The 115,343-nt window shown below is 69.5% G+C and carries 94 protein-coding genes, 1 tRNA gene and 3 pseudogenes (2 of these 98 cut by a window edge); 38 read left to right on the plus strand and 60 right to left on the minus strand.

Translation table 11 applies throughout. From position 1 onward, the window contains the following. Together rpsT and ABH926_RS24830 are read left to right on the plus strand one after the other, a co-directional pair. Positions 1-240, plus strand: the 3' portion of a protein-coding gene (rpsT, locus tag ABH926_RS24825) for a 30S ribosomal protein S20 (RefSeq protein WP_370368135.1). Its footprint begins 27 nt before the window's first position; 240 of the gene's 267 nt are visible here — the last part of the coding sequence; its start codon lies beyond the left edge, outside the window; it ends in the stop codon at positions 238-240. Between the two features lie 213 nt (positions 241-453). Further along, a complete protein-coding gene (locus ABH926_RS24830; RefSeq protein WP_370368136.1) occupies positions 454-2,817 on the plus strand; it encodes a protein kinase in 2,364 nt (787 codons plus the stop codon). Between the two features lie 120 nt (positions 2,818-2,937). Here the strand turns inward: ABH926_RS24830 and holA are convergent, their stop codons facing one another. The 14 genes and pseudogenes from holA to ABH926_RS24900 form a co-directional block, all read right to left on the minus strand. Continuing rightward, complete coding sequence (gene holA, locus ABH926_RS24835) at positions 2,938-3,933, minus strand: DNA polymerase III subunit delta (RefSeq protein ID WP_370368137.1); 996 nt, start codon at positions 3,931-3,933, stop codon at positions 2,938-2,940. Between the two features lie 63 nt (positions 3,934-3,996). After that, a complete protein-coding gene (locus ABH926_RS24840) occupies positions 3,997-4,581 on the minus strand; it encodes an HhH-GPD-type base excision DNA repair protein (RefSeq protein ID WP_370368138.1) in 585 nt (194 codons plus the stop codon). A gap of 72 nt (positions 4,582-4,653) precedes the next feature. Further along, positions 4,654-6,507 carry a hypothetical protein gene (locus tag ABH926_RS24845; RefSeq protein ID WP_370368139.1) on the minus strand — a complete coding sequence of 618 codons (1,854 nt, stop codon included), beginning with the start codon at positions 6,505-6,507 and terminating at the stop codon, positions 4,654-4,656. A gap of 57 nt (positions 6,508-6,564) precedes the next feature. Beyond that, on the minus strand, positions 6,565-7,650 hold the full coding sequence (locus tag ABH926_RS24850) for a ComEC/Rec2 family competence protein (RefSeq protein ID WP_370368140.1): 1,086 nt from the start codon (positions 7,648-7,650) through the stop codon (positions 6,565-6,567). Continuing rightward, on the minus strand, positions 7,647-9,224 hold the full coding sequence (locus tag ABH926_RS24855) for a ComEC/Rec2 family competence protein (protein ID WP_370368141.1): 1,578 nt from the start codon (positions 9,222-9,224) through the stop codon (positions 7,647-7,649). Before ABH926_RS24855 ends, ABH926_RS24850 begins: the two co-directional genes overlap by 4 nt. Beyond that, positions 9,221-10,408 carry a helix-hairpin-helix domain-containing protein gene (locus ABH926_RS24860; protein WP_370368142.1) on the minus strand — a complete coding sequence of 396 codons (1,188 nt, stop codon included), beginning with the start codon at positions 10,406-10,408 and terminating at the stop codon, positions 9,221-9,223. The genes ABH926_RS24855 and ABH926_RS24860 overlap by 4 nt, the downstream gene beginning before the upstream one ends. 325 nt (positions 10,409-10,733) lie before the next feature. Continuing rightward, positions 10,734-12,242 carry a GTPase HflX gene (gene hflX / locus ABH926_RS24865; RefSeq protein ID WP_370368143.1) on the minus strand — a complete coding sequence of 503 codons (1,509 nt, stop codon included), beginning with the start codon at positions 12,240-12,242 and terminating at the stop codon, positions 10,734-10,736. A gap of 583 nt (positions 12,243-12,825) precedes the next feature. After that, positions 12,826-13,086, minus strand: a pseudogene (locus tag ABH926_RS24870) (helix-turn-helix domain-containing protein); the annotation flags it as partial. A gap of 661 nt (positions 13,087-13,747) precedes the next feature. Beyond that, complete coding sequence (locus tag ABH926_RS24875) at positions 13,748-13,924, minus strand: hypothetical protein (protein ID WP_370368144.1); 177 nt, start codon at positions 13,922-13,924, stop codon at positions 13,748-13,750. A 48-nt stretch (positions 13,925-13,972) separates the two neighbouring features. Beyond that, on the minus strand, positions 13,973-16,963 hold the full coding sequence (locus ABH926_RS24880) for a BTAD domain-containing putative transcriptional regulator (RefSeq protein ID WP_370368145.1): 2,991 nt from the start codon (positions 16,961-16,963) through the stop codon (positions 13,973-13,975). Between the two features lie 194 nt (positions 16,964-17,157). Then, the gene (locus tag ABH926_RS24885) at positions 17,158-20,427 is read right to left on the minus strand and encodes a PDZ domain-containing protein (RefSeq protein ID WP_370368146.1); all 3,270 of its coding nucleotides are present in this window, start codon (positions 20,425-20,427) and stop codon (positions 17,158-17,160) included. Further along, positions 20,427-23,705 (minus strand): PDZ domain-containing protein, encoded by a 3,279-nt coding sequence (locus tag ABH926_RS24890; protein WP_370368147.1) that lies wholly within the window; start codon positions 23,703-23,705, stop codon positions 20,427-20,429. The genes ABH926_RS24885 and ABH926_RS24890 overlap by 1 nt, the downstream gene beginning before the upstream one ends. A gap of 160 nt (positions 23,706-23,865) precedes the next feature. Then, positions 23,866-24,198, minus strand: a complete 333-nt coding sequence (locus tag ABH926_RS24895; RefSeq protein ID WP_370368148.1) for a hypothetical protein — start codon at positions 24,196-24,198, stop codon at positions 23,866-23,868. A 211-nt stretch (positions 24,199-24,409) separates the two neighbouring features. Next, on the minus strand, positions 24,410-25,924 hold the full coding sequence (locus ABH926_RS24900) for a CoA-acylating methylmalonate-semialdehyde dehydrogenase (RefSeq protein ID WP_370368149.1): 1,515 nt from the start codon (positions 25,922-25,924) through the stop codon (positions 24,410-24,412). A gap of 210 nt (positions 25,925-26,134) precedes the next feature. Here ABH926_RS24900 and ABH926_RS24905 point away from each other — a divergent pair, with 210 nt between their 5' ends. After that, positions 26,135-26,548: an SgcJ/EcaC family oxidoreductase gene (locus tag ABH926_RS24905; protein ID WP_370368150.1), complete on the plus strand. Its 414-nt coding sequence runs from the start codon at positions 26,135-26,137 to the stop codon at positions 26,546-26,548. Between the two features lie 58 nt (positions 26,549-26,606). On the opposite strand, the gene ABH926_RS24910 is transcribed toward ABH926_RS24905, so the two are convergent. The 6 genes from ABH926_RS24910 to ABH926_RS24935 form a co-directional block, all read right to left on the minus strand. After that, the gene (locus tag ABH926_RS24910; RefSeq protein WP_370368151.1) at positions 26,607-27,986 is read right to left on the minus strand and encodes an NAD(P)/FAD-dependent oxidoreductase; all 1,380 of its coding nucleotides are present in this window, start codon (positions 27,984-27,986) and stop codon (positions 26,607-26,609) included. 91 nt (positions 27,987-28,077) lie between these two features. After that, the gene (locus ABH926_RS24915; RefSeq protein ID WP_370368152.1) at positions 28,078-28,884 is read right to left on the minus strand and encodes an ABC transporter permease; all 807 of its coding nucleotides are present in this window, start codon (positions 28,882-28,884) and stop codon (positions 28,078-28,080) included. Continuing rightward, positions 28,884-29,843, minus strand: coding sequence for an ABC transporter permease (locus ABH926_RS24920; RefSeq protein ID WP_370368153.1), 960 nt, complete (start codon positions 29,841-29,843; stop codon positions 28,884-28,886). The genes ABH926_RS24915 and ABH926_RS24920 overlap by 1 nt, the downstream gene beginning before the upstream one ends. Next, positions 29,840-31,003, minus strand: a complete 1,164-nt coding sequence (locus ABH926_RS24925) for an ABC transporter ATP-binding protein (protein ID WP_370368154.1) — start codon at positions 31,001-31,003, stop codon at positions 29,840-29,842. Before ABH926_RS24925 ends, ABH926_RS24920 begins: the two co-directional genes overlap by 4 nt. Before the next feature lie 77 nt (positions 31,004-31,080). After that, positions 31,081-32,370, minus strand: a complete 1,290-nt coding sequence (locus ABH926_RS24930) for a spermidine/putrescine ABC transporter substrate-binding protein (RefSeq protein ID WP_370368155.1) — start codon at positions 32,368-32,370, stop codon at positions 31,081-31,083. Between the two features lie 70 nt (positions 32,371-32,440). Further along, complete coding sequence (locus ABH926_RS24935; protein ID WP_370368156.1) at positions 32,441-33,916, minus strand: gamma-aminobutyraldehyde dehydrogenase; 1,476 nt, start codon at positions 33,914-33,916, stop codon at positions 32,441-32,443. 626 nt (positions 33,917-34,542) lie between these two features. Between ABH926_RS24935 and ABH926_RS24940 the strand changes: the two genes are divergently transcribed. The 7 genes from ABH926_RS24940 (at position 34,543) to ABH926_RS24970 (ending at position 41,588) form a co-directional block, all read left to right on the plus strand. Beyond that, complete coding sequence (locus ABH926_RS24940; protein WP_370368241.1) at positions 34,543-36,192, plus strand: PucR family transcriptional regulator; 1,650 nt, start codon at positions 34,543-34,545, stop codon at positions 36,190-36,192. Beyond that, a complete protein-coding gene (locus ABH926_RS24945; RefSeq protein WP_370368157.1) occupies positions 36,189-36,815 on the plus strand; it encodes a class I SAM-dependent methyltransferase in 627 nt (208 codons plus the stop codon). The genes ABH926_RS24940 and ABH926_RS24945 overlap by 4 nt, the downstream gene beginning before the upstream one ends. A 70-nt stretch (positions 36,816-36,885) precedes the next feature. After that, on the plus strand, positions 36,886-37,365 hold the full coding sequence (locus tag ABH926_RS24950; protein ID WP_370368158.1) for a peroxiredoxin: 480 nt from the start codon (positions 36,886-36,888) through the stop codon (positions 37,363-37,365). Between the two features lie 38 nt (positions 37,366-37,403). Continuing rightward, positions 37,404-37,901, plus strand: coding sequence for an NUDIX hydrolase (locus ABH926_RS24955; protein WP_370368159.1), 498 nt, complete (start codon positions 37,404-37,406; stop codon positions 37,899-37,901). A gap of 13 nt (positions 37,902-37,914) precedes the next feature. Then, the gene (locus ABH926_RS24960) at positions 37,915-38,697 is read left to right on the plus strand and encodes an NAD-dependent deacetylase (protein WP_370368160.1); all 783 of its coding nucleotides are present in this window, start codon (positions 37,915-37,917) and stop codon (positions 38,695-38,697) included. Positions 38,698-38,740: 43 nt separating this feature from the next. Then, complete coding sequence (locus ABH926_RS24965; protein WP_370368161.1) at positions 38,741-39,619, plus strand: helix-turn-helix domain-containing protein; 879 nt, start codon at positions 38,741-38,743, stop codon at positions 39,617-39,619. 148 nt (positions 39,620-39,767) lie between these two features. After that, the gene (locus tag ABH926_RS24970) at positions 39,768-41,588 is read left to right on the plus strand and encodes a beta-galactosidase family protein (RefSeq protein WP_370368162.1); all 1,821 of its coding nucleotides are present in this window, start codon (positions 39,768-39,770) and stop codon (positions 41,586-41,588) included. A 7-nt stretch (positions 41,589-41,595) separates the two neighbouring features. Here ABH926_RS24970 and ABH926_RS24975 read toward each other — a convergent pair whose 3' ends face one another. Beyond that, positions 41,596-42,486: an ABC transporter permease gene (locus ABH926_RS24975; protein ID WP_370368163.1), complete on the minus strand. Its 891-nt coding sequence runs from the start codon at positions 42,484-42,486 to the stop codon at positions 41,596-41,598. Continuing rightward, positions 42,483-43,397, minus strand: a complete 915-nt coding sequence (locus tag ABH926_RS24980; protein WP_370368164.1) for an ATP-binding cassette domain-containing protein — start codon at positions 43,395-43,397, stop codon at positions 42,483-42,485. Before ABH926_RS24980 ends, ABH926_RS24975 begins: the two co-directional genes overlap by 4 nt. A 134-nt stretch (positions 43,398-43,531) precedes the next feature. On the opposite strand from ABH926_RS24980, the gene ABH926_RS24985 reads away from it, so the two are divergent. Then, a complete protein-coding gene (locus ABH926_RS24985; RefSeq protein WP_370368165.1) occupies positions 43,532-44,860 on the plus strand; it encodes a sensor histidine kinase in 1,329 nt (442 codons plus the stop codon). Beyond that, positions 44,857-45,552, plus strand: a complete 696-nt coding sequence (locus tag ABH926_RS24990; RefSeq protein ID WP_370368166.1) for a response regulator — start codon at positions 44,857-44,859, stop codon at positions 45,550-45,552. Before ABH926_RS24985 ends, ABH926_RS24990 begins: the two co-directional genes overlap by 4 nt. Here ABH926_RS24990 and ABH926_RS24995 read toward each other — a convergent pair. The 4 genes from ABH926_RS24995 to ABH926_RS25010 form a co-directional block, all read right to left on the minus strand. Next, positions 45,512-45,784: a hypothetical protein gene (locus ABH926_RS24995; protein WP_370368167.1), complete on the minus strand. Its 273-nt coding sequence runs from the start codon at positions 45,782-45,784 to the stop codon at positions 45,512-45,514. The two genes, ABH926_RS24990 and ABH926_RS24995, sit on opposite strands and share 41 nt — an antisense overlap. A gap of 145 nt (positions 45,785-45,929) precedes the next feature. Further along, entirely contained in the window at positions 45,930-48,341 is a 2,412-nt protein-coding gene (locus ABH926_RS25000; RefSeq protein WP_370368168.1) for a ricin-type beta-trefoil lectin domain protein, read from the minus strand. 117 nt (positions 48,342-48,458) lie between these two features. Beyond that, positions 48,459-49,625 carry a winged helix DNA-binding domain-containing protein gene (locus tag ABH926_RS25005; protein ID WP_370368169.1) on the minus strand — a complete coding sequence of 389 codons (1,167 nt, stop codon included), beginning with the start codon at positions 49,623-49,625 and terminating at the stop codon, positions 48,459-48,461. Continuing rightward, a complete protein-coding gene (locus ABH926_RS25010; protein ID WP_370368170.1) occupies positions 49,622-49,855 on the minus strand; it encodes an SCO4848 family membrane protein in 234 nt (77 codons plus the stop codon). The genes ABH926_RS25005 and ABH926_RS25010 overlap by 4 nt, the downstream gene beginning before the upstream one ends. A gap of 122 nt (positions 49,856-49,977) precedes the next feature. Between ABH926_RS25010 and dnaE the strand changes: the two genes are divergently transcribed. The 6 genes from dnaE to ABH926_RS25040 all read left to right on the plus strand — a co-directional run bounded on the left by dnaE (position 49,978) and on the right by ABH926_RS25040 (position 58,393). Beyond that, complete coding sequence (gene dnaE / locus ABH926_RS25015; protein ID WP_370368171.1) at positions 49,978-53,550, plus strand: DNA polymerase III subunit alpha; 3,573 nt, start codon at positions 49,978-49,980, stop codon at positions 53,548-53,550. A 2-nt stretch (positions 53,551-53,552) separates the two neighbouring features. Beyond that, entirely contained in the window at positions 53,553-54,185 is a 633-nt protein-coding gene (locus ABH926_RS25020) for a nitroreductase family protein (protein ID WP_370368172.1), read from the plus strand. Between the two features lie 32 nt (positions 54,186-54,217). Continuing rightward, on the plus strand, positions 54,218-55,057 hold the full coding sequence (locus ABH926_RS25025; protein ID WP_370368173.1) for an inositol monophosphatase: 840 nt from the start codon (positions 54,218-54,220) through the stop codon (positions 55,055-55,057). A gap of 207 nt (positions 55,058-55,264) precedes the next feature. Beyond that, complete coding sequence (locus ABH926_RS25030; RefSeq protein ID WP_370368174.1) at positions 55,265-55,582, plus strand: ArsR/SmtB family transcription factor; 318 nt, start codon at positions 55,265-55,267, stop codon at positions 55,580-55,582. After that, on the plus strand, positions 55,579-56,088 hold the full coding sequence (locus ABH926_RS25035; RefSeq protein WP_370368175.1) for an SRPBCC domain-containing protein: 510 nt from the start codon (positions 55,579-55,581) through the stop codon (positions 56,086-56,088). The genes ABH926_RS25030 and ABH926_RS25035 overlap by 4 nt, the downstream gene beginning before the upstream one ends. 526 nt (positions 56,089-56,614) lie before the next feature. Beyond that, on the plus strand, positions 56,615-58,393 hold the full coding sequence (locus ABH926_RS25040; protein WP_370368176.1) for a phospholipase D-like domain-containing protein: 1,779 nt from the start codon (positions 56,615-56,617) through the stop codon (positions 58,391-58,393). Positions 58,394-58,459: 66 nt separating this feature from the next. On the opposite strand, the gene ABH926_RS25045 is transcribed toward ABH926_RS25040, so the two are convergent. Further along, positions 58,460-59,293, minus strand: coding sequence for an NAD(P)H-binding protein (locus ABH926_RS25045; protein ID WP_370368177.1), 834 nt, complete (start codon positions 59,291-59,293; stop codon positions 58,460-58,462). A 128-nt stretch (positions 59,294-59,421) separates the two neighbouring features. Between ABH926_RS25045 and ABH926_RS25050 the strand changes: the two genes are divergently transcribed. Then, on the plus strand, positions 59,422-60,441 hold the full coding sequence (locus tag ABH926_RS25050) for a helix-turn-helix transcriptional regulator (protein WP_370368178.1): 1,020 nt from the start codon (positions 59,422-59,424) through the stop codon (positions 60,439-60,441). On the opposite strand, the gene ABH926_RS25055 is transcribed toward ABH926_RS25050, so the two are convergent. After that, entirely contained in the window at positions 60,368-61,834 is a 1,467-nt protein-coding gene (locus tag ABH926_RS25055) for a class II fumarate hydratase (protein ID WP_370368179.1), read from the minus strand. The genes ABH926_RS25050 and ABH926_RS25055 overlap by 74 nt on opposite strands. Positions 61,835-61,996: 162 nt before the next feature. Here ABH926_RS25055 and ABH926_RS25060 point away from each other — a divergent pair, with 162 nt between their 5' ends. Then, on the plus strand, positions 61,997-62,653 hold the full coding sequence (locus ABH926_RS25060) for a Bax inhibitor-1 family protein (RefSeq protein WP_370368180.1): 657 nt from the start codon (positions 61,997-61,999) through the stop codon (positions 62,651-62,653). Positions 62,654-62,662: 9 nt separating this feature from the next. Here the strand turns inward: ABH926_RS25060 and ABH926_RS25065 are convergent, their stop codons facing one another. The 3 genes from ABH926_RS25065 to ABH926_RS25075 form a co-directional block, all read right to left on the minus strand. Further along, positions 62,663-63,940 carry an MFS transporter gene (locus tag ABH926_RS25065; RefSeq protein ID WP_370368181.1) on the minus strand — a complete coding sequence of 426 codons (1,278 nt, stop codon included), beginning with the start codon at positions 63,938-63,940 and terminating at the stop codon, positions 62,663-62,665. Beyond that, a complete protein-coding gene (locus ABH926_RS25070; RefSeq protein WP_370368182.1) occupies positions 63,937-64,479 on the minus strand; it encodes an ArsR/SmtB family transcription factor in 543 nt (180 codons plus the stop codon). The genes ABH926_RS25065 and ABH926_RS25070 overlap by 4 nt, the downstream gene beginning before the upstream one ends. A 62-nt stretch (positions 64,480-64,541) precedes the next feature. Further along, a complete protein-coding gene (locus tag ABH926_RS25075) occupies positions 64,542-65,654 on the minus strand; it encodes an LCP family protein (protein ID WP_370368183.1) in 1,113 nt (370 codons plus the stop codon). Between the two features lie 224 nt (positions 65,655-65,878). Between ABH926_RS25075 and ABH926_RS25080 the strand changes: the two genes are divergently transcribed. Then, positions 65,879-66,778 carry a DUF1003 domain-containing protein gene (locus ABH926_RS25080; protein ID WP_370368184.1) on the plus strand — a complete coding sequence of 300 codons (900 nt, stop codon included), beginning with the start codon at positions 65,879-65,881 and terminating at the stop codon, positions 66,776-66,778. A 1-nt stretch (position 66,779) separates the two neighbouring features. Here ABH926_RS25080 and ABH926_RS25085 read toward each other — a convergent pair whose 3' ends face one another. Continuing rightward, positions 66,780-67,631, minus strand: a complete 852-nt coding sequence (locus ABH926_RS25085) for a hypothetical protein (protein ID WP_370368185.1) — start codon at positions 67,629-67,631, stop codon at positions 66,780-66,782. Between the two features lie 149 nt (positions 67,632-67,780). Between ABH926_RS25085 and ABH926_RS25090 the strand changes: the two genes are divergently transcribed. Then, complete coding sequence (locus tag ABH926_RS25090) at positions 67,781-68,200, plus strand: SRPBCC family protein (RefSeq protein WP_370368186.1); 420 nt, start codon at positions 67,781-67,783, stop codon at positions 68,198-68,200. After that, entirely contained in the window at positions 68,200-68,727 is a 528-nt protein-coding gene (locus ABH926_RS25095) for a MarR family winged helix-turn-helix transcriptional regulator (RefSeq protein ID WP_370368187.1), read from the plus strand. The genes ABH926_RS25090 and ABH926_RS25095 overlap by 1 nt, the downstream gene beginning before the upstream one ends. Positions 68,728-68,768: 41 nt before the next feature. On the opposite strand, the gene ABH926_RS25100 is transcribed toward ABH926_RS25095, so the two are convergent. Both ABH926_RS25100 and ABH926_RS25105 read right to left on the minus strand, forming a co-directional pair. Beyond that, positions 68,769-69,344 (minus strand): TetR family transcriptional regulator, encoded by a 576-nt coding sequence (locus ABH926_RS25100; RefSeq protein ID WP_370368188.1) that lies wholly within the window; start codon positions 69,342-69,344, stop codon positions 68,769-68,771. 42 nt (positions 69,345-69,386) lie between these two features. Further along, positions 69,387-71,012, minus strand: a complete 1,626-nt coding sequence (locus ABH926_RS25105; protein WP_370368189.1) for an ABC-F family ATP-binding cassette domain-containing protein — start codon at positions 71,010-71,012, stop codon at positions 69,387-69,389. Between the two features lie 264 nt (positions 71,013-71,276). Between ABH926_RS25105 and ABH926_RS25110 the strand changes: the two genes are divergently transcribed. Then, entirely contained in the window at positions 71,277-74,024 is a 2,748-nt protein-coding gene (locus tag ABH926_RS25110) for an AAA family ATPase (RefSeq protein WP_370368190.1), read from the plus strand. On the opposite strand, the gene ABH926_RS25115 is transcribed toward ABH926_RS25110, so the two are convergent. From ABH926_RS25115 to ABH926_RS25125, 3 genes are all read right to left on the minus strand, one after another. Then, positions 74,013-74,783 carry an alpha/beta hydrolase gene (locus ABH926_RS25115; protein WP_370368191.1) on the minus strand — a complete coding sequence of 257 codons (771 nt, stop codon included), beginning with the start codon at positions 74,781-74,783 and terminating at the stop codon, positions 74,013-74,015. The genes ABH926_RS25110 and ABH926_RS25115 overlap by 12 nt on opposite strands. A 329-nt stretch (positions 74,784-75,112) precedes the next feature. Next, on the minus strand, positions 75,113-75,694 hold the full coding sequence (locus ABH926_RS25120; RefSeq protein WP_370368192.1) for a DUF308 domain-containing protein: 582 nt from the start codon (positions 75,692-75,694) through the stop codon (positions 75,113-75,115). A 38-nt stretch (positions 75,695-75,732) separates the two neighbouring features. Continuing rightward, complete coding sequence (locus ABH926_RS25125; RefSeq protein ID WP_370368193.1) at positions 75,733-77,376, minus strand: tannase/feruloyl esterase family alpha/beta hydrolase; 1,644 nt, start codon at positions 77,374-77,376, stop codon at positions 75,733-75,735. A gap of 228 nt (positions 77,377-77,604) precedes the next feature. On the opposite strand from ABH926_RS25125, the gene ABH926_RS25130 reads away from it, so the two are divergent. The 5 genes from ABH926_RS25130 to ABH926_RS25150 all read left to right on the plus strand — a co-directional run bounded on the left by ABH926_RS25130 (position 77,605) and on the right by ABH926_RS25150 (position 82,105). Beyond that, positions 77,605-78,456 (plus strand): alpha/beta fold hydrolase, encoded by an 852-nt coding sequence (locus ABH926_RS25130; RefSeq protein ID WP_370368194.1) that lies wholly within the window; start codon positions 77,605-77,607, stop codon positions 78,454-78,456. 32 nt (positions 78,457-78,488) lie between these two features. Further along, positions 78,489-78,935: a VOC family protein gene (locus ABH926_RS25135; protein ID WP_370368195.1), complete on the plus strand. Its 447-nt coding sequence runs from the start codon at positions 78,489-78,491 to the stop codon at positions 78,933-78,935. Positions 78,936-79,036: 101 nt separating this feature from the next. Then, the gene (locus tag ABH926_RS25140; RefSeq protein WP_370368196.1) at positions 79,037-80,533 is read left to right on the plus strand and encodes an NAD(P)/FAD-dependent oxidoreductase; all 1,497 of its coding nucleotides are present in this window, start codon (positions 79,037-79,039) and stop codon (positions 80,531-80,533) included. A 54-nt stretch (positions 80,534-80,587) separates the two neighbouring features. After that, on the plus strand, positions 80,588-81,265 hold the full coding sequence (locus ABH926_RS25145; protein ID WP_370368197.1) for a TetR/AcrR family transcriptional regulator: 678 nt from the start codon (positions 80,588-80,590) through the stop codon (positions 81,263-81,265). Positions 81,266-81,340: 75 nt separating this feature from the next. Further along, a complete protein-coding gene (locus ABH926_RS25150; RefSeq protein ID WP_370368198.1) occupies positions 81,341-82,105 on the plus strand; it encodes an SDR family NAD(P)-dependent oxidoreductase in 765 nt (254 codons plus the stop codon). A 62-nt stretch (positions 82,106-82,167) separates the two neighbouring features. Here ABH926_RS25150 and ABH926_RS25155 read toward each other — a convergent pair whose 3' ends face one another. Next, the gene (locus ABH926_RS25155) at positions 82,168-82,881 is read right to left on the minus strand and encodes a TetR family transcriptional regulator (RefSeq protein ID WP_370368199.1); all 714 of its coding nucleotides are present in this window, start codon (positions 82,879-82,881) and stop codon (positions 82,168-82,170) included. A gap of 155 nt (positions 82,882-83,036) precedes the next feature. Continuing rightward, a complete protein-coding gene (locus tag ABH926_RS25160; protein ID WP_370368200.1) occupies positions 83,037-83,984 on the minus strand; it encodes an amidohydrolase family protein in 948 nt (315 codons plus the stop codon). Positions 83,985-84,189: 205 nt separating this feature from the next. Between ABH926_RS25160 and ABH926_RS25165 the strand changes: the two genes are divergently transcribed. Both ABH926_RS25165 and ABH926_RS25170 read left to right on the plus strand, forming a co-directional pair. Next, a complete protein-coding gene (locus ABH926_RS25165) occupies positions 84,190-84,633 on the plus strand; it encodes a YidB family protein (RefSeq protein ID WP_370368201.1) in 444 nt (147 codons plus the stop codon). A gap of 206 nt (positions 84,634-84,839) precedes the next feature. Further along, positions 84,840-84,912, plus strand: a tRNA-Ala gene (locus ABH926_RS25170). A 64-nt stretch (positions 84,913-84,976) separates the two neighbouring features. Here ABH926_RS25170 and ABH926_RS25175 read toward each other — a convergent pair. The 13 genes from ABH926_RS25175 to ABH926_RS25235 all read right to left on the minus strand — a co-directional run bounded on the left by ABH926_RS25175 (position 84,977) and on the right by ABH926_RS25235 (position 97,097). Further along, positions 84,977-86,692, minus strand: a complete 1,716-nt coding sequence (locus tag ABH926_RS25175; RefSeq protein ID WP_370368202.1) for a tyrosine-type recombinase/integrase — start codon at positions 86,690-86,692, stop codon at positions 84,977-84,979. Positions 86,693-87,042: 350 nt separating this feature from the next. Further along, on the minus strand, positions 87,043-88,269 hold the full coding sequence (locus ABH926_RS25180) for a DUF3987 domain-containing protein (protein WP_370368203.1): 1,227 nt from the start codon (positions 88,267-88,269) through the stop codon (positions 87,043-87,045). A 152-nt stretch (positions 88,270-88,421) separates the two neighbouring features. After that, complete coding sequence (locus tag ABH926_RS25185; protein WP_370368204.1) at positions 88,422-88,976, minus strand: DUF2742 domain-containing protein; 555 nt, start codon at positions 88,974-88,976, stop codon at positions 88,422-88,424. Beyond that, positions 88,973-89,716 carry a hypothetical protein gene (locus ABH926_RS25190; protein ID WP_370368205.1) on the minus strand — a complete coding sequence of 248 codons (744 nt, stop codon included), beginning with the start codon at positions 89,714-89,716 and terminating at the stop codon, positions 88,973-88,975. The genes ABH926_RS25185 and ABH926_RS25190 overlap by 4 nt, the downstream gene beginning before the upstream one ends. A gap of 223 nt (positions 89,717-89,939) precedes the next feature. Next, the gene (locus tag ABH926_RS25195) at positions 89,940-92,204 is read right to left on the minus strand and encodes a cell division protein FtsK (protein ID WP_370368206.1); all 2,265 of its coding nucleotides are present in this window, start codon (positions 92,202-92,204) and stop codon (positions 89,940-89,942) included. 1 nt (position 92,205) lies between these two features. Continuing rightward, positions 92,206-93,402 carry a hypothetical protein gene (locus ABH926_RS25200; protein WP_370368207.1) on the minus strand — a complete coding sequence of 399 codons (1,197 nt, stop codon included), beginning with the start codon at positions 93,400-93,402 and terminating at the stop codon, positions 92,206-92,208. Then, positions 93,402-93,740 carry a hypothetical protein gene (locus tag ABH926_RS25205; RefSeq protein WP_370368208.1) on the minus strand — a complete coding sequence of 113 codons (339 nt, stop codon included), beginning with the start codon at positions 93,738-93,740 and terminating at the stop codon, positions 93,402-93,404. The genes ABH926_RS25200 and ABH926_RS25205 overlap by 1 nt, the downstream gene beginning before the upstream one ends. Next, the gene (locus tag ABH926_RS25210) at positions 93,737-94,411 is read right to left on the minus strand and encodes a hypothetical protein (protein WP_370368209.1); all 675 of its coding nucleotides are present in this window, start codon (positions 94,409-94,411) and stop codon (positions 93,737-93,739) included. The genes ABH926_RS25205 and ABH926_RS25210 overlap by 4 nt, the downstream gene beginning before the upstream one ends. Beyond that, positions 94,408-95,868, minus strand: coding sequence for a UvrD-helicase domain-containing protein (locus ABH926_RS25215; RefSeq protein ID WP_370368210.1), 1,461 nt, complete (start codon positions 95,866-95,868; stop codon positions 94,408-94,410). The genes ABH926_RS25210 and ABH926_RS25215 overlap by 4 nt, the downstream gene beginning before the upstream one ends. Further along, the gene (locus ABH926_RS25220) at positions 95,865-96,335 is read right to left on the minus strand and encodes a hypothetical protein (RefSeq protein WP_370368211.1); all 471 of its coding nucleotides are present in this window, start codon (positions 96,333-96,335) and stop codon (positions 95,865-95,867) included. The genes ABH926_RS25215 and ABH926_RS25220 overlap by 4 nt, the downstream gene beginning before the upstream one ends. Positions 96,336-96,337: 2 nt before the next feature. Then, on the minus strand, positions 96,338-96,682 hold the full coding sequence (locus ABH926_RS25225; RefSeq protein WP_370368212.1) for a hypothetical protein: 345 nt from the start codon (positions 96,680-96,682) through the stop codon (positions 96,338-96,340). Beyond that, positions 96,679-96,834 carry a hypothetical protein gene (locus ABH926_RS25230; protein ID WP_370368213.1) on the minus strand — a complete coding sequence of 52 codons (156 nt, stop codon included), beginning with the start codon at positions 96,832-96,834 and terminating at the stop codon, positions 96,679-96,681. Before ABH926_RS25230 ends, ABH926_RS25225 begins: the two co-directional genes overlap by 4 nt. Beyond that, entirely contained in the window at positions 96,831-97,097 is a 267-nt protein-coding gene (locus ABH926_RS25235) for a helix-turn-helix domain-containing protein (RefSeq protein ID WP_370368214.1), read from the minus strand. Before ABH926_RS25235 ends, ABH926_RS25230 begins: the two co-directional genes overlap by 4 nt. Positions 97,098-97,405: 308 nt before the next feature. On the opposite strand from ABH926_RS25235, the gene ABH926_RS25240 reads away from it, so the two are divergent. Both ABH926_RS25240 and ABH926_RS25245 read left to right on the plus strand, forming a co-directional pair. Next, the gene (locus tag ABH926_RS25240) at positions 97,406-98,527 is read left to right on the plus strand and encodes an XRE family transcriptional regulator (protein ID WP_370368215.1); all 1,122 of its coding nucleotides are present in this window, start codon (positions 97,406-97,408) and stop codon (positions 98,525-98,527) included. A 56-nt stretch (positions 98,528-98,583) separates the two neighbouring features. Beyond that, complete coding sequence (locus tag ABH926_RS25245; RefSeq protein WP_370368216.1) at positions 98,584-99,372, plus strand: hypothetical protein; 789 nt, start codon at positions 98,584-98,586, stop codon at positions 99,370-99,372. Positions 99,373-99,416: 44 nt separating this feature from the next. Here the strand turns inward: ABH926_RS25245 and ABH926_RS25250 are convergent, their stop codons facing one another. From ABH926_RS25250 to ABH926_RS25260, 3 genes and pseudogenes are all read right to left on the minus strand, one after another. After that, on the minus strand, positions 99,417-100,148 hold the full coding sequence (locus ABH926_RS25250) for an NUDIX domain-containing protein (protein WP_370368217.1): 732 nt from the start codon (positions 100,146-100,148) through the stop codon (positions 99,417-99,419). A 731-nt stretch (positions 100,149-100,879) separates the two neighbouring features. Next, positions 100,880-100,969 (minus strand): annotated as a pseudogene (locus ABH926_RS25255) (DNA-binding response regulator); the annotation flags it as partial. A 605-nt stretch (positions 100,970-101,574) separates the two neighbouring features. After that, positions 101,575-104,931, minus strand: coding sequence for an NACHT domain-containing NTPase (locus tag ABH926_RS25260; RefSeq protein WP_370368218.1), 3,357 nt, complete (start codon positions 104,929-104,931; stop codon positions 101,575-101,577). 1,681 nt (positions 104,932-106,612) lie between these two features. Here ABH926_RS25260 and ABH926_RS25265 point away from each other — a divergent pair. The 5 genes from ABH926_RS25265 (at position 106,613) to ABH926_RS25285 (ending at position 110,664) form a co-directional block, all read left to right on the plus strand. Continuing rightward, the gene (locus ABH926_RS25265) at positions 106,613-106,825 is read left to right on the plus strand and encodes a DDE-type integrase/transposase/recombinase (RefSeq protein WP_370368219.1); all 213 of its coding nucleotides are present in this window, start codon (positions 106,613-106,615) and stop codon (positions 106,823-106,825) included. Between the two features lie 74 nt (positions 106,826-106,899). Further along, entirely contained in the window at positions 106,900-107,097 is a 198-nt protein-coding gene (locus ABH926_RS25270; protein WP_212237756.1) for an IS3 family transposase, read from the plus strand. 575 nt (positions 107,098-107,672) lie between these two features. Continuing rightward, positions 107,673-109,115 (plus strand): RNase A-like domain-containing protein, encoded by a 1,443-nt coding sequence (locus ABH926_RS25275; RefSeq protein ID WP_370368220.1) that lies wholly within the window; start codon positions 107,673-107,675, stop codon positions 109,113-109,115. A 31-nt stretch (positions 109,116-109,146) separates the two neighbouring features. Then, positions 109,147-109,914, plus strand: a complete 768-nt coding sequence (locus ABH926_RS25280) for a contact-dependent growth inhibition system immunity protein (protein WP_370346600.1) — start codon at positions 109,147-109,149, stop codon at positions 109,912-109,914. Between the two features lie 429 nt (positions 109,915-110,343). Next, on the plus strand, positions 110,344-110,664 hold the full coding sequence (locus ABH926_RS25285; protein ID WP_370368221.1) for a DUF3024 domain-containing protein: 321 nt from the start codon (positions 110,344-110,346) through the stop codon (positions 110,662-110,664). A 28-nt stretch (positions 110,665-110,692) separates the two neighbouring features. Here the strand turns inward: ABH926_RS25285 and ABH926_RS25290 are convergent, their stop codons facing one another. The 5 genes and pseudogenes from ABH926_RS25290 to ABH926_RS25310 all read right to left on the minus strand — a co-directional run. After that, positions 110,693-111,922 (minus strand): hypothetical protein, encoded by a 1,230-nt coding sequence (locus tag ABH926_RS25290; RefSeq protein ID WP_370368222.1) that lies wholly within the window; start codon positions 111,920-111,922, stop codon positions 110,693-110,695. Between the two features lie 466 nt (positions 111,923-112,388). Then, positions 112,389-112,811: pseudogene (locus tag ABH926_RS25295) on the minus strand (integrase core domain-containing protein); the annotation flags it as partial. Positions 112,812-113,165: 354 nt separating this feature from the next. After that, positions 113,166-113,630, minus strand: coding sequence for a contact-dependent growth inhibition system immunity protein (locus tag ABH926_RS25300; protein WP_370368224.1), 465 nt, complete (start codon positions 113,628-113,630; stop codon positions 113,166-113,168). A 199-nt stretch (positions 113,631-113,829) separates the two neighbouring features. Next, on the minus strand, positions 113,830-114,477 hold the full coding sequence (locus ABH926_RS25305; protein ID WP_370368225.1) for a DUF5825 family protein: 648 nt from the start codon (positions 114,475-114,477) through the stop codon (positions 113,830-113,832). Next, positions 114,474-115,343 carry the 3' portion of a RiPP maturation radical SAM C-methyltransferase gene (locus tag ABH926_RS25310; protein ID WP_370368226.1) on the minus strand. Its footprint extends 1,065 nt past the window's final position, so 870 of the gene's 1,935 nt are visible here — the last part of the coding sequence; its start codon lies off the right edge, out of view — the gene reads right to left on this strand; the stop codon is at positions 114,474-114,476. Before ABH926_RS25310 ends, ABH926_RS25305 begins: the two co-directional genes overlap by 4 nt.

A 115,343-nucleotide genomic window follows, 5' to 3' on the forward strand; every position in this document is an offset into this window, starting at 1 on the left:
CGGATCAAGACCAACGAGAAGGCGCGCCAGCGCAACAAGGCCGTCAAGTCCTCGCTGAAGACCGCGATCCGCAAGACCCGCGAGGCCGTCGAGTCCGGCGACCACGCGAAGGCGCAGGAGCTGGCCCAGGCCGCCTCCCGCGAGCTGGACAAGGCCGCCTCGAAGGGCGTCATCCACGCCAACCAGGCCGCGAACAAGAAGTCGGCGCTGGCCAAGAGCGTGAACGCCCTGCAGGGCTGACCCTTCCCTGCCATGCGGTCCCTCTCGCCGCGGTAGAGAAACCGAGATTCCCGATCGGCGCGATCCCCTCCCCAGGGGTCGCGCCGATCGTCGTGTGTCCGGCCGTGCCCGGGCGGGCCCGTACCGCGACGTGAGGCGTGGGGGCATCGCGCTACGCTGAGCACGGGCGCCACAGGCACCACACGGGAATCACTGGGGGGTGGGGACGACTTCATGGAGCCGCTGCGATCGGGCGATCCCAGGAGGATCAGCAGCTACGAGATCCTGAACCGGCTCGGCGCCGGCGGGATGGGGCAGGTGTACCTCGGGCGCTCGCCGTCCGGCCGCCGGGTGGCGGTGAAGGTGATCCGCCCCGAGCTCACCAACGACCCCACCTTCCGGCAGCGTTTCCGCCGCGAGGTCACGGCGATGCGCCAGGTGTCCGGCTTCTTCACCGCCCCGGTGGTCGACGCCGACCCCGACGGCGACCCGGCCTGGCTGGCCACGGCCTTCGTCCCGGGCCCCTCGCTGGAGAGCGCGGTCGCCGACGCCGGCGCGATGCCGCACCAGGACGTGATCCTGCTGGCCGCCGGCCTGGCCGAGGCCCTGAACGCGATCCACCGCGAGGGCCTGACCCACCGCGACCTGAAGCCCGGCAACGTCCTGATGGCCGAGGACGGCCCGCGGGTCATCGACTTCGGCCTGGCCGTCACCGCCGAGACCTCCGGCCTGACCCAGGCCGGCACCGTGGTCGGCACCCCCGCCTTCATGTCCCCCGAGCAGGTCTCCGGCCAGCACGTGGGCCCGGCCTCCGACATCTGGTCGCTGGGCGCGGTCCTGGCCTACGCCGCCACCGGCGCCTCCCCCTTCGGCGACGGCGGCACGATGGAGACGATGCTCCGCGTGATGAACGGCGAGCCGGACCTGTCCGGCCTGACCGGCACACTGGCGCAGCTGGTGAGCGCGTGCATGATGAAGGACCCGAACGCCCGGCCGACGCCGGCGCGGATCCTGCAGGTGCTGTCCGAGGACTCCGGGGTGCAGCCGACGATGGCGATGGAGGTGCAGCCTCCGGTGGCGGAGGCGGGCGGCGCGGCTGGTGGCGCCGGGGCGGGCGTCGGCGCGGGCGCGGGTGCGGAGCCGGTCTGGCCGACGGGTGAGAACGCTGCGCAGGTTCAGGGCCAGGCTCAGGCGAGTCAGGCGGCGGCGCCGGTTCGGGATTCCGGGCAGAATGCCGGCCCGGCTTCGGGGTCGAACCCTGCGGCGCCGGCTTGGAACTCGGGGCAGAACGCCGGCCCAGCCTCCGGCTCGAACTCTGCGACACCAGGGTGGAACTCGGGGCAGAATGCCGGCCCGGCTTCGGGTCCGGCACCGACGTGGGGCTCAGGCCCGGTCGGCGGTCCCGCGCCCTCGCAACCTCCGGCACCGGCCTGGGGCTCGGGGACTGGCGCGCCTTCTCAGCCTTCGCAGCCTTCGCATCCCGCATGGGGCTCGGGTCCCGCCGCGCCTTCGCAGCCGTCCCAGCCTTCGCAGCCCACGAATCCCGCATGGGGCTCGCAACCGTCCCAGCCCTCGCAGCCCGCATGGGGCTCCGGCTCCGGCTCCGGCCCGGTCGCCGGCCCGACTTCGGGCCCGAACCCCGCCGCGCCGACCTGGGGCCCCGCCCCGTCGCAGCCCCCGGCGCCGGCCTGGGGCTCCACCCCCTCCGCGTCCTCGTCACCGGCGTGGGGCACGCCGATCCCGCCCGGCCCCGTGTCCGGGCCGTCGACGCCGCCCCAGCCGATGCCCGCGCATCCCACCCCGAACCAGTGGCCGCAGACGTCGGGCCAGCAGGCTCCCCCGACCTCCCCGATGTACCAGCCCGCGCCGCCGACGCAGGCCGCGCAGGCGGCCAGCCCGTGGATGCAGCCGCAGCCCTCGCCGCCCTACGGCGTCCCGATGCCCTCGCCCGCACCGGCCAAGAGGAACCGCAATGGCCTGATAGCCGCGGTCGGCGTGGCGGCTGTGGTGGTCATCGGCGGCGGCATCGCGATCTTCGCGTCCAGCGGCGGATCCGGCGGTTCGTCGGGCGGCTCCGGCGGCGGCACGTCCGGAGGCACCCTCGGCGGCAGCGGCGGCATCGGCACCCTGACCCCGATCCCCGCGAACTTCCAGCTGTCCGGCCTACTCACCGACGCGGACGCCGCCCAGTACCTCAAGTCCACACCGGCCGCCGCCGCCCCGACCGACGACTCCACGGACGACCCCGCCACGTACGGCAAGGACTGGACGGTCAGCTCCACCAACGCGGAGCTGCGGATCCAGGCCTCGACCTACAAGGGCGACAGCAAGCAGGCCACCAGCGACTTCCTCAACCACACCTCGACCATCGCCACAGACACCCCGTTCGAGGACGAAGGCGCGCTCGGCAACTCGGACAAGACCGAGATCCAGGTCTCCACGGACCAGAGCAGCGGCCTGCAGCACTGCCAGATCGAGGTACTGCGCGGCGGACTGGATGTGAACATCGTCTTCGTCGAGCCCGGCTCCGCGGCCGGCGCCCACGCCGATGTCCTGAACATCGCCAAGCAGGTCACAGGTCGGCTGCCCGGGAAGTAGGCCGGGAGGTCAGAAACGGCGACACCGAATACACCGGTCGCAGCCACGCCACATCAAGCCGGCGCGTGGCTGCGACGGTCGGACTCAGCCACGAGCGTGCCCAGCGCTCGCAAGCCTGCCTCAGCCGCGAGTGCCCTGCCCACGGGCCCGGCACACCGTCACCACGCACCGCTCCAGCGCGTAAGCCGGATCGTCGCCGCCGCCCTTGACCGCGGCGTCCGCCTCGGCCACCGCCAGCAGGGCGGTGCCGATGCCGTCCGGTGTCCAGCCGCGCACCTGCTGGCGTACCTTGTCGATCTTCCATGGCGGCATGCCCAGGTCGCGGGCCAGGTCCGCCGGTCTCGCGCCGCGGGGTGCCGAGGCCACCCGGGCCACCGATCGGACTCCGGCTGCCAGGGCGCTGGTGATCAGTACCGGTGCGGTACCGGTGGCCAGGGCCCAGCGGAGCTGTTCCAGGGCCTGGGCGGTGCGGCCGTCGACGGCCAGGTCGGCGACGGTGAAGCCGGAGACCTCCGCGCGGCCGCTGTAGTACTTGGCGACCACCGTTTCGTCGATCGGGGCCTTCGCGTCCTCGGTGGTGTCGGAGATCAGCTGGGACGCGGCGGCTGCCAGCTCGCGCAGGTCGTTGCCGACCGCGTCCAGCAGCGTGCGGGCCGCCTCCTCGGTGATCTGGCGGCGGGCCGTCTTGAACTCGTCGCGCAGGAAGGCGATGCGCTCGGCCGGCCTGGTCACCTTCGCCACGTCGATGCGGGCCGCGCCGGCCTTCTCGACGGCGGTCAGCAGCGCCTTGCCCTTCACGCCGCCGATGTGGACGACCACCAGTGTGATCTCCTCGGCCAGGTCGTCCAGCACGCTGGTCAGCGTGGCGGCGTCCTCGGCGGCCAGGTCCTGTGCCGAGCGCACGACCACGACGCGGCTCTCGCCGAACAGCGACGGGCTCACCAGCTCGGCGAAAGTGCCCGGGCTGAAGTTGCCCGGGGCCAGGTCGCGCGTCTCGGTGTCCGGATCGGTGGCGCGCTTGGCCGCGACGATCCGGGCCACGGCGCGGTCGACGAGCAGTTCCTCGGCCCCGACGACGAGGACGAGCTGGGGCGGGGTGGCGGCTTGGGCAGGCATCGGTCCAAGCATGGCACGCCCCGGTGACAAGTCCCTATTGCCCGGCTTGGAGACCGGCCTTCGCTACTCCCCCGCCTTGGCCTTGGCGGCGGCCTTCATCTCCTTCTTGAAGGCGCGCACCTTCGCCAGGCTCGCCGTGTCGGTCACGTCCGCCACCGACCGCGTCGAGCCCTGCACGCCGTAGTCGCCGGCGGCCTCCCTCCAGCCCTCCGGCGTCACGCCGAACTGCTTGCCCAGCAGCGCCACCAGGATCTGCGCCTTCTGCTTCCCGTACCCGGGCAGCGACGCGACCCGCTTCAGCAGGTCGGCACCGTCCTTCGCGCCGGTCCAGACCGCCGAGGCGTCGCCGTCGTACTCCTCGGCCACGGCCCGGGCCAGCTTCTGCGTCCGCTCGGCCATCGCCTTCGGGAAGCGGTGGATCGCCGGCACCTCGGAGAACACGGCCACGAACTTCTCCGGGTCGAAGGCGGCGATCTGCTCGGCGTCCAGCTGGTCCACGCCGAGGCGCGTGGCCAGCACGTACGGCCCGGAGAACGCCTTCTCCATCGGGATCTGCTGATCCAGGAGCATGGCGGTCAGTACGCCCAAGGGGTCCTTCGCGAGGAAGGCGTCGGCGTCGGGGTTCTGAGCCAGATGCAGCGTCACCATGTCCCCAGCCTGACAGAACCGCCGCCGCGCCACTGCGGTTCTGGTCCGTTCGAGGCACCGGGTCGCGAGGGCTCAGTCCTCGGACTCCAACCGCTCGACGACATCGGCGATGAACGCCCGGCCCTTCGGCTCCAGCCACGGACACGCCAGGACCAGGTGGCACATCGACCCCAGCACGGTCACCGCACGCTTCTCGGCCACCTGCATGAGCTGGCCGACCCGGTTCAGCACCCACTCCAGGACGTCCTCACGCGCCTCCGGGAACGCCCATCCCACCGCGACCAGCGCCATCCCGGCCGCCTCGCAGACCCAGTCCTCGGGGCCGTTCAGCAGCTCCACCAGGATCCGGCGCCGCTCCGATTCGGCCCACGGCTGGTCGGCGCGGTGATGCGCGATCCCCATGCACGCGATCGTCTGCACGGAGCGCACCCAGTAGTCCGGTGCCTCCATCGCGGACCCGCCCTGCCACGGCGCGTCCTGCGGTGCCGGCGGGTACGCCAGCACGCCGAGCAGCTCCGTGACCGGCACGCCGGCCAGCGCGACCGCGTGGTCGTACAGCGCCGTCGGGCCCGGCCAGTTCGGCGTGGCCAGGTCCCGCACCAGCGCCCGGGCCCGCGCGGACGGCGGCTCGACCGCCGGGACCGCGTCGCAGCCCTCGTACCGCCACACCCGCACGCCGACCTCGGCGCCCGGCAGCCGCGGATCGGGGTCGCCGGTCTCCAGGAACGCGACCTGCAGGCCCGGTATGACCAGCCGCAGGGTGTTGATCGCGCTCGGCGGCTCGATGATCGACAGCGACATCTCCCCGGACACGGTGAGGTTGTCCTGCTCGACGAGCTGCCGCAGCACGTTGATACAGGCCTCGGTGCCGCCGGTCACCCGGCCCAGCCACGGGAACCGCTGGACGTGGTGCCCGAGCAGGTATCCGGCATAGTCGTGGTCGGGGTGCGCCCGGTAGTAGTCGGTGAGCTCCAGCAGGTGCATAGTGTCGCCGTCGGCCTCGAACCGCATGCCGAGCAGCGCCGGCGCGGCCTTCTCGTGCTCCGGCTCGGCGGCCACCAGCTTCTCCAGCAGCGCCAGGCCCTCCGGGCGCCGGCCGGTGAAGGCCAGCAGCTCGGCCAGGTCGACCACCAGATAGCTCTGGCCCGGGTCCTGCTCGACGGTCCGCGTCCACAGCGCGATGGTCTCGTCCACCCGGCCCGCCCGGCGCAGGGCGTTGCCGAGCATGATCGCGCCCATCGCCCCGGCCCCGGACCGGACCGCCACCTCGCCCCACTCCACGGCCAGCCGGGTGTCACCGAGCCGGCGGGCCAGCCCCGAGGCGACGGCGGCCAGCTGCGGGTCCTCCCCGCGCACCATCACCGCACGCACGACTTCGGCGAAGTGGACCAGCGCCGCGCGCTCCTCCTCCGACACCGGGTCGCCGAGGCCCTGACACAGCCGCAGCACGGCCTGCGTCAGCGACTCCGCGCTCAGCCGGGACGGCAGCTCCGGGTCCGCCATCCACGCCACCGCCGCCCACGGCCTCGCCGGCGCCGCGGCCATGACACCGGCCAGCAGCATGACCGCCTCGTCGAGGCGGCCGATCGCGGCCAGCAGCGCGGCCCGGCAGGCCAGCTCACCGGTGTACCGGGAGGTCGCCGGGAACAGCTCCAGCGCCGCCACCGGACCGCCGACCCGCGCCACGAGCTCCGCCAGCGCCTCGTGCGCTTCCGGCAGCGACGGGTCGGTCCCGATCGCGCCGGCCACGTGGTCGGCGGCGTGGCCGATGTCGCCACCGTCGAGGATCAGCCGCGCCACCGCGACCTCGCCCTCGGCTTCCAGACGCTCGCAGCAACCGGTGTCGCACGCGTTGGTGTGCGTGTGAGTGTGCTGCTCGTCGTGCTCGTCGTGCGTACCGTTCGTGTCTCTGCCGTACGTGTCCAAGTGCCGGCTCCCCTCCAGACTCGGCGTCGGATAGGGACACGAGACTAGCGTGGGGCCCTAGTGGCGGGTGGCCACCCGCAACCGGGCAGCGGTGCCGAACACCACCACCTGGCCGTCGTCATCGGTGCGGAAGACCCGCGCCCCGGCCCCGGACGCCAGCGCGATCGTGCGCGGCGCCGGATGGCCGTAGGTGTTGCCCTTGCCGACCGAGATGACGGCGACTCGCGGATGGACGGCGGCGAACAGGTCCGGGTCCTGATGTGCGGAGCCGTGGTGCGGCACCTTCAGGACGTCGGCGGCGAGATCCGGATGCGCGGCCAGGATCGCCGCCTGCGACGGCGGCTCGATGTCACCGGTGAGCAGTAGCCGGACCGCGCCGTCCCGCGTCGCGACCGTCACCTGGAGCACGACGCTGGAATTGTTCGGGCCGGAGCCCTCCTCACCGCCGCCCCGCGGCGAGGCCCGAGCTTGGTGCCGGCCTCGTCGACGGCTCTTGTGGACCGGTTCGGGCGGTGTCGGGGGGCTCTCGTTCGGATCGGGCCACAGGACATCCCAGGACACCGGGCCGAACCGCCGATGCTCGCCGGCTGCCGCCACCGAGGTGGGGACGCGGGCCGAGCTCGCCCAGGCCGCGACTTCCGAGGCACCCTTGGGCGGATCGCGGTCGTTCGTGGTCTCGATTTCGGCGACGGCGCGGCCCTTCAGCACCCCGGGGACGCCGTCGATGTGATCGGCGTGGAAGTGGGTCAGGACCAGCAGCGGCACCTTGCGGACGCCGAGCAGGGTCAGACAGCGATCGGCTTTCGCGGGATCGGGGCCGGTGTCGACGACGACGGCCTCGGCCGGCCCCACGGCGAGCGCCAAGGCGTCACCCTGACCGACGTCGCAGGCCGCGAAGATCCAGTCCGGTGGGGGCCAGGCGACGGTCTGGCTGCGGATGAACAGCAGTGCCGCGGCGATGGATATCAGGAGCAGGAAGAGGAGGGCGGCAGCGACGGCTCTCCGACCGACGGAACGGTTCGGGTCACCCCGAAAGCCATCCCCTCCGCGGCTTCCGGGGCCGAGCCCGCCGCTGTCCAGGCCGTCGCCGCGTCCGGGATCGGGCTCCGGGCCCGGCGATATCCAGGGTCCTTGCTCGTTCATGACAGTTCCTCCTTGCGTTTCGCCGCCGCAGCCGAGATCAGGAACACCAGGGCGTAGACCGCCAGCAGGGCGAGGGTCCCGGGCAGCCCGTCGGGCCAGCCGACGGTCGCGCCGGGCAGTCGGGAGCCGTACCGGGCGACCGCGACGATCCCGTCGGCCGGCCATTGGGCCAGCCAGGCCACCGCGTGCCCGAGCGGGAGCCAGACGGACGCGGCGAGCAGGGCCACGGCCCCGAGAACGGTCGCCGGCCCGACGCAGAACTCGGCGAGCAGGTTCGCCGGGAGCGAGAGCGGGGTGATCGCGGCAGTGAAGGAGACCAGGATCGGCAGGCAGAAGGCCTCGGCTGCCGCCGTGCAGGCCAGCGACTCGGCGATGCGGTGCGGCACCCGGCGGTCGATGAGCGCCTGCTGCCAGCCCGGCGCGAGCACGAACAGCCCGGCGGTCGCGGCCAGCGAGAGGGCGAAGCCGTAGGACCGAGCGAGCCAGGGATCGAACAGGAGCAGCAGCGTCCCGCCCGCGCACAGCAGCGGGAGCCCACGCGCACGCCGTCCGACGGCTGCGAGGAGCAGCCCGAGCACGGCCATCACGCTGGCGCGCACCATCGACGGCTCGGGGCGGGCCAGGACGGTGAAGCCGATGACGACGGCCAGGCCGGTGAGCGTCAGGAACCTGCCTCGGACTCCGGCGAAGCGCGCGATCGGCATCGCGGCGGTCAGGACGAACACCAGGTTCTCGCCGCTCACGGCTGTCAGGTGGGTCAAGCCGGTGTCGCGGAAGGCGGCGCTCAAGCTGTCCGGTTCCTGCGACACGTCCCCGATCACCAGGCCGGGCACCAGACCGCGCGGGTCGGCGGGCAGATGGGCACAGGCGTCGCGCAGGGCTTGGCGCAGCCTGCCGGCCAGCTTCTGGAGCGCGTTGGGGCCGGCGAGGACGTCGGGCGGCCGGTGGACGGACAGGGCCGCGGCGTCGGGGCTGTCGTCGTGGGCGGGACGGAGGCGCCCGGTGACGCGCACCCGCGTGGACGGCAGGAACTGCCACGCGCCGGGGTCGGAGGCCAGCGCGGTCGCGGGAAGCCGGGTGCGGAACGCGTTGACGCGCTCGATGCGCAGGGGGACGACGGCGAAAGGGCCGTGTGCGGAGGTCGCGGTGTGCGGGTCGTCGGTGACCACGGCCTCGACGGTCGCCTGGGCATGCGCTGCGGCGAGGCGCGGCAGCGGGCCGGTGTGGGTCGCGATGGTGCGGGTGGTGGCGGCGGTGCCCGCGCCGGCCGCGACGAAGCAGGCGGCCGCGAGGGTGCGGCGACGGGTCCTGGTGCGGGTCGAGGTCGAGCTCGAGCGCGTTGCGGCGAAAGCTTGGCCGACGCGCAGGTATTCGTGGCGCCGGATCCCGCTACGCAGGAGGAGGGAGAGACCGGCCAGGGCACAGCCGGCCCAGAGCAACAGCGCCATCGGCGAGACGAAGCCGTCGCCGACGAAGGCTGCGCCGTACGCGGCCAGCAGGATCGGCACCAGGCGCAGATCGCGGCGCGAGTGCCGGTCCGGCTCGACGGAGCGGAAGGTGACGGTCAGGCTCATGGCGTCACCGTCACCGTCACCGAATCGCGCATGTCTGCGAACTTCCGCTCGCCGATCCCGCGGACCTGCCGCAGCTGCGCCACGGACTCGAAGCGGCCGTGCTCGGTCCGGAAGTCCAGAATCCGCTGGGCGAGTGCGGGACCGATGTCGGGCACCGTCTCCAGCTGCTCCAGCGTCGCGGTGTTGAGATCCACCGGCTGCGCGGGCTTGCCGCGCTTTCCGCGCGCGGCGCCCCCGGACGAGGGCTGCGGCAGGCCGACGACGGGCGTCGGCGCGCCCGCGATCCCGACCCGCAGCTGCTCGCCGTCGGTGACCGGCCGCGCGAGGTCGAGCGCGGTGACGTCCACGCCGGGCAGCGCGCCACCGGCCGCGGCCAAGGCTTCGTAGACGCGGGATCCGGGGGGCAGCGTCTGGATGCCGGGGCGCGCGACCTTGCCCTCGACGTCCACGACGACCGCGCCGGTCGACGCCGGGCCGGCCAGGGCCGGGGTGGTGGACCTGGCGCTGCGGGGCGAGCAGGCGGGGCGCTTCGCGGCCATCGCTTGTGCATAGCGGTGGGTGATGGGGGCTTGGAACCAGGTCGTGGTCACCGTGGACCTCGCGGCGACCGGGACCGCGATCGCTCTGTGCGCGTGCCAGCTCGTCGGTGAAGCCTCGGCCGGTGAAGCCGTCGGCAGTGCGCGCGGTGCGCCGGACGGCGACGAGTACGGGTGGCAGGCAGCGTCGTGCCCCGATGCGGCGAAGCCCGATCCGCTGACATCGCTGGTCGGGGTGGCGTGGTCGTCTTCGGGCGGTGCGGCCGCCGACACGGCCTCCCCCGCGTTCCCGGCCGCGACGTCCACGACCGTGCTCTGCGAACGGGTCAGGTACCACCCGCCGGCCGCGGCACCGGCGACGGCCACCAGGGCCACCGCGGTCGCGGCGGGCAGGCTGAGGGCCCAGCGGCCGCGGAGCGTCGGCGGAACCCGGTGTTCGATCGACTGGGCCGCCCGGCGCCACCAGGAGCGGTGCGCGTGGCGCCGAGCGGCCAGCGCCTCGGAGAGAGGCAGGGGACCTTCTGCGGCAGGCGACCAATACCGCGGCGGGTCCCCTTGGAGCGAGGCCAGCCGGTCGCGCGCCGTCGGCTGCGGGCTGCGGGGTTGGACGCTGCCATTCGGCGCGGCTCCCGGGGTGGTTCGTTCCATGTCTGCGAAGGTAGGACTTCGCAAAGCGCGCATACCACCCGCGAGTCAGAGCCTGTGGATAACTCTCCGGGCGAGCGGACGGCCTTCACTCTTTCGGCCCAGCGGCAGGCGGGGACTCAGCACGGATTCAGGCGGCGATCGGTGACAGCGGAGCTGCGCGGAAAACCGGTGCTCCTGGTGCTCCTGGCACACGACCGGCCGCGGACGCGAAAAAGGCGGCCGCCTCTCGCGAAGAGAGACAGCCGCCTTCGGCAAGCGGGCGGGCCGAGCAGTGCCGTGCAGGACCGAGCAGGCCCGACCGACTCCGACCGACTCCGACCAACCCCTAAACCGCGCCCACCGTCCGGAAGGGCTCCAGCTGCGCCGCCAGATCCGGGTGGATCAGCGCCCGCACCAGCGTCCCGTGGTCGGTGTGCTCCTCCTTCAGCATCTCGCCCTCGGCGTGGATGCGGGCGACGAGGTCGCCGCGGTCGTACGGGACCAGCGCCTCCAGCTCGACGCCGGGACGGGGCAGGTCGCGTTCGATGGCCGCGAGGAGGTCGTCCATGCCCTCGCCGGTGCGGGCCGACACCACGATGCTGTGCGGCTCGCGGCGCAGCAGCCGTGCCAGGACCGCCGGGTCGGCCAGGTCGGCCTTGTTGAAGACCAGCAGTTCCTTCACGTCGCCGGCGCCCATGTCGGCGAAGACGGCCCGGACCGCGGAGATCTGGCCCTCGGGGTCCTCGTCGCTGGCGTCGACCACGTGCAGGACCAGGTCGCTCTCGCCGACCTCCTCCAGGGTCGAGCGGAAGGCCTCGACCAGCTGATGGGGCAGGTGGCGGACGAAGCCGACCGTGTCGGACAGCGTGTAGGTGCGGCCCGTCGCGGTCTCCGTGCGGCGGACGGTCGGGTCCAGGGTGGCGAACAGGGCGTTCTCCACCAGGACCCCGGCGCCGGTGAGGCGGTTGAGCAGGGAGGACTTGCCGGCGTTGGTGTAGCCGGCGAGGACCACCGAGGGGACCGAGCCGCGGCGCCGTTCGGCGCGCTTGGTCTCGCGTCCCTTGCTCATGTCGCCGATCTCGCGGCGGAGCTTGGCCATGCGCTCGCGGATGCGGCGGCGGTCGGTCTCGATCTTGGTCTCACCGGGACCGCGGGTGGCCAGGCCGCCGCGGCCACCGCCCATCTGGCGGGACAGGGACTGGCCCCAGCCTCGCAGCCTGGGCAGCATGTACTGCATCTGGGCCAGCGCCACCTGGGCCTTGCCCTCGCGGGACTTGGCGTGCTGGGCGAAGATGTCCAGGATCAGGGCCGTGCGGTCGATGACCTTGACCTTGACCACGTCCTCCAGGTGGATCAGCTGGCCGGGGCTGAGCTCCCCGTCGCAGATCACCGTGTCCGCGCCGGTGGCGACCACGATGTCGCGCAGTTCCTGGGCCTTGCCGCTGCCGATGTAGGTCGCCGGGTCCGGCTTCTCGCGGCGCTGGACCACGCCCTCCAACACCTCCGAGCCGGCCGTCTCGGCCAGCGCGGCCAGTTCGCGCAGCGACAGCTCGGCGTCCGCGGCGGTGCCGTCGGTCCATACGCCGACCAGCACCACGCGCTCCAGGCGCAGCTGCCGGTACTCGACTTCGGTGACGTCCTCGAGTTCGGTGGACAGTCCGGCCACGCGGCGGAGCGACGCGCGCTCCTCAAGGTCGAACTGCTCGCCGTCGTGCTGCGAGGCGGCCCAGCGGTTGCGGTAGAGCGGGGCCGGCGCTTCGAAGGCGTCCTCGGTGTCCCACTCAGCTTCCGGCGTGTCGTGGTCGTTCAATGCGTAGACCTCGTCGCGGGCAGCGTCCTTGTGGGATTCCGTCATGTGCTTCCTCTTCATGAGTTGTGACTAGCGCGGCGCCGCGAAGACGCCGCGAGGCGGGGAGAAACGCTCTCCCCGCCTCGATGGTGGCATGTCGTCGCCGATCTCCGACACCCGATTTCCCTTGGGCACCGCATCAGCGGCCGGTCGGTGAAGGCAGCCGAGGCGTGCCGAACGTGTAGGGGTTGTCCGGACCGGGCAAAGGCGAGCCCGGGACGTAGGGCAGCGGACCCATCGGGGGCTGCGGTCCCAGCGCCGGCCCGAGGCCGGTGGCGGCCATGCCGGTGCCGAGCGCGGCCTGGGGTACCGCACCGGACTTGGGCGCGACCCGCGGCGAGCCGGTGGCCGGCCGCGTGTTGCCGGGCCGGTTGCCGGCCGTCCGGGAGTTGATCACCGCGGTCGGGATCTTCGCGGTCGGGAGCGTGCGGGCCCCGCGCGGGGCGCCGGCACCCACGCCGACCACGACACCGGACCGCTGGTTGGCGGCGGCCGCGCCCTGGCGCGCGCTGTCGGCCTGGCCGCTGCGCGCCGGCGGCATCGCGACCCGCTGCGGGCTGCGCCCGTCGGCGGGCACCAGACGGCCCAGCTCGGCGGCCTCGATCTCGGCGGCCAGTTCGGCCGCGGCGAGTTCCGTGGACAGTTCGAGCAACACGTCGGAGAGCTTGACCTCCAGCGCGTCGCAGATGGCGGCCAACAATTCGCTGGACGGCTCCTTCTGACCCCGCTCCACCTCGGAGAGGTAGCCGGGGGACACCCGTGCCGTCGCGGCAAGCTGTCGGAGGGTCCGTCCGCTGCGCTGTCTCCGGCCGCGCAGCACGTCGCCGAGTAGGCGGCGAACCAAGATCATCTCGGCTTCCCCTCCCTCATCGTTTCCGCTGGCCTGCTGGTTTTCCTGTGTGAATCATGAGCCTGTGGAGCCACCGTACCCCGGCTGTTGCCGGATTACTCTCCTGCTTTGCTTGTTGTTATTCCCCGTTCAATGGTTCTCAACGGTTAGGACGCGGTTTCCATTCCAAGAAGTTGCAGTCCCGTTGTGAAGCCGCGGCCAACCGGCCGCCACGAGGACGACGACCACCTGACTGCCACCGTATCCCGAGCCACCGACAAGCGTCGGGTGAAGGCCACCCATCGGACAAAATCGAACGTAGGTTCAGAATACCGGGCGTGACCGGCCGACGGCCTGTCGGCGATCTCGCCGCACCGCACGTCACACCCGTGCCGTGAGTATCGTCACGGCGAGGGGATGGCGCCGGTCGGCGCCCGATGGCGCGGCGCGGCCGATCCAGCAGCCCCGATCACGCTCGACCGGGCAGTGCACGCAGCGGAGTCCCGCACCTCCCCCATCACGAGTCCCATGAGTCTCAGAAGACTCACAGGCCTCAGGCGAAGGCCGGACGCCGCAGCGGTGGGGCACCTGCTTCACCGCTGGATCAGCCGTTGATGACGCATTCCCGCGAATATCCAAGAATCCCGTGAGCTCACAAGCCCGTGGGCCTGTGGGCCCACATCTAGCGGGGCGCCGCCGCGAGCCACCCGCGCACCCGGTGCGCGGGCTGGCCGACCGTCGCGCGGATCATGCCCGCGTCCCGGCCGGCCTCGTACGGCGCGGCCACAGCGGAAGGTCCCGCGGGAGCGCCGTGCGACCGGTGCGATCCCGAGGCCGAAGCCTCCTGCGCACGTGACACCTTTTCCCTCATCACCTTGTCATCCTCCCGTGCGCTCCAACCGTTTCCTTAGCGCGACGTTCGAACACCTGCCGAGGTTGCCTCCGGGGCGGAGAGCATGACTCTGATACGGTCCGCCTCCGGAGCCCCGATGACCGCGAACATGGCCAGTGCCTCCTCCCGGCAGCCCCGGGCCCGCTCCGGCTGCCCGGCGACATCCAGCACGTCCGCGAGCACCGCCAGCGCGGTCGCGTGCTGCCACGTGTCGGCGGTCCCCCGCAGAACACTCACCGCACGCTCGGCGAACTCCAACGCACCGCTGGGCTCGCCGAGACCCAACAGCGCCCGCGCGCTGGAGGCGTGCGCGGCGCCCTCCATCGGAGGATGGACGTCGGCGAAGTACCGGGCCGCCTCCGTGAAGTACGTCAGCGACTCCCGATAGGCGTGCGTCTGCAGATAGATGGAACCGGTCTGGAAGAGCGCGTACCCCGTAGAGACGTCGTCCCCGAGGGCCCGGCACAGGGCGAGCCCCGCCATCGTGCTCTCCAGCGCCTCCTCCGTGCGGCCCAGCACCAACAGCGAGCGCGCCATGTTCTGCCGCGCCGCGGCCTCGGACGCCACATCCCCGAACGCCCGGCTGGCATCCACCGCGCGCTCGTACAGCGCGATCGCCTCCGCGTCCCGGCCGAGGTCCGCATAAGTCATGGCGAGCAGGTTGACGGCATCGGCTTGGGTCTCGTCGCCGCCCACCGACTCGGCTGCACGGTGCGAGCGCTCGGCCTCCTCCGCCGCGGCCTCTATCTGATACGTCGCATAAAGGACGCGCGCCAAGGAGTGCCGCACCCGCGCCTCGCTCCGTACGTCCCCGCTCTCCACAGCAGCTGCGGCGGCATTGCGCGCGGCGGTAGAGAGCTCATCCGCGTAGCGTTCGATACCGGGTAGCGAGACAAGGTGGTCGAGCAGTTCTACCGCCAACGTCAGCGGCGCCACTCCGTCAACGCACGGCGGGTGGGTCAGGACCCGACGATTGAACACCGCGTCCACGCAGCTGCCTTCATCAGCGATCCACCGCACACCCGCTTCTACGGAGTCGAACTCCCTCCCGGAGGATCGCGTCGGGGAAAGCCCCAGCTCTTCCACGGGGATGCGGCGCAGACGACGCATCGAGGCGAGGTAGAAGTCGAGCAGGTTCATGAACCCCGCGTCGAGGTCACCGCCCTCGGCCTCGTACTGTTCCCGCGCATAGAGGCGCAACAAGTCGTGATAGCGGTAGCGCCCCGGAGAAGCGGACTCCAGCATCGCGGCGTCCACCAGCGACTCCAGCACTTCCTCAGTGTCGGCCTCGTCCTGGCCGAGCAGCGCGGCGGCCGCCGCGGCCGAGACGTCGGCGCTGTCCAGCAGCGACAGCCGCCGGAAGACATCCGCCTGCGCCGGGGACAACTGGTGATAGCCGAGTTCGAACGCCGCACGCACCGCGAGATCGCCCACGGCCAGCTCGCCGAGCCGGCGCCGCTCGTCGGACAACCGGGCGGCGAGCGACCCGATGCGCCACCGCGGCCGGGACGCGAGCCGGGCCGCCGCTATACGCACCGCCAGAGGCAGGTATCCGCATAGCGACACCACCTCTATGGCCGCGGTGTGTTCTACGCCGAGACGTTCCTCGCCGACGATCCGCGTGAACATGTTCATCGCCTCGCCGGGATCCAGCACGTCCAGATCCGCGAACGTCGCCCCGGCCAGCCCGGTCAGCTTCGGACGGCTCGTGACCACGACCGCGCACCCCGGGGCGCCCGGCAACAGAGGCCGTACCTGCGCCGCGTCCCGCGCGTTGTCCAGGACGATCAGCACCCGGCGACCGGCGAGCGCCGACCGGTACGCCGCGGCCCGCTCCTCCAGCCCGGACGCCGTCTCCGCCTCTGATATCCCCAGACCGCGCAGGAACGCGGCGAGGACCGGCGCCGGGTCTGCGGGCTCCGGGTCGCCTCCGCGCAGGTCCACATAGAGCTGCCCGTCCGGGAACTCCTCCCGTACCGAGTGCGCCAGGTGGATGGCGAGCGCCGTCTTACCCACTCCGCCCAACCCGGACAGCGCGCAGACCGCGACCGACTGCCCGACCGTGGTGGAGATGCGCGCGGCGAGCACGCGGGTCAGGTTCTCGCGTCCGGTGAAGTCCGCCGTGTCGGCGGGAAGCTGCGCGGGGATCGTCGGCGGCTTCTCCAGAGGAGCCCCGGAGGATGCCTCGGCTGCCCTAGGGGTTATCTCAGTGCTGTCCGCAGAGGGGCGCGCCAGCGCGGGGTCGGCGCGCAGGATCCGCTGATGCAGTTCGCCGAGTTCGGCGCCGGGGTCGACGCCCAGTTCTTTGCGCAGGAGTCGTCGGGTGTCCGCGTATACGCCAAGCGCTTCGGCCTGTCGTCCGGTCTGGTAGAGCGCCAGCATGAGCTGCGCACGCAGTCCCTCGCGCAGCGGGTGCTCAGCGGTGAGGACGGTGAGTTCGGAGACGGCGTCTCCCACCCGACCCAATGCCAGGTCCAGGGAGATGCGGCTCTCCTGGGCCGCAGTACGCCGTTCCAGCAGCGTCCCACGGAGGGACTCCGCATAAGGGCCCGGAATCCCGGCCAGCGGAGTACCGCGCCACAGCGCCAAGGCATGAGCGAGTTCTCCGCGCGCGCCCGCCACGTCACCCGACATCCGCCGCTGCTCCGCACTCGCGACATGATCTTCGAAGGTGAACAGGTCCACGTGTGAACGCTCCGCGCGCAACGCGTAGCCGCCGGCTATGGACGCAATGGCGTCCGCGCCGAAGACCTTACGGAGTCGGAACGCATAGGTGCGCACCGTTCCGAGCGCACCCTCGGGCGGCTCATCGCCCCACAAACCTTCTATGAGTTCGTCGGCTGTCGCCACCCGACCGGCCCTCGACGCCAGCAGCGCCAGCACGGCCTGCTGTTGCGGGGACCCTACTTTGAGTTCCTCGGCTGGTTCTCCCGCGTCGCCCACTCGCAGCGCGCGGACCGGTCCGAGCAGCCCGTACTGCACCACCACTGACCAATCCCACCTCATGAACGTGGCCCCCGTGGCCGTGTCTTGCCGGGTCCCGCGGCAGTGTCGTGCCACAGGTGAACTGTGGTCCGCCGGTGGACTAGACCGCTCGGAGCCACCGGCCCACCTTAGCGCGGGATTCCCCGGACGCACCCGGGTAGTCGTGGTTGTCACGTACGCGGTAGCTGCCGGCCGCTGGCAGCCACCGCGTGCGGTCAGGCCCAGGGACGCTCCGGCGCGGTCGCCGCCGGATGCTCCGCGAGATCGGCCAACGCCAGGTCGACGGCGGCATCGAGCTGCGGATCCCGGCCGGCCTCGGCGTCCGCCGGGGTGAATTCGACCTCGACCGTCGGCTCGCAGCCGTGGTTCTCCAGGCCGTAGCCGACCGAGTCGAACCAGTTCATGTACTTGGGCTGCGTCACCAGGGTGCGGTCCAGCAGTCGGAAGCGGGAGTCGATGCCGACCACGCCGCCCCACGTCCGCGTCCCCACGATGGGGATCCCCTGGTCCTTCAGGTACTGGTTGATGATGTCGCCGTCAGAGCCGGAGTCCTCGTCGCAGACCGACACCAGAGGCCCGCGGACGGCCGCCGGCGGGTAGGTCCGCGCCACCCGGCCGCGGGCCAGCTTCCAGCCGACGACGCGGCGCATCAGCTGCTCGACCACCAGCGGCGAGGTGTTCCCTCCGCCGTTGCTGCGGGTGTCGACGATCAGGCCCTCGCACGCGGTCTGCGTGACCAGGTCGCGATGGAACTCGGCCCAGCCCCGCGAGCCCTGGTCGGGAAGGTGGACGTAGCCCAGGCGGCCGCCAGAACGCTCCCGCACATAAGCCCGCCGGTCGGCGACCCAGGCCTGGTAGCGCAGCAAACGCTCGTCCTCGAGCGGGACGACGACCACGCGGCGGGTCCGGATCGTGTCCGGGCCCTCGGCGGCGGCATCGGCGTCAGCGTCGGCACCCTGGAAGACCCGGGCGTCGGACTCCGCGTCGCGCACCAGCAGCACCTCGGTCGGCTTGCCCGCCTTCCCGGCCAGCAGCGGACCCGGGCCGAGGCCGGAGTCCACCGGCCGGCCGTCGATCGCCGCCACCACGTCACCGACCCGGGCACCGACCCCGGGCGCCTCGAAGGGCGACCGCGCCTGCGACACGGAGGCGTCGCCGGGCAGGATCCGCGTGATCCGCCAGCGCCCTTCGGAGTCAGGCTCCAGATCGGCGCCGAGCCGGCCCTGGCTGCGGGCGGGATCAGCACCATTGCCCGCCGGCACGACATAGGCGTGCGAGGTGCCGAGCTCGCCCTGCATCTCCCACAACAGGTCCACCAGGTCGTCCTGGGTGGCCACGGCCTCGGCCAGCGGCGCGTACCGCTCCCACACCGCGGGCCAGTCGAGCCCGCCGAGGTCGTCGCGCCAGTAGAAGTCGCGCTGAAGCAGCCACGCCTCCCGGAGTCCTTGCCGCCGCTCGGCGACGGGGTCCACGGTGACCCGGATCCGGTCCAGGTCCAGCGGCTCCCGATCGCCGTTGTCACCGCGCGCGTCGGAGGGCTGAAGCCGCAGCGCCCCGCCGTCGCTGACCAGCACCCGGGCGCCGTCGCCGGTGACGTCGAAGGACGTCACCTCGTCGGCGAGCGTCAGCACGTCCCGCTTGGCGAAGTCGTACCGCCGCAGCCGGGGCTTGTCGGCCTCGTCCGACGGATCCGCCATGCTGTCGCCGAGCGCGCCGTGCTTGAAGCTCTCCAGCCACAGCACACCACCCTTCGCCGCGCGCAGTCCGTAGTAGTTGCCCGTCGGCACCGGGAAGGGCACGATCCGGCCCGCCAGCCCCTCGACGTCCACCCGGCTCTCGGTCCCGCCGGAGCCGTCGTCGTCAGCGTCCGGCTTCGGCTCTTCCTTGATCGGCCGCCCCGACAACGACGGCGCGAACGGCGACGGCTCATCGGCGGACAACGGCACCAGGTAGGGCCGGTCCCCGGGAACGAAGTAGAGGTCGAACACCTCGTCCGCGTAGTACGGGTCGTAAGTACGGCTGGACAGGAACGCCAGGTGCTTGCCGTCCAGTGTGAACGCCGGGCTCCAGTCGAGGAACCGGCCGTCGGTGACGTCGACCGGCGTCAGCGTCGCCACGTCGGCGAGCCGGATCCGGCGCGGCCGGGCCGACGACATCCCCTCGGCCCAGGCCAGCCACCGCGAGTCCGGCGAGAACACCGGGTCCTCGGCAAGCGTTCCCCAGGCGTTGTGGGCACCGCCGACCGCGACCCGTGCCGTCCCGCTCTCGACATCGACCACCAGCAACCGGTTGTCCTCGGTGGAGACGGCCAGGTGTGCGCCGTCCGGCGAGGCCACCAGATCCGCGACCCGCGTCACCTCGCCGGTCAGGATCCTGCGGACCTCGCCCTCCCCGTCGACCGGCCCGATCTCGATCGACCACTCGCCGCCGGCGTCGGTCACCCACGCCGCCGACCCGGTCTCGCCGAGCACCACCGGCATGCGCGCCCGAACGCCCGGCGTCACCGCGAGCGCCCGGGCCGGACCGTCCTTGGCCGCCAGCCAGTGGACGGTGCCTCGCACCGACACCGCGACGGCTCGGCCGGTCCGGTCCGCCGCGAACCCGCTCAGGTTGTTCGAGGCCTGGACCGGATGCTCGGCGCGGCCTATTCGGGTGCCGGCCAGTCGCACGTCCAGCAGCCGGGGCTCGGCATCCAACTCCTCCAGCAGCCACAACCGCCCGCCGCGCATGAACACCACACGGGTGCCGTCGCTGGTGGCGTGCCGCGCGAAGTACTCCGACGGCTCATCAGTGTGCTGGCGCAGATCGGAGCCGTCCGGCAGACACGAGTAGAGCTCTGACACTCCCCCGGCGTCGGACAGGAACGCCGCCCGATCCCCGACCCACATAGGCGCGTCGATGTTGCCCTGATGATCGCGCAGGATCCGCTGGAAGTCCCCGGAGCCGTCGGTGTCGACCCACAGCTTGCCGGCGCCGCCACCCCGATAGCGCTTCCACCACGACGCGTCGTGCGAGACCCCGCGGCGCGTCATGACCGCACCGCCGGGACCATGGACCGCGAGCGCCTGCAACGTTCCGTAGGGCAGCGGCACCGGCCGGCCGCCGGCGGCCGGCACGGCGTGCGCCCGCACGTCTCCACGCGCCGGCAGCAGACCGCGGGCCACGATCACCTCCTCGGCCGACGCCCAGCCGAGCACACCGGTCCGGCGGTCCGCCCAGTACGTCAGCCGCGTCGCCGCGCCGCCGTCCACCGGCGCGGCGTACACCTCAGGCGCCCCGTCACGCTGCCGCGCCCACGCCACGAGCCTGCCGTCGGGCGACAGCAGGGGGCGTCTCGCCGGCTGCCAGTCCGAGGTGAACCGCGCAGCCCGCACCGGGCCGCCCGCGTCGGCGGGCAGCTCGGCGAGCCAGACATCGTCCTCGGCGACGAACGTCAGCAGGTCCCCCGACAGGTGCGGGAACCGCAGATACGAGGTCTGCGTCATCAGTGCTCATACACTCCGGGGACCGACGGCGGGGCCGCCGGCGGCTCCTTCGCCAGCGCGTCCAGGGCAATCTCGATCGCCCGGTCCAGCTGCGGATCGCGCTCGGCGACGAAGTCCTGCGGCCGGAAGTCGACGGGCACCGTCGGCTCGCAGCCGTGGTTCTCCAGGCCGTAGAGCCCGACGGAGTTGAAGGCCAGCGCGTAGCGCGGCTGCGTCACGAACGTGCCGTCCACCAGGTAGAAGCAGTCGTCCATGCCGATGACGCCACCCCAGGTGCGGGCACCGACCACGGTCACCCCGTTGTCCTTGAACGCCTGGTTGATGATGTCGCCGTCGCTGCCGGCCTCCTCGTCGCACACCGAGACCAGCGGCCCGGTCGGCGCGTAGGGCGGATAGGTGTCGGGCAGCTCGCCGCGGGCGAATTCCCACGCGATCGGCTTGCGCAGCAGCCGTTCCACCACCAGGGCGGAGGTGAGGCCGCCGCGGTTGCCGCGGGTGTCGACGACCAGGCCGTCCTTCACCACCTGCGCGCTCAGGTCGCGGTGGAACTCGGCCCAGCCCGGCTCGGCCTGGTCGGGCAGGTGGACGTAGCCCAGCCGGCCGCCGGACTTCTCCAGCACGTACGCGCGCCGGTCGGCGACCCAGGCCCGATAGCGCAGCGGCACCTCGTCGGCGATCGGGACCACGACCACGGCGCGCCTGGTCCCGGACCGGTTCTCCAGCGCCAGCTCGGTCGGCTGGCCGGCCTTGCCCGCCAGCAGCGCGGCCGGGCCGACGCGCGCCGGGACCGGACGGCCGTCCACCGCGGTGATCGCCTCGCCCACCCGGGCCGCGACGCCCGGCGCCAGCAGCGGCGAGCGGGCGGCGGGCACGGAGCTGTCGCCCGGCAGGATCCTGACGATCCGCCAGACGCCGTCCTCGTCCGGAGCCAGGTCGGCGCCGAGCAGCCCCTGCTGCCGGGAGTCGTCGCGCGACGTCTTCGGGGCGTCGACGTAGGCGTGCGAGGTCCGCAGCTCGCCCTGCAGCTCCCACAGCAGGTCCACGAAGTCGTCGTCGGTCGCGGTCGCGGCGACCAGCGGTGCGTAGCGGTCGCGGGCCGCGTCCCAGTCGAAGCCCTCCATCGAGGGCTTGATGTAGTTCTCGACCTGCAGGCGCCACGCCTCCTGGAAGGCCTGCGCGCGCTCGGCCCCGGGGAGCACCGAGAGCCGGATCCGGGACAGGTCCACGGTTTCCGGCTTCGCGTCGTCGTCGGGCTTGTCCGCCGGACGCACCGCCAGCGCGTTGTGGTCGGTGACGACCAGGCGAGCGCCGTCGCCGGAGACCGCGTAGCCGTCGAGCTCCTCGATCAGCGTCTGCTCCTCGCGCTTGCCGAAGTCGAAGCGCATCAGGGCCGGGCGCGGCGCCTCCTTGCCGGAGCCGGCCAGGTGGGTGCCCAGGGCGCCGGTGATCGGCTTGGCCAGCCAGGTGACGCCGCCCTTGACGGCGGCGAGGTCGGCGTAGGTGCCGGAGGCCACCGGGAACGGGACGGCGCGCGTGGTGATGCCGAAGGCGTCGATCACGGTCGCCGGCGGCGTGTCGGCGTCCTTCTTGTCGCCGTCAGCGTCCTTGCCCTGGTCATTGCCCTGGCCCTTGCCCTGGTCCTCGCCGTCCACCGGGCGGCCGCCGAGTTCGGGGTCGAACGGCGAGGGCTCGGTCTCGGCCAGCGGCACCAGGTAGGGCCGGGTCGAGGGCAGGAAGGACAGGTCGAAGTACATGTCCTCCTCGTAGGAGTCCAGCGTCCGCGCCGACAGGAACGCCAGGTGCTTGCCGTCGAGGGTGAACACCGGCTTCCAGTCCCGGAACCGGGGCTCGGTGATGTCGACGACGTCCAGGCTCTCGACGTCGGCGACCCGGATCTGCCAGGCGTCCGGGACGTTCGAGCGCTGACTCCAGGCCAGCCACTTCGAGTCCGGCGAGAAGGCCGGATCGGAGACGAAGTTCACGCCCCAGCGCGGCATCGCGCGGAACGCGCCCTCGCCGTCGGCGACCACCCGCAGCGTCCCGGCTTCGACGTCGACCAGCAGCAGCTTGTTGTCGCGGGTGGCGGCGGCCAGGTGCCTGCCGTCCGGGGCGGAGGCGAGTTCGGTCACGTACCCGAACTCCCCGGTCAGGATGCTGCGGCGGGCCGAGCCGTCGACGGCGGCGATCTCGATCGAGTACCGGCCGCCGGCGTCGCTGATCCACGCGGCCTGTCCGGTCTGCCCGAGCACGACCGGCAGCCGGCCGCGCGTGCCCTCCTCGACGCCGAGGCCGCGCGCCGGGCCGTCCTTGTGCGTCAGCCAGTGGACCGTGCCGCGGACCTCGACGGCGCTGGCCCGGCCGGTGTGGTCCGGGGAGACGTCGCCGAGGTGCTGCGCGGCGTCGATCGGGCGCCGGGTGGTCGCGGTGCGGGCGCCGGGCAGGCGGATGTCGAGCGCGCGCGGGTCGTCTTCGAGGTCTTCCATGACCCACAGCCGGCCGGCGCGCTGGAAGACGATGCGGACGCCGTCGGTCATGGCGTTGCGCAGGTAGTAACCGCCCTCGCCAGTGGTGTGGCGGCGCAGGTCGGTGCCGTCGGGCAGGGCGGAGTAGAGCTCCGCGACGCCGTCCTCGTGGTCGGAGTGGAAGACCACGCGGCCGTCGTACCACATCGGGTCGCCGAGGTTGCCGTCGAGATCGGCCAGGAAGCGCTCGAATTCGCCCGTGCCCTCGCGGTCGGTCCACAGCTGCCCGGCCGCGCCGCCGCGGTAGCCCTTCCACAGCCAGGAGTTGCCGGCGTAGAAGCGGCTGAGGACCACCGGGCTGCCCTCGACCCCGGGCTCGGCGACCGCCAGGCTCCTGAGGTTGCCGTAGGGCAGCCGCGCGGGCTGGCCGCCCTCGAAGGGCACCGAGTGCGCGAAGTTGTAGAAGCGGTGGCCGTGGCCGCCCCAGCCGCGGACGATCACCTCGTCGGACGACGCCCAGCCGATCGCCTCGGTGCGGGGGTGGCCCCAGTGGGTGAGGCGGTTGGTCTCCCCGCCGTCCACCGGCAGTGCGAACGCCTCGACGACGCCCTCCCGCGCGGAGGTCCACGCCACCCGCGAGCCGTCCGGCGACAGCAGCGGCCGTTTGACCGGGACCCGGTCCGAGGTGACCCGCCACGCGCGGGCGGAGGCGGCGAAGCCGGGCAGGTCGGTGAGCCACACGTCGTCGTCGGCGACGAAGGTCAAAGTCGAACCGGACAGATGCGGGTAACGGAGGTACGTCGTCGTCTGCGTCACCTGTCGAACGTAGGGCAAAGGGTTCCGACTGTGCCACTGATAAGGGACGATGGTGCCGTTTCGGCCACGGCGACGACGCCCGCCCGGGCACGAGGGCGACGAGAACGGCGACCCCGGCGCGGAGCCGGGGTCGCCGCAGTTCATCCAGCCGATGCCGCTCCTAGTAGTCGAAGCCGCGGTGGCAGTGGTGCCAGAAGCCGTGCCAGCCGTCGTCCGAACCCCCCTGCCAGCCGGCGACGTCGACCACGACGGCCTCGCCGTTGCCGACGACGTCGTTGTTCCCCACGACGTTGCCGGCGCCCTGCGTCACGTTGCCGCCGGTGCCCTGCACGACGTTGCCGGTGCCGACTCCGCTGTTGCCCGAGGTCGACCCCGAGGTGGTGCCGATGGTGGCTCCGGTGGAGCTGACGTCGGCGCTGGCGGCGCCGGCGCCGGCGAGGATCAGGGCGGCGACCGTCGCGGTCGTCGCCAGGGTCTTGGTCACAAAAGACATGCAGTCCTCCGTGTGGTGTGTGAAGCCCCCCTTCAGGGCCCGCACTGCGATTCTCACACCGAGAAGAACGTCATAAGCGGATCATCACACTGAAACCACCGAAACAGGTCCATTACAGACACAATGGGCGTGCGCGGGTCGGACAATCCCGGATCCGCCGACCGGGATTGTCCGAAATCTGATACTTTCCCGCGAGCTCCGCGGCAGTGTGTCAGGCGTTGGTCGGGAACCCGAGGTTCACCCCGCCGTGGCTCGGGTCGAGCCACCGCTGCGTGACCGCCTTGGTCCGGGTGAAGAAGTGCACGCCGTGCGGGCCGTACGCGTGGCTGTCGCCGAACAGCGAGGCCTTCCAGCCGCCGAAGGAGTGGTACGCCACCGGGACCGGGATCGGCACGTTCACGCCGACCATGCCGACCTCGACCTGGTCGCGGAACTTCGCCGCGGCGCCGCCGTCGTTGGTGAAGACCGCCACGCCGTTGCCGTAGGGGTTGCTGTTCACCAGGGCCAGGGCCTCGTCGTAGGACGGGGCGCGGACCACGGACAGGACCGGGCCGAAGATCTCGTCGGTGTAGATGCTCATCGCGGAGGTGACCTTGTCGAACAGGGTCGGGCCGAGCCAGAAGCCGGCCGTGGTGTCGATGCCGGCCTCGGCGCCGCCGACGGAGTGGCCGCGGCCGTCCACCACCAGCTCCGCGCCGGCTTCGACGCCCGCGTCCAGGTAGGAGGTGACCTTGTCCCGGTGCGCGCCGGTGACCAGCGGGCCCATCTCGCTGTCCGGCAGGCAGCCCGGGCCCACCTTCAGCTTCGCCATCCGCTCGGTGATCTTGGCGACCAGCTCGTCGCCGATCGGGTCCACCGCGACCAGGACCGAGACCGCCATGCAGCGCTCGCCGGCCGCGCCGAAGCCGGCCGAGACCGCGGCGTCGGCGGCCAGGTCCAGGTCCGCGTCCGGCAGGACCACCATGTGGTTCTTGGCGCCGCCGAGGGCCTGGACGCGCTTGCCGTAACGGGTGCCGTTCTCGTAGACGTAGCGCGCGATCGGCGTGGAGCCGACGAACGACACCGCGTGGATGTCGGGGTGCTCCAGCAGCCGGTCCACGGCCACCTTGTCGCCGTGCACGACGTTGAACACGCCGTCCGGCAGCCCCGCGCGCTTCCACAGCTCCGCCAGGAACACCGACGCCGACGGGTCCTTCTCCGACGGCTTGAGCACCACCGTGTTCCCGGCCGCGATCGCGATCGGGAAGAACCACATCGGGACCATCGCCGGGAAGTTGAACGGCGAGATGATCGCCACCGGGCCCAGCGGCTGGTGCAGCGAGTACACCTCGACGCCGGTCGAGGCGGCCTCGGAGTACCCGCCCTTGAGGATGGTGCCGATCCCGCAGGCGAACTCCACGACCTCCAGCCCGCGCGCCACCTCGCCGAGCGCGTCGGAGTGCACCTTGCCGTGCTCGGCGACGATCAGCGCGGCCAGCTCGTCCTTGTGCTGGTTCAGCAGCTCGCGGAACGCGAACAGCACGGTCGTGCGCTTGGCCACCGACGCCGCGCGCCAGCCGGGGAACGCCGCCGCGGCCGCGGCCACCGCGTCGTCGACCTCCTTCACCGCCGCGAAGTCCACCGTCCCGGTGACGGCGCCGGTGGCCGGGTCGTGCAGGTCGCCGTGGCGGGCTGCGGCACCCTCCCACGCGCGGCCGTCGATCCAGTGGGTGACGTGCTTGGTCATGGCGTTCCTTAAAGGGTGGCTGGGATGAATTCCGACGTTGGTGATGAGTCTGCGACCGGCGGCCGGGTCCGACAACGCTCAGGCTGTCAGGCGATCCGGCGAAAAGGCTGACAGCTTGGCGGATCGTGGCCGGAGCGATGAGTCCGGCTCCCGCCGCCGGTATGTACCTGCGACCGATGCACCAACCGATTCGCCACTAAGGAGAACCCGATGTCAGACAACCGTGACGCGGACAAGGCAGCGATCCAGGCGGTCCTCGCCGCTTCCTACAAGGCGTGGGAGGCCGGCGACGCCGACGGCATGGTCGCCGACTACACCCCGGACGCCACCGCCATCATGACCGGCTCGCTGCGCGACAGCCGCGCGGTGATCCGCGAGAACATGGCCCTGGCGTTCGGGGGCCCGCTCAAGGACACCTCGACCTACAACAAGCAACTGAGCCTCCGATTCGTCGGCCGGGACGCGGCGATCGTCGTCAGCGAGTCCGGCATCCTGTTCGGCGGCCAGACCGAGGTCCCGGACGCCGGCAAGGTGAACGCGACCTGGGTCCTGGAGAAGCGGGACGGCCACTGGCTGATCGCCGCCTACCACAACAGCCCGGTGCTGCCGGCCGCGCAGCAGTAAGCCCGGCCGGACGACCAAACGGGTGAAGCCCCGGGGTCCTCCCGGGGCTTCACCTACCTCAGGAATCGAATCCCATCCCGAACCGGTCCAGCGTCCGCAGCCACAGGTTCCGCCGGCCGCCGTTCCGGTCGGCGCGCCCCAGCGCGTTGCTGGTCACCGTGATGCCGAACCACTTCAGCGGCTCCGGCGGGAACGGCACCGGCTTGCTGCGCACCATCTTCAGCGACGTCCGCTCGGTCTCCTCGCCGGAGAGCAGATCCAGCATCACGTCGGCGCCGAACCGCGTCGCCCCGACGCCCAGCCCGGTGTACCCGGCCGCGTAGGCGACCGCGCCGCCGTGGGCCGTGCCGAAGAACGCACAGAACCGCGAGCAGGTGTCGATGACGCCGCCCCACTTGTGCGTGAACCTCAGGCCTTCCAGCTGCGGGAACGTCTCGAAGAAGTGCCCGGCCAGCTTGTCGAAGGTCTCCGGACGCTGGTCCTGCCGCGAGGAGATCTTCGAGCCGAAGTGGTAGATCGCGTCGTAGCCGCCCCACAGGATCCGGTTGTCCGCGGACAGCCGGTAGTAGTGGAAGTGGTTCGCCGAGTCGCCGACACCCTGCCGGTTCTCCCAGCCGATCGCCGCCATCTGCGCCTCCGACAGCGGCTCGGTCATCAGCGCGTAGTCGTAGACCGGGACGATGAACGAGCGCACCCGCCTGAGCAGGTTCGGGAACGCGTTCGTCGCCAGCGCCACCTTCGGCGCCACGACCTCGCCCCGGTCCGTCACGAGGCGCATCATCAGGTCGGCGCGCTCCAGCACCGACACTGGCGACTTCTCATAGATGCGGACGCCGAGCTGCAAACAAGCGTCCCGCAGCCCGAAAGCCAGCCGCGCAGGATCGACCATCGCGCAGCCGGTCTTGTCCCACAGCCCGGCGTGGTACGTCGGCGAGGCGAGCTGCGCCTGGACCGCCTCACGGTCGAGGAACACCACGTCCTCCGAGGTGTCCACGGAAGCCAGGTCCTCGGCCTGCCATTCGGCGGTCGCCACCGCGAGTTCGCCGGAGCGGCGGAAGTCGCACTCGATGCCGTACCGCTTCAGCGTGGCCTCGATCTGGTCGAGGTTCTCGTGCCCGAGCCGCTCCAGGGTGTCCATCTCGTCGGGCCACCGGGACTCGCCGTTGTCGTAGCCGTGGGTCAGCGAGGAGGAGCAGAACCCGCCGTTGCGCCCGGAGGCGGCCCAGCCGATCCGGTTGGCCTCCAGCAGCACCACGTCCCGGCCCGGGTCGCGTTCCTTGGCCAGCAGCGCGGTCCACAGGCCCGAGTAGCCGCCGCCGACCACGACGAGATCGGCGGAGGTCCGGCCGGCCAACGCCTCCAGGGCTCCGGGGCGGTCGCGCGTGTCGAGCCAGTAGGGAGTCGGGGACGCGTCGGCCAGCAGATGGTGGTACTTCATGGTGCAGTGGCACCCTCTCGCAAACGGAAGGGGGCGCCGCCACGACGCCCCCTATGGATGGATTGTACCGATTACCAGTGCTCGATGACGCTTAGTGCGCCTTCGACGTCTTCAGCCACTTCGGCACCTCGGCGACCGCGATCCCGGCCAGCGTGATGATGAGCATCAGCGAGCCGATCACGTTGACCTGCGGCGGGATGCCCTTCTGCACGGCGTTCCAGATCCAGTACGGGAACGTCACCGAGTTGCCCGCGGTCATCTCCGTGATGATGAAGTCGTCGAAGCTCAGCGCGAACGACAGCAGCGCCGCCGCCCCGATACCCGGCGCGACCAACGGGAAGGTCACCCGCCAGAAGGTCTGCCACGGCGTGGCGTACAGGTCCTGCGCCGCCTTCTCCAGCATCGGGTCCATGCCGTTGAGCCGGGACTTCACCGTGATCACCACGTAGCTGACGCAGAACATGATGTGCGCGATGAGGATCGACTTGAAGCCGAGGAAGTCCACGCCGAACGTGTTCAGGAACAACGCCAGCAGCGTGGTGCCCATGACGATCTCGGGCGCCGCCATCGGCAGGAACAGCACGCTGTTGACGAAGCCGCGGCCCTTGAACTTGTGCCGCACGATCGCGAACGCGATCATCGTGCCCAGGATCGTGGCGACCAGCGTGGCCAGCAGTGCGATCTCCAGCGACAGCATCAGCGGGTCGTGCAGGATGCCGTCGTCGAGCGGGTTCTTCCATGCGTCGAAGGAGAACTTCTCCCACTTCACGTTGTACTTGCCCGAGGGCTTGTTGAACGACATCCAGACGACGACGAAGTTCGGGACCAGCAGGAAGAAGAAGATGAGGAAAGCGACGATCGCGATGACGTGCTTGCGGAACCAGTTGATGACAGCCATCAGACGATCTCCTCCGTCCCGGCCTTCTTGATGTACGCGAGGGTGATGACCAGCGTGCCGACCATCAGCATCACCGACAGCGCGGCGCCGTAGGGGATGTTGCCGCCGGTGCCGATCATCTGCTGCTCGATCACCGTGCCGATGACCTTCGTCTTCGGCCCGCCGAGCATCACGGCGTTGGTGTAGTCGCCGACCGCCGGGATGAACGTCAGCAGCGTGCCGCCGACGATGCCGGGCAGCGCCAGCGGGAACGTCACCTTGCGGAAGGTGGCCCAGGCCGAGGCGTACAGGTCCTGGCCGGCCTCGTGCAGCCGCGGGTCGATCTTCTCCATCGCGGTGTAGATCGGCAGGACCGTGAACGGCAGGAAGTTGTAGACCATGCCGCAGACCACGGAGAAGGGTGTCTGCAGCACGCTGTTGCTGGAGTACGTCCAGCCCATCCCGCTCAGCAGCGGCGTGATGTGCAGCGTGTTCATCGTGTGCACCACCCAGCCGTCGTCGGCCAGGATCGTCTTCCACGCCAGCGTGCGGATCAGGTAGCTGGTGAAGAACGGCGCGACCACCAGGGCCATCAGCAGGTTCTTCCAGCGCCCGGCCTTGAACGCGATGAAGTAGGCCAGCGGGAGCGCCAGGATCAGGCAGAACACGGTGCACATCACCGAGTACTCCAGCGACCGGATGATCTGCTGGTGCCACTGGCTCCACACGTCGCCGAAGTTGGCCCAGCGCCAGCTGAGCACGAACCCGGTGTCCATGTCGCCGGTCTCGACCGAGGTCGAGACGATCGACCACATCGGCACGATGAAGAAGACGACCAGCCAGATGATGCCCGGCGCCAGCAGCAGGTAGGGCAGAGTCGCCCGCCGTCGCAGCACCCGCTTGTCCGCGCGCTGCTCGGCCGCGGTGGGCCCGGGGACCAGTTCGTCGACGACCTCGGCGGCCGCGGGCGGCGCGGTCACGCGGCGGCCTCCAGGTCCGCCTCCGCGCCGGCGTCGATGTCCTGCTTGCCGTCCAGGCCGAAGCCCTGCGACGGGTCCCAGGACACCACGACGTCCGAACCCGGCCGGAAGATCTGCGCGCCGTCGTTCTGCACGAACACGCCGAGCTCGTCGCAGCCCGAGGCCTTGACGATGTACTGCGTGGACACGCCGACGAAGCTGGTGTCGATCACCGTGCCGCCGGTGAGCACGTTGCGGCCGTCCGGCACCTCCTCGGCGGAGGCGTGGATGGACACCTTCTCCGGGCGCACGCCGACGATGACGTCGTCGCCGGAGGCGTTGTTGCGCGCGGAGGGGATCAGCACGCGGGTCCCGTCCTCGAGCGTCACCCGCAGGTGCTCGCCGACCGTTCCGGAAGCCTTGCCCGGCAACAGGTTCGACTGTCCGAGGAAGTTCGCGACGAACGTCGTCTTCGGGTTCTCGTACAGGTCGGTGGGCGAGCCGAGCTGCTCGACCCGGCCGTGGTTCATCACCGCGATGGTGTCGGCCATGGTCATGGCCTCCTCCTGGTCGTGCGTGACGTGCACGAAGGTCAGGCCCACCTCGGTCTGGATGCGCTTGAGCTCGATCTGCATCTGCCGGCGCAGCTTCAGGTCCAGCGCGCCCAGCGGCTCGTCCAGCAGCAGCACCTGCGGCTGGTTGATCAGCGCCCGGCCGAGCGCGACGCGCTGCTGCTGGCCGCCGGAGAGCTGGTTGGGCTTGCGCGCGCCGATGTGCGAGAGCTCGATCAGGTCGAGCATGTCCTGCACCGGCTTCCTGACGTCCTTGACGCCGCGCCGCTTGAGGCCGAAGGCGATGTTGTCCGCGATCGTCAGGTGCGGGAACAGCGCGTAGTTCTGGAAGACCGTGTTCACCGGCCGCTTGTAGGGCCGCAGCCGGGTGATGTCGTGGTCGCCTATCAGCACGCGGCCGGCGGTCGGCTCCTCCAGACCCGACACCATGCGCAGTGTCGTGGTCTTGCCGCAGCCGGACGCGCCGAGCAGCGCGAAGAACGAGCCCTGCGGGATCGTCAGGGTCAGATCCTGCACGGCGGTGAAGTCGCCGAAGCGCTTGGTGACGTTCACCAGCCTCAGGTCTCCGGCCACGCCGCCGGCGGCCAGGGTGTCTGTGTTCTTGCTCATCTACCGCTGCCTGCCTGTCTTGCCATCGGGGAGGGACGAAAAGGGGAGTGAAGGAAAAGGACGGGAGGGGGCCGGCATCAGCCGGTGACGTCCTTGAACTGCGAGACGTACTTGTCGAGGGTCTTCAGGTCCAGGTTCTGGAACTCGTGGGCCTTGGCCTTGGTGGCCGCGTCCGGGAAGATCAGCTGGTTCTGCAGCGCGTTGGCGTCGATCGCCTTCATCGCGGTGTCCGCGCCCTGCATCGAGGGGATGTAGCTGATGTAGTCGTCCAGCGCGGCGCCGACCTTGGGCTCGAGCATGTAGTTCATGAACTTCTCGGCGTTGGTCTTGTGGGAGGCCATGGCCGGGATGCACATGTTGTCGGTGAACCAGAGCATGCCCTCCTGGGGCACCACCCAGACGATGTTCGGGTCGTCGATCTGCGCGATGTCACCGGAGTACGCCATGCACATGGCGTAGTTCCCGTTGGTCAGGTCGTTGATGTAGTCGTTGCCGGTGAACTGCCGGATCTGGTTGTTGTCCCGGGCCTTCTGGATGTAGGCCACGGCCGCGCTGAACTGGTCGTCGGTGAACTTCGCCGGGTCGGCCCCGGTGGCCAGCAGGCCGAAGCCGACGCCGTCCTCCATCTCGGCGAAGTAGCCGACCTTCCCCTTGTACTTGGCGTCGGTCATCATGTCCTTGATGGACAGCTGCTGCGCCTGGGCCGCGGTCAGGCCGGCGGACTTCAGGTTGACGCCCATCAGGGTGAAGCCCAGCGCCCACGGCACGGTGTGCTTGCGGTTCGGGTCGTAGGCCGGGTTGGCCGCCTCGGGCAGCAGGTCCTTGAAGTTCGGGATGTTCGCCAGGTTCAGCGGCTCCAGGTAGCCCATCTGCCGGAGCTTGCCGATCATCCAGTCCGAGAGCACCATCAGGTCCCGGCCGGTGTCCTGGCCGGCGGCCAGCTGCTGGTGGATCTTGGCGAAGAAGTCGTCGTTGGAGTTGACGTCCTCGGTGTAGTTGACGGTGATCCCGGTCTCGGCCTTGAAGTTGTCCAGAGTCGGCCGCTTGTTCTTGTCGTTGGGGTCGACGTCGATGTAGGACACCCAGTTGGAGAAGTTGACGATCTTCTCGGTGTCGGACTTGTCGACGCCCGCCTTGCCCTCGGACGGGACGGCCGAGGACGAGCCCGAGCCGGCGCCGGCCGAGCCGGAGGAGGCGGCCTTGGTCTTCGTGGCGCACGCGCCGAGCAGGCCGGCCGCGCCCACCCCGAGGCCGGCGGCCAGGAAGCCCCGGCGCGAGGCCCCGCCGGCGAGCTGGCGCCGGAAGGCTTCGGGAAAGCGGTCGGCGGCGTCGAGGAACTCGTCGCGGGCCCGGGATATGTCGTTCATGCGATGGTCCGTCCTATCACCTGTGGGGCTGAACAAGCGGTGGTTGGTGCGGTGGCGGTGCCGTGCTGTATCAGAGGTCGAAGATGGTCCGGTGCCAGGGCTTGCGGGCCACTCCGGTGAGGTCGTGCATGGTGTGCTTGACCTGCGTGTACTCCTCGAAGGAGTAGGACGACATGTCCTTGCCGAACCCGGAGGCCTTGTAGCCCCCGTGCGGCATCTCGCTGATGATCGGGATGTGGTCGTTGACCCACACACAGCCGGCGGCGATCTCCCGCACGGCGCGCAGCGCGCGGTGGTGGTCCCGGGTCCACGCCGAGGCGGCCAGGCCGTAGGGCGTGTCGTTGGCGAGCTCGAAGGCCTGCTCGTCGGTGTCGAACGGCAGCGCCGCGAGCACCGGCCCGAAGACCTCGTCGCGCACGATCTCCGCGTCCTGCGCGACCCCGGTGACCAGCGTCGGCCGGTAGTACGCACCGGCGGCCAGCGCGCCGCCGGGGGCCTCGCCGCCGACCACGATGTTCGCGCCGTAGCCGCGGGCGCGGTCGACGAAACCGGCGACGCTGTCGCGCTGCCTGAAGGAGACGAGCGGACCGAGGTCGGTCGCGGGGTCGAACGGGTCGCCGAGCTTCACCGAGGCGTACAGGTCCGCGACGCCGGCCACGAACTCGTCGTACCGGCTGCGGTGCACGTACGCGCGGGTCGCGGCGGTGCAGTCCTGGCCGGTGTTGATCAGCGAGCCGGCGACGGCGCCGTGGATCGCGGCCTCCAGGTCCGCGTCGTCGAACACGACGAAGGGCGCCTTGCCGCCGAGTTCCAGGTGCACCCGCTTGACGGTGCGGGAGGCGAGTTCCATGACCCGCTTGCCGACCGGGGTGGAACCGGTGAAGGACACCATCCGCACGTCCGGGTGCGTCATCAGCGCCTCGCCGGCCACCGGGCCGCTGCCGACGACCACGTTGACCACGCCGTCCGGGATACCGGCGTCGGTGCAGGCCTGGGCGAACAGCAGCGCCGTCAGCGGTGTGATCTCGGCGGGCTTGAGCACGATGGTGTTGCCGGCCGCGATCGCCGGCAGGATCTTCCACGCCGCCATCTGCAGCGGGTAGTTCCACGGCGCGATCGAGGCGACCACGCCGATCGGCTCGCGCCGGACGGCGCTGGTGTGGTCGGCGGAGTACTCGGCCGCGGCCTTGCCCTCCAGGTGGCGCGCGGCACCGGCGAAGAACGCGGTGTTGTCCACGGTGCCCGGGACGTCGAAGCCGGTGGTCAGGCGGATCGGCTTGCCGGTCTGGCGCGACTCTGTCTCGGCGAACTCCTGAGACCGCTCGTCGAGAACCTGCGCGAGCCGGTGCAGCGCGGTCGAGCGCTCAGCCGGGGTCGCCCTGCTCCATTCGGGGTACGCCCGTTTGGCCGCGTCCACCGCCGAGTCGGCGTCCCGCGCGTCGCCGAGTACGAGGTCGGCGACGACGGAGCCGTCCGCCGGATTCGTGACCTGATGCACGACTCCTGACGATCCGGTCCTTTGGCCCCCGCCGATGTACTGGTGCACCACGATCTCCTTGACGGCTTGCAAACCTGGACCGGCTGCCGGGCTACACCCGCGCCCTCCGGTCACTTCCTGTTCGTAAGGCGGCCATGCGCTTTCGAGTGAGGATCGTTACAGACATCCGGCGGAGAAACAAGGGATTCCGTCGAAGAAAATGAACCTCGCAACGAAATCGCGACCTGGCGCTGGCCTGCACAGACAGATCCCGTGCCGCATCGATGTCAGATCGATTTCCGCCGATCCCTTGCGCGGCCGCGACGCACCTGGCAGGGTGCCTCGGCAGTGCGATCCTTTTGAACACTCTGCAAAGAACACTGAGTGAAGAATCCCGCACAGCGCGGCCCGCCCCGGCACCCGGCGCACCGGTCCGTCCCGCCGCCGGCGCCGTGCCGCGACCCGACACGCCCCAGAGGTCCCGCACGCCTCGCAGGTCCCGCACGCCACGCACGCCATGCACACCCCGCACGCCCCGCACGCCCCGCACGTTCCCAGGAGCCACCGTGAGCAGCGCAGATCGCCCCGAACCGGCCGCCGACGCCCCGGACCAGGCAGACCAGGCAGACCAGGCAGACCAGGCAGAGCAGGCAGACCAGGCCATGACCGCCGCCGAAGCGGCGCGGCCGGCGTCGATGTACACCACCCAGTACCCGACCGTCGCCGACGTCCTGCAGCTCGGCCCGGTCAAGCAGGGCGGGCCGCGGGTGGTGGCCGGCGTCGCCGGGCTGGACCGCATGGTGCGCTGGGTGCACGTCACCGAACTGGTCGACGTCGGCACCATCCTGCGCGGCGGCGAGCTGGTCCTGTCCACCGGCATCGCCTGGCCCGCCGGGCCCGACCGGCTCGCCGACTTCGTCGCCGACCTGGCCAAGCTCGGCGCCGCCGGCCTGGTCCTGGAACTGGGCCGCCGCTACACCGACAGCAGCCTGCCCAAGGCGCTGCTGGCCGCCGCCGAGAAGCACAGCCTGCCGGTGATCACCCTGGCGCTGGACACGCGTTTCGTCACCATTACCGAAGCCGTGCACGGCCTGATCATCGACGCGCAGCTGGCCGAGCTGCGCGCCTCCGACGAGGTCCACCAGACCTTCACCGAACTCGCGGTCGAGGGCGCCTCCCCCGACGAGGTGGTCCAGCAGATCGGCCGCATGTCCGGCTGCCCGGTGGTCCTGGAGAACCTGGCGCACCAGGTGCTCACCTACTCCCAGGCCGGCGCCGACCCCTCGGTCCTGCTCGACGGCTGGGAGGGCCGCTCCCGCTCGGTCCGCACCACCACCGGCCGCACCACCTACGACGAGCGCTCCGGCTGGCTGACCACGGTGGTCGGCGCGCGCGGCCACGACTGGGGCCGGCTGGCCCTGATCTGCAACGACCCGGCCCCGGTGCCGCGCCTGTCCATGCTGTTGGAGCGCGCCGCCGCGACCCTGGCCCTGAACCGCCTGGTCGAACGGGACCGGGATTCGCTGGAGCGGCAGACGCACCGGACCCTGCTGACCGCGATCCTGTCCCACGGCCAGCCGGCCTCGGAGGTGGCGCTGCGGGCCCGGGCCCTGGGCGTCACGCTCGACGGCCGCCGGCTGGTCGGCGTGGTGCTGCGGCTGCGCACCGCCGCGCACCCCACGGCCCTGGAGACGCAGGCCCGGCTGCGCGAGCTGACCGACCAGGCCGCCGCGGCGATCCGCGACCGCCGGCTGTCCGCGCTGATCGGCACCCTGGACGAGCACAGCGTCGGTCTGCTGCTGGCCCTGGGCCCGCAGGACCGCGAGGACGCCGCCCTGGATGGCTTCGCCGAGCGGGTCCGGCGGCTGGTGGAGCGGCCGACCTCGCCGTCGTCCGCCGACGGCTACGTCATCGCGGTCGGCACCTCGGTCGGCGCGGTGCGCGACGCGCGCCGCTCGCTGCTGGAGGCGGTGCAGGTCGCGGACGCGGCGGTGCGCCAGCCCGCGGGCCAGGCGCCGTACCACCGGCTGGTGGACGTCCGGCTGCGCGGCCTGCTGCACCTGCTGCGCGACGACGCGCGCCTGCAGACCTTCGTGGAGCGCGAGCTGGGCCCGCTGCTGGCGTACGACGCCGAGCGCGGCACGGATCTGGTCAAGATGCTGACGGTGTACGTGGAGTCGGGCCGCAACAAGTCGGCGGCGGCCGACGCGGCGCACCTGTCGCGGCCGTCGTTCTACGAGCGGCTGCACCGGATCGAGCGGATCCTGTCGGTGGACCTGGATTCGGTGGAGTCGTGTTTGGCGTTGCACGTGGCGCTGCTGGCCCTGGAAGCTATCAGACCATGACAGCCCAGCAGCCCTATGACGAAGTCGCCGAGCTCTACGCCGAGAAGTTCAGCGACAGCCTTTCGAGCTTCCCGTTGGAACGCGGCCTGCTCACTTCCTTCGCCGAGCTGGCGAAGACGGTCGGCGGACCGGTCGCGGACCTGGGCTGCGGGCCGGGGTACGTCACCGCGCACCTGAGCTCGCTGGGGCTGGACGCCTTCGGCGTCGACGTGTCCTCGGGCATGCTCGCCCAGGCCCGGGCCAGGCATCCGGAGCTGCGGTTCGAGCTCGGGTCCATGGCCGCGCTGGAGATCGCCGACGGATCGCTGGGCGGCGTCCTGTCCCGCTACTCGATCATCCACACGGTGCCGGAGGACGTCCCGGCGATCCTCGCCGAGTTCCACAGGGTCCTGGCGCCGGGCGGGTACGCGCTCATCAGCTTCCCGGGCAGTGATGACGCCTCGCAGCCGACGGCTTCCTACGACCACACCGTCCACACCGCGTACCGCTGGTGGCCGGACCATTTCAGTGCTCTGCTGCACGACGCCGGCCTGGAAGAGGTGGGCCGGCTGATCGAGCGCGCGGCTCCCGACGCGCCCCGGCCCTTCCCGATGGTGAATCTGGTCGCGCGGCGGGAGAACTGATTCCGGGGGTGATGGGCCATGCTGGATACCGACAGGTAACTTCGGCCCACCCACGAAGGGCACGACCTCCATGGCCCCCACCCCCGAAATCGGCGCCCCCGCCCCCGACTTCACGCTGCCGGGCATCGTCCTGTCCGGCACCGACGTCGAGCGCCGCGACTTCACGCTGTCGGCGAGCCGCGGCAAGCCGATCGTGCTGGCCTTCTACCCCGGCGACGACACCCCGGTGTGCACCAAGCAGATGTGCGCGTACAACAACGAACTCGAGAAGTTCACCGGCATCGGCGCCGAGGTCTGGGGCATCAGCCCGCAGGATGTGGACAGCCACGAGAAGTTCGCGCTGCGGCACGGGCTCCAGCAGCCGCTGCTGGCCGACCCGGACAAGACCGTGATCCGGGAGTACGGCGTCGCGCTGAAGGGCCTGGGCCTGAAGCGTTCCGTGTTCCTCGTCGACGCCGAAGGCGTGCTGCGCTGGAAGCACGTGGCGACGTTCGGCTTGATGTTCCAGTCGGTCGACACGCTCACGCAGCAGATCGCCGCGCTGGCCTGAGGACGCCGCCTGTCCGGGGCGCCGACTACCCTGAGGGCATGTCGCCGCCCGAGGGCCCGTACGCCCGCCGCACCGCCCGCGTCCTGCTGGTGGACAAAGAGGACCGCCTGCTGCTGTTCAAGTTCGGCAGCCGCAGGCGGGGGTTCGTCTGGCTGACGCCGGGCGGCGGCGTGGACGAGGGCGAGGCGCTGAACGCCGCGGCGGCCCGGGAACTGCGCGAGGAGACCGGCCTGATCGCGACGCCGGAGGAGCTCGGTGAGGTGGTCGCGGTGACCGGGGGCTACGCGGATCTGGGCTGGGTCAAGGGGATCCTGCGCGAGGACTACTTCTTCCACCGCGTGGACGCGCACGACGTCGACATGAGCGGCTTCACCGACTACGAGCGCAAGTCCATCGCCGAGCACCGGTGGTGGACGGTGGCCGACCTGGAAGCCGCCGCCGAGCACGTGGTGCCGTGGGGCCTGGCGCCGCTGCTGGCCTCGATCCTGCGGGACGGCCCGCCGGAAAACCTCGTCGAATTGCCGTGGCACCACTGACTACGCTTTTTGCATGACCACCGACTGGCGCGGCCGCAAGGGCCCGATCGGCATGCTCACCGGCGCGGGTATCAGCACCGACTCCGGCATCCCGGACTTCCGCGGGCCCAAGGGCGTCTGGACCAAGGACCCGATCGCCGAACTGCTGTCGACGTACCAGAACTACGTCGCCGACCCCGAACTGCGCGAGCGCTCCTGGATCGCGCGGCGGGACAACCCGGCGCGCCAGGCCGAGCCGAACGCGGCGCACAAGGCGCTGGCCGAGCTGGAGCACTCGGGGCGGGCCGTGCGGATCATCACGCAGAACATCGACCGGCTGCACCAGAAGGGCGGGTCGACGCCGCGCAAGGTGATCGAGATCCACGGGAACATGTCCGACGTGGTCTGCATCGACTGCACCTACCACAGCACGATGGACGCCACGCTGGAGCGGGTGGCCGCCGGCGAGGCGGACCCGCCGTGCCCGGTCTGCGGCGGCATCCTGAAGGCCGCGACCATCATGTTCGGCCAGAACCTGGACCCGAAGACGCTGTGGCAGGCCGAGCAGGTGGCCGAGAACTCCGAGATCTTCCTGGCCATCGGCACCTCGCTCGGGGTCCAGCCGGCCGCCTCGATGTGCGAGGTGGCCGTGGCTCACGGCGCCGACCTGGTGATCGTCAACAACGAGCCGACCCCGTACGACCATCTGGCGACCGAAGTGATCCGCGACCCGATCAGCGAGGCGGTGCCCCGGATCGTCGCCGAACTCGTCGCGGCCGGCGCCCCGGGCGGCACGTCCGCGGAATCCGCACGTTAACCACGGATTGACGCGGGGTTTCGCACGCCGGAGCATATGACGCGTGAGTGCGCCCCGGGACGACGAGCCGACGGCCGCCGGCGAGGAGCCCTGGCACCCGCCGGTCTCGGAGTACGCGGTCTACATGACGCCGGCCGAGGAGCACCGCCGCCTCGGCCTGGCGCTGTACGGCGCCGGCTGGCACACCATCGCCGAACACGGCATCCGCTGGGACGCACGCGTCCTGAACTGCTACGCGCTGCACCTGGTGACCCGCGGCTCGGGCTGGATCGAGTGGGGCGACCGCCCGCGCACCCGGCTCCCGATCAAGGCCCCGGCGGCCTTCTGGCTCTTCCCCGGCCTGGTCCACTCCTACCAGCCGGACGTCGGCGGCTGGACCATCACCTGGGCCCTGTTCGACGGCCCGGCGGCGGCCGGCTACGAGGGCCTGGACTTCCTGTCCCGCTCCTCCCCGGTGGTCCCCCTCGGCGACGCCCGCCCAGTCCGCGAACTGTTCCGCGAGCTCCTCACCGTGGTCCGCACCGGCGGCCCGCACTACGAGGTGTCAGCCGGGATCCTGGTGCACCGCCTGATCACCGCGGTCCGCGACAACGGCCCGGGACTGCGCGAATCGCGCGCCGTCCGGGCCCTCACCGAGCACGCCACCGACCCGGTCGCGCTCCAGGACCACGCGACCCGGCTCGGCCTGACCGTCACCCAGCTGCGCGAGGAAGTGCGCCTGGCGACCGGCTCGACGCCGAAGGAGTACATCCTGCGGGTCCGGCTGTCGAAGGCGAAGGACCTGCTGGCCGCGACGGACCAGAGCGTGGTGCAGGTGGCGCGCGCCGTCGGGTACGACGATCCGGCGTACTTCACGCGGTTGTTCACGCAGCGGGTCGGGTTGTCGCCGACGATGTTCCGGCGGAGTTCGCTGTCGGGGTAGGGGCGCGCGGTCCTATGCGGTGACAGACCATTGCTGGACCAGATCCAACGCATCTTCGCGCAGTCGATCCCGCCTGTCCCACAAATATCCAAGAACGCCTCACCAAGATCCATGGCCGCACGCCCCCCGCCGACCCGATCATCGGTTGGTGGCACACGAGCGCTTACTGACCATCGACGGCGGCAGGTTCCTGCGGGGCGGCCGGGAGCACCGGATCGTCTCGGCGGCGATCCACTACTTCCGGATCCATCCGGAACTGTGGCGGGATCGGCTGGAGCGCCTGCGCGCCATGGGGTGCAACACCGTCGAGTGCTACATCGCCTGGAACTTCCACCAGCCCACGCCGGAGCCGGCGCGGTTCGACGGGTGGCGGGACGTCGCCGGGTTCATCACGCTGGCCGGGGAGCTCGGCTTCGACGTGATCGCGCGTCCGGGTCCTTATATCTGCGCGGAATGGGACTTCGGCGGATTGCCGGCGTGGCTGCTGGCCGATGAGAACGTGCGGCTGCGTACCACCGATCCGGTCTATCTGGCGGCCGTGGACCAGTGGTTCGACCAGCTGATCCCGGTACTGGCGGAGCTGCAGGCCACGCGCGGCGGGCCGGTCGTGGCGGTGCAGATCGAGAACGAGTACGGCAGCTTCGGCGCCGATCCGGACTACCTCGGCCACCTTCGCAAGGGCCTGATGGGGCGCGGCGTGGACACCCTGCTGTTCACCTCCGACGGCCCGCAGGAGCTGATGTTGGCCGGCGGCACGGTGCCGGACGTGCTGGCCACCGTGAACTTCGGATCCCGCGCCGCCGAGGGGTTCGACACCCTGCGCCGCGTGCGGCCGGACGACCCGCCGGTCTGCATGGAGTACTGGAACGGCTGGTTCGACCACTTCGGCGAGCCGCACCACACCCGCACCCCGGAGGACGCCGCCCGCTCCCTGGACGAGATCCTGGCGGCCGGCGGGTCAGTCAACTTCTACATGGGCCACGGCGGCACCAACTTCGGGTTCTGGGCCGGCGCCAACCACTCCGGCGTACTGAGCGGCGATGCCGGATATCAGCCCACGATCACCAGCTACGACTACGACGCGCCGGTCGGCGAGGCCGGCGAGCTGACGCCGAAGTTCCGTCTCTTCCGCGAGGTCGTCGGCCGCTACGTCGAACTGCCGGAGGCGGATCTGCCCGCTCCCCTGCCGCGGGTGGCGCCGCAAACCGTTGCCGCGCCCCGGATCGCCGCTCTGCGCGACCGCCTGGACGTCCTCGCGACGGACCCGGTCCGCCGGCCCACGCCCGAGCCGATCGAGAAGCTCGGCCACGGCTTCGGCCTGGTCCACTACCGCCGCCGCCTCGACGGCCCCGCGCGTGCCCACACGCTGCGGATCGAGGGCGTCCGCGACCTCGCGCAGGTCTTCGCGGACGGCAAGCTGCTCGGGAGGTTGGAGCGTGACAAGCCCGAGCAGACGCTGGATCTCCAGATCCCGGATGAGGGCCTGGATCTGGAGATCCTCGTCGAGCCGCTGGGACGCGTGAACTACGGCCCGCACCTGGCCGATCGCAAGGGCCTGATCGGGGGCGTGCGGCTGGACCACCAGTTCCAGTTCGGCTGGGAGCACCGGGTGCTGCCGCTGGACGATCTGGCCGCGCTGACCGCCGAAGTCGATCAGGACCCTGTGACCGTCGGTCCCGCATTCCACCGCGCCACCATCAGCCTCCCCGAGCCCGCCGACGGGTTCCTCGCCGTCCCCTCCTCGGCGCGGAGCCTGGTCTGGCTCAACGGATTCCTGCTCGGCCGGCTGTGGGACCGGGGCCCGCAGGTCACGCTTTACGCTCCGGCACCGCTGTGGCGGGCGGGCGAGAACGAGATTGTGGCGCTGGCCCTGGATCCGGCAGATGTTACGCAGAGTCTTGAAATAGAGATCCGTGACGAGCCCGATCTCGGCCCGCTCACGGATCCCTACACCCACGCGGATTACTGAGCCCCGCTCAGGCATCCCGCTTCTTCACCACCACCAGCGCCACCACGCTCGAGATCACGGCCCAGCCCGCGAACACCAGCCAGGCGTGCATGTGACTGGCCGGCCACTTGCCGTTGGTCTGGTTGGGGTCCTTCGCCCAGAACGTCAGCGTGCCCTCGGCGTTGCCGGGGAACAGGTGGCCGATCTCCTTCACCCAGTGGTACTTGTCGCCGCCGAAGAAGGACGGCAGCAGGAACAGGAAGGCGACCACGGCCACGATCGAGGCCGTCGCGTTGCGGATCAGCGCGCCGAAGAGCATGCCGACCAGGGCGCAGACCGGGACCACGAGGGTGTAGGCGGCGATGGCGATCTGGGCGTCGTGGTCGGTGATCGACAGTCCGACGTGCCGGCTCGCGACCATCGCCTGGCCGCCGAGGAACGAGATCAGCGCGACGGCGAAGGCCAGGATCGTGGTGATCCCGCACAGCACCGTGATCTTCGCCGCGACGACACCCTCGCGCTTCGGGACCGCGGCGAACGTCGTGCGTACCTGGCCGGTCGAGAACTCCCCGAACATCGTCAGCGCGCCGATCGCCGCCGCGCCGAGCATCATCAGCTGCACCGCGATCTCGCTCAGCGACCGGAACAGCGGGTCGTAGTAGAAGTGGAAGTGGTAGCCGTTCGGCATGATCCCTTCGGGATGCGCCAGGTTCTGGTCCAGGTACTGCAAGTCGGAGCGGACGCCGTTCAGGTTGATGAACACCGTCGCGAGCGCCGCGGCCACCAGGACGAACCAGGTGGACCGCAGCGAGGCGATCTTGATCCACTCCATGCGGCACAGGTCGCGGAAGCGCGGCTTCGGCTCGCCGGCGAGGTACGCGGTGACAGGGGTCTGTGAGGGCGCGGCCGTGGTGCTCATCGGGCTTCTCCTGCGGCGTATTCGACGGAGTCGGCGGTCAGTTCCATGAACGCCTTCTCCAGCGAGGCGTTCTGGGTGGCCAGTTCGGCCAGCATGATGGTGTTGTGCCAGGCCAGCTCGCCGATCCGGGCGGCGGTCAGGCCCAGGACGGTCAGCTCGTCGGACTCGGGGGCCGGCTGCACCTGGCCGCCCTCGGCGGTGAGGATCGCCGCCAGCGCGGCCGCCTCCGGCGTCCGCACCAGGACGGCGGGCTGCGAACCGCGCCGCGAGAAGTCGGCCAGCGTCTCGTCGGCGATCAGCGCGCCGCGCCCGATCACCACCAGGCGCGCGGCGGTGTGCTCCATCTCGGACATCAGGTGGCTGGAGACGAACACCGTCCGGCCCTCCTTGGCCAGACGCTGGAACATCTCGCGCACCCAGCGCACGCCCTCGGGGTCCAGCCCGTTCAGCGGCTCGTCGAACAGCAGCACCGGCGGGTCGCCGAGCAGCGCGCCGGCGATGCCCAGCCGCTGCTTCATGCCCAGGGAGTAGCCGCCGATCCGCTTGCGTCCGGCCTCGGCCAGCCCGACCTCCTCCAGCACCTCCCCGACCCGGCGCGGCGGGATCCGGTTGCTGACGGCCAGCGACTTCAGGTGCGCCACGGCCGAGCGCCCGCCGTGGATGTCCTGCGCGTCCAGCAGCGCGCCGACGTGGCGCAGCCCGCGGGGCCGGTCGGCGAAGCGCCGGCCGTCGATGGTGACCGTGCCGGAGGTCGGCGCGTTCAGGCCGAGGATCATGCGCAGGGTCGTGGACTTGCCCGAGCCGTTGGGGCCCAGGAAGCCGGTCACGGTGCCGGATCGGACGGTCACGGTCAGGTGGTCCACGGCCGTCTTGTCGCCGTAGCGCTTGGTGAGGTCAGTAAGTTCGATCACGGATTCAGACTGTCGGGACGGCACGTAAACGGGCATCGGCCGGGAAGCCGCAATGAGATCGTCCAGCGGTGGCCCGGGGATGTAAGCCCCTGAGCCGATGCGGCCGCCCCCGGCGGCTGTCTACGATCTTGGGCGTGAAGAAGACACGACGCGGCTGGTGGCTGGTGGACGGCCTGCTGGTGGCCGCCTACCTGCTGCTGATGGCGATTGTCATGCCTTATCTGCGCGAGTCCCACACAGTGCAGTTCTTTCCGAACGGCCTGTACAGCCCGATGGGCCGCGTCATGGTCGTACCCGGCGGGTCGATCAACGAGACCATCTACCGGGCCGACGGCTGGACCAGGTCGCTGCCCGCGCTGCTCACAGTCGCCCTGCTGCCGCTGGTCCGGCCCAGGCCGCTGGTCTTCGCCGGCACCGTCACCATCGGCCAGCTCCTGATCGCCACCGTGCACGCTTCGGGGGACGTCCGCTACGCGATGCTCGTCGCGGCCGAGTTCTGCCTGCTCGCCATCGCGCTGGCCTGGCCGCGGCGCACCTCGGCGAAGGCCGCCGTGCTCATCGGGGCCGGCGGCCTGGCCTCCGTGGTGGGGTTCCCCATCGGCGCCTCGCAGCTGATGCCGACGCACGTCATCGTGGTCAGCCTGCTGACCCTGGTGGCCTGGCTGATCGGCAGCTCCTCCCGCGAGCGCCGGGCCGGCGCGGCCCGGCAGCGCGCCGACGCCGCCGCCCAGGCGGTGGCCAACGAGCGGCTGCGCATCGCCCGCGAACTGCACGACATGATCGCGCACAGCATCGGCATCATCGCCATCCAGGCCGGCATGGGGAACCGGGTCATCGGCACGCAGCCGGCCGAGGCGCAGAAGGCATTGCGGGCGATCGAGGACACCAGCCGGGACACGCTGTCACAGCTGCGCCGCACACTGACCGCGCTGCGCCACGGCGAGAATGCCGAAACCCCGACCGATCCGGCGCCGGGCCTGGCCGACCTGGACAAGCTGGTGGACTCCACGAAGCACGCCGGCGTGCTGGCGATCGTCGAGACGATCGGGATCCCGCGGCCGCTGCCCGGCGAGATCGACCTGGCCGCCTACCGGATCGTCCAGGAGTCGGTGACCAACGTGGTGCGCCACTCCGGGGCCCGCACCTGCCGGGTCCGGGTCGAGTACGAGGACGGCGCGGTGGCGGTGACCGTCAGCGACGACGGCCACGGCGTGCTGGGCTCCGGCGGCACCGGCTTCGGCCTGGTCGGCATGCGCGAGCGAGTGCACCTGGTGCACGGGACGTTCAGCGCCGGCCCGCGGCCCGGCGGCGGGTTTCTGGTGAGCGCGACGCTGCCGGTGCCCGGCGGCTTCGGGACGACGTACGGCACCGCGAAAGACGACGAGCAGGACGGCGAGCAGGCCGGCAAGCCGATCTCCCCCGCGCACCCCGCGCCCGACCCGAACCCGGCGGTGACCCCGTGACCCAGGACCAGAGCAGTGCCCCGATCCGCGTCATCCTGGCCGACGACCAGCCCCTGATCCGCTCCGGCCTGCGGGTCCTGATCAACGACGCGCCGGACATCGTGGTCGTCGGCGAGGCCGGCACCGGCGCCGAGGCCGTGGAACTGGCCGCCGAGCTCGCCCCCGACGTGGCCGTCATGGACATCCGCATGCCCGGGATGGACGGCATCGAGGCGACCCGCCGCATCACCGAGTCCTCCGGCACCACCCACGTCGTCATGCTCACCACTTTCGACGACGACGAGTACGTCTACTCCGCACTGCGCGCCGGCGCCAGCGGCTTCCTGGTCAAGGACATGGCCCTGGACTCGATCCTGGACGCGGTCCGGGTCCTGGCCTCCGGCGACGCCCTCATCGCCCCGAGCATCACGCGCAGGCTGATCGCCGAGTTCGCGATCCGCCCCGCCCCGTCCGGCGCCGCGGCCAACCGGGGCGACAAGGCCCTGCTGGACGGCATCACCGAGCGCGAGCGCGAAGTGCTGACCCTGGTCGGCCGCGGCCTGTCCAACGGCGAGATCGCCGAGGAGTTGTTCATCAGCGCGGCCACCGCCAAGGCGCACGTGGCGCGGCTGTTCACGAAGCTCGCCGCGCGCGACCGGGTGCAGCTGGTCATCACGGCGTACGAGGCCGGGCTGGTGTCGCCCTCACGCTGACCACGCCAGCGACCATGTCCTTCGCCCGCCAGTCGCCGTCGTGGACCTGCTGGTCCGAATACCGATTCATGGTCAGCGGGTTCATGTTGCTCGCCTGGTACAGATCGACCTCGACGAAGGTCGCGTCCTCGCCGGCTTCGCACCGGATGTTCGCGAACGCCGGGTGCAGCCCGTGGATGTCGGCGGCGTCCGTCACGTTCTGTCCGACGTGGAACGCCGGCTTGCCCGGCACCGCCGCCGAGAGCTTGTCGCACGCCGGCAGCGTCTTGTAGTCGCCGGTCCCGCCGCCGCGCAGAAGCAGTGCCGTCGTCGTCCCGGCGGCTGCCAGGACGACGACGGCACCGACGATCCCCGTGTTCTAGCCCTCATTCACCGGACTATGGCAGGGTCCATTGCTGGTTGGCCCCGTCGTTGCAGTCCCAGATCTCCAGTTGTGTGTAGTTGGCGGTGTTGAAGGCCGGATCGTCCAGACACTTGCCGGATGCCACGCTCACCAGCTCGCCGTTCGACTGCGGCACCCACTGCTGGTTCGCGCCGCCGTTGCAGTCCCACAGCTCGACCAGCGTGCCGTTCGCCGTGTTGTTGCCGGTGACGTCCAGGCACTTGCCGCTGGCGCCGTCCAGCTGCAGGTAGCCGTTGGCCCAGAACCAGGTCTGCGCCGCGCTGTTGTTGCAGTCGTACATCTGGACATGGGTGCCGTCGGCCGTGGAGCCTCCGTTGTCGTCCAGGCACTTGCCCGCCTCGGCCGAGGGGACCGGCCCCTGATGCAGGACCTGCGTGGAGCCCGGGGTGATGGAGAAGTTGTCGAACTCGTCGGTCTGGTAGCCGGTGACGCCCAGGCCGGCCTGGCCGTTGGTCCAGGTGCCGTCGGTGGCGCTGCCGACGGTCTTGCCGTCCACGGTCGCCGTCAGCGTCGAGCCGTTCAGCTGGAAGGCGACGGTGTGCCACTTGTTCAGGCCGAGCGCGGAGGTGGTGCCGCTGGCCAGCGTCGTGAAGTTCCAGGAGTTGTCGCTCTTCACGATCGACCACGCCCCGGAGTCGGCGACCCGCAGGTGGTAGGCGTTCAGCCCGTTGTTGTTCGTGCCCTGCAGGTTCGCGCGGCCGATGAGCTCCACGCTGCTGGACTGCTCGAACAGCGCGTCGCTCTTGACCGTGTAGTTCGACCAGGTCTGGTCGCCGATCAGCGTGTACGGGGCGTCATAGGACTCCCCGGTCCAGCGGATCGGCTCGTTCGGCGCCATCTGGCGCAGGCACGTGCCAGCGCGGCCGGCGTCGCAGGAGGCGGTCTGGAAGGCGCCGTTCATGTCCGAGAAGTACCGCGGCGAGGTGGTCGTGGCCGCGGTGTCGAAGTTGTTCGTGTACGGCAGCGGCATCGCCGAGGCCGCCGGCGGCGAGGTGACGCCCTTGCCCTGGCCAGTGGTCGTGGTGAAGGTGTAGACGTAGCCGGGCTGGAGGGTCACCGTGTAGGACCCGCCGGAGGGCGTGACGTCCCCGCTGTGCACGAACCAGTCCGAGGAGTTGCCGGAGTTCACGTTGGTCTGCCACACGTGGACGGTCCCGCCGGACAGGCCGCCGGCCACCTTCACGGTCATCGTCTGCGCGGCGGTGGCGTCCATGGTCTCCACCACGGTGCTGTAGTCGCTGCCGTTCGACGACTTCAGCGACACGTAGCTGCCGTTGGCCCGGTTGCCGCCGAGGAAGCCGCTGCCGGAGTCGAGGTATTTCCAGCCCGGCGCGGTGAACTGCGAGGTCTGCGCCATGACCCAGGTGGTCTTGCCGATGTAGTAGTTGCCGGACCACGGCTGGTTCGCGATCCCGAGCCCCTGGTCGGCGTAGTGCAGGTTCGGGTAGATCGCCGATATCAGCGGCCAGTTGATGTACGCGGTCATCTTGCCGTCGATGTAGTCGCGGTTGAGGGCCCGGGCCACGCTCGGCGCGCCGAAGGTGGAACTGCCGTCGGTCGACTCCGAGCCGTTCTCACTGGCCCACAACGGTTTGTTGAGGTTCACCGCGTTCGCGGTGCTGTCGCAGGAGTCGAACGCGCTCCCGTAGCCGCAGGGGTAGTGGACGCCGACGATGTCCACGGAGTTGTTGAACGCCGAGTCCGAGGTCATCGAGTCCGCGACGCCCCAGCCGCTGTCGGCCCCGACCACCTTGGTGGCCCCGTAGCCGTGCGAGTTCAGGGCGCTCTTGAGGTTCTCGTACCAGGTGGTGTTGTAGTCGCGCTCGTTCCAGCCGCCGAGGTAGTCGACGGTCAGGTTGTGCTGCGCGGCGCAGCCGAACCAGTCCATCAGATAGTTGATGGTGTCGGTGGACCAGAAGCCGCCGTTGATCCAGCCCGGGGCGCCCCAGGCCAGACCGTAGATCTTGATGTTCGGGTTGCGGGCCTTGGCCTGCTCCGCGAGCCACCATTCGTAACCCTGGTCGCAGTCGACGACCCCGCGGCTGTGCTCGTGCGAGGCCTCGGCGCCGTCGGTGGAGTTGGTGTCGCCGCCGATCTCGATCTTCAGGATCTGCAGCGAGGCGCCGTATCCGGGCTTGAACAGGTAGTCCAGGATCTGGCTGCGTTCGGGCTCGGGATAGTCGACCAGCAGGCGGGAGTTGCCCCCGCCGCCGCTGATCGCCCCGATGCCGTCGAAGGTGCGGCCGGAGGAGCCGCCGTCGACGGTGACGGTGGTGGAGGTGGCCGCGTGCGCCGCCGGGGAGGCGACGGCCCAGCCGGTCAGGACGCTGAGGAGGAGGGTGAGGACGGTGGCGAGCGCGGTGCGGCGGCTTGCAGCGGGTGACATGAGCACGCTCCAACAGATTCGACTACGAATAAACGCCATCGATCGCAATCGCACAGGTTAGGCGCACCGTCACCCATCGTCAACAGCCCCCTTACACCAGGTTTCCAAAAGGGCGTCTCAGCCTTCTGAAATCTCCCGTTCAAGAGGCGTCCGGAACCGCGGCGTCACCCGGTGCTCCCCCAGCACCGCCCGCAACCGCTCGGCCTCCACCGCGATCGCCGCCTCGGCATCGCCTCCGACGTCCCGCAGCACCGTGGTGACCAGCGTCCCGTCAGCCCGCTGCGTCCAGCCGCCCACGACCTCGCCGTTCCACCAGACGGTCGGACCCACGTTCCCCGCGCGGTCGAACAACCGCGGCCGGATCCCATCGGCCAGGTACCACTCGCGCCCCTGCCAGCCCATCGCCGTCGGGTCCAGGCCCGGCAGCAGCGCGGCCCAGGGCTCGGTCGGCGCGACCTGCTCCAGGTCGTCCGGCAGCACCCAGCCGGCGGCGCCGTCGCCGAGCGTCACCTGCGCCGCGCCCACCGCCTTGAGCGCCTTACGGGCGTCGGTGACCTTCCAGCCGGTCCACCACTTCAGGTCCGCCTCCGTGGCCGGCCCGAACGCGTGCAACCAGCGCCGGGCCAGCTCCGCCTGCGCCTCGGCGACCGCGATCTCGGCGTGCCCGTTGCCGGGCTCCCACCGGTGCTGGCTCGACAGCCACGTCCCGACCGGCCGCCCGCGCACCACCGCGCCGTCGAAGCCGAGCACCCGCAGCACCCGGCCCGAGGCCGGCTGCCAGGCCTCCCACTTCGTGCCCTTGCCGTACAGGACCTGGTCGCGCAGCCCCGGTACGGACGTGCCCAGCTCCGCACCGGTCGCCGCGCCGCGCCGGCGGACCTCGGCGACGGTCGCCGCCTCGACCCGCTCCAGCCAGGCGGCGTCCAGGCCGGCGTCGGCCGCGCTCTTGAGCAGCGAGCCGCGTTCCTTGGCCCACATCTCGCGGGTCGTCGACGCCTGCACCACCGCGGCCAGGCCGGCCGGGACGACGAACAGCGTCTGCCGCATGCCGTGCATCCGCACCAGCGTCCGGTCGTCGTACAGGGCCCGCTCGACCTCGCCGAACTCCGGCTTCTCCAGCCGGGCCAGCGCGGACAGATAGACCGTCGCGGCGTCGGTCGCGTGCAGGGCGACCAGTGCGTCGGCCACGGCCTCCGCGGAGGCCGCCCGCGCGCCCGGGGCCAGCAGGTGGCGCCTCGCCAGCCGGGCCCGGCGTTCCCCGTCGTTCACCACACGTGAAGTCACGCGTTCATCTTGCGCAGCCCCCGCAGCGAGCGCCACCCGATCACGCCGATCGACACCCCGGCCACGATCGACACGGTGACCAGCACCGCGTGCACCAGGAAGAACGACGTGGGCCCGTTGTCCCAGGACCTCTTGTCGTCCCAGATGGCCTCCATGAAGCGGGGCCAGATGATCACCGACCACACGCCGAAGGCCAGAAGGAACCACGACGCGACACGCCCGAGTTTCACTCGCACACTCCTACCTACCAGCAGATCCGTAGGCAGCCTATCGGCACCCGCCGCCCTCCCCCGCGAACCGGATTAGACTCTCGGTGCCCCACCGAAGCCGCGCCACCGCAGGAGGATCCTCCGTGTCCGATTCCTTCGTCCACCTGCACGTTCACACCGAGTATTCGATGCTCGACGGTGCGGCACGGCTGAAGGACATGTTCAAGCATGCCGCCTCGCTCGGCATGCCCGCGGTGGCGATGACGGACCACGGCAACATGCACGGCGCGGCCGACTTCACCAAGCAGGCGATGGGCGCAGGGATCAAGCCGATCCTCGGGATCGAGGCGTACGTCGCACCGGAGTCGCGCTACAACCAGAAGCCGATCCGCTGGGGCCAGCCGCACCAGAAGTCCGACGACGTCTCCGGCGGTGGCCTCTACGGCCACGCCACCATCTGGGCCAAGGACGTCACCGGCCTGCAGAACCTCACCAAGCTCTCCTCCCGGGCTTTCACCGAAGGCTTCGCGCGCAAGTACCCGCGCATGGACGCCGAGCTCATGGCGCAGCACTCCGCCGGTCTGATGGCCACCACCGGCTGCCCCTCGGGCTTCGTCCAGACCCGGCTGCGCCTGGGCCAGTTCGACGAAGCCCTCGCTGCCGCCGCGCAGTACCAGGAGATCTTCGGCAAGGACAACTTCTACCTGGAGCTGATGGACCACGGTCTCGACATCGAGACGAAGGTCCGCGACGGGCTGTTGGACATCGGCAAGCGGCTGAACATCCCGCCGGTGGTGACCAACGACTCGCACTACACCTACCGCGAAGAGTCCGCCGCGCATGACGCGCTGCTGTGCATCCAGACCGCCTCGAACGTCGCCGACCCGGACCGTTTCCGGTTCGGGGGCGACGGCTACTACCTGAAGTCGGCCGACGAGATGCGGGCGATCGCGGCGAACGACGAGATCTGGCAGGAGGGCTGCCGGAACACGCTGCTGATCGCGGAGAAGGTGAACCCGGAGGGCATGTTCGCCTACCGGAACCTGATGCCGCGCCTGGAGGCGCCGGACGGCCTGACCGAGGACCAGTGGTTCCGCAAGCTCGCCTACGACGGCCTGAACAAGCGCTTCCCGGCCGGGGTGCCGGACGAGAAGACCTACCACGACCGGCTGGAATTCGAGCTCGACGTCATCTTGTCGATGGGCTTCCCGTCCTACTTCATCGTGGTCGCCGACTTCATCAACTGGGCCAAGGACAACGGCATCGCCGTGGGCCCGGGCCGCGGTTCGGCCGCAGGCTCGCTGGTGGCCTGGTCGCTGGGCATCACCGACGTCGACCCGATCCCGTTCGACCTGCTGTTCGAGCGGTTCCTGAACCCCGACCGCGTCACCCCGCCCGACATCGACATCGACTTCGACGACCGCCGCCGCTCAGACGTGATCCGGTACGTCACCGAGAAATACGGCGAGGACAAGGTCGCGATGATCGCCACCTTCGGCCGGATCAAGGCCAAGGCGGCGATCAAGGACTCCAGCCGGATCCTGGGCTACCCGTTCGCGATGGGCGACCGCATCACCAAGGCGATGCCGCCGGACGTGATGGGCAAGTCGATGCCGCTGAGCGGCGTGTTCGACAGCAACCACCCGCGATACGGCGAGGCCGGCGAGATCCGCGGGATGTACGAGCAGGACGCGGACGTCAAGAAGGTCATCGACACCGGCCGCGGCGTGGAGGGCCTGATCCGGCAGCCCGGTGTGCACGCGGCCGGCGTCATCATCTCCCCGGAGACGATCACCGACCACGTCCCGGTCATGATGCGCCCGGCCGACGGCGTCATCATCACGCAGTTCGACTACCCGACCTGCGAGGAAATCGGCCTGATCAAGATGGACTTCCTGGGCCTCAGGAACCTGACGATCATCACCGACGCCCTGAACAACGTCGAGACCACCACCGGCAAGAAGCTCAACACGCTGGAGTTCCCGCTCGACGACCCGCTGACCTACGAGCTGCTGTGCAAGGGCGACACGCTGGGCGTGTTCCAGCTCGACGGCGGGCCGCTGCGCTCGCTGCTGCGCCAGATGCGCCCGGACAACTTCGAAGACGTCTCGGCCATCATCGCCCTGTACCGCCCGGGCCCGATGGGTGCGAACTCGCACATCAACTACGCCGAGCGCAAGAACAACCGGCAGCCGATCACGCCGATCCACCCGGAGCTGGAAGCGCCGCTGAAGGAAGTCCTGGGCGTCAGCTACGGCCTGATCATCTACCAGGAGCAGGTGATGGCGGCCGCGCGGGTGCTCGCCGGCTACTCCCTGGCCCAGGCCGACCTGCTGCGCCGGGCGATGGGCAAGAAGAAGAAGGAAGTCCTCGACAAGGAGTACGTGGGCTTCGAGAAGGGCATGGCCGACAACGGCTATTCGGCCCAGGCCACCAAGGCGGTGTGGGACGTCCTGGTCCCGTTCGCCGACTACGCGTTCAACAAGTCGCACTCGGTCGCCTACGGCTTCATCGCGTATCAGACCGCGTACCTGAAGGCCCACTATCCGGCCGAGTACATGGCCGCGCTGCTCACCTCGACGGCCACCGACAAGGACCGCTCGGCGATCTACCTGGCCGAGTGCCGCCGGATGGGCATCAAGGTGCTCCCCCCGGACGTCAACGACTCGCTGCACCAGTTCACCCCGGTCGGCACCGACATCCGCTTCGGCCTCGGCGCGATCCGCAACGTCGGCGAGAACGTGGTCTCCTCGATCATCGCCACCCGCAAGTCCAAGGGCCGGTTCACCTCCTTCAACGACTTCCTGGCCAAGGTGGACCTGCCGGTCTGCAACAAGAGGACGATCGAGTCGCTGATCAAGGCCGGCGCCTTCGACTCCCTGGGGCACTCCCGGCGCGGGCTGATCGAGCAGCACGAGCGCGCGATCGACTCGGTGGTGGACGTCAAGAAGCAGGAGGCGCTCGGCCAGGACTCGCTGTTCGGCTCGCTGCTGGACGGCGGCCAGGAGGCCATAACGGGCGGCATCGAGCTGGCCTTCTCCGACATCGAGTGGGACAAGAAGGTGCTGCTCGGCTTCGAGCGGGAGATGCTGGGGCTGTACGTCTCGGACCATCCGCTCTCCGGCGTGGAGAACCTGCTGGCGTCCAAGGCCGACTGCTCGATCGCCTCGCTCACCGGCGAGAACGACCGCGCCGACGGCTCCATCGTCACCATCGCCGGCCTGGTCGCCGGGCTCGCCCGCAAGGTCACCAAGCAGGGCAACACCTGGGCCGCGGCCTCCATCGAGGACCTCGAGGGCGGCATCGAGACGATGTTCTTCCCGCAGACCTACCAGCTGTACTCCACGCAGCTGGCCGAGGACGCGGTGGTCGTGGTGAAGGGCCGGCTGGACAAGCGCGACGAGGTGCCCAAGCTGATCGCGATGGAGGTCGCGATGCTCGACATCTCCTCGGCCGGCAGCAGCGCCCCGGTGGTGCTGCACGTCTCGGAGAACCGGGTGATCCCGGCGACCGTGGAGCGGCTGAAGCGGATCCTCACCCGGCACCCCGGCACCACCCCGGTGCGGATGCACCTGAAGGGCCGGGAGGACAAGGTGGTCCGGTACCAGCTCGGCGACAACCTGCGGGTGGCGAACTCGCCGGCGCTGAGCTCCGATCTCAAGGTCCTGCTGGGCGCCGGCTGCTTCGGTGCGGACCCCTCGCAGACGGCGGAGTGAGCATGGAATTCCAGGATGTGATCCGCAAGCGGAAGATGGTCCGGGCCTTCACGACCGAGCCCATCGCCCCGGAGGTGAGCGAGCGCCTGCTGCGCGCCGCCAACCGGGCGCCGTCCGCCGGGTTCTCGCAGGGGTACGCGATGCTCGTGCTGGAGTCGGCCGAGGACCGCTCCGCCTTCTGGGAGGCGATGGATCCCGAGGGCGAGTACGAGGGCACGCCGCTGCGCAACGCGCAGATGATCGTGATCCCCTGCTCCAACAAGGACATCTACCTCGACCGCTATGCCCGGCCCGACAAGGGCTGGTCCGACCGGGACGAGGCCCGCTGGCCGGTGCCGTTCTGGCACATCGACACCGGCATGCTGACGATGCTGCTGCTGCTCGCGGTGGTCGAGGAGGGACTCGGGGCGCTGTACTTCGGGATCCCCCCGACCTCGATCGGCAACGTGCGCGCGGAGTTCGGGATCCCGGCGGAGTTCACGCCGATCGGCGCGGTCGCGATCGGGCACCCGGACGAGGACCGGGACGCCCGGCAGAAGACGTCGCGCAAGACGATCAAGCGGCGGACGGTCGAGGACATCACGCATCGCGGACGCTGGCAGGCCCAGACCGAGGCCCAGACCGACAAGGACTGAACGCCCTTGCGGTGATCTGCGACAGTGAGACTGTGATTTCCTTCGCGGAGCTGACCGAAGTCGAAAACATCATCCGTTCCGTCAACGAGAAAGCGGTCCTGCCGCGCTTCCGGAGCCTGAACGACTCCGACGTCGCCATGAAGGGCCCGATGGACCCGGTCACGGTCGCCGACCGCGAGGCCGAGGACCTGCTGCGCGAGCACCTCACCACGTTCCTCCCCGGCTCGGTCGTCGTCGGCGAGGAGGCGGTGTCCGAGGACGCCTCGGTCCTGGACGCCCTCACCGGCAGCGCACCGGTGTGGATCGTCGATCCCATCGACGGCACCCGCAACTTCATCGCCGGCTCCGGCCGCTTCTCCACGCTGGTGGCACTGTCCGTGGGCGGCGTGCTCCTCGCGTCCTGGTCCTACGCACCGGTGCTGGGACGCATCGGCACGGCCCTGGCCGGCCACGGCGCCCGCGTGGACGGCCGGCCGGCCCGCGTGGCCCCGGCCGCCGACCCCGCCGCCCCGACACTGCCGATCACCACCAGCCACCCGGTCTGGTGGCCCGCCGGCTACGGCCGCGGCGTGGACGCGATGCGCGCGGCGGACCTGGACGTCCGCTACTTCGACGCGTGCGGCATCGAATACCTCGACCTGGCCACCGGATCGCGCTCGGGGATGGTGATCACCTGGGAGTACTGCTGGGACCACGCCGCCGGCCTGCTCCTGGTCGCCGAGGCCGGCGGCCATGTCGCCGCGCTGGACGGCTCGCCGGTGCGGCTGGAGGGCGGCAACGTGCTGCCGTTCATCGCCTCGGCGCAGGCGCGGACGACGGATCGGATCCGGCAGATCATCACGGAGTCGGCGGCGGGGCCGGCTGCCGTGTGAGGCGCTGCCCCGGAACCCCTATCTGCGGATGTCCGTCGACATCGACGGCACGGTCCACGAGACGGTCAGCGGTTCGTTCGAGGAGTGCCTCGACGAGATCGAGCACTCACTGTGGCGTGGGTTCCGGAGAGCTACCTCTGCGAAGAGTTCGAGTTCCGGCGCCATATGCCTTGACAGACATATAACCGAAAAGGAATACTCGCTGTCATGACAGTCGCTGCAGCCTTCCAAGCCCTCGGCGAACCCCGCAGGCTGGCGATCCTGGACCTCCTGCGCGAAGGCGAGAAATCCGTCGGCGAGCTGTCCGACCGCCTGGGCGCGAGCCAACCCGCGGTGTCCAAGCACCTGCGCGCCCTGCGGGAAGCGGGCCTCGTCGAGGTGCGTCCCGACGCACAGCACCGCTACTACCGCATACGGCCCGAACCGCTGGCCGAGGTCGACGACTGGCTGGCGCAGTACCGGTGGCTGTGGACGCGGAGCCTGGACCGCCTGGAAGCACATCTGGAAGACCGGAGGAAGACATGAGCGAAGCGACGTTGACGACCGGCGGGACGCAGGGTGCCGCGATCCGGCTGGAGCGCGCGCTGCCCGATCCGCCGACCGTCGTGTGGCGGGCGCTGACCGAGCGCGAGCAGCTCAAGGCGTGGTTCCCGTGCGATGTGATAGTCGACGGCGGGCGCTGGGAGCCCGGTGCCGGCCTCAGCTTCGTGTTCGGGGCCGAGGCGGACGGGCTGATCATGAAGGGCGAGGTGCTGGAGGCACGCGAGCCGGAATCGCTGGCCTTCACCTGGGGCGAGGAGACGCTGCGCTTCACCCTGAGCCCGCAAGGCACCGGCACCCTGCTGGTGCTGGTCGACGAACTGCGCCCGGGCATCGCCGCGCGCAACGCCGCGGGCTGGGAAGGGTGCCTGGAGCTGCTGGCCGGCGGCACCCGGGACAAGGACACCTGGCGGCCACTGTTCGAGCGCTACACCGCCTTGTTCTCGCCGACGCTCGGCGAGCAGGAGGGTCCGCCCGCGGGGATGGAGTGAGCCGCGGGGAGACCGTCCCCGCGCGGGGTGATTCAGTGTTCAGCACGTAAAAGCCCCGGATCCAGCCCTGCGCGTCCAGCGTGACCCGGCCGGTATCCGCCGTTGCGCGCGGCCAGATCGGTGCGGAGCGCCTCGGGCGGCGGCGCGCCGTCCCACAGAGGCCCGACATCTCGACAATATCGATATCAGAGTTCTGGGTCACCGCGACGGATTCTGCGGCGGATTCCGCGGCGGATTCCTTTATGTGCGCGCAAACCGGAGATACCGGCCGAACCCAGCAACCCATTGATTTGATCATCGGCGGCAGGGCATTCTGGAAGGCTTGCCAGGCGCCGGAATATATCCCGCGTCTGCTTCGCCCTGCCCGCTTGCGTACCGGGCACGTCGGCGACAAGTGTTGTTCATCTAAAAGTTCTGTCAAAGTCTCTATGCACCTTAAGTGCTGATCTGTACTTTCCGTTGTGGGCTTCGCCCTGCACTCTCCGCCCTCACCCCCACCTGTCCCGCCACATTCAGGAGAACCGGAATGCTCAGCTCTGCCATACGCCGCTTCGGACTCGGCGTGGTCGCCACCGCGACCGCCGCGTCCGGCGCGCTGCTGGCGCCGGCCGCCCACGCCGCCGGCACCTACAGCCTGTTGATCCTGCCCGACCACGGCGAGAACGCGATCTACAGCTTCATCAACACCGCGACCAAGAGCATCGACGTCACGATGTACGAGTTGCGCGACACGACCATCACCACGGCCCTGGTGAACAAGCAGAAGGCGGGCGTCAAGGTCCGGGTGATCCTGGACGGCAAGCAGACCTCGGTGAACAGCGCGGCCTACAGCGCGCTGCAGGCCGGCGGCGTGAGCGTCGTGTACAGCTCCTCGGCGTTCACCTACACGCACCAGAAGACCATCACCGTCGACGGCGCGACGTCCTGGATCAGCACCGGCAACCTGGACAGCACCTACTACGCGACCTCGCGCGACTACTCGGTCTTCGACACCGACCAGAACGACGTGGCCGCCGTGGAGCAGGTGTTCGGCGCCGACTTCACCGACACCTCGATCACCCCGAGCGACGGCGACAACCTGGTCTGGTCGCCGACCGACTCGCAGACCCACCTGCTGGCCCTGATCAACGGCGCCACCAAGACCCTGGACGTCCAGGAGGAGGAGTTCGGCGACACCGCGCTGATCAACGCGATCGTGGCGGCCGCGCAGCGCGGGGTGACGGTGCGCGCCGTGCTGGAGAACACCGGCGGCAAGTACAACAGCGAGATCAGCCAGGTCGAGGCGGCCGGAGTCAAGGTGACGCAGTACACCTCGCAGACCGGTTTCTACGTGCACGCCAAGGCGATCGTCGCCGACTACGGCACGGCGAGCGCGAAGGTGTTCCAGGGCTCTGAGAACTTCTCGGACAACTCGCTGAACGCCAACCGCGAACTCGGCCTGATCATCTCCGACTCCGGGGTCCTGACCGGGATCGAGAACACCTTCACCGCCGACTTCAACCAGACGCCGAGCAACGGCGGCGGCAGCACTTCCACCGTGACGGTCAGCAACCCGGGCAACCAGACCGGCACCGTCGGCACCGCGGCCTCCGTGCAGGTCTCGGCCGCCGACTCTGCGTCCGGCCAGACCCTGGCCTACACCGCCACCGGTCTGCCGGCCGGCCTGTCCATCAACGGCTCGACCGGCGCCATCTCGGGCACCCCGACCACCGCGGGCACCAACTCCGTGACGGTCACCGCCACCGACGGCACCGGCGCGTCCGGCAGCACCACCTTCACCTGGACGGTCAACGCGGCCGGCGGCGGCAGCGGCTGCGCCGGCGGCCAGCTGCTGGGCGACCCCGGCTTCGAGGACGGCGCGAGCGACACCTCCTGGACCGCCTCCTCCAGCGGCATCATCAACGACGACACGACCGACGAGCCGGCCCACTCCGGTTCGTGGGACGCCTGGCTCGGCGGCACCGCCGGCACCACCGACACCACCGACACGCTGTCCCAGACCGTCGCGATCCCCAGCGGCTGCACGACCTACTCGTTCAGCTTCTACCTGCACACGGACACGGCCGAGACCAGCACCACCAGGGCCTACGACAAGCTGACGCTGCAAGTTCTGGACGGCTCCGGCAACGCCCTGAGCACGCTGAAGACCGTCACGAACCTGAACGCCACCAGCGGCTACGCCCAGCAGACCTACTCGCTGGCCTCGTACGCCGGCAAGACCGTCACGCTGAAGTTCACCGGCACCAACGACTACGAGGACCCGACCTCGTGGGTCATCGACGACGCCGCGTTGAACGTCGGCTGACACCTGGCGAAAAGCCGCTCTCGGCCGCCCTTGGAAGGCGGCCGAGAGCGGCTACAGCTACAGCGCTCAGAACGCCTCGGTGTTCGCCTCGACCCAGCTGCGGAAGTCCCGCGCCTTGTGTCCGGTCAGCGTCTCGACGTCCTCGCTCACCGCGTGCGGGCGCTCCAGGGACTGCGCCCAGAACTTGAGGATGTCGGCCAGGATCGGGGCCGGGACGTAGGCGCCCATCTGCTGGCGCACCTGCTCGACGTCGATCTCCACATACCGGATCGGGCGGCCGAGCACCTCGCCGATGACGCGGGCCTGATCGGCGTGCGTGAGCAGCTCCGGACCGGTGAGGTGGTACGCCTTGCCGGCGTGGCCCTCGGAGGTCAGCGCGGCCACCACGGCATCGGCGATGTCCGCCTCGTGGATCACCGGGGCCGCGGCCTCGGCGTAGGCGCCGCGGACCTCGTCGCCGTGCTTGGTCTGGTAGCTCCACGGCAGGATGTTGCCGGCGAAGGTGTCCGGCCGCAGGAACGTCCAGCTCATCCCGGAGGCGCGGAGCAGCTGCTCGAGCTCGTGGTGCCGGGTGGCGATCGGGCCGTCCTGCGCCTCGACGCCGTCGTCGACCGCGCCGGAGGACAGCAGGACCACGTGCCGCACGCCGGCGGCTTCGAAGGCCGCGACCAGCTCCGCGCCGACCTCCGGCGCGGGGAACAGGAACACCGACTCGACACCGTCGAGCGCCGGCCGCACGGACGCCACGTCGGCCAGGTCCGCGGCCACCGTCTCGACCCCGGCCGGCCACTGCGCCCGCTCCGGCCGGCGGCTCAGCGCCCGCACCGGCTGCCCCTCGTCGGCCAGGCGCTCCACGACGACGCGGCCGACGTTACCGGTGGCACCAGTGATCAGGATCATGAGTTCTCCCAGGTTCGTGATGATGAGCGGTGGTGAGCGGTGCCTCATCGGCCCCGCATGAGTAACACTAGGAAGACTTGAGGACAGGTTCGGTCCTCGTTTCGCAGTGGATTTCCCAAGGGGGGCTCATGCTTCAGACCTCGGCCCGGCTGTTGCGTCTGCTGTCCCTGCTCCAGTCACGCCCCGACTGGCAGGGCACCGAACTCGCCGACCGCCTGGACGTCACCACCCGCACGGTCCGCCGCGACATCGACCGGCTGCGCGACCTCGGATATCCCGTGGACTCCACCCCGGGCATAGCCGGCGGCTACCGTCTCGGCGTCGGCGCGGCCCTTCCCCCGCTGCTGCTGGACGACGACGAGGCGGTGGCCGTGGCGGTCGGCCTGCGCGGCGCGGCGGCGGGCTGGGTGACCGGGATCGAGGAGAGCTCGCTGCGGGCGCTGAGCAAGATCGAGCAGATCCTGCCCTCGCGGCTGCGCCACCGGGTCAGCGGTCTGCAGTCCGCGATCATGCTGCTGCCCGGCGACTGCCCGGTCGTCGACGCCGACGTGCTCACCGCCCTGGCCTCGGCCTGCCGGGCCCACGAGGGCGTCCGCTTCGGCTACCGGGACAGCACACGGCGCGTCGAGCCCTACCGCCTGGTCCGCGCGGGGCGGAACTGGTACCTGCTCGCGTACGACCTGGACCGGGCCGACTGGCGCACCTTCCGCGTGGACCGCGTCGGGCGCCCGATCCAGCCCGGCGCCCGGTTCACCCCGCGTCCGGAGCCCGCCGGGGACACGGCGACGTACGTCTCCGACTCGCTGACCCGCGCGCCGTACCAGTACCAGGCCACGATCTTGTTCCACGCACCGCTGGCGGACGTCGCCCAGACCACCAGCCCGACCGCCGGCCGCCTCGAAGCGCGCGACGAGAACTCGTGCCTGTACCACACCGGCGCCGAAGCCCTCGACAGCATCGCGATCTACATCGCGCTCAAGGGGTTCGACTTCGAGGTGTTGGATCCGCCGGAGCTGAAGGATTTCGTGGCCGAACTCGGTGCGCGGCTCACGCGGTCCGCCGCTACCCCCGCCGCTACCCCTCGCCCCGCCGTCCCTGGCCCGTCATCGCCTTCGGGTCCACGATCGCGTCGAACTGCTCCGCGGTGAGCCACCCGCTGGCGATCGCCGCCTCGCGCAGCGTCGTGCCCTCGGCGTCGGCGGTGTGCGCGATCTGCGCGGCCCGGTCGTAGCCGATCTCGGGAGTCAGGGCGGTCACCAGCATCAGGGAGCGGCCCAGGTCGTGGTCGATGCGCTCGCGGTCGAGTTCGGTCCCCTCGATGCAGAACACGCGCAGGTTGCGGGACGCGTCGGTGAGGATGCGCGCGGAGTGCAGGAACGAGGAGGCGATCAGGGGCCTCATGGTGTTGAGCTCGAAGTTGCCCATGCCGGCGGCGGTGGCCAGGGCGCTGTCGTCGGCCATCACCTTCAGGCAGACCATCATCGTGGCCTCGCACTGCGTCGGGTTGACCTTGCCGGGCATGATCGAGCTGCCCGGCTCGTTCTCGGGCAGCCGCAGTTCGCCCAGGCCGTTGCGCGGGCCGGAGCCGAGGAAGCGGATGTCGTTGGCGATCTTCAGCAGCGGTACCGCGACACCGCGCAGCCCCGCCGAGGCCGCGACCATCGCCTCGGCGCCGGCCAGGGCGGCGAACTTGTTGGGCGCGGTGACGAAGGGCTGGCCGGTGAGCTCGGCGAGTTCGGCGGCGAAGCGTTCGGCGAATCCGGGCGGGGCGTTCAGGCCGGTGCCGACCGCGGTGCCGCCGGCGGCCAGTTCGTACAGGCCCGGCAGCGCCGATTCCAGGCGGTCGGTCGCGGCGGCGATCTGGGCGGCGTAGCCGGACCACTCCTGGCCGACCGTGAGCGGGACGGCGTCCTGCAGGTGGGTGCGGCCGGTCTTGGGAACGTCGGCCCACTGCTGGGCCTTGTCGTCGAGCGCCGCGTGCAGGTTCCGCAGCTCGGGCAGCACATGGTTCTGCAACGCCAGCACGGCGGCGACGTGGGTCGCCGTCGGGAAGCTGTCGTTCGAGGACTGCGCGAGGTTGACGTGGTCGTTGGGGTGGACCGGCGACTTGCTGCCGAGTGTGCCGCCGGCCAGTTGGATCGCGCGGTTGCTGATGACCTCGTTGACGTTCATGTTGGTCTGCGTGCCCGAGCCGGTCTGCCAGACGTACAGCGGGAAGTGCTCGTCGAGGTCGCCGGCGATGACCTCGGCGGCGACCCGGGCGATCAGGTCGGCCATCCAGCGCGGCAGCCGGCCGGCCTGGCCGTTGACCAGTGCGGCGGCCATCTTGACGTAGCCGTAGGCGTGGTGGATGCCCTGGGGCATGTGGTCGTCGCCGACCGTGAAATGCTCCAGCGAGCGCTGCGTCTGGGCGCCCCAGTACTTGTCCGCCGGAACCTCGACGGCCCCCATGGCGTCGGTCTCGCGCCTGGTCCCGGCCACGTCCAGGCCGACGGGGAGGTCGAGGATCGCAGGAGGTGTCTCCGGCTCCGAGTTCGTCATGCGACCTCCGTTCGGGAACGCCAGAATGCCGATGCAGTAACGCTAGCGGGCCCGCGGAGACTGTGCCTTCCGAGACAGGCCGCGGGCACGAGACCATAACGATCAGCGAGGCCGGCCGGCCTCGCACTACTGAACGCCCCCGACCGGGGGTAGGAGGTGACCGTGTACGACACGACAATGTCCCGCCAGGGCTACGGGATCTCGACGAACACCCTGTTCGCGCGCACCATGGGCTTCGTCGCCGCCACCGCGGCGCTGTTCGCGCTCGGCGCCTACACCGGCCGCAACCTGGCCCACGGCGCCGGCTTCATCGCGTTCATCGCCGCCTTCGCGGCCCTGATCGCGATGCGCTTCACCGCGGCCCGCTCGCCCCAGGCCACGGTGCTCCTGCTCGGCGCGTTCGGGTTGCTCATGGGCATCGCGATGGCGCCGACCCTGGTCTTCTACGCGACCACCGACCCGAAGGCCCTGTGGCAGGCCGGCGCCGCCACCGCGCTGTTCGTCGGCGCCCTGGGCTCGGCCGGCTACGCCACCGAGCGCGACCTGTCCGGGGTGGCCCGGGCGAGCTTCTGGGCCCTGGTGGCGCTGCTGGTCTTCGGCGTCGTGGCCATCTTCGTGCGCATCCCGCACGCCTCGGTGATCTACAGCGTGGCCGGCCTGGTGATCTTCGCCGGCTTCACCCTCGTGGACTTCCAGCGGCTGCGCCGGGTGCAGAACATCCAGTCGGCGCCGCTGCTGGCCGCGTCGATCTTCCTGGACATCCTGAACGTGTTCCTGTTCTTCCTCAGCCTGTTCGGCGGGAACGGACGACGCAACTGACCCGCGGTATCAGACCGACGCGCTGACCGCCGGTTCGGCTCCATGTAGGGGATGTGGAGCCGTGGCCGGCGGCAGATCCCGGACCGGCCGCAGGGGCGAGATCAGCAGGACCAGTCCCGCGGCCGGCACCCCGGCGGTCGTGATCCACATCGCGGTGGGCACGCCGGCCAACGCGCCGAGTACGCCGCCGAGCAGAGCACCGAGCGGGAGCGTCCCGTAGTTGATGAACGAGGCGCTGGCGTTGACGCGCCCCAACAACCCCGGCGGGCAGTACGCCTGCACGAAGCCGGCCTTGATGACGTTGCCCGCGACCACACCTGCCGAGACGCTGAACGCCCCGACCAGATAGCACAGAGTCCCGATCCCCTTGGCCGTCGCCGCGATCAGCACCGCGGGCAGCGCGAACCCGACCTCGAACAGCAGCGTCGCGCGCGCCGTGCCGATCCGTGCGGCGACCCGCCGGACCAGGAACGCCCCGAAAACCCCGCCGGTGCTCGCCGCGGCCACCAACAGGCCGACCGTCCCCGCGCCGAACCCGACGTCGCGGACCAGGAACACCGGCAGGATCGACTGATAGGCCATCAAGGCCAGGTTCGAGACGCCGCCGAACACCGTGAGGGTCCTGATCCACCGGTCCCGCGCGACCAGCCGCAGGCCTTCGGCGATCTCGCGCCGCATCACGCGCTCCACCGGCCGCGGCCGCTTCTCCTCGGCCCGGATCGATGTCAGACAGAGCACTGACACGACGAACGTCGAGGCGTTGACCAGCATGACGTCGAGCCCGCCGAGCGCCTGCGTCAGCAGCCCGCCGCCGCCGTTCCCGACGATCTGCGCCGCCGACGCGCTGCCCTGCAGCTTGGCGTTGCCCTCGGCCAGGTCCTCGGACGCGATCAGTGTCGGGAGGTAGGCGCGGTAGGCGGTCTGGTAGAACACGGAGGCCGCGCCGACCAGCAGCGTCACGGCGAGCAGGTACCCGACGCCGCCGCCGATGAGCGGGACGCTCGCGAGCAGGGCCCCGGACGCCGCCGCCGAGGCCAGCATCACCGGACGGTGCCGCGTCCGGTCCACCCACACCCCGACCGGCAGCGCGATCACCAGCCACGGCAGCCAGGCGGCCATGCTGAGCAGGCTGACCGCGAAGGTCCCGGCGTGCAGCGTCGTGATGGCCACCAGCGGCACGGCCACGCTCGTCACGGAGGTGCCGAACTGGTCGGCGACGTCGCCGACGTAGAAACGGCGGAAGCCGGGGTCGCGGAGCAGCAGGCTGGAAGCGGCGGTCCGCCTCATTTCCGCGGGAACGACTGGATCTGCACCGACACCGGCGAGCCGTCGGGGTCCTGCGGCGCACCGGCGTACCGGTCGACGAGCGCCAGCAGATCCGCGTTGAGGGCGGCGAGCTGTTCGGGCGTCAGCCTGAGGTCCTGCCAGTCCGAGAGCGTGGCAGCGCTCTGCCATTCCGGGCTCCAGTCCTCGGCCAGGAACCGTTCGGTCCGGTCGAAGCACTGCCGCACGATGGCGCCGAGGTAGATGCCGAGCGCGCGCTCCCCCGGCATGTCCGACGGCTCGAGCACCTGGCGCTCGTCCACGGCCCGCCACCACCGCTCGCGCTTCGTGCCGCGCTCGACGTCCTCCTCGATGAAGCCGTGCTCGGCCAGCAGGCGCAGGTGCCAGCTGAGCGTCCCGGTGCTCTCGCCGAGGCGGCCGGCGAGCGTGGTCGAGGTCGCGGGGCCGTCGGCCTTGAGCGTGTCCAGGATGTCCATGCGGAGCGGATGCGCGAGAGCACGTAGGGATCGGACGTCCATGCGGCGGATCGGCTTGGCAGGCATGCCGCCACCGTACTCTTACAGAGAATCCTCTGCAAAGAGTCATCTGCAAGAGGGTCCGGCGGTCAGTTCACGCAGGCGACACCGCCCACGGTGGTGGCGTCGGAGACGGACGGCGGCGCGGCGGTCGGAACGGTCCGCGCGACAGACGCCCGATGCGCGCTGCTCGCGCTGTGGCCGGCGGCCTTGGCACCCGAGAAGTACTGCTTCATCGCGGCCTGGATCTTCGCCGGGTCGACCAGGTTCACGTCCTCGCCGTCCTGCGTCGTGAAGCCCTCGACGGGCAGCGTGTGGAACTGGATCCGCCCGGCCTTCAGGCCGCCGGCCTTGGTGATCAGGGAGAGCACGTCGAAGCCGTTGTCCACGACGACGTCCCGCTTCAGCGCGCCGACCAGGTCCGAGAGCTTGCCGAGGTCGGTGAGCACGCCGTCGTCGGCCAGCTTGCGCTGCACCGCCGACAGGAACGCCTGCTGCCGCCGGGTCCGGTCCAGGTCGCCGCCGGGCAGGCCGTGCCGTTGCCGGACGAACGCCAGTGCCTTCGAGCCGTCCAGGGTCTGCACGCCGGCCGGGAAGTCGGCGCCGGAGTAGTCGTCCTGCACCGCGTTGTTCAGGCACACGGTCACGCCGCCCAGAGCCGTCGCCACGTCGTAGAAGCCGGCCAGGTTCACCTCGGCGAAGTGGTCGATCGGGACGTTCAGCAGGGCCTGCACCGCGGCGATCGCCGAGGCCCGGCCGGCCTCGCGGCCCGCGGCCTGCAGGGCGTCGCCGGTCGGCCCGTTGCCGGTCTTCGCCAGCGCCGCCTCCCGGGCCGCCTTGGCCCGGCCGTAGGCCTCCTTGATCTTGTGCCAGCCCTGGTTCGGGATGTCGACCCAGTCGTCGCGCGGCACCGACACCGCGGTGGCCGGCGAGCCGTCGGCCGGGACGTGCAGCAGGATCAGGGTGTTGGTGTTGTAGCCGCCGACGTCGCTGGAGGAGCCGGCGTGCAGCTCGCCGAGCACCGCGCGCGGCAGGTCGTGGCCCTGGTTGTCGCGGCGCGAGTCCAGGCCCATCAGCAGGATGTTGACCGAGCCGTCGTGCGACTTCGGGATGGTCCCGCCGAGCGCGGCCGAGCGCTGGAAGCCGCCCAGCACCGCGGCCCGCAGCCAGGCCCCGGTGACGCTGACCAGCAGCACCGACATCGACAGCGTCGAGGCCGCCGCCCACAGCCAGCGCGAGCGCCGGCTCCGGGGGGCCCGCGCGGGCGGCCGGGGACGGGGCCCGGGTCGGCGACCATTGGGTCCGGCGGCGTACGGCGTTCCCGATGATGGTTGGTGCACATATCCAGCAAACCGCGTGAAGCGGCGTACCCTCAGGCGACACGCCATGACGGACGGTTTGTGAGGGTTCGACTATTTTATGGCCTGTGAGCCTCTACACGTCCATGCGCCATCCCCACGTCCACCGGCGGATCCGGCACGGCCACGCCCGGATCGAGCACGAGTACGCCGGCTCCGGGACCGGCGGGCGGCTGGCGGCGTGGATCACCCGCAGGCTGGGGTCGATGTGGACGGTCTACGTGTGCGTGGCGCTGACCGTGGTGTGGATGCTGCTGGGCTCGCGGGCGTTCCTCGGGTTCGACCCGTATCCGTACCCGTTCATGCTGTTCCTGGGCAATGTGGTGCAGCTGCTGCTGATCTTCGTCATCCTGCTCGGGCAGCAGGTGCTCGGCCGCACCGGCGACCGGCGCGCGGTCCAGACCTTCGAGGACGCCGAGGCGATCCTGCACGACTGCGAGCAGATCCAGAACCACCTCATCGCCCAGGACCGGCACCTGGCGGCGTGCGTGGTGCTGGACGAGATCGAGCAGTTCCAACTGACCGCCGCCGCCGAGCGCTTCGCCGCCCCGCCGTCGATGGCCGACGAGCACATCGGCGTCAACGCCCGGCTGGCCGCCCGGATCACCGCGCGGTGCGGCACCATGCCCGCCTTCTACGTCGCGGCGGCGTTCCAGCTGGTGTGGATCACGCTGGCGCAGACCGGGGTGCTGCGCTTCGACCCGTACCCGTTCGCGTTCCTGCTGTTCCTGTCGAGCCTGGCCCAGCTGCTGCTGATGTTCGTGATCATGCTCGGCCAACAGGTCCTGGGCCGCGCCGCCGACCGGCGCGCGGAGATGACGTTCCGCGACGCCGAGGCGGTGCTGCGGGCCTGCGAGCGGCTGCAGGCGCACCTGCGGGCCCAGGACCTCGCGATCCGGCACGTGGTGGAGCACATGACGGCGTGCGGGGAGCGGCGGGACGGCGCGAGTCGGACCGCGGCCCTTTAGGTCAGATGACGCCGGCCGCGACCAGGGTGCCGATGACCAGCAGCGTCCCGGCGGTCAGCAGATTGGCGCCGCGGTCGATCCACGGCGCGGTGAGCAACTTGGCCCCGGCCGCGGTCGCCGTGGTCAGCCCGACGATCGTGGCGACGGTGACCGCCGCGAACGCGATCAGCGAGCCGATCGAGGCCCCGACGCCGACGGCCCCGGCGGCCAGGAAGACCGGCAGGATCGTGAGATCCGGCGAGGCCGCCGCGCCGAAGGGGACCAGGAAGGCGGCCAGGCCTCGAGCGTCGCGCCGCGGGTGGGTCTCGGTGTGGATTTCGGTGTTGGTGTGGAGGCCGGTGTTGGTGTGGAGGCCGGTGTTGATGTGGAGGCCGGTGTTGGTGTGGAGGTCGGTGTTGGTGTGGAGGTCGGTGCGCTCCAGCGTCGCGATGCCGTGGGCGTGCTCGTGCACGTGGTCGGGGTGGTGGTCATGGCCGTGATCGCCGTGATCATGCGCGTGCCCGTGATCATGGTCGTGATCATGGCCGTCATGGCTGTGCCCGTGGCCGCGCCCGACCGCCTCCATGACCAGGAACACCAGCCCGGTGACCAGCAGGATCCCGCCGATCACCACATCGGTGTGCCTGGCGACCGTGGTCCGGAACTGCAATCCGACCACCATCAGGATCGCGCCCAGCAGCAGCGAGACCAGGACATGCGTGACCCCGGCGGCCAGCGACAGACGCACCGTGCGGCGCGTCGGGTACCGCCTGGTCCGGGACAGAACCGCCAGCGGCATCCAGTGGTCCGGCATGACGGCGTGGCCGAACCCGACTCCTGCGGCGGCGAGCATCAGAGCGGGAAGCGTCTTCACGCGGTCCACTATAGCTTCACATCTTCGCATTGACGAATATGAGCAAGTATTGCAACCGCCTCTCACCTGCGAGAACTTTGCAGTTGCCAGATAGCCTGCGCGCAGATAGTCTGTGCACAGAGCAAATCCACCACGGGAGGGGAACCACCATGTGGGAGTACGAGTACAGCGCCACGGCCGAGGTCACGCCGAACGCCGTCTGGACGCTCTGGGCCGACCCGCTCGGCTGGCACGCCTGGAACGACGGCGTCGGCGAGGTCGAACTGCACGGCCCGTTCGCCGCCGGCACCGAGTTCACGATGACCCCGCCCGGCGAGGACACCATCCGCATGCGGATCACCGAAGTGGTCCCGGACAAGGCCTGGATCGACGTCTGCGAGGTGCCGGGCATGCTGATCACCACCCACCACCTGATCGAGGACCTCGGCGCCGGCCGCACCAAGGTCACCTACCGCACCGAGATCACCGGCGAGGCCGCCGACCAGGTCGGGCCCGAGATCGGCCCGCAGATCTGCGCCGACTTCCCGGACGTGGTCGGCAAGCTGCTGGCGCTGGCGGCGGACGCCTGATGGCCGACGGTGCGGGCGAGCAGCAGGCCGGCGGTTCCGATCCCGCCGGAGCCACCGGTCCGGGCGTTTCCGGTGATTCCGGCGATCGCACCGGCTCCGCGGGCCCCGGCGACCAGCCCGGCTTCCTCCTCTGGCGCGTCACCCTGCGCTGGCAGCGCGAGATCGCCGCGGTCCTGGCGCCGCTGGACCTCACGCACGTCCAGTTCGTCCTGCTCGCCTGCACCTTCTGGCTCAACGACCAGGGCCTGGCCCCCAACCAGGCGACCGTCGCCGAGCAGGCCGGCACCGACGTCAAGATGACCTCGCAGGTGATCCGCACGCTCGAGGCGAAGGGCCTGATCACCCGCGAGGTGGACCCGGCCGACACCCGGGCCCGCCGCCTGCGGGTCACGGAGGCCGGCGCCGATCTGGCCCCGCGGGCGATGGCGGCGGTGGAGGCGGCCGACGCGGCGTTCTTCGGTCCGGTCGCGCGCCCGGAGGCGGTCGGCATGCTGAGCCGGCTGGCGCGCTTCACCGAGCCCGGATAGCCGGACGGTCGGATACTCGGCCAGCCGGGTAGCGCTTTCCGTCAGCCGGCCGACGACTCCTTCACCACCGCTGCCACCACCGTCCGCACGATCTCCCGCCGCTGCTCCTGGCCCGCGGCGTCCATCACCCGCATGATGTCCGGGCTGGTGAACTCCCAGAACGCGGCCATGTGCACGGCCAGCGCGAACAGCACGTCGGCCGGGAACGGGCTGGCGATCACGCCGCCGGCCAGCGCCTCGCCGATCATCGCGACCCGCTCCCGGCTGTCGCGGGCCCCGACCTCGTCCGGCGAGGCCTCGCCGCGCTCCAGCCGCTGCCAGGTGATCAGCCGGGGCAGGTCCGGGTGCTCGGCATAGATGTCGCACAGCATCACCGCGAAGCCGGGCAGGTCCTGCACGTCCAGCGGCAGGCCGTCGACGATCTGCCCGACCAGGTCGCTCCAGACCGCGTCGAACAACCCGGACTTGTTGGTGAAGTAGTGGTAGATCTGCGCCTTGTTGGACTGCGCGGCCGCGGCGATGCGGTCGACGCGGGCGCCGGTGATCCCGTGCGCGGCGAACTCGGCCCGGCCCGCCGCGATGAGACGCTGTCTGGTGGCTTCGGCGTCACGCTGCATGACCACCAGACTAACCCACCATCAACTAACCATTTGGTTGATTCACGATTTCAGAAGGCCGGCCCGACCGGCCCGGATCCCGATCCTGCGGTCCACCTTGATCCCCTCCAGGAACCGCTCGTCGTGGCTCACCACGACGAATGCCCCCTGGTAGGCGTTCAGCGCGTTCTCCAGCTGCCCGACGCTGACCAGGTCCAGGTTGTTCGTCGGCTCGTCCAGCAGCAGCAGTTGCGGCGCGGGCTCGGCGTACAGCACGCACGCCAGCGTCGCGCGCAGCCGCTCGCCGCCGGACAGCACCCGCGCCGGCAGGTGGATCCGCGCGCCCCGGAACAGGAACCGGGCCAGCACGTTCAGCCGCTGCGCGTCCGGCAGCGACGGCGCGGCCGCCGCGAAGTTCTCGGCGACCGTCTTGGCATCATCCAGCAGGTCCAGCCGCTGGGACAGGTACGCCACGCGTCCGTCGGCGCGCCGGACCGTCCCGCTGTCGGGCTCCAGATCGCCGTGGATCAGGCGCATCAGCGTCGACTTGCCCGCGCCGTTCCCGCCGGACAGCGCGATGCGCTCCGGCCCCCGGATCGTCAGGTCGATCCCGTCGCCGGCGAAGATCTCGGTGTCGCCGAGCCGCTTGCGCAGGTGCTCCCCCACGAACAACGTCCGCCCGGCGGGCACCTGGGTGTCCGGCAGCTCCAGCGAGATGCCCTGGTCGGCCCGCACGGCCTTGGCCGCCTGGTCGGCACGCTCCTTGGCCTCGCTGACCCGCGAGGCATGCATCGTCTGCGCGCTGCCCGCGGCCTTCTCAGCGCCGCGCTTCATGTTCCCCGCGAAGATCTTCGGCAGGCCGGCGTTCTTGAGGTTCTTCGCAGCGGTGCTCGCCCGCCTGTCGGCCCGCTCGCGAGCCTGCTGCATCTCGCGCTTCTCGCGCTTGATCTCCTGCTCCGCATTGCGCAGGTTGCGTTCGGCGGATTCGCGCTCGGCCTCGACCGCCTCTTCGTAGGCGGTGAAGGTCCCGCCGTAGAACCGGACCTCGCCGGCGTCGAGCTCTGCGATGCGGTCCATCCGGTCCAGCAGTTCGCGGTCGTGGCTGACCACCAGGACGCAGCCGCGCTGGCTGTCGAGGACGTCGTAGAGCTTGTGGCGCGCGGCCAGGTCCAGGTTGTTGGTCGGCTCGTCGAGCAGCAGCACGTCGGGATGCCGGATCAGCAGCGCCGCCAGGCCGAGCGAGACCACCTGGCCGCCGCTGAGCGTGCCGAGCGGTTCGCGCAGGCCCACGTGGCCCAGGCCCAGCCGGTCCAGTTCGACCCGCGCGCGGTCCTCGACGTCCCAGTCGTCGCCGATGGTGGTGAAGTGCCGCTCGTCGGTGTCGCCGGACTCGATGGCGTCCAGCGCCGCGATGACGTCGGCGACGCCCAGCACCTGGGCGACCGTTCGGCCCGCGGTCAGCGGCAGGTCCTGCGGCAGGTAGCCCAGGACGCCCTGGACCGTGACGGTGCCGGCGGTCGGCGTCAGCGCGCCGCTGATCAGGCGCAGCAGGGTGGACTTGCCGGCGCCGTTCGGGGCGACCAGGCCGACGCGTCCGGCGTCGAGGCTGAAGCTGAGGTCGTGGAAGACCGGGGTGTCGTCGGGCCAGGTGAAGGACAGGCCGGAGACCACAACAGGGGATTGAGACATGGAGGTGCCCTTGAAGAAAAGTGACGGGTGATGTGACGACGAAACGACACCGAGCCGCGGATCGATCGATCAGAACGCGCTCGGTGAACCGGGCATCTCAGTGCGAGATGTCGTCGTCGCTCAGCATGTCGAACTCCTTATTCGGGACCGCCAGCACCGTAACACGCACCACCGCCCCGAAGTAACTGACTATTTGGTTGACAGCGCACCCGACGCCCCGCTCTAATCAACTAACCAGATAGTTGACTAGCCGGAGGCGTGGATATGGAGATCGTCGGCCGCGAACGCGAACAGGACCAGCTCTCCGCCTTCATCCGCCTGGCCGGGGGCCAGGCGCTGGTCCTGCGCGGCGACACCGGCGTCGGCAAGACCGCGCTGCTGGACTTCGCGACCGGGCTCGCCGCCGCCGAGGGCCACCAGATCGTCCGGGCCACCGGCGTCGAGGCCGAGTCCGGGCTCCCGTACGCCGGGCTGCACCAGCTCCTCTACCCGCTGCTGCAGGACGCCGGCGGCAGTGCCCTCGACCCGGCGACGCGCGCCGTGTTCGACGCGGTCTTCGGCCAGGCCCAGGGCCGGGCGCCGTCGATGATGGCGCTCGGCATCGCGGTGCTGAACCTGCTGGCCCGGGCCGGCGCCGAGCAGCCGGTGCTGCTGGTCGTGGACGACGGCCAGTGGCTCGACGAGGCCACCGCCGACGTCTGCGGCTTCGTCGGCCGACGGCTCACCGGCAGCGCTGTCAAGCTGCTGGTCGCGGTGCGCGCCGATCTCCCCTCCCGGTTCGACACCGCGGCGCTGCCCGAGACGCCGGTCACGGCGCTGCCCGCCGACGACGCCGCGCGCCTGCTCGACCGCAGGCACCCGGACCTGGGACGGCAGGTGCGGCAGGTGGTGCTGGAACAGGCGCGGGGCAATCCGCTGACGCTGATCGAGCTGCCCGCGCAGTTGGCCGACGAGCCCGCGGCCGAGGATCTGCTGGTCCGCCACGGCGTCCCGATCCCCCGCCGGCTGCACCACGTCTACGGCTCCCGGATCACGGCCCTGCGCGACACCGTCCGCGCGGAGCTGCTGCTCGGCGCCCTCGACGGCGTCGGAACCCGGACCGGGGTCAGCCCGGCCCCGGGCCGCCGCCACCGCATGACAGACGTCGACGACGCGGTGGCCTGCGGCCTGCTGGACATCGAACCGGGCACCGGCGACTACACCTTCCGCCACCCGCTGGTGCGCTCCAGCGTCGTGCAGCTGGCCACGCCGAACCAGCGACGCGCGGCCCATGAGCGGCTCGCGCTCTTCCACCGCGACGACCTCGAACGCCGGGCGACGCACCTGGCCGCCGCGACCATCGACCCGGACGACGAGGTGGCGGCGGTGCTGGAGGCCGCCGCGCAGTCCGTGACCCGGCGCGGCGGCGCCCTGGCCGCGGTGACCTGGCTGACCCGCGCCGCCGAGCTGACCGAGGACCGCGCCGACCGCTCGCGGCGGCTGGCGCACGCGGCCTTCGTCGCCGCCTACGCCGCGCGGCTCGGCCAGGCCCACCGCCTGGTGCGCGCCGACCGGGCGCCCGGCGCCGGCGAGTCCGTGGCCTCGGCCTCGGCCGACGCCTATGCGGCGCTGTACCGGGAGGGCGACGTCCGCTCCACCGAGCGGCAGGTCGTGGCGGCGATCAAGGAGCTGCGGGACAGCGGCCGGGCACAGCCCGAGGACATGTCCCGGCTGGTGGCCCAGCTGCTCGCCATCGGTATGTTCGCCGGCGACCAGCCGGCCTGGGAGCGCATCTACGAGCTCATCGACTCCCTGGACGACTGCCTAATCGACGAGCAGACCCGCATCTATGCCAACACCTGCAGCGACGTGGTCCGCCACGGCGCAGGCTGGGCCGAGCCGGTGGAGCGGGCCGCGACGATGCTGGCGGAGCTGGAGCCCTGGGACGTCACCCGGCTGGCCGCCGCCGCGTACTTCCTCGACATCCTGGGCCGCTTCCGCCCGCATCTGCAGCGGACCGTGGACCGCGAACTGGCCACCGGCGCGGTGGTCAGCGGGGTCGTCATGCTGCGGCTGATCATGCTCGACCAGGTCGGCTGCGGCGAGTGGGAGGAGGCCGAACGGACCGGGCAGCGGGCCCTGGACCAGGCCGTCGAGCACGGACTGGAGCTCTACGCGTACCAGGCCCGGGTCTGGCTCGCGCACCTCGCGGCGCTGCGCGGACAGCTGATCCGGGCCCGCGACCTGCAGGGCGTGGTCGACGCCTGGGCCCGGCCGCGCGGGCTCGGGATGCTGACGCAGACCGCCGACGCCGTCGGCGCGCTGGCGGCACTCAGCGCCGGCGACTACGAGGCGGCGTATCTGTACGCCATCGGCATCACCGAGCCCGGGCAGTTCCGGCCCTACGCCGTCCAGGCCCCGCGCACCCTGCTCGAACTGGTCGAAGCCGCCCTGCACACCGGCCGCGCCGAGCAGGCCCGCCGGCACGCGCTCGCGGCCCGCGACGCCGGCCTGCCGGCCCTCTCGCCGCGGCTGGCCGTCCTCACCTACGGCGCCCTCGCGATGACCGCGGAGTCCGACAGGGAGGCCGCCGAGATGGTCGCGCTGGCCGAGTCGCACCCGGAGGCCGCACGGTTCCCGTTCGAGCTGGCCCGCATCCGGCTGGCGCACGGGGTCCGGATCCGGCACGTCCAGGGCCGGACGGCGGCGCGCCGCTTCCTGGCCCCGGCCGCGGAGACCTTCGAGCGCCTCGGCGCCGGCGGCTGGACCGAGCGCGCCCAGGCCGAACTGCGCGCCACTGGCGCCGCCCCGCGCCTGTCGGCGCTGAGCCTGGCCTCCCTGACCTGGCAGGAACGGCGGATCGCGGAACTGGCGGCCGGCGGGCTGACCAACAAGGAGATCGGCAAGCGCACGAACCTGTCGCCGCGCACGGTCAGCTCGCACCTGTACCGGATCTTCCCGAAGCTGGGGATCACGACGCGCGCCGCGCTGCGCGACGCGCTGAGCCGGAGCGGCGAACTTTCAGAAGCCTGAGACGTTGTCGGCGAGCCAGGTGAGGACGTAGTCGGCGACGTCGCGCCACCCGCTGTCGATCACGAGGGAGTGCCCTCGGTCGGCGAACTGCTTCAGCTCGGTGGCCGCGGTGGAGTCCCCGTAGAGCTTGTAGGCGGCGCGGGTGACGGCGTCCGTCACCATGCGGTCCTCCTGGCCGGAGACCAGCAGGAGCGGTCCGCGTGCGGCGTTGCCGGTGTCCACGGCGATTCCGTCGTCGGTCAGCAGGTGACGCGGCGACGGCAGGACGTAGCGCTCGTACAGCTTCGCCGCTTCCTCCTCCCCGACGGTGTTCGCGACGAGGTGGCGGAACTGCTGGCGTGGCATCGACACGAAGCCGTCGTGCTCAATAGGAGCGCCGAAAGGGTTCGCCGCTATACGATTCGGCACCCCGGGCTCCACAAGGCCAGCCGGCGGCTGCGGCGCGATCGCCACGGCGGCCTGCCCGATACCGGCCCCGAGCAGCCGCTGGGCGATGAGCCCACCGAGCGCATGACCGACGAGCACCGCCGGGGTGTCACAGGATCGCGCGACGCGCTCGTAGTGCGCGAGGAGCTCGCCGATGCGCAGATCGCGGAGCGGGCCGGGATTGCGCCGGGCCGCCTCGATGGTGGGCTCCTCCCCGGGCCAACCCGGGACGTCCACGGTGTAGCCGTGTCTGCCGAACCGCTCTGCCCAGGCCTCCCAACTCGAGGCGTGAAGCCACGCACCGTGGATGAGGACTACAGGGGTGGGCTGCACGACGGGGCCTTCCGACGACGGGCGGGCATCGGCCGCCGGGCGGCCCCGGCGGCTCGTTGATGATCTCCCGGACGAGTGCCGGGTCGGAACAGTCGGATGACTGAACACTGCGACACGGTGACGCGGAACGATTGTGCTGAAGAGAAAAGGGCCTTTTCTGACGGCTTCGCGCGGGTCGAAGACGGATCCCGCTGGTGGCGCGATGAGGTTGAGCGACTCGTTTCGCGCTGGCGTCCGGCGGTCGTGGCTGGCCAACCCAGAAACGCCGAAAAGGAGTCCGGACCCACCCCCGTCCCGGGGTAGGGCCCGAACTCCGCGGCGCACCCAGCTCAGACCGGCTGAACCGTACCCCGGCGCGCCTTCCAGGCCAGCAAGCCGGCCTGGACGATGAAGAAGATCCCGCCGCCGGTGGCATAGACGGCCAGGACCGACAACGACGGCTTGTCCCCCGCGGCCTGCGCGTCGTAGAAGGCGCCCACGACGAACGACAGCCCGCCGGCGATCAGCATCGGCCACTGCTTGCCGAGCTCGGGACCGCGTCGCCGCAGCCCCACGACCACCTGCGCCGCTCCGGACAGGACCGCCCAGGCCCCGAACGTGGCCAGCGCCGCCGCCGCGCCGCTCGCCCCGCCGGCGATTCCCACGCCGATCGCGGCCAGCGTGCTCAGCACCCCGTTGAACGCCGTGACCCGGCGCTCGGGTCCTTCGGGGCCCCAGCGGTAGTCGAACACGGACGACACCGCGTCGAGCAGCGGGTAGGCGACCAGCAGCGTGACCGCCGCCCCGCTCAGAGACTCGTGGACCTTGTAGGCGTTCGCGAAGGCCGCGGCCCACGCCACCGCCAGCACACCCCGGGTGAAGTACAGCCGTGTCAGGGGGCTGCGTCCGGCATCCGCCGTTGTCGTACTCATGGCCTTCTCCTTAGTGCTCGGGTTTCAGGCCGGCCTCGTCAGCCGCGCGAGGCACTCACGCAGCGGAAGTCGGCCGGGTTCGCCACGTCGCCGTGGCCGGTGTAGCGGGACACCATCGGGTAGCGGCACACGTCCCGGGTGAAGCTCTGGCCGCTCGGGTTGGTCAGCGTGGCGTGCAGGACGCTCGGGGCCTTGCCCTGCTCGACCCACTTGGTGAGCGAGGCCATGTCGTCCACGCCGCCGCCCTGCAGACCGCAGTGTGCGACGCCGGGCGCCAGGAACACGCGGTAGAACTCGTCCACCTTCTTGGTGCCGCCCATCGTGGCGTCGACCTTCTGGCGGTAGTCGACGGTGCCGCCGGTGGGGATGATCTGGTCCGCGGCGCCCTGCCAGGTGATCAGCTTGCCGCCGGCCTTGCGGAAGGCCGACAGGTTCGGGTTGTTGTCGGCGATGACGCCGTCGTACTGCGCCCGCGCCTTCTGGAAGATCTGGTCGAACTGCGCGTAGGTCAGGTTCGCGGAGCTGAACGCGGGGTTCTTCTCCACGAACGTGGCGACCCAGACCGCCGGGACGAAGAACGGGTCGCCGGTGGTGGTGCCGTCGGTCGCGGTCTTGGTGGCGGCCAGCACGGAGAAGTCCGCGCCGACCGGCAGGCCGGACCACAGCCGCTTGCCGTTCGCGTCGCGCGGGCCGTCCCAGATCTTGCGGACCACGTCCGCGTCGGCGGCGGTGATCGTGACCGGCTTGCCGTCGCACTGGATCGTGGTGCCGATCAGGCGCCGCGGGTCGAAGTCGCAGGCCGCGGGGTTGCTGATCAGGCCGTCGACGGCGCCGTCGAGCTTGTCGCAGGCCTTGAGCACGGCCGCGTTGAAGGCGTTGAACTCACAGGTGGTCGGGTAGGTGTGCTCCTCGCTCATCACCACCTGCGGCCACAGCGTCGACACCTCGAACTGGTTCCAGTTGATGGCCGGGGCGTCGGCGTTGATGCCGTTGTAGTCGTTCGGGTAGAGCTGAGCCTCGGCGTAACCCTGGCGGCCGCCGGTGGAGCAGCCGTTGAAGTACGAGTAGGACGCGGCGTGACCGTACACGTCGGCCACGACCTGCTTGCTGACCACGGTCATCTCGTGGACCGAGCGGGAGGCGAAGTTCTGCAGCAGGCCGGTGTTGATCTGGCCGGCCGAGTTCAGCGCCCAGCTGGTGTCGAAGGCGTTGCCGACACCGGCGTCGGTGGTCGCCGTGGCGTAGCCGGACTTGACCGCGGCGGCCAGACCGCCGCCCTGGTCGTTGGCCTGGTACGCGGCGCCGCCGACGGCCTGGAAGCGGCCGTTCCAGCCGGTCTGGGGCAGCCAGACCTGGACCTTGGCGTGGTCATTGAGCCCGGGGTGGGTCAGGGTGACGGTCACTTCGCAGTGCGCCGGGACGTCGGGGACGGTGGCGCCGCCCAGCGGAGGCGTGCCGGGCACCACGTAGTTCCCGGCCGGGACGGAGGTCGCGGTCACGGACTCCACCGCGGTGCCGTCCGGCGCCGGAAGCTGGAAGGGCGCGCAGGTGTAGCCCGCCGCGGCCGGGGTCACGGCGGCGGTCGTCGCAGGGGCCGCGAACGCGGTCACCGGGACGTAGACAGCGGCGCCCACGAGCGGCACCGCGGCCGCCGTGATGGTCACTAGCCGTCGTCGTTTCATGGTTCTCCTCGGGATCAAGGGCGATGAAGTGCCTGGTGTCGGGATGGCGCCTTCACTTTCGCGGCCGTACCGCCCCCGGCACATCAGTCACGTGACGCTCAGTCTTCGCCGGCCCCGACCCGGCTCAACGGCCCCCAAGACTGGGAGTCAGATGACCGATGTGTGCGTCACGGCGGCCGGGTGACAGTGATGCCGCACCAATGACCCAGCCCTCGAAAGGGATCTGCCATGCCTACTCTCCCCTCCGGCCGCAAGAGCCGTATCGTCGCCGGTTCCACCGCTGTCGTCGGCGCCGCCGCGGCGCTCGGCGCGTTCGCCCTGACCGGCACCGCGGACGCGGCGTCCCGTCCGGCGGCCGCCGACCATGCCCCCAAGCCGACGGTCATCCTCGAGCACGGCGCCTTCGCGGACGCCTCCAGCTGGGACGGCGTCATCACCGACCTGCGCCGCGACGGCTACCCGGTGATCGCCGCGGCGAACCCGCTGCGCGGCCCGGCCTCCGACGCCGCCTCGCTGCGCGCCGTGATCGAGCACGTCAAGAGCCCGGTGATCCTGGTCGGCCACTCCTACGGCGGCTCGGTCATCAGCGAGGCGGCCGTCGGCGAGAAGAACGTCAAGGCCCTGGTCTACGTCGCGGCGTTCCTGCCGGCGCCCGGCGAGAGCGCGCTGCAGCTGACCAACCTGTACCCGGGCTCGACGCTGCCGGCGACGCTGGACCCGGTGCCGTTCACCAACGCCGACGGCAGCACCGGCACCGACCTGTACATCCAGCAGGACAAGTTCCCGCACCAGTTCGCCGCCGACGTGCCCGCCGACCAGGCGGCGCTGATGGCCGAGACGCAGCGCCCGATCGCGCAGTCCGCGCTGGAGGAGAAGGCCACGGCCGCGGCATGGAAGACCATCCCGAGCTGGGACGTCGTCACCACGCAGGACCTGAACATCCCGCCGGCGGCGCAGGAGTTCATGGCGAAGCGCGCGAACGCGCACGTCACCAAGGTCGCTGCCTCGCACTCGGTCGCGGTGTCGCACCCGGGTGCGGTGGCCGACGTCATCGAGCGCGCGGCCCGCGCGACGCGCTGACCCTTCGCCGACATCGACCAAGAGGCTCACTCATGGACATGAAGCTGGAAGTCGTCATCGTGCCGGTCTCCGATGTGGACCGCGCGAAGGCCTTCTACATCGAGAAGCTGGGGTTCCGCCTCGACGCGGACTTCCCCATCGAGGACGGGTTCCGGATCGTGCAGGCCACGCCGCCGGGCTCGGAGTGCTCGATCATCTTCGGCGACGGCCTCACGCCGGCCGCGCCGGGGACGTACCAGGGCCTGCACCTGATCGTCACCGACATCGAGGCGGCGCGCTCTGAGCTCGCCTCGCGGGGCGTCGAGGTCAGCGCGCCGTTCCGCGACGTCACCGGGGCCTTCCACCGCCCCGGCACGGCGAAGCAGGTCCCCGGGCTGCACCCCGAGCGGCTCAGCTACGGGAGCTTCGCCTCGTTCGAGGACCCGGACGGGAACCAGTGGTTCCTGCAGGAGATCACGCAGCGCGCCCCCGGCCGCTGAGTCCTCTCCCCCGATACCGCCGAGGGGCGGCACCTCCCCGTCCACACCCCCGCCGCCCCTCGGCTCGCCTTTCCCCCTCAAGCCGTTCTGGAGTCAGGACCATGCCAGGTACCCCCACCCGCACCTTCGACGTCATCGTGATCGGCGCCGGCCCGGTCGGCGAGAACGTCGCCGACCGGACGACCGCCGCCGGCCTGGACACCGTCGTCGTCGAGGCCGAGCTCGTCGGCGGCGAGTGTTCGTACTGGGCCTGCGATCCCAGCAAGGCGCTGCTGCGGCCGGTACTGGCGCACAGCGAGCTGCACGGCGTCCCGGGCCTCGAGAGCGCCGCGGATCAGCCTCTTGACGCCTCGGCGGTGCTGAAGCACCGCGACGCCTGGGCGAGCCAGTGGGACGACGCCGGCCAGGTGGAGTGGCTGGACAAGGCCGGGATCAGCCTGATCCGCGGCCACGGCCGGCTGGCCGGTCCGAAGGAGGTGACCGTCACGACGCCGGAGGGCGACCTGCTGCTGCTGACGGCACGGCACGCGGTGGCGGTCTGCACGGGAACGTCGGCCGCACTGCCGCCGCTGCCCGACCTGGAAGCGCTGCGGCCATGGACCAGCCGCGAGGCGACCAGCGCGAAGGAGGTGCCGGCGCGGCTGGCGATCCTCGGTGCGGGGGTCGTCGCGGTCGAGATGGCGACGGCGTGGCAGGCGCTGGGTGCGCAGGTGACGCTGATCGCCCGGGAGCCGGGCCTGCTGCCGCGCGTGGAGCGGTTCGCGGCGGATCTGGTGACGGAGCGGCTGCGGGAGTCAGGGGTCGATATCCGTTTCGATTCGGGCATCGCTTCGGCCGTGCGACAGGGTTCTTCCGATTCCAACTCCAACTCCAACTCCACCTCCAATTCCAATTCCAGCCAAGTGCTCATCACCCTGATCGACGGCAGCGAGATCGTCGCCGACGAGCTGTTGCTGGCGACCGGCCGCGCGCCGCGGACCGGCAACCTCGGCCTGGAGACGGTGGGCCTTCAGCCCGGCGACTGGCTGACGACGGACGACATGTTCACCGTCGAGGAGGTCTCCGGCGAGTGGCTGTACGCGGTCGGGGACGTCAACCGGCGCGCACTGTTCACCCACCAGGGCAAATACCAGGCGCGGATCGCCGGAGCGGTGATCGCCGCCCGCGCGCATCGGCGTCCGCTGGACATCCGGCGGTGGAGCCGGTTCGTGGGGACGGCCGACCACGTCGCGGTGCCGCAGGTGGTGTTCACCGATCCGGAGGTCGCCAGCGTGGGGCTGACGACGGCCGAGGCCGAGCGGACCGGCCAGGCGGTGGACGTCGTGGACTACGAGATCGGTCAGGTCGCGGGCGCGGCGATGTACAAGGCCGGCTACCGGGGCCACGCGCGAATGCTGGTCGACCCCAAGCGGCACACGGTCCTCGGCGCGACGTTCGCCGGACCGGGGGTCGCGGAGCTACTGCACTCGGCGACGGTCGCGATCGCCGGGGAGGTGCCGGTGGAGCGGCTGTGGCACGCGGTGCCGGCGTTCCCGACCATCAGCGAGGTGTGGCTGCGGCTGCTGGAGACGTATCGGGACCAGTCCACGACGGTCTAGCTCCTCACACAGGACCTAGAGTCGAGGCAGGTCGAGTCCGGAGCCGGAGGCGCCATGAGCAGCACGACACTGACCGCGAAGGGCCGGGCCACCCGCGCCCGCATCGTCGAGGGCGCCGCCGATCTGCTGCGGGAGTCGGGCGTGGAAGCCACCACGCTCGACGACGTGATGGCCCGCACCCGGACCAGCAAGAGCCAGCTCTTCCACTACTTCCCGGCTGGCAAGGAGGAACTGCTGCTGGCCGTGGCCCGGCACGAGGCCGACCGGGTGCTGGCGGACCAGGAGCCCTATCTCGGGTGCCTGGACACGTGGGAGGCCTGGGAGCGGTGGCGGGACGCGACCGTCCGGCGCTACGAGGAGATGGGCGACCAGTGCCCGCTCGGGGCGCTGTCCCTGCACTTGGGACGCAGCACGCCGGGAGCGCGGGCCGTGGTCGTGGCGCTGCTGCGGCAATGGCAGGCCTCGCTGGCCGCCGGCGTGCGCGCGTTGCAGGAGGCCGGGCGGCTGCCCGCGTCGGTCGACGCCGACGAGCGCGCCGCCGCGCTGCTGGCCGCGATCCAGGGCGGGGTGGGCATTCTGCTGGCCACCGGCCAGGCGTACCACCTGCGTATCGCGCTGCACCAGGCGGTGGCCGACCTACGGCGCCTCGGCACCCCTTTGGCCCCCGCCACGCCTGCAACTCCCGCAACTCCCGCAACTCCCGCAACTTTCGCGACCCCCGCGACCCGCTAAGACTGGACTTGATAGTCCATTTTTCCCCTCGCAAAGTGGTTCCCGCAGGTTGGAACGAGAACTCAGGAGTGCGAGATGAGTGGACGTCTGCAGGGCAAGCGCGCGCTGGTGACCGGCTCGACAAGCAACATCGGCCGCGCCATCGCCGAGGCCTTCGCCGCCGAGGGGGCACACGTGATCGTCTCCGGCCGCGACACGACACGCGGCGAGGAGGTCGTCACCGGCATCCGGGCCAAAGGCGGCCGCGCCGACTTCGTCCGCGCCGACCTCGACGGCAGCCCCCAAGCCTCCCGCGAACTGGCCGAGGAAGCCGAGGCCCTCCTGGGCGACGGCATCGACATCCTGGTGAACAACGCCGGCATCTACCCGCCCGGCAACACCCTCACCACCGACGACGAAACCTTCGACCGCGTATACGCGGTGAACGTGAAAGCACCCTTCTTCCTGACACAGGAGATCGCCCCGCAGATGGCAGCCGCAGGCGGCGGCGCCATCATCAACCTCGGCTCCTGGGTCGCCCGCCTCGCAGTCCCCGTCGGCGCCCTGTACGCCTCCACAAAGGGCGCGATGGAGACCCTGACCCGCGCCTGGGCCGCGGAATTCGGCCCGGAAGGCGTCCGGGTCAACGCAGTGTCCCCCGGCGTGATCCTGGAACCGACGCCCGGCGAGGCCCACCCCGGCGAGGTGATGATGAACGGCACCCCGGCCGGGCGCCTTGGGAAGCCGCAGTACATCGCGGACGCGGTGGTGTATCTGGCGAGCGATGAGGCTTCTTACTTGCACGGGACGGTGCTGGACGTGGACGGCGGACGGACGGCGGCTGCGGTGATCGCGGCTTAGGGCTTCAGGCCCTTGATTTCCCCGGCTGCCTGAGTCCCGGCTGCCTTAGTCCCGGCTGCTTGTCAGTCCAGCGCTTCCTGAACCCGCTGCACTACCCGCCACATAGGCGTCCCACGCCGTGCGACGACCACCATGACGTCCTCTTCCGGCTCCGCCGCACGCGGCGCGGAGGGGACGTCGTCGGCGTAGGTGGCGCGGACCCATTCCAGGGCGTGCTCGACGAGTTCGGCGGGGTCGCCGCGGCCGTCGGAGCGGAGCCAGCCGCGCAGGGCGTGGTTGTGGGCGGCGACCACGGCCGCGGACACGACGTCGGCCCGCAGGTCGCCGTCGGCGCGGCCGGCGTAGCGGGCCCGCAGGAACGCGGCCAGGGCGCGCTCGTAACGGCGGACGACTGCCAGCTCGTGCGTGCGCAAAGCCGGGACCTGGCGGGTCAGCCGGTAGCGGGCCAGGGAGAACTCGGGGTCTGCCGCGTACATGGCCAGGACCATGCGGGCGGCGTCGCAGACCCGGGAGACGGGGTCCTGGGCGAAGCCGGACTCGTCGGCGAGGAAGGCGGACATGCGGGCGAGGGTGCCCTCGTGGTCGGGGAAGACCACCGACTCCTTCGAGGGGAAGTAACGGAAGAACGAGCGGCGGCCGACTCCCGCGCGGGCCACAATGTCGTCGATGGTGGTGGCGTCGAAGCCGTGCTCGGCGAACAGGGCCACCGCCGCCGAGACCAGCGCGTCGCGCATCGCCGGGCGGGGCTCGGCGGGGACAGGCTGGTCGGCGGACATGGGTGGACGGTAACACCGCTCGCGAGGGGTCCCCATATCGATGCGGTCCGCGTCACACGGGAGGTTGCCCTTGTGGCCACCGGTCGCCGCGCCTGCCGGCCTCAGCCGCCCTGCCGGTCTCAGCCGCCCTGCGAGCCTCAACCACCCTGTCGACATCAACCACCCATCCACTCGAACGCGTTCCGGTCGACGATCGCCTTCGCCTGGTCCTCCGGCAGCCCCGCCGCGAGGATGTACTCGATGTGGTCCCGCAGCGACGATCCCTGCTCGAAGGGGTAGTCGGTGCCCAGCAGCAGCCGCTCGTGGCCGGCCACCTCCGCCGTCAGGCGCAGGGCCGCCGGGAGCGGATTCGCGGTGTCGTAGGCGATGCCGCGCATCAGCTGCCCGGCGCTCGGCGCGTCCTTCGGCAGGAACCAGTCCCGGTGCCGGTCCAGGCGCTGGATGAGGAACGGCAGGTAGCCGCCCAGGTGCGGGGCGATGATCCGGATATCGGGATACTTCACGGTGATGCCGGCCTGGAACAGCTGCAGGACCGCGGTCGAGACCTCCGCGGCGTGGCCGATGACCCAGTCGAGCTTGGACGCCTGCATCAGCGGCGAGCCGGCGGACTCCCCGACTGGATGCACCAGCAGCACACCCTTGCGCCGGTTCAGCGCGGCGAACAGCGGGGCGAAGTCCGGGTCGCTCAGGGGGCGGCCGAGGATCGAGGTGCCGACTGCGGCCCCGGGCATGCCGTCCTGCTCCATGGCCCGGTTGAGCTCGTCGACGGAGGCCAGGATGTGCGGAAGCGGCAGCGTGGCCAGGGCCCGGAAGCGCTCCGGGTGCGCCGCGACGGTCTGGGCCAGCGCCAGGTTCGCGCACCGGGCCGCCTCCACGGCCGCCGTCGGGTCGTCGGTGTAGGGCCCCTGCGGGCAGGTCGAGAGCAGTTGCAGGTCCACGCCGACCGCGTCCATCGCCGCCAACCGCGACCGCAGCTCATGCTCGCTGTCACCGCCGCCGAGCGCCCGCACCCCCCGCGTCCCGTCCCCGCCGTCCCGCCGCAGCTCGTCCAGCAGATCCAGGTAGGCGGCGGGGAACAGGTGCGCATGGACGTCGGCTCTCATGCCGCCCAATCTGTCCCCGGGCCCGCCCCACGGCGTCCCGGAACCCCGGCCCCACCCGCCGTCCGGACGAAGCCCCCGCAGCCCGTTGCCCCGAACGGCTGCCTCCGCCAGCCCACACCCGCCCCCCGTGCCGAAGGCTCTTACGTGGCCCGCGTACACGGCCCGGCGCCACCAGGCCCGGGCCCACCTCGAAAGGCGGAATGCCATGACTGACACCCCGGACCTGGGCAAACTCTGGAAACAGCTGACCGACAACATCGGCGGCGGCATGAGCGGAGCCCTGGAGAAGCTGAAGAACAGCAGCATCGGCGAGCAGGTCCAGTCCTGGATCGGCAAGGGCGAGAACAAGCCCGTCAACGCCGACCAGATGACCCAGGCCATCGGCCAGGAACGCATGGAGAAGATCGCCCAGCAGGCCGGCACCACCCCCGAGAAGGCAGCCCAGACCATGGCCGACAAGCTCCCCGGCATGGTCGACAAGATGACCCCCGACGGCCAACTCCCCGACCCCCAGTCCATGAAGGCCAACGCGGCCAGCGCCACCCAAGGCACCCCCGCCGCAGCAGCCATGGACAAGGCCATGGGCACCGCCACCTCCGGCGCCCAACCCCAGCCCGCCCGCACCAACCCCAACCCGCCCCCGATGTAACCACCGGGACCCACGGGACCCCCAAGCGGCGCCCCAGCGCCACCACCCCCACGGCCGGACCCCGCACCCCGGGGCCCGGCCGCGCCACGCCGAAAACCCGCAGGTAGCGAATCGATTTCCCTTCCAGCCGCAGCTCTGGCTAATATAGGCAACGCCCGCCGGGGAGATCAGCAAGATCGATCGAAGGTCTCACCGGGGGACCAGATGGGGCTTTAGCTCAGTTGGTAGAGCATTTGTCTGGCAGACAAAAGGTCAGGGGTTCAAGTCCCCTAAGCTCCACGGAAGTACCAGCGGAAACGCCCCCGAGAATCTCTCGGGGGCGTTTCTGGTCTCAGTTCTGGTCTCATTCGCCGTCCGCTGGACCGGCATTCCCCTCTGTCGTTCCGCCGAAGTAGAACGCGTCTTGGCGACCCGCGATCTCCCGCCGCATCGTGTCCGTGACGTGTCCGTACCGCAGCAGCATCGCCGGGTCAGACCACCCCATGATGTCCATGGTCGTTCGAGGTGCGACCTCCAGCAGCGCCAGCACGGTCGCGGCGGTATGCCGCGCGTCGTGCAGCCGCTTCATGTCTACCCCGGCCTCAGCGAGGATGGCGTACCACTCGGTGCGGTCCGCCTTCGGGTCGATCGGCCGTCCATCCTCCTGGCAGAACATCCAGTCACCTTCCTGCCACGCCGAACCGGCGTGCTCACGCTCCCGCTTCTGGGCTGCCTCGTGCTCCATCAGCATGTCCCAGAGCCGATCGGGGAAGGCGTGCGTGCGCCGGCCAGCCTTCGACTTCACCGCGACCTCGACCAGCCCGCCGCCATGGCGCTGCGGGCACCGGCGGGCGTGGTCCATGCAGCCGGGTGCGCACGGCGGCGGGCAGGGCCGGGTGTGCTTCTTGCACGGTTCCGGACACGGCTCGACCTTGTGCCGCGCTCCTGGACACTCCGCAGGGTCAGGGCATCCGTGCTGCCAGGTCTGCCGCTGAAGCTGCTTGCGGACCCTGATCGAGCGCTTCTTGTGGTCCACCCGCTCCCACTTGAAGCCCAAGCACTCCCCCTGGCGGTCGCCGAAGACCAGGGCCATGACGTACCGGAGTCCGTTCCGCCGCCGTAGCGCTGCGGCGATGACGCGCTGAGCTTCCTCGGGCTCCAGCGGCTCGACCTCGTCATCGTCGTCGCCAGCGGGCCCCACCTTGGCCAACGAAACGGGATTGGACGTGACCACCTTGCGCCGAACCGCCTCGTTGAACGCCGCCCGCGCGGTCCGGTGCACGGCCGCCACGGTATAGCCGCTCAACCCAGACGCCTCGATCTTCGTGTACAGCTTCTCGAAGTGGTCCGGTTCCATCCGGTCCATCCGGTGCTCGCCGAGGCCAGGCTTCAAGTGCTTGCGGATGGCGCTGCGGTGTCCGGACAGCGTGTTGAACCGCGCGGTGCGCGCCTCGATGTTCTCAACCCAGTGGTCGAGCCAGTCCCCGAACTTCGGCACGCGGCTCGGCTTCCGCTTCAAACCGGAGTCGCGCTCCTGCTCCAGCTTCCGAAGCTTCTTCATCACCTCCGCCTCGTCGGCTCCGCGCACGTGGCGCCGGTCCGGCTTCCCGTCGTCGCGGGTGCCCATGGTCACCCGCCCGTGCCACTTCCCGTCCTTGTCCTGGTAGATGCTGCCCGCGCCGTTCGGGGCTCGGGTGCCCTCAGGCCGAATGCGCCGGGGCTTCGCCTTTGGCTTCGGCTGCCTCGCCTTGGTCGTGGGGCCATCGTCCGCCGCCGGCGCCTTGCTCTTCTTCTCGACGGCTGGCTTGGTCGGCGGTAGCTGCGGCGGGAGAAATGCAACCGGCTGGGGCTTGGGGCGTGAGGTGCGCGGCGCGTCAGGATCTTCCGCCACCTTCCGGGCAACGTAAGCGTCGATCTCGTCAGCCGGAACGCGACGGGCCCGCCCGATCGGCACACTGCCGATCTCGCCGTCGCGGATCAGTCCGAACATCGTGGTTCGGCCGATGCCGAGCAACTCGGCCGCCTGCTCGACCGTGTGCATCACTCGGGGCTGGTTGGGTTCCGACGTTGGTTCGGTCACGGTTCTACTCCTAGTCGTTGCTGAGGTGGAGAGGGAGCCCCCACCTGGGTGGTTTCAGGGTGTTCCGACGCGCGGCCCTCACTGGATCGGTAGGGCTCCGCGCTGTCCTGCGGGTTCGTAGAGGTCGGGCGAAAGAAGCGAAAGAAGCGAAAAAGGGCCATTGACCTGCGTGCTTGAGTTCGCGGCTCCGGCGAAAGAAGGCGAAAAAAGGGTCTGACGTGCCCGTTCACTCTTTCGACCTGGTCACAAGGTCAGGGCCTTGCGCTCGCCTTGCCACGGCGATGCTATTTCCGCAACTCAGACCCTTCTTTCGCCTTCTTTCGCCACAGCGGCGAAGCCGTTCGGCCAGGTCAGGGACCTTCTTTCGCTTCTTTCGCTTTTTTCGCCGCCACTGCCCACACGGTCGCGGTACGCCCCGCGCTGGCCTGTTCGCGGCGCTCGACCTCTGCCAGGGCTTCGAGCTTGCCCAGCAGGTCATCCAGCGCGGAGCGAGTCAGCTTGCGGGAGAACACAGCAGAGATCTGCGAGCGAGTCAGCCCGGACGGACCCGCCTCGATCAGCGCCGCGAGGGCCTTGTCTAGCTGCGGGTCACCTGTGCCAGAGGCTCCGCCGAGCACGAAGGCGGCGGTGGCGCGGGAGTAGTTGACCAGGTGGTATGCGGCCGTCAGGTGCGCCACATCCACAATGGCTTTGGCGTCGGCCAGGGCGTAGACCATGGCCAGCCGTCGCGCGTAGGGCGTGGCACGGGCGGTGAACTGCGCCACCGGCCCGTCCGCCGGCGGTGACTCCGACAGCGCCGGATAGGCCACCTCGGTCCAGAACTCCCGGGCGTCCGGGGTCAGGCCGACCTTTCCGGCGTCGCGGGCCTTCATCAGATTGGTGGCCATCCGGTCGCCCAGGCTGTTGATCAGCTGCTCGTCGGCGCCTTCGCCTTCTGGGATGACCTTGGTGCGTTCTGAGTAGATGGGCAGGAACCGGTTGTAGGTGCCGCCGGCCATCTCGGAGTTCTTCACGCAGGCGCGGAACTCCCCGGGGGTGATGTGCGCCAGGATCGAGATGCGTGGGGCGGTGGCGCGCAGCTTGGCCTTGGTCATCACTGCCAGGTCGTCGCCGTCCCAGGCCTGGCGCACTACCCCGCCCAGGCTGTTGCCCTCCCGCGCGGAGCGGCGCATGGTCACCGAATACTCGGTCTCCACCACCAGCCGCGCCTTGCCTCCGGGCACGATCAGGCGGCCCTTGTTCGCCGGGTCGTCTGGGTCCTCATCGGCGACAGCGGCGATCAGCCCTTCGCCGGAGGACAGGCCGGTGGTCAGGCCTTCGCTCCAGAACGCCGGGTCGGACGGCCTCAGGATCGACCGGGCCACGCCCCAGGACGTGCCCTTGCGTCCGATGCTGGTGTGTCCCAGGATCAGCGGCCAGATCAGCGGCGGGTGCGAGTCGGCGCCGATCCGCACGAACGGGGACGGGCCGACCATCACGCCATAGCCCGCCAGCAGCGTCGCGAGCACCGCCACCGGGTCAGCCTCAGAGGTCTGGCACAGCTTCAGCGAAGCTTCACCGAGCAGGCCGTGGTACACCGCCGCATCCGGCTGCGGCCGACCCCGTGAGGGTGTCACAGGGCCCTGCTTCGCGTCGGCATCATCCGGCGTACCGTCCTGAGGGTTGCCGTTGGCAGTGAGCACGGCGGAGGCCTGGGACAAGAACGCATCCGGGGTCGTTCGTGCCGTCATCATGCAGCCTCCCGTCCGGCCTGGTCGCCGCCGTCAGCCGCCGGGCGGTGCCGCCGCTCGAACGCGGCCCACGACGCGCGGGTCTGCGCCTGGATCTGCTCCGGCGTCAGGGCAGGTCGGGCGTAGGTGGTGCGGGCCTGCTGGAGTTCCGCATAGGTCGGCCGTCCGGCCAGTCCGTCGCGTAGCCGCAGCACGGTGGCGCCGAAGTCGTCGAAGGCTTCCTCGGCGGCCTGGGCTCGGGCGGCACGCAGCTCCGCGAGGTCCGTCCACAGCCTGTGAGGAAGTTCGGTGCCTTCGATGAACCAGGCGCGGGCAGCGCGCAGGATCGCGGCCAGCTTCGCCGGCGAGGTGTCCGGCAGCGCCAGCCATCCCGGGGTGCCCACCGCCGGAACCAAGGTACCGGCGGTCAGCGCCAGGGCGCCGGAGACCTGCCGGTCCAGCCACGCCAGCGTGCCGGACACCACCGCATCGGCCCACGGGTCCGGCCACGGGCACGGCGGCTCGGCCACCCGGTCCAGGAGGTCGGCAGAGACCTCGTTCGCTGCGTCGGTCATGCTGACCTCCGCAGGTCAGCGCCGACCGCGTCCAAGCCGTCGCCAGGGTTGCCGGTGGCGGGCTCGATCGCCAGGCAGGGCGTGGTGCCCAGCGCCTCGCGGGCGGTGGGGCTGACGATCAGTGCAGCGCGGCGGCGCACGTCCCGCTCCAGCTTCAGCGCCTCGTATTCGGCGGCGTCCAAGCTCATCTCCAGCCGCTTGGCCGCGCCGAGCTGCGCCAGCTTCTCCCGATCAGTGGCGCCCTGCTCGCGCAGCGCGGTGACCTCGATAGCGGTCTGACACTGCATGCCGACGATGGCCGCTTCGTGGGCTCGGTCCTTCGCGCGCTCGGCGTAGCCCTCCTGCCGGATGCCGGCGGCGCGCCGTACCCGGCGGGTGAGCACCCACCCGAGCACGGTCGCCGTGGCGGTCACGATCAGCGGTTCGCCGAGTCCGGCGGGGTAGGCCATCATGCCGACCGCCAGCGCGGCGGCGGTCATGCTGGCGCAGGTACCGACCAACACCGAATCTTCGGTCGCCGATGCCCACGCGGTGACGGCCAGTCCGATAATGGCGCCCAGGCCCAGCGGGACCATGTCGCCAATGGAGTGCCGGGCTCCGTGATCGGACCAGTGCCGCGCCAGCGCCAGCATGCAGCCGGTGACGGCGGGGGACGCCAGCGCGAGCGCGATCGAGGTCGGGGACACCGGCAGGCGTCGCGCCGGTGGCGCGGCGGTCTGCGGGGTGGTGGTTTCGGTCAAGGTTCAGCCCTCCCGGGGCGGGGTGTGCGAAGTCTGGTTTTGGGCAGCGCCGGGGGGAGGGAGGGAGCGGCCAGGGGTGGCGAAAACTGCGGTTTCCAGGTTCGCCAGGGCCCTGTTTCCGGTCGCTCCCTACCCTCCCTAGATCACATGTGCACTGGTCAGGGCGAGGGAGGCAGCCTAGGGACAAGATCAGGGATTCTCCCTGTGTCCCTAGGCCTCTCGGCTAGATCTCGCCGTCCTCCGAGTCGTCTTCAGCGGCCTCGCCGGTCGTCTCGGCGCGGTCGGCCAAGGCGGCATCGACCTGTCGGCGATCAACGTGCATGGTGCCGTCCTTGGTCTTGCGCGGGATCACCCCGTGCTGCTTCAGCTCCTCGCCGAGTCGCTGCTGAGACCAGCCCTCGTACTCGCTCGGGTGTGCGTCGGCCAGCCGGGAGATGACCACGGAGGACTTCACCAGCGCCTCAGTGCCCATCGCTGCGGCCACGTCGTCCAGCAGGTCCCGCGCCTGGTCGCCGTCCACCTGCTCGGCGGTGTCGCCCGGTGCCAGCCCGGCCTTGTCCAGGCCCTTCATGGCGCGGGTCACCAGTGGCGTGACCTGGTCGTTGCCGTCGTCGGCGCTGATAAAGAACATCCGGACCAGCTCGAAGGCGTTCGGCGAGAACCCGATCGTCAGCGCGGTGCCGATGTCGGTTGCCGGGTTCAGCGTGGTGGCGGTGATGCCGGCCTTGTGCTTGCCCGTGCCCAGCAGGCCGTCGTTGGCGACGTGGTCGCCCACGGCGAAGGCGACCCGGTTGGAGGTGTTGCGGGTGACGTCCTTCGGGATGCTGTTCGCGGTCGGCGACACGGTGACGAACACCAGCGTCATGGCGCACTTGCGCGCCTTCTTCAGCACCTTGATGGCCAGGTCCGCAGCCTCTTCCCCGTGCTTCTTGTGCTCGAACAGCTCGTGGCACTCGTCGAAGACCCGCACCAGGGGACGCAGCCGCTTGTCCCGCATCGCCAGCTTGCGGGTCACGGCGGTCTCGCCGTACTTCTCCAGCAGCTTCCCGCGCCGGGTGACCTCGTCCTTGAGCCACCGCAGCTCGTTGAGCGCCGCGAGAGCCTGCTCGTCCTCATCGCCCTTGACCAGGACCGACAGCCGGGGCTGCATCAGGTCATAGTCAGCGTTGAACGCCATCACATACACGCCGATGTCCACCAGCGGGTCCTGCATCGCCCCGCACAACAGGTTCCGGGTGAACGACGACTTGCCGGTGCCCATGATGCCGCCAACCATGTAGTTCTTGGCCATCAGCGGCGCACGCACGATCTCACCGCGCTGCGATATGGCGACCGGCACGCCGCGCTTGTCGAAGTAGTCCACCGTGGCGCCGGCGTCCTCGATCAGCGGATATGGCGGAACCTTCGCGGTGAGCGAGCCGGAGTCGGCCACCCACAGGTCCAAAATCCCTTCCTTACCTGCGATCTCGGTGGGCCAAACCTCGATCGGGGCGCGCAGCAGGTTGTGCGCCAGCACCTTCTTGGTTTTGCCGGTGCCGATCATCTCGACCGTGACGCCCTGCGGCAGCCGCAGCTGAGTGTGGTAGCCGTTCCCGGACCGCGTCGTGGGCGAGACCCACTGCGGCCTCCATCCGGCCTTGAACGCCTTGTTCATCGGCCCCAGGTTCAGGTTCCGCAGCGCCTCCAAAATCGCGCCCTCATCCGGCACGACCTGCGGAGTGCTTCCGTCGCCGATCTCGGCGGCGGACAGCCACGCGGGCAGGTCCCGGGCGTTGCGTCCGGCGGCCCACGCGGCGGCCGTGGCCAGGACCGGCAGAGCCTCCAGCGTGGGGCGCCACGTGGCCTTCACGAAGGCGCCGATGGCGCACAGCACGTTGAATGTGGCGGTGAACGGCGTGGTCACGGCGCCGATGTGGTCGGTCTTCCACCACATGGCGATGCCGATCACGGACAGGACCAGGACGGCGGCGATGATGCCGTGTGCGATGCCTGCGGCGATGTGCAGCGGCAGCCGCAGCAGCTCCATGCGGCGGGCGTGCCGCTCGGTGCGGAACTTGGATGCCCGCGCCTCCCACTCCAGCGCCGACTCGTGGTCACCGGCGGCTGCGGCGGCGCGGATCTGCGCCTGGTGGGTTGTGGTGGTGCGGGATTCCCAGGCGCGGCGCAGCCCGATCCGCACGCCGGCCAGGATGAACGCGGCCTGACGGGCTCCGAACTTGGTCGCACGGTGCGCCAGCAGCCACCGCAGCACCGTCTTGGCCTGCCGGTAGGTGGTGCGGGCGTTGCGGATCGCCTGCACGGGCAGGGCGGCCTTGCTCGCGGCGGACTTGTCCACCGTGGCGGCCGTAGCGTTGTCCGGCTGCGGCTGGTTCAGCCACCCCGGCACGTCCAAGTCGTCACCGACCGTGTCGGCGGCGCGGTTAGGGAAGGCCAGCACGGTCGCGCCGGCCACAGCGTCCTGCTCAGGGTTCGGGTAGGTCTCAGTCATCTCAGGCCACCTCCTTGCGGACCTTGGTGATGATGCGGCTGGCAGTGGACTGACTCACCCCGGCGGCGTCCGCCAGGTCGCGAGAGGACAGCGGCGTGCCCTCGCCGAGCGAGTCGCGGTAGAGCTGCGCCGCCGAGTCAGCGTCGATGCCGACTCGCGCGGTCACGGCGGCCTGACGGCGCGCCGGCGCCGATGCGGCGGCAGCCGCGCGGCGGGGCTTGGGGGTGCCGTTCACCGCAGGGGGGAGACTCGCAATGGCCTTGGCAAACGCCGGGTGTTCCGGCGTGATCAGACTCACCGGCTGACTCACCTTGTGACTCACCATCGGCGCCTCTGACTCACCCTGGACCGGGGCCGGTGACTCGCTCGGCGCCGAGTCGTCGTCGATCCCGAGTCGAGTCAGGGCGTCGGCGAACGCGGCGCGGGACAGCTTGGCGTGAACCTCGGTCGGGTCGCCGTGCCGCAGCGCGTCCCCGATCAGCTTCATCCGGCCCCGGTAGGCGCGGGCCTTCGCGGTGTACGGGAAGCGCCAGCCGTCGCGCTCGCGGTCGGTCACGCGCAGGAACTTGGCGACCCTCCGCGCCGAGTCCACCGTTGTCACGTCGGTGTCGATGGCGTCGGCCAGGCGCAGCCACACCGCGACCCGCTCCGGCGTGATGCGCCAGCGCACCGGCCCGGAGCGCTTCTTGGTGTTGCCGGCGGCGCGGGCGGCCTTCTTCGCGGCCATCAGGTCGCGGGTCCACAGCAGCGCCACCACCACGGCCACCAGCAGCCGCATCAGGGCCTCGCGGGCGGTGGAGGCGTCCGTGGAGGACATGACGCCGGAGGCCAGCGCCAGCACCCATACCAGCACCCCGTCAACGCCGGCGTCCGCGCCGGCCTCGACGTTGGCGCGGGCCCGCAGACCGCATGCCAGAAGCGCGATCTCCATGAACCCGAACAGCACCACGCGGAAACCAACCGGCAGCCCCATCGTGGCGCCGAAGAACTTCCACATGCCGGAGGCCTGAACCGAGGTAGCCAACAGCGCTGCCAGGTTGATCAGGGTCGTGATGCCGCGCTCGCGGCCCGCCTTGCGGGCCCGCCGGATGATGAGCACCGCCAGGACCAGCAGCGCCAGCAGGCACGCGGTAGCGGCGCCGACGATGACCCAGGGGTTCGCGGCCATCCAGTGCGTGAGTGTCGTCGTGATGTTCATCAAGCCTCTCCTCCCAGGTCGAACAGCGGAACGTCGTTGTCGTGCGATGCGGCGGCGACGCGGTCGGCACGCTTGGCCACCGCCAGGTGGCCGTCGTAGCAGTTCGGGCAGTACGCCACCTGCTCGGCGGCGATGTCCGTGTGCGGGTTGCCGGTGGGCTCGGCCGGGGCGGCGACCAGGCGCAGCCACGCCGTGTGCTCGCGCTTGCAGCGCTCTCCGGGGTCCTTGGCGTGGGACCGGCCACAGCCACCGGTGCACACACACCGGTAGCCGGCGGCCTGCATCGCCTTCCGCCACACGGCTGCGGCGGCGATCGGGGCGAAGTCCGTCGTGCTCATCGGCGCACCTCCCCGGGCCCGGCGTCACGACCGGCACGGTCGCAGGGCACGCACACCTCGTGGTAGCCGTCGAGGCTGACGATGGTGACGTACTGGCCGGCGTCGCTGATCCGCCCGCACGCGACGCAGCGGGCGAAGTCACCGATGACGTCCTCGAACTCCAGCCACGTGCCGCTGGCCTCGTCGAAGGCCTTCACCTGCATGACCTCCACCAGCTCCGGAACCTCGGCGCTGTTGGCCTCCCACACCGGCCGGAACTGGTAGGTGCCGAAGCCCCACGGCCACCACGGCACGTCACCGGCGTGGTCCGCCCAGCACACCGCCCCAGCAGGCAGCAGGCGACACTGGTCGGGGTGGGTGACTTCCAGCACGTCGGAGTCCCATCCCGTGGCCGGATTCGTCGCCAGCGTCCGGCGCACGGTGTGCCAGGCGTATCCGGTCTCATCGGTCGGCAGGTCGAAACCGGCGTGTGCGGCCAGCAGCCGCACCGCCTGCCGGTCGGTGTTGTGCCGCTTCACCTGGTCGGCCAGGCGGCCCGCCAGCGTCACCTGCTCGGTGCCGCCGGTGCGCAGCGCGGCCACCAGACTGGCGACAGAGTACGAGCCGGTGGCGACCAGCACCACCACCGGGCGACCCGTGGCGTCGTCATAGGCGCAGGTCTCGAAGGTCATCGGGTCACCCCCGTCAGGGTGTGAACCCAAGCCAGGCCGGTGTTATCCAGGGTCTCCTGCGCGCGGGTGACCGCGACGTAGCCGAGCATCGCCTCCCCGGCGTTGACCGTGATCTTGCCGTGCTCGTCCGGGGACGGGGCGTGGAAGTCGTCGGCGATGCGCACCGTGGGCCACTCCCGGCCCTTGGACTTGTGCGCGGTGGAAATCACCACATCGGCGGCCTGCTCCGAACCCGCCAGCGCGTCACAGGCTGCGATCACGACGTCGGGACCGTGGGAGTCGATGAGCTTGACGAACACCTTCAGGTCCGAGCCGGACTCGTCGTGCTGCACGTAGTCCTGCACCTCGCCCCAGGTGCGGAACGCGAACAGCTCCGGGTGGTCGGTGCCCGCGCCGGCCTTCAGCGTGATCGCGGCCTGGGCCATGCGGCGGATCTCGTTCCCTCCGCCGACCAGCGCCGCCCGCCGGCCCTCGGCGGTGGCGGTCATCGCCTCGCCGACCGCGCCGGCATTCGACCGGCACAGGATCGCGTTGGGCCGGTCCAGCACGTCGAGCCGGGAGCGAATCCGGTCGTAGCCGGTCAGCCGCAGCGGCGCCTTCAGCACCGACAGCCACGCGTTCGCGGCCTCAGCCACGGCGGGGCCGAAGCGGAAGGACTGCGACAGCGTCAGCCGGGTGCCGCCGAAGCGGTTCATCGCGTCCTCGGCGCCGCGCCAAGCGTAGATGGCCTGGCAGGAATCGCCGACCGCGATCACCTGCATGCCGCCCTGGTGCTCGACCACGTCGGCCACGACCGGGTTGGCGTCCTGCGCCTCATCGAACAGCAGGAAGTCCGCATCCAGCTTCGGCCCGGACAACTGCCAGATCTTCAGGTAGGCGTCATGGGTGTAGCGCAGGCGGCCGTCACGGCGGCACAGGTCCGCCCACGCGGCCCGTGCGAACGGCACCAGCGCCTCGCCGATGTGTTCGCGGGTGGCGCGGTCGTCCAGGCCGGGCACCCTCGGCAGGTGCCAGCGGCCCGGCTCGACATCGGCGGAGTAGCAGAACCGGCCGACCATGCCCACCACCAGCCGCGCGATCTGCTGCGGGGCCAGCGGTGCCAGGTTCGAGCCGAGTGCCAGGGGCTTGGTGATGTTCAGGATGTTGGCGACCTCGCGGGCAGGCTGGCGGGGACCGCCGAGCCGATGCGCGAAGGTCCGACCAACCGCCCGGAACGCGAGCGAGTGCGCGGTGCCGCAGGCCACCGTTCGCGGGAAGGTCCGTTTGGCCTCCTCGGCGATGGCCTTGTTGTAGGCCACGTAGATCCCGCGCCGGCCCGGCGCCGACGCCGCCAGCATCCGCAGCGTGGAGGTCTTGCCGGTGCCCGCACCGGCCTGCAACACCACGTTGCCGCCGGTGGCGAAGGCGTCGATGGCCGAAGCCTGCTCGGCCGTGGGCGCGTAGCTCGGGGTGCTCATCGGGTCACCCCCGCCACGGTGTCGATACCGTCCAGCGCGGCCAGGTCGCCGACGCCGGTCACCAGGCACGCCGGGCAGGGCCCGGCGTCCGGGTGGTGGTCGTGAACCAGCTGCGCAGCGGCCTTGCCGTCCGCCGCGGTGATGTCGGCGGTGGCGTCGTGCAGCGCGGCCAACAGCAACGGCAGCGCCGCCGCCTTGCCGAAGCCGGGCAGCTCGCCGATAGCGGCGTTGTCGGCCACCAGCGCGGCAGCGTCGATCTCGGTGGTCGGCGCCCACGCGGCGGCCAGGGCGTCGGCGTTGATCTGGCCGATCAGCGCGGCGGCGACCTCGGCGTGACGGGCGTCGGTGGCGTTGTCGGACTCCAGCCGCGCGGCGGCCTCGCGGTGGTCACGGATCAGGGTGTTGCGGCGGGCGATGTCCGCCCGCAAGCCGTTCAGCACGTGCTGAATCGCGAAGGTGTCGGACATGCTCAGCGCCCCTTTCCGGACGTGGCGGAAGTCGAAGACGAGCTGTGCATCGGGGTGAAGTTCGGGGTGGAGGTGGCACCCGGCATCGGCCAGGAGTGGTCAGGGTTCGAGGTGGTGGACGCGCCACGCAGCGCGTGAACGGCCACCAGCCCCACGCAGACGAAGACCGCGACCGACACGACGAACCCGATCGCCTTGGCCAGCAGCAGACGCCACCAGCGGGGCCGAAGCCCACGCACCACCACAACCGGCGTCGCGCCGGCGGTGGAGCGGCGCACCCGGCGATCCGCCCGCACCTCGTAGACGACCAGGCCGACGATGCCGACCACGATGGCCAGGATGATCATTTGGCCACCGCCTCAGCACCGGCGCCGGAGCAGTACTCCAGCAGGCCGGCCAACTGCTCCTCGACCGACTCCAGCAGGTACGTGCGGTCACAGAACTCGTCTTCCAGGCCCTCGCGGATCTCGGCGAGGATCGCCTTCATGACGTCGGTCATGCCGCCACCGCCGTAACCGCCGGCTCGCCCGTCGCGGTGTCGCTCTTGGTCTCGATCTTCGCGGCGTTGAGCGCCGTGACCTCGAAGTCGGCCAGCGCCCAGATCGGCACCCGCACCGAACCGCCGATGCGGAACGCGGGCAGGTCCCCCGACTTGATCTGACGGTAGATCGTGCTCTTGTCCAGGTCGTATCGCCGAGCCACCTCAGCGACCTTCAGCGCCTTGCGGTCTTCGACCGCGTCGGCAGTAGCCTTGTTGGGCATCGTGCAGCTCTCCTAGCCGTGAGTTCCGGTGTGATCTCGGCCCTGGCGGGGTGCCACCCGCCGGGGCCTCTCCGTACCACTTCAGTAAGTGGTACGCACCACAGTGAACTACTGGTCCACTGCTGCGTCAAGCGCATCGCTCGCATCTCCTGCTTCGCGACGCCCTTTCTGCTTCCAGTGCAACGGATTGGCCGCCACGGCAACAGCCAACTGAGCCCAACACGAGAGCTGTTAACCCTTGGTTGGGAGCCCTTGAGCAGGGCATTCTTGAGGGGTCAGTCAGGACCCTGTGTGATGGGTGACAGAGAATGGCAACTCAGCTCAGCAAGATCCGAACCGCTCGTGAGTGGTCTCAATCGCAGCTTGTACGCGCGATTGAGATCTACGCCCGGGAACATCGCATGCAGATCGCCAAGGCCGAGAGCCTTGCCGTTTACGTCTCGGATTGGGAGAACGATCGGCGAGCGATCAGCGACAAGTACGCGCTGATTCTCAGGGCTCTCCTTGGCGTGACCGATGCTGAGTTGCGCGGGACGTCTCCCGAACCGGACAACGCTGGCGGGTACGACGAACTCCTGGCACGAATCGACTCGGCGCAAGGCGTCAGCGGAACGCTGGTAGAAGCGTTCTACCAGCAGACAGAACTGCTCCGGACCTTCGACCGGCAACGCGGAGCGCGGAGCATCGGGGACCAGATGCAGGCGCACCTGGCGGCGCTTCAGGACGCGCTGACGTTCGCAGTAGTCCGGTCGGCACGGAAACCGGTGGCGACCGCTCTTGCCGGCGCGGCTACTCTCGCCGCCTGGCAAGCGCTCGACGTTGGCAGCGTGACTCGTGCTTGGCAGCACTACGAGACAGCCAAGAGCGCCGCTCGCGATGCTGAGTCAACCGCCTACCTTGCGCACGCCATGGGCGAACAGGCATTTGCTCTCTTCGACGCCGGTCGGCCATTGCTCGCGCTGGAGCTGATACGCGAGGCACAGGAAGTCGCTGGCGCGCACGTCTCGGCTCGGCTCCTGGCCTGGCTCAGCGCGGCCGAGGCGGAGCTCTGCGCACACGTAGGTGAGCACGATGCGTGTCGCCGAGCGTTCGACCGAGCGGAACGGCTGCTGCCCGGGGATGACGAAACCCGAGATCCCGAAATGCTCAGCATCTTCCTGAACCGAGGGCACCTGACGCGGTGGCGCGGCAACGTGCTGGCTTTGATCGGCGACGATGACGCCGTGGCAAATCTCTACGCCGCCCTCAAGACGGCCGATCCGACCTTCGTTCGCGCGCAAGCCGGCATGTACTGCGATCTGGCGCAAGCACACACCGCCCGCGGCGAGCTAAGCCAGGCTGCGGAATACCTTATGACTGCTCGCCGACTGGCAACACAGACGGGTTCGGCCCGTCAACTGCGGCGAGTCTCCCGCCTTAGCCAGGCCTGAACCGGAGCTTGGCCAAGCCTTCTCGCGCATGTGCTCCTGTGGGATACCGTCGTGGCGTGCCAGACGAGACGGAAGCCAGAACGGATTCAGATGCTGGCGCGGGCGGTGAGCCTCTCTCACGTTGGCAAAGGATCGCCGCCTGCGCGTTGGGGTTGTCTAGCGCTGGCGCCGGGGGAGTTTCCGTATTCCTAACCACGAACCAAGCAGGAAGCGTTGCGCTTCTCGGCGTAGGCGCAGGGTTCTTAATTATGGGCGTGAACGGCACGCCGATCATAAAGGCGAAGCTCAAGGACTACGAATTAACTATGGCCCCAAGGCGCCATAGAGTTGTCGAGCAAGCACTTTCCGAACCACCCGAAGAGGCCAGTAAAACCCTCGACGTACTACAGCAAATCGACCCGGGTGCGCGCACGGACCCCGCTGTACGCCGAGCGATAGGCGAGGTCTACCAAGCAGAGGTGCATGCTGCGCTGACACGAGCCTTGGTAGGTACGGACCTGAGGGTTACCGATCAGAGGCTGCGCGGTAAGGATCAGGGCTTTGACATCGCGATCAGATCTCCATCAATTGCAATTAATGTCGAGGTCAAGCACACAAGTAATTCAGACATCCCACTCTCGGCAAACCACGTTAGGCAAGCATATGCATATGCATCCAGATCCGTTGTGCCATTTCTCGTGGTGACAAACCACCGGCTGAGCAACAATATTTTCGAGGAAGCGAAACCCGTAGACCCCGAGGGGAGGAGAGTTCAATTTGTTCGCTGGAGCGACCGGCAAGACGATTCGGCACTTCAGCTCGCTCTAAATCGCCTACTTAAAGGCCACCCGAGCGACACCTACTAGCCGCGAACACCGCAAGACAATGACCATGCCTCACAAGCCGTGCGTCACGTCGCAGCGCCACCGGACAAAACGTGAAGCAGGGCAACGAGTGTCCCCGAACCAGCCAGCTTGCCCCGCTTCAGTAGCGACGGGATCTCAGCAAGCGGAACCCACTCGATGACGGCCGCCTCTTCGCCTTCTTCAGGCTCTCCGACGCGCGTCGCACCGCGACCGACGTAGATCTCGTGAGGCGAATCCACCATGCCGATCATTGGCTGATAGCTGACGACGTGCTCAAGCGACTTCGGTCGCCAGCCTGTCTCCTCCTCGACTTCACGCGCAGCAGTCACCACCGCGTCTTCCCCGTCCTCAACGATCCCGCCGGGCAGCTCCCAACCTGATTGCTGCGGGACGAACCGGTAACGCCACATCATGAGTACGCGGTCATCGTCATCGATGACCGCAGCGATTGCGACTCTGCGAAGCCTCACAACGTGGTGCTTGAAGCGCTCGACACCAGGCGGCTCGACGTCTACCAGCTCAAGGCGAACCCACGGATTGTCATAGATCGTTTCTGTCCCATGGATGCGCCACGGCTCGACGCCGGCGGGGTTATCGCGGACAGGCCGAGCGGCCTCAGTGACGTAGTTGCCGCTTCCGTGCTGGTTGTCGATCAGGCCTTCCGCAATCAGCTTCGTGAGGACCAGGCGGAGCGTTGTCCGTGCCGTTCCCAGCTGCTCGGCGAGGTTGCGCTCAGATGGCAGCTTGGCGCCGGGGCCGTAAGTGCCGTCAGCCATCCAGCCTCGCAGCGTGCTCTCAACCTCGCTGGTAGTCCCCATGCCCTAGCAACCTCCACATCGTCTGAGTGGTGCGTACCAACAGCGTAGCGAGGTTCAGGACGAGGGCAGCTTGCCAAGCTTGAGAAGGGCCGAAAATCGCTCGATCTGGGTCTTCAGCGCGGTCTCAGAAGTGGGCTCAGTTCAGTTCAGTTCGGACCGAATGCATATGCGGCATGAGTGGCAGGCACCCGCCCTGAGCTGCACAAGGACTAAGCAAGACACGCCCTGGACGGAATTTCCTACACCTGGCAGACAAAAGGTCAGGGGTTCAAGTCCCCTAAGCTCCACCCCATCCCCCGATCTGCGAAACCGCAGGTCGGGGGCTTGTTTTGAGCGTGATGGTTGGAGCCATCTAGGCTCCAACCTTGGCTCCTTCAGAAGTCTTCCGATTCTTCGATTGGCGCCTCAATCTGCAGGTCAGGGCCGGTCTTGGGTGACCCAGAGCATGCGACTGCCAGCACCCGCGTGGAAGGACCTGAGACACGGGTTCGCCATGTCTGTGGTGAATGCGTGGTGGCGTCTTGCGCGCTCCGCCCGTCGGGTTCGAGACGTCGGCGACCCGGTTCTAACGCGGCCGTTACTGAAGATGAGCAGCTACACGTAACTAATCTTTGACACACAGCTGTACACGACCTCCACCTGCCTCCGGCCCCGGGTCGTCATGACGCCGCCGCGTCGCCAACCACCCCTCACTGCTCGGCGACTCCCAGAAACTGCAGAACCGCCAGCACCCGGCTGTGGTCGGCGTCGGCCTTGGGCAGATCGAGCTTCGCGAAGAGTTTTTGATTTGCTTGCCGGCTTCGAGAATGCTGCGACCACACATCGATGCCCTGATCGGGAACGCCAGCCCGTGGACCGACAGACAGATAGCCGCAGCAACCCCGGTGCACTCCGGCTCACCCAGCTGCACGCGCCGCGCCTCAGACGCCGGCCCCAGTGGACTCGGAAGCCCGGAAGGAAACTTCTCCGTCGACGGGAGCCCCGTCCCTCCGGACCGACCACCTGCTCCACCACGTCCGCATCGTTGACCCACACGCGCAGCTGAACGGAGAAGCGCCGCCCCGGCGGCAACACTGTTTACTCCAGACGATCGAACATCCCGCCACTCTACGGCCGCACTACAGCAAGGCCACAGAGTGATCCAAGAGAAACGCCCTAACCGCCTGCGATCTACGCCTTGACGACGATCATGGCCGTCACACCGGTCCCGGCGCGCCGCCCGAGGACGAAGCCGCCACGAGTGACGCGCCGGGCTGGAGCATTCTTCTGAGGCCGATCCGACTATCAGGATCAGCACGGCGAGCTCGAACATGATGGCGATGTACTGGCCTACTTCACCCACGGCACTCGCCGAACGGAACCACCGGCTCACTCGAATCGCCGGCTACGACGCAGTAAGGCGCTGCCCAAATAGTTCTCCTCCTTGCACCCTCTGGCCCCGCCCCACCCTAATTCTCAAATTGCGATTCCGAGCCAACGGCGCCAGGTCAATATTCGGCCCAACGTCATATAAAGTAAGCTCCTGAAGGTTCGCCAAATTCTCCAGCGGCGTGAGGTCCTGAAGGCCGCGACAGGACATTAGTTGCAAGCCCTTAAGCTTGGCGAGCGACCCGAGTGCCGCAATATCCGCTACGGCGTTATTCGTGAGCGTTAGATACTCGAGATCTTTTTGCGTATCCAGTGCCTCAATATTCCTAAGTCGAGGGCATCCGCCCAGCGTAAGCAGCTTCAATCTAAGAGGCTCTAGAGCCTCAACGCTGACCAAATCACCAAGGCCGTACAACTCGAGAGCGCTAATATTCGGTATACGATCAACGATCTCCGAAAGGTCGTAAGCCATTCCCGCCAAGTGCAAATCGAGGGATCGCAGAGAGGGCGCAAGTGGAAGTGCCGAAAGGTCCGCCTGCGGCAAACAATCGCGGAGACGAAGCGTTCTCAGACTTAGCGCCTCCAGCGGCACAAAAGAAGACACCTTCTGCAACCCGCGCAAATCGAGACGATACAACTCGACCAGGTCGCGAATAAAGCCGATGGATGAGTGACTACGCATATCGAATACTAGACTTTGCAAGCGTTTGAACTGCGCAACTACGTTCGGGTCTTCGACAACCGTCCCGTATACCCCCAGATGACTAAGGGTTGACGAAAACCTAATTAGCGGCCTTAAGTCGAGGCTAGGATGCGGCATACTCCATATGCCAGCTAGACTGAGCTCCTCAAGGTCTCGAGCGACCGAGTCAAGGAAATTGAGGTCATCAACACGACGCACAATACGCAACGATCGAAGGTGTTTGAGGTATTTTAGAGCAGGCAGGAGCCGGGCGACGGGGATATCCACTTGTCTCACCCACGGCGTGTCAGCCAGAACCTTCTGGGCATACAGCTCAGGATCGAAGTAGCTCCATCCTTCATTGAGCTCGTGTTGAACGTCCCGTCGTTCGTCCGCACCGAATCCAGCAAGCTTCTCGAGGGCCGACTGGCCGTTCACGAGGTAAGCGGTCCGCACAGTTGCCTGAGCGACCGGCGTAGTCAGGCCGTCAAGAGAAACTGGCAACTTCATGAGAACGGGTTCACCGATAGCTGCGAGCGATCTGGCAATAGTCAGACTGCTAGGCGGCAAGAGCGATTCAAGTTGGAGCTCAATTTTCTCCCGCAGCGACACCGGGATCGAGTGCAATGTTTCAAGACATGAAGCTGCCAAAATCTTCAGTTGCCTAGCTCGCTTTGGCTCAGCATCGATCCTTTCAAGCAGCCCCGTCATAAGTTGCTCGCGAAGTGGGCGATTAGCATGGCCAGCGGTCATAATGACCGTTTCCCGCCACTGGTCTTGATGCGCACGGGAAATTAATAACTCTATGTCGGCGTCATCAGCGATCTGCTTAGCAGCGAGGTACTCCTGAACTGTCCGATGGATAAAGTCAATGCGTCCTGCTACCGGCTCTCGCAGGATTCCGCTCCGCTGAAGGAGATGCTCTAGCACAGCCTCAGGAGATTCTTGCAGATGCGGCATGGTAGTCAGCTTTTCCGCAATCCGATTCAACGCCATTTGCTTTGGCAACTCGCTACGTCCAAACTCGGAAAGCCGCCAAGCCAGGTCTTGAAGGATTTGAGCCTTCTGCGGACGCTCTAGCGCAGATTCGAGGTTGCTTGGTATTTCGCGCTCAGCATCGCGACGCTCAAGCAACAACTCGATAGCTGCCTCATAAAGGCCCATGCGGTCACGAGGAAGTTGCTTGTCGCGGTCCAGGTTAAGAGCACACAGCATCGCCGCCAACAGGGGACTCGTAGCTAAAGCTCGAAGATGAGGCCCGGTCTCCAATCGCGCCAGCAGGCTTGCTTCAAAACCCGGCAGCCTGTCAGGATCACACGGCAAGCCACCGGCGTGACGCGCCGCGTCGTGCCAATGGCGTATGAGCGACTTCACATCTGCAGGGCTCATCCGCTCCAAGAAGACCGAGGCAAATCCTTCCGCATCAAGCCATTTCGCGTCTGCCGCAGCCGGCCGTGATGTGACAACGACTCTTAGCTCAGGATAGGCCTGGATGATCCCACTAAGCCATGTCCTGACCGCCTTGCGCTGTGCCGCTTTAAGCTCATCAACACCATCGACGAGTAGAAGTGCCCGTCCAGACAAAAGGCGTCTATGGGTCCAAGCGGTCGGCATGACGCTTAGGTCGATTCCAGTAAGACCATCGAGCAGCTCCTCGGGACGTGGCAACCGTTGATCAGCGTAGCTACGCAACTTGATCAAAAATGGCGTATAGCCGTTCCAGCTCGACAACTCCCCAGCAAACGTACCCCGTGCTGACGAAATTGCCAGCCAGCGAAGCAACGTACTTTTCCCTGATCCGGCTTCTCCACGAACCAATATGAGCTTCGACCGGCCGAGCGCCGTTTCAACGCGAACCGTCGCCTGCGTCGGCTCATGGGCATCTCCGCGCCAATCATCAAGACTACCCGACGAAATACCCGAGGCACGCTTGATCGCTCGCATGCTATCGCCGGCCGCGGAAACCGTCAGGCTAATATACGCTACGCTCAGCGATGTTCGAGGCCGATACTTTTCAATTCTTACCCCAAATAACTCGAGCGTATCAAGGGCGTGACTTATCGCGCTAAGATATCGCCGTTCAAAATCCCCATCCCCCGCCAACCCTTGGGGCGCATCAAGCGTCCTAATGGGCAGCCGAGTCAACATTGCGCTGACCTGTGTTGAGATATCAGTTAGTCGACCAAGCGTCTCGGCGGCCACCCGCGGCGTAAATTCTGGCAGTTCTCGAACGATCCGGATCAAGCAATCACAGCAATCAGTAAGAACGACCTCATAAACGTGCGCGCCCGCCTCACCAAGCTGGCGATCACTTCCCCGCTGAGGCGCACTTCGTCGCAGCTCTTCTGCAAGCTTTCTAGGATCCGCGTCAGCGCCAAGCAAAACTGCGTCTGACAAATCCGCCTCTGCAAGCGTTTCCTTCACTTCGGCTAAAGCGGCAGCTTTGTCGCCATCGGACATATCGCCATATTCTACGGCACACAGCGTTATCATTCGTTCGGCGACCTGATCCGCGATCTCCTCTAGCTGCCTCTGTACTCGGCGTGCGTGGATCTGATCAACAAAAGTAAGCTGGATCAGCTCTACAAGGTCCTTAGCCCGGTGATCTTCCGCTGCGCGAGCTGTCATCCATGCTTTGCCAGCGCGTTGACCGACAACCTTGCCCAAGGAAATCGCGGCAGTCTCCAGCATCAAAGCGCCTCCGGTCGAGCACCGTTTGAGTTTCAAGTACATCAGTACCCTGTCCGGAGTACGGACGGCTACCAGATCCGTCAAAGTCTCTCCAGGAGCCTTGGCACCGGGCGCGGCAGCGATTCGACGAGGAGGACTTGTCTTGCGGATAGAGGCTCACGCTGTCCTCGATCAGCGAGGCTGGACAGTGGATCAGGATGTGAGCAACCAGACGACGCGCGTCGCCCGTCGGCCGGCGCGACGGCACTATGGTGTACACGCCCGATGGTCGGTACGCCGCGACTTTCGTCGCCGACGGTGCGGGTGGCCGGCTGGTCCTCTTGTCAGCCTATAGAGGCTGGACATCGCACGCGGTCGCGCCGATGCGGATCGCCGGCACTGCGGCCGCGACGATGATCGCCGCGGCGATCGCGGGCGACGAACCACTCAGCTCGTAGCCGGGCGGCACGCCGGGGCAAGGGTGGTGCCCCGGCTGCCCGGATCGATCGAGAACGTCCGCCCTCTGCAGGGGCCAACCAACGAGCACCGCTACGAGCCGCCCAGTTGCAGTCTCAGTTGCATTTGCGACTCTGCTCGCAGAGGTCGAATAGCGCCTCGCGCGACGAGAATCTCGCGGTGTAGACAGGCCTCCGCAGCCGCCGCAACGGACCTCGACAAGACTCGAAAGCGTGTGAGGTGCAAGCCTCGACAGGTCAAGCCCAATCGCGTCGCGTTGGGGCGCCAGCCTCAACCTGTCGCGTTCTGTCTCAGCGCCCCTGGTGCATAGGTGGTGAATTTCGCAATGCTTGGGGTGGCTCCATTGCTCCACTGCAGGTCAGGGCTGACGTATAGCTACTGCGATGCCAGGCCCCTAAGCTCCACGACACGCCCCCGATCTGCGAAACCGCAGGTCGGGGGCCGTTTTTTGGCGAGATGGTTGGAGTCACCCGAACTCCATAAAGAGCTTCGCGAGCGACGTTCGAACAGACAGGTAACGGCCCCAACCCCAGGTTGAGACCGTTCTGGCGCAGGCCGGGCTCGAACGCCGATTCTCATCCCATCCCGTTTTGGATTCTGATTCGTCGCCGTCCGCGGTGAATTGGTGGTGGCGTTTCACGCCCATAGGGAGTCCGGACGGGCCTCTGACACGGGCCGCTAAACTTGCCCTTCTTTCCCGGGCTCCTTAAGGGAGGCGACACTGGTCGCCGGAAGGAGTCTGTGATGCTGGAGCCTCATCCTCCGGAGTTCCGTCGTCGGGCCGTAGAGTTGGTCCGTGCCGGAAAGACGCCGATCGGTCAGCTGGCGAGGATCTGGGGATCTCGTACTCGTGTCTGCGACGCTGGATGGACCAGGCCAAGGTCGTCGACGGTGTAAAAACAGGGCCTGTCGAGGGCGGCGAAGGAGAGTTGGCGGCGTTGCGGCGGCGGACGCGTCAGCTGGAGAACGCCCAGCTGACCGCATCGATTACCGAGATCAACCGGATCTCCCGCGGCACCTGCGCTGCACCGATACACGCCGAGCTGCTGCTCGGGGCCGGCATACGCATCGGACGCAACCGTGTGGCCCCGGCTGATGCGCGCCGACGGCCTGGCCGGGATCTATCAGCGCCACGCACGTGGCCGCACTCGCGCCGACCCGTATGCCGATCCGCATCCGGACCTGGTGAACCGGGCGTTCACCACCGACGGCCCGGCTGTGGCCTATGGACATCACCCAGCACCGCACCGACCAGGACTGGATGTACCGTGCGGTCGTGCTGGACGCCATCAGCCGGCGGGTCGTGGTCTGGTTCATCGCCGACTACCTACGCATCGAGCTGGTCTGCGACGCCCTGGACACGGCCCGCTGGCACCGCGGGCCTGCGGCCGGGCAGACCGTGGCCCACTCCGACCACGGCAGCCAATACACCTCCTAGGTATTGGGCCAGCGGCTGCGCACCGCAGGGCTGCCCGGCTCGATAGGCACGATCGGGACTGCTTCGACAACTCGATGGTCGAGTCCTTCCTTGCCGCCCTGCAGCTGGAACTGCTGGACCGCCAAACCCGGGACACCCGCCAGGAACTCGCCAAGGCGATCTTCGAGTACATCGATGCCTGGTGCTACCCACACCGCCGACACTCCGCGATCGGTATGCTGAGCCCCGTAGAGTTCGGACAAGCACACACCGCTCACGCCATCGTGGCGTGAGCCACCGGAACCGGCCGGAAAACCGGGAGAAGCTCGGTCGTGCCGCCGTCGGTCCACGTACTGCCAGCGTAGGGGCTGGACTCGGCGAAACAGAGCCGACCTAAGCCAGTTTCGGACAGCAGGCAGTCCTGCTTCCACAAGGCTGGAACCTCGCTCGGCAAGAAGCGCCGCGAGGTACGTGGTGACGACGATCGCGACGTGGCGTTCCCCTGCCGGTGGGATCCTCAAGGTCAACAACCTGCGGTCCGGTCCCGACCCGCAAGCCGAGCTTGAGTGAGAGCACGTCGCCAGTCGTCACGGGAGCAATTGTCGCGAACTGTGAGCCTGTACCCCGACCGGTCCGCAGATGCTTGTGCCATGGGGCCCCCGTCCTCTGCCGACTCCGGCTTCTGACAGCATGAAGCACCTCGCTGGCGGCGAGTTCATGTGCACAGGATCGGTGGCGCCGAGAACCCTGAGCAACTGATCGGTACTCGCGGGTTACTAGTATCGCAGGCCCCTTGTATGCTCTTTCTCACTGTGCGGGGGAGCTTCATGCGTGGGCTGAGCAGAATCATCCGGGGGGGGTTGGACTGATGGCGCGTCCATCTGGCTGGGACATTCTGAGTTTGGATGGGGATCCCACGCCGGGCGTCGTGGAGTCGGTTGAGGCTCTGGCCAAGGAGTTCGGGGACTTCGCGCACGATGTGGAGTCGGCTTATCGGAGTCTGAATTCCTTCGGCTCGGATGCGACAGCGTTGCAGTGGGTGGGCCAGACCGCTGAGGCGTTCAAGGATCAGTTCGGTCCGCTGCCGGGGCGTCTACAGAAGTTGTACATCTCCTATAGCGAGGCCTCCGACGCCCTGTCCTCGTACGCGCCGAAGCTGCAGGCTGCGCAGACCAAGGCGGACTCGGCGTTGCACCAGGCCAAAGACGCCGCGGTCGATCTCCAACGTGCCACCACCTCTGCGAACAGCGCCGCGTCCGACTTGAAGTCGGCCCAGCAGAGCCATGCCGTCAACCCCGACCAGCAGGCTCTTGCCGATGCCCAGACCGCGCACGACAGTGCGCAGGCCAGCCTGAAGAACGCCCAGGCCCACATGGCCGCGCTCACCGCGCAGGCGAAACAGGCTTACGACGACCGCATCGACGCAGCCAAGAACTGCGCCAAGGCGTTGCACCACGCACAGTCCGACGGCATCCACAACAAGCACTGGTGGCAACACGTCGCCAGCAGTGTCCTGTCGACTGCCGGCGAAGTCCTTTCGGACGTCGGACACTTCGCCGAAGGCATGGCGTACGAACTCGAAGACGTCCTCAAGGCGCTGTTCAGCCCGAACTCGCTTCTCGGCATCGCCCAGACGCTCGCCGGGCTGATGTTGATGGTCGCGGGTGTCGGCGGCGAGGTCGGCGGCGTGGTGCTCGACGCGACGGGGGTCGGTGCCGTCCTCGGTATTCCGGCGGCCGCCGTGTCGGCCGGGCTCATCACCGCTGGCGGCGCTCTGGCCGGCAAGGGCTTGTACGACTGGATGGCCGCGATGGCCAACGGCGACTACAACGCCTGGCCCCGGGGCAAACGGGGCGGAGCGAAGCCGGCGAAGCTCCGCGATGCCGACCCGGGCGGAGATCAACAATACGGCGGCCACGCATATGATAAGCATGTTGGGGAAAGCAATGAGGAGCTTGGCGATCGGCTCTATGACACCAGAAACGATGAAAATCCGCCGGACGAGGTGTCGACATACGAGACCTACGAAGACGAACGGAGGTTCAGCCAAATGGTGATCGATCAGAATAATGCGCAAATCACCAATTGGCTGAGCAAGGCAAAACCTGGCAGCACACGGGATTTCGAAATGGACACTCTCGGCGAGGTGACCGGCCGCCAGCTCACCAGAGAAGATTGGGAGAATAAGCTCCCGTCCAAGCCGGTGCTGGGCGCCAGAGTAGTCATTAGAGCCGATCCGGCCGCGCCAAATGGGTATTATATCCTAACTAGCTTTCCTACTGGGATTGACGCAGCCACGTGGCTCCCTTAATACGCGCCAGCAATAGCCTGAGGTCTTGACGATGACACAGCCTGACATTTTCGATGACGACGCCCCGTGGGCCGAGAGGTTGCCGGAGCTGAGGCTCCTCCTCGAAGCTTATTCATCCGTGCCGCTCCAAGAACGGTTCACCGATACGCCGGACTCGCCCTCGAAGGCAATGCGTTCGTACCTGCGGATGGCCACCTTCTATCCGGGCCGGGCCTTCAGGGCCACTGCCGAGATCCTCGACACGCTCAAGCGTGGCCTGGACGACCCGGAGGTCACCGCGGACATGGACTCGATGTCGCGCATGATCGTTCCGGATGGCAGGACCCGTGAGGATTGCCTGACGGCGATGATCCCGCACCTGGTTGCCTTCACGGAAGGCGGTGAACAGGCCGCGGTTCAGAAGCCGGAGACCCGGTGGGAGTGGCGGGAACGCTTTCCCAATCTGGGCAACCTGCTTGGCAGCTACTATCACCAGGACATCGGCTACGTATACGGCAACAATGCGACCAGTGAAGTTATTCTCGCCGACTACTTCACCACAAATTGGCCCTACGAAGTAGCCGCTGCCGTGTCCGAGATCGACGAGCTGCTCGCGATGGGCTCCGACGAAGATTTTCTTGAAATGGCGACCTCAATGCTCGGCCGCCAGGTGCGCCCGTCGCGCGGGTTGTCACATGGAGAATGGCTGTCTTCGATCACCCGAGATCTACGGGGGCGACTGCAAGGCGTAGATTACCAGCCTCCGGCACCTCCGAACCCCGCATATCCGGCACACGACAAACGTGCCTGGGGACGTTGATCCACTGCCGCGCGAGGTACCGATCAAGGCTGTCGAAGCTGCCCCCGCTCCGGGCCAGGCTCGCTTGGCCCGCGGCTGGTCCGAGCACCTAGTGCAGCGACGCTCCCGGTCTCAACCGGTCACAACGCGTCTCGACACCACCGGTGCATGCGTGGTGCGGTTTCGGAAGTTGAAAGCATGCAACCGTCCCGCGCCAGCTCGCAGGCATAGTTTCAGGATTCGACTACCAGGCCCCTAAGCTCCACAAGCAGTACAAATTGGCTCGTTCCGGAGATCTCCGAAACGAGCCAATTTGCTAACGGGTCGACCGTACGTACGACGTCTCAACCCACCGATCCTTCGTTCCGGCGGGTTGGCGAAGGGCACGTCGCCGGTTCCCCAAACGGTGTCAGTCGCAGCTGTCTCCACGGCACCGCATAGATTGAAGCTATGACGATCTCGCAGCCTGACCAGGAGCTTGTCGCGGCGTGGTGCGAGCAACGAGTCCCTGCCCATGTTCGTGACCAGGTTGCGGTCGGCTTCACCATGCGTGGGGCATCGATCACGCTCATCGAGCGCCGCGCACCGTGGGATGGTGTGGGTGAATGGACTGCTCGGCCTTTCGCCCAGCTGCGCCGGAGCGGCTCGGTTTGGCGTCTGTACTGGCCCGACCGGAATACTCGCTGGCATCTCCGCGACGAGTTCCCTGCCACCAGCGACATTCAGACTCTTCTCGATATCGTTGCCGATCCTCGCAGCGCGTTCGAGTGACCCACGTCGCAGGCATGTTGTTATCGGGTCAGCGTTCGGTCCTGAGCAGCTCGGCCAGGCGCTTCCCGGTCACGGTGATGCTGGGGGTCGGCTCGTGATCGGCGAACGCCGGCTTCTTGCGGGTCAGCAGGGCCTCGCCGTCGCGGTCCCAGCGGAAGCCCTTCTTCCCCAAGAGCGTGGCGAACACGTGGTCGACGCTGTCGGGGTGTTGCGCGGCAAGGCGGCGGAAAAGAAAAGGCGGCACCGTCTCGTCGTTGAGGTAGTCGCGCAGTCGGGACAGTAGCGCCGGGGTCAGTTGTTCGGCAGGGACGGCGAACGGCTCCAGGACTGCGGCGAAATCGGCGAAGTAGTGGATTCCTTCGACCTCGTCGTAGACAACGGCGACGCTGGCCGCGTCAAGGATCTCTTCGGAGAACGCCACCAGGTCCTCCGGGTCGACTCCGGTGTCGCTGTCGGGGGCGCCCTTCGGGGAGGACGTCTGTTCGATTTGGCGCTGCCGCAGTCGGCGGAAGTCCAGCAGCACCTCGCGCATCTCCTGCGGTGTGCCGACGACCATGTCGTTGCCGGCGACCTGAAGGAACGCCGCGCGTTCCTCGGCCTGCATTCGCCAAGCCATCGTCATGAGCTCGGTATTGCGGCGCATCGCCTCAGGACGGGTAACTCCGGCCTGCATGGCTGTGCGGGCGATCGCCGGGCCGTCCTCGGGTTCGAACACGGCCTGGGTACCGGAGAACAGCCACACGTCGAAATCGGCGTGCGCCGGGACCACGCGGGCGACAACGAACGACCCGGGCGTCATCCGCTCCAATACCTCGGCGCCCGCCGTCGCCCATGTCGGATACAGCAGATCGTCGAGCAGATTGTGCAACAGCACCCCGTCTCGGAGACGTTCGCGCACCTCGAAGCAGCCTTCGACGACCTCCTGCCAACGCAGAAGTGCCGCTTTCTCCTCCGCGCTGAGAGCCGGGCGGCGCTGGTCGACGAACCGCTGTACGACGGTGGTGCCATCGTGCAGCTTCTTCTGCAAGACGAATGCGTCAATCGCCATGATCGCGGTGGACTCGTCGAGGAACCGCTCAGGGCCGGCGGCCTGGCGGAGCGCAGCGCTGAACTGCTTGGAGAACCGCGGGTGCTGTGCGAAGTCGATCAGTTCCCCCTTAAGGCCCTCGCTCAACTCGATCACGTGCTCGACGACGTCAGCCGGCGGTAGGCGCAGCGCGGTGACGTCAGGCCCCGGCCAGCCTTCATCCGCGTTCACAATCAGTCCTCCATTTGGTCCCGCGCGCCCTGCACGCCCACAGTCGCCGTCGGCATGGCACGCTCATCAGCGGCACGGCCAAGTATCGGCCGCATTCGGCCTTGGCTGCATAGAGTCGCCAGATTTTCACCGTGCCGAGGCGACAGCGAACATCCTCGCCAAGTCGCGGCCCCGTCGCCGAGATCGAGGCGCGTAGCGCGGTGCACCAGGTCATGCCAGCAGCTCAGGAGTGTTCAAGTACCGCAATCAGCTCCACATAGTGCCCCCGATCTGCGAAGCCGCAGGTCGGGGTTGGTTTTTGGCAAGATGGTTGGAGGTTGGGGTCGTTTTTGCGCGCGGCATGTTCGAACACCGGGCCTCATCCCAACCCCGTTGTGGACCCCGTTTTATCGCGGAAGCGCGGGTGTGCCGCCCCGCGTGAAGTCTCGGGAGGCACCACAATGACGCGGAACCAGCCGTACATCGGCTAGGTGTACTGCCCGGTGAGGTTGGGAACGCGGCTGGCTGGTGGTGAGCCTTTCAGCGCGGTGTGTCCGCGGTGGTGATTGTAGGTGTGGAGCCATCCGGGGAAGGCTTGGCGTCGCTCGGTTTCGCTGCGGTAGGGCTGGGCGTAGGCCCATTCCTCCAGCATGGTGCGGTTGTAGCGTTCGACTTTGCCGTTGGTTTGGGGTCGGTAGGGCCGGGTGCGTTTGTGGGTGATCCCGGCCTGGGCGAGGGTGTTGCGCCACAGGTGGGAGCGGTAGCAGGAGCCGTTGTCGGTGAGGACGCGAGTGACGGTGATGCCGGCGTCGGCGAAGAAGGCCTGGGCGCGGGTCCAGAATGCGACGGCGGTCTGGCGGGTCTCATCGGCCAGGATCTCGGTGTAGGCCAGTCGGGAGTGGTCGTCGACGGGGTCGTCGACCAGCGCCAGAGCAACCGTGGCAAGCGTCTTCGTCACCGTCCGCCAAGAACCCGACGCCCCGACGACGATCGATCCCGCCGGTAGCAACATCGGGAGTAACAGTGTCAGCCATCACGCCTACTCTCTACGGTAAGCGTCCGTTTCGATACAGAGAGTAAGTGTGACGATCGATCGCGGGTGAGTCGCAGCGCGTGGTTTTCAGTATCAGTACCTCCGTACTGCACCCTGACCAGCTACGCCATGTTGGCAACCGCGCAGTGATCAGAACTCCAAACGCGACCGAAGGGTGCTGCGATCCGAGCCGGCAGTCACGTCTGCTGGTGCGGGACTCTCCAGCGTGGATCAGCGCTCCCAGGCACGTTTGTCGTGCGCCGGATATGCGGGGTTCGGAGGCGGCGAAGGCTGGTGATCCACTGCGTCCAGCCGCTGCCGTACTTCTCGGGCGATCGCAGACAGCCACTGTTCATGCGACAACCCGGAAGGCGGGATCGCCCCGACACCGAGTGTTGAGGCTGCCATTTCAAGAAAACCTTCGGCGGTGCCCATGGCAAGTAGTTCGTTGATCTCGAATGCGGTAGCAGCTGCTTCGTCGTGCGGATTCGTGGCGAAGTAGTCCGCGAGAACGGCCTCATCCAGGGAGTCCCTGTTGAGGCCAGGGCATTCAAAGCCTACATCTTGGTGATAGTAGCCTCCGAGCAGGTTGGACAGGTTAGGCAATCGCTCTCGCCATTCCCATGACGTCTCCGGCGTGCCGACCACCGCCTGCTCACCACCTTCCGTAAAGGCGACCAGGTGCGGGATCATCATTTTCAGACAATCCTCCCGGGTTCTGCCGTCCGGTACGTTCGAAGCTTTGGCCACAGTGCGACCAGCGAGCAGGCCGACCTCCCCCACTTGCACGCACCGACCTGATCGGCCGTACAGATATCAACCCGAGCCAGCATCTTCGTCTACCCATGCCCTGAGGCTGCCGCGGTCCTCGCCAGGCAGACACACATGCACCGTCTCAGACGAGCATCGAAGGCCAAGGCCAGCGCTGGACGTGATACGGCAGCCAGACAGCAAAGCGGCCGGATCTCCACACCAGGTTCTCGGCTGAGAAGTCTTCCAGGACCGTCTCCGGGACGGCGGTCTCGTCGACTCGGTCGAGCAGCTGCTCCATGGCCGCCAAGTACTCCGGCTCGTCGAGGGTCAGGCGGTGCAGTTCGCCGGTTCGGCGGTCGCGGACCTGGACGAAGCCCGGTCCGTGGCGGTGGACGCACTTGCAGAGGTAGAAGGAGTCGGTCCACTTTCGGCTGATCTCCGGCGCGTCTTCGGGGCCGAGGATGGCGGTCGGGGGAAACAGATGGTTGAGAAGGCGCCATTCGGAGGCGGTGGGGTTGAGGCGGATTCGCCACTCGATGATGATGCCGCGGGCTGTCAGGTCGCGGACCAGGGCGAGGTCGGCGACGAGCGCCGCGGCCCGGGAGGCGTTCCCGGACGCGTCGACGACCTGGTCGAGGGTGACGCGGCGGACGCCCTGGTTGTAGAGGTCGTGGGCGAAGCGGGATGTCGGGTGGCCGGGGGTGGTCGTGCCCATCTGGACGCCTGGTATCGCCGCCGTGGCCGGGTCGGGGTGGCGCCACAGTGTCAGAGTCTGGTCGTTGCCGGTCATGATGCGGCCCCCACGAGTTCCTCGACCAGTGCCTCGTTGCCCAGCAGGCGGCGGGCGTCGATCCGGAGTAGTTCGTCGTTGGTCGCGTCCGGGACGACGTGGACGTAGTGGCCGTCGTCGTGGAACAGGAGGCCGAGTCCGATCCACTCCCGGAGCAGATGCGAGACCGTACCCTGATTCGCTTCGGGAACGCCGACCTCGGTCAGCTTGCGGGTCAGTGCTGTGGGGGTGTGCGGCTGATCGAGCAGCCGGAACGCGGCCACGTCGAGCGGCCGGACCAGCCGTAGGTGCTGCCATGGGAAGGCGCTGCGCTGGCTGGTCAGCAGGATCTCGTCACCGAGGTCGCACCGGGTCAGTCGGCTGTGTCGGAACTCGGCCTGCCAGGTGGCGATCGCTTCGTCCAGGCGGTCGGCCATCGGCTGGGCGATGCCCTGGGGCGTGGACTCGAAGAGGTAGGCCAGGTCGAACAGTTCTGCTTCGGGCAGGTCGTGGATGAGCGAGTACTGGCGGCCGGGCCGTAGGGCGTCGAAGCCGAGTTCCGGGCGGTTGAAGTAGGGGCTGAAGCGCTCGATCACGATGCGGGCCGTGCCGCCGGCCGGTTCCAGGTGGTGCAGGGCCGGCAGTTGTTCGAGGACTGATTCGTAGTCGGCGTCGGTCTCGCCGGGGAATCCGTAGAGGTAGTTCCACGACACCGACAGTCCGCAGCTCGCTCCGTCGCGCAGCATGCGGACGTTCTGGCAGCCTGTCACGCCTTTGTCCATGATTCGCAGGACCCTGCTGTCCAGGCTTTCGATGCCGGGCTGGACGTGGACCAGGCCGGCGCGGGCGAGCACCGCCAGCTGGGACCGGCGCAGATTCGACTTGAT

The sequence above is a fragment of the Catenulispora sp. GP43 genome (assembly GCF_041260665.1).
Taxonomy (GTDB): Bacteria; Actinomycetota; Actinomycetes; order Streptomycetales; family Catenulisporaceae; genus Catenulispora.

What these genes read in the sequence shown, in the direction of transcription:
- ABH926_RS24830 (WP_370368136.1), top strand. Translation starts at nt 454, where the DNA reads ATGGAGCCGCTGCGATCGGGCGATCCCAGGAGGATCAGCAGCTACGAG.
- holA (WP_370368137.1), bottom strand. Translation starts at nt 3,933, where the DNA reads ATGCCTGCCCAAGCCGCCACCCCGCCCCAGCTCGTCCTCGTCGTCGGG.
- ABH926_RS24840 (WP_370368138.1), bottom strand. Translation starts at nt 4,581, where the DNA reads ATGGTGACGCTGCATCTGGCTCAGAACCCCGACGCCGACGCCTTCCTC.
- ABH926_RS24850 (WP_370368140.1), bottom strand. Translation starts at nt 7,650, where the DNA reads ATGAACGAGCAAGGACCCTGGATATCGCCGGGCCCGGAGCCCGATCCC.
- ABH926_RS24855 (WP_370368141.1), bottom strand. Translation starts at nt 9,224, where the DNA reads ATGAGCCTGACCGTCACCTTCCGCTCCGTCGAGCCGGACCGGCACTCG.
- ABH926_RS24860 (WP_370368142.1), bottom strand. Translation starts at nt 10,408, where the DNA reads ATGGAACGAACCACCCCGGGAGCCGCGCCGAATGGCAGCGTCCAACCC.
- hflX (WP_370368143.1), bottom strand. Translation starts at nt 12,242, where the DNA reads ATGACGGAATCCCACAAGGACGCTGCCCGCGACGAGGTCTACGCATTG.
- ABH926_RS24880 (WP_370368145.1), bottom strand. Translation starts at nt 16,963, where the DNA reads ATGAGGTGGGATTGGTCAGTGGTGGTGCAGTACGGGCTGCTCGGACCG.
- ABH926_RS24885 (WP_370368146.1), bottom strand. Translation starts at nt 20,427, where the DNA reads ATGACGCAGACCTCGTATCTGCGGTTCCCGCACCTGTCGGGGGACCTG.
- ABH926_RS24895 (WP_370368148.1), bottom strand. Translation starts at nt 24,198, where the DNA reads ATGTCTTTTGTGACCAAGACCCTGGCGACGACCGCGACGGTCGCCGCC.
- ABH926_RS24900 (WP_370368149.1), bottom strand. Translation starts at nt 25,924, where the DNA reads ATGACCAAGCACGTCACCCACTGGATCGACGGCCGCGCGTGGGAGGGT.
- ABH926_RS24905 (WP_370368150.1), top strand. Translation starts at nt 26,135, where the DNA reads ATGTCAGACAACCGTGACGCGGACAAGGCAGCGATCCAGGCGGTCCTC.
- ABH926_RS24910 (WP_370368151.1), bottom strand. Translation starts at nt 27,986, where the DNA reads ATGAAGTACCACCATCTGCTGGCCGACGCGTCCCCGACTCCCTACTGG.
- ABH926_RS24915 (WP_370368152.1), bottom strand. Translation starts at nt 28,884, where the DNA reads ATGGCTGTCATCAACTGGTTCCGCAAGCACGTCATCGCGATCGTCGCT.
- ABH926_RS24925 (WP_370368154.1), bottom strand. Translation starts at nt 31,003, where the DNA reads ATGAGCAAGAACACAGACACCCTGGCCGCCGGCGGCGTGGCCGGAGAC.
- ABH926_RS24930 (WP_370368155.1), bottom strand. Translation starts at nt 32,370, where the DNA reads ATGAACGACATATCCCGGGCCCGCGACGAGTTCCTCGACGCCGCCGAC.
- ABH926_RS24940 (WP_370368241.1), top strand. Translation starts at nt 34,543, where the DNA reads ATGTACACCACCCAGTACCCGACCGTCGCCGACGTCCTGCAGCTCGGC.
- ABH926_RS24945 (WP_370368157.1), top strand. Translation starts at nt 36,189, where the DNA reads ATGACAGCCCAGCAGCCCTATGACGAAGTCGCCGAGCTCTACGCCGAG.
- ABH926_RS24950 (WP_370368158.1), top strand. Translation starts at nt 36,886, where the DNA reads ATGGCCCCCACCCCCGAAATCGGCGCCCCCGCCCCCGACTTCACGCTG.
- ABH926_RS24955 (WP_370368159.1), top strand. Translation starts at nt 37,404, where the DNA reads ATGTCGCCGCCCGAGGGCCCGTACGCCCGCCGCACCGCCCGCGTCCTG.
- ABH926_RS24960 (WP_370368160.1), top strand. Translation starts at nt 37,915, where the DNA reads ATGACCACCGACTGGCGCGGCCGCAAGGGCCCGATCGGCATGCTCACC.
- ABH926_RS24975 (WP_370368163.1), bottom strand. Translation starts at nt 42,486, where the DNA reads ATGAGCACCACGGCCGCGCCCTCACAGACCCCTGTCACCGCGTACCTC.
- ABH926_RS25000 (WP_370368168.1), bottom strand. Translation starts at nt 48,341, where the DNA reads ATGTCACCCGCTGCAAGCCGCCGCACCGCGCTCGCCACCGTCCTCACC.
- ABH926_RS25020 (WP_370368172.1), top strand. Translation starts at nt 53,553, where the DNA reads ATGGAATTCCAGGATGTGATCCGCAAGCGGAAGATGGTCCGGGCCTTC.
- ABH926_RS25030 (WP_370368174.1), top strand. Translation starts at nt 55,265, where the DNA reads ATGACAGTCGCTGCAGCCTTCCAAGCCCTCGGCGAACCCCGCAGGCTG.
- ABH926_RS25035 (WP_370368175.1), top strand. Translation starts at nt 55,579, where the DNA reads ATGAGCGAAGCGACGTTGACGACCGGCGGGACGCAGGGTGCCGCGATC.
- ABH926_RS25040 (WP_370368176.1), top strand. Translation starts at nt 56,615, where the DNA reads ATGCTCAGCTCTGCCATACGCCGCTTCGGACTCGGCGTGGTCGCCACC.
- ABH926_RS25045 (WP_370368177.1), bottom strand. Translation starts at nt 59,293, where the DNA reads ATGATCCTGATCACTGGTGCCACCGGTAACGTCGGCCGCGTCGTCGTG.
- ABH926_RS25050 (WP_370368178.1), top strand. Translation starts at nt 59,422, where the DNA reads ATGCTTCAGACCTCGGCCCGGCTGTTGCGTCTGCTGTCCCTGCTCCAG.
- ABH926_RS25055 (WP_370368179.1), bottom strand. Translation starts at nt 61,834, where the DNA reads ATGACGAACTCGGAGCCGGAGACACCTCCTGCGATCCTCGACCTCCCC.
- ABH926_RS25065 (WP_370368181.1), bottom strand. Translation starts at nt 63,940, where the DNA reads ATGAGGCGGACCGCCGCTTCCAGCCTGCTGCTCCGCGACCCCGGCTTC.
- ABH926_RS25070 (WP_370368182.1), bottom strand. Translation starts at nt 64,479, where the DNA reads ATGCCTGCCAAGCCGATCCGCCGCATGGACGTCCGATCCCTACGTGCT.
- ABH926_RS25075 (WP_370368183.1), bottom strand. Translation starts at nt 65,654, where the DNA reads ATGTCGGTGCTGCTGGTCAGCGTCACCGGGGCCTGGCTGCGGGCCGCG.
- ABH926_RS25090 (WP_370368186.1), top strand. Translation starts at nt 67,781, where the DNA reads ATGTGGGAGTACGAGTACAGCGCCACGGCCGAGGTCACGCCGAACGCC.
- ABH926_RS25095 (WP_370368187.1), top strand. Translation starts at nt 68,200, where the DNA reads ATGGCCGACGGTGCGGGCGAGCAGCAGGCCGGCGGTTCCGATCCCGCC.
- ABH926_RS25100 (WP_370368188.1), bottom strand. Translation starts at nt 69,344, where the DNA reads ATGCAGCGTGACGCCGAAGCCACCAGACAGCGTCTCATCGCGGCGGGC.
- ABH926_RS25105 (WP_370368189.1), bottom strand. Translation starts at nt 71,012, where the DNA reads ATGTCTCAATCCCCTGTTGTGGTCTCCGGCCTGTCCTTCACCTGGCCC.
- ABH926_RS25110 (WP_370368190.1), top strand. Translation starts at nt 71,277, where the DNA reads ATGGAGATCGTCGGCCGCGAACGCGAACAGGACCAGCTCTCCGCCTTC.
- ABH926_RS25120 (WP_370368192.1), bottom strand. Translation starts at nt 75,694, where the DNA reads ATGAGTACGACAACGGCGGATGCCGGACGCAGCCCCCTGACACGGCTG.
- ABH926_RS25125 (WP_370368193.1), bottom strand. Translation starts at nt 77,376, where the DNA reads ATGAAACGACGACGGCTAGTGACCATCACGGCGGCCGCGGTGCCGCTC.
- ABH926_RS25130 (WP_370368194.1), top strand. Translation starts at nt 77,605, where the DNA reads ATGCCTACTCTCCCCTCCGGCCGCAAGAGCCGTATCGTCGCCGGTTCC.
- ABH926_RS25135 (WP_370368195.1), top strand. Translation starts at nt 78,489, where the DNA reads ATGGACATGAAGCTGGAAGTCGTCATCGTGCCGGTCTCCGATGTGGAC.
- ABH926_RS25140 (WP_370368196.1), top strand. Translation starts at nt 79,037, where the DNA reads ATGCCAGGTACCCCCACCCGCACCTTCGACGTCATCGTGATCGGCGCC.
- ABH926_RS25145 (WP_370368197.1), top strand. Translation starts at nt 80,588, where the DNA reads ATGAGCAGCACGACACTGACCGCGAAGGGCCGGGCCACCCGCGCCCGC.
- ABH926_RS25150 (WP_370368198.1), top strand. Translation starts at nt 81,341, where the DNA reads ATGAGTGGACGTCTGCAGGGCAAGCGCGCGCTGGTGACCGGCTCGACA.
- ABH926_RS25155 (WP_370368199.1), bottom strand. Translation starts at nt 82,881, where the DNA reads ATGTCCGCCGACCAGCCTGTCCCCGCCGAGCCCCGCCCGGCGATGCGC.
- ABH926_RS25160 (WP_370368200.1), bottom strand. Translation starts at nt 83,984, where the DNA reads ATGAGAGCCGACGTCCATGCGCACCTGTTCCCCGCCGCCTACCTGGAT.
- ABH926_RS25165 (WP_370368201.1), top strand. Translation starts at nt 84,190, where the DNA reads ATGACTGACACCCCGGACCTGGGCAAACTCTGGAAACAGCTGACCGAC.
- ABH926_RS25185 (WP_370368204.1), bottom strand. Translation starts at nt 88,976, where the DNA reads ATGACCGACGCAGCGAACGAGGTCTCTGCCGACCTCCTGGACCGGGTG.
- ABH926_RS25195 (WP_370368206.1), bottom strand. Translation starts at nt 92,204, where the DNA reads ATGACTGAGACCTACCCGAACCCTGAGCAGGACGCTGTGGCCGGCGCG.
- ABH926_RS25200 (WP_370368207.1), bottom strand. Translation starts at nt 93,402, where the DNA reads ATGAACATCACGACGACACTCACGCACTGGATGGCCGCGAACCCCTGG.
- ABH926_RS25205 (WP_370368208.1), bottom strand. Translation starts at nt 93,740, where the DNA reads ATGAGCACGACGGACTTCGCCCCGATCGCCGCCGCAGCCGTGTGGCGG.
- ABH926_RS25210 (WP_370368209.1), bottom strand. Translation starts at nt 94,411, where the DNA reads ATGACCTTCGAGACCTGCGCCTATGACGACGCCACGGGTCGCCCGGTG.
- ABH926_RS25215 (WP_370368210.1), bottom strand. Translation starts at nt 95,868, where the DNA reads ATGAGCACCCCGAGCTACGCGCCCACGGCCGAGCAGGCTTCGGCCATC.
- ABH926_RS25220 (WP_370368211.1), bottom strand. Translation starts at nt 96,335, where the DNA reads ATGTCCGACACCTTCGCGATTCAGCACGTGCTGAACGGCTTGCGGGCG.
- ABH926_RS25225 (WP_370368212.1), bottom strand. Translation starts at nt 96,682, where the DNA reads ATGATCATCCTGGCCATCGTGGTCGGCATCGTCGGCCTGGTCGTCTAC.
- ABH926_RS25230 (WP_370368213.1), bottom strand. Translation starts at nt 96,834, where the DNA reads ATGACCGACGTCATGAAGGCGATCCTCGCCGAGATCCGCGAGGGCCTG.
- ABH926_RS25235 (WP_370368214.1), bottom strand. Translation starts at nt 97,097, where the DNA reads ATGCCCAACAAGGCTACTGCCGACGCGGTCGAAGACCGCAAGGCGCTG.
- ABH926_RS25240 (WP_370368215.1), top strand. Translation starts at nt 97,406, where the DNA reads ATGGCAACTCAGCTCAGCAAGATCCGAACCGCTCGTGAGTGGTCTCAA.
- ABH926_RS25250 (WP_370368217.1), bottom strand. Translation starts at nt 100,148, where the DNA reads ATGGCTGACGGCACTTACGGCCCCGGCGCCAAGCTGCCATCTGAGCGC.
- ABH926_RS25260 (WP_370368218.1), bottom strand. Translation starts at nt 104,931, where the DNA reads ATGCTGGAGACTGCCGCGATTTCCTTGGGCAAGGTTGTCGGTCAACGC.
- ABH926_RS25265 (WP_370368219.1), top strand. Translation starts at nt 106,613, where the DNA reads ATGGACATCACCCAGCACCGCACCGACCAGGACTGGATGTACCGTGCG.
- ABH926_RS25270 (WP_212237756.1), top strand. Translation starts at nt 106,900, where the DNA reads ATGGTCGAGTCCTTCCTTGCCGCCCTGCAGCTGGAACTGCTGGACCGC.
- ABH926_RS25275 (WP_370368220.1), top strand. Translation starts at nt 107,673, where the DNA reads ATGGCGCGTCCATCTGGCTGGGACATTCTGAGTTTGGATGGGGATCCC.
- ABH926_RS25280 (WP_370346600.1), top strand. Translation starts at nt 109,147, where the DNA reads ATGACACAGCCTGACATTTTCGATGACGACGCCCCGTGGGCCGAGAGG.
- ABH926_RS25285 (WP_370368221.1), top strand. Translation starts at nt 110,344, where the DNA reads ATGACGATCTCGCAGCCTGACCAGGAGCTTGTCGCGGCGTGGTGCGAG.
- ABH926_RS25300 (WP_370368224.1), bottom strand. Translation starts at nt 113,630, where the DNA reads ATGATGATCCCGCACCTGGTCGCCTTTACGGAAGGTGGTGAGCAGGCG.
- ABH926_RS25305 (WP_370368225.1), bottom strand. Translation starts at nt 114,477, where the DNA reads ATGACCGGCAACGACCAGACTCTGACACTGTGGCGCCACCCCGACCCG.